This is a genomic window from Rhodanobacter thiooxydans (assembly GCF_030291135.1).
GTDB classification, from domain to species: Bacteria; Pseudomonadota; Gammaproteobacteria; order Xanthomonadales; family Rhodanobacteraceae; genus Rhodanobacter; species Rhodanobacter thiooxydans_A.
In genome coordinates, this window is sequence record NZ_CP127409.1 from 1 (window position 1) to 114823 (window position 114823).

Consider the following 114823-nt stretch of genomic DNA (forward strand, 5'->3'; position numbering starts at 1 on the left):
ATGAGTGATCTGTGGCGGCGCTGCCTTGAGCGCCTCGAAGGCGAGCTGAGCGCCGAAGACCTGCATACCTGGCTGATGCCGCTGCAGTCGCGCGAAGATGCCAACGGCCTGCAGCTGTTCGCACCGAACTCCTACACCCTGGACACCGTGCGCGGGCGCTACCTGGAACAGATCGAAGCCGTGCTGCTGCAGCTTGGCGGCAAGCCCTGCCCGGTGCGACTGGAGGTCGGCTCCAGCGCGGCCCGGCCGGCACCGCCCGCCAGGACGACGCTGGCTCCCCGGGCCGCACCGGCGCCCGCCTTCAGCCACAACCTGGACCCGCACTACACCTTCGAGACCTTCGTCGAGGGCAAGTCGAACCAGCTCGGCAAGGCCGCCGCGATGCAGGTGGCGACCAACCCCGGCCGCGCCTACAACCCGCTGCTGCTGTACGGCGGCACCGGCCTGGGCAAGACCCACCTGATGCACGCCGCCGGCAACCTGATGCGCGAGCGCAACCCGGACTGCAAGGTGCTGTACCTGCGTTCGGAGCAGTTCGTCGGCTCGATGATCGAGGCGCTGCGCGCCAAGAGCATGGACCAGTTCAAGCAGCGCTTCCGCTCGGTCGATGCGCTCTTGATCGACGACATCCAGTTCTTCGCCGGCAAGGACACCACGCAGGAGGAGTTCTTCCACACCTTCAACGCGCTGTTCGAATCCAAGCAGCAGATCATCCTTACCTGCGACCGCTACCCGAAGGAAGTGGACAAGCTGGAGCCGCGGCTGAAGTCGCGTCTGGGCTGGGGCCTCAGCGTGGCGATCGAGCCGCCGGACTTCGAGACACGCGCGGCGATTCTGCTGTCCAAGGCGCACGACAAGGGCGTGGCGGTGGACGAGCACGTGGCGATGCTGCTGGCCAAGCGCATCCGCTCCAACGTGCGCGACCTCGAGGGCGCGCTGAACACGCTGGCGGCGCGGGCGAACTTCTACGGCAAGCCGATCACCACCGAGTTTGCGGAGGAAACCCTGCGCGACCTGCTGGCCACGCACGCGCAGGCGGTCACCATCGCCAACATCCAGAAAATCACCGCCGAATACTTCAACGTGCGCCTGCAGGATCTGCTGTCCAAGCGGCGCGTGCGTTCGCTGGCGCGGCCGCGGCAGATCGCGATGACCCTGTCCAAGGAACTCACCGAGCACAGCCTGCCGGAGATCGGCGAGGCGTTCGGCGGGCGCGACCACACCACGGTGATGCACGCCTGCAAGACGATCCGCAAGTTCATCGAGACCGACGCGCGCATGCGCCAGGACTGGGAGCAACTGATCCGCACGCTCACCGGTTGAGCCATGATCGGCAAAGATTATGGATAAGCGGTGGCCCAAGCTGTGGATAATGGGTGGAAGGTTTCGCCCCTGAAGTTATCCCCAAACCGTCCACCGGCAGGCAGCCCGTTCAAGCACAACCAAGAAACGTCATAAAATATTGATTTTGAACAAGAAAACAGGGTAGAAAAGTTACCCACCGGTACAACAACAACCACTAAACTTCTTTTAAAGACAGAACAGCAGGTAGAGGGGAAGCACAGCCATGCAATTCAGCATCCAACGAGAAGCTCTGCTCAAACCGCTGCAGCAGGTGGTGGGTGTGGTTGAACGCCGCCAGACGCTGCCCGTACTGGCCAACCTGCTGGTCAAGGTCGGCGACGGGAAGCTGTCGCTGACCGGAACCGACCTCGAAGTGGAGATGGTGGCCACCGCCGAGGCAGAGAAACTGGCCGATGGCGAGATCACCATTCCCGCCCGCAAGCTGTTCGACATCGTGCGGGCGCTGCCTGACGGCGCGCGGATCGAGCTCAAGCTCAACGGCGACCGCGTGGCGCTGAACGCCGGGCGCAGCCGTTTCACGCTGACCACCCTGCCGGCCAGCGAATTTCCCACCGTCGACGAAATCGAGCTGGTGGAAAAAGTCAGCCTGCCGGAAGAGGCCTTGCGCGACCTGATGGAACGCACCGCGTTCGCAATGGCCAACCAGGACGTGCGCTACTACTTGAACGGCATGCTGCTGGACCTGCAGGAGCACACCCTGCGCTGCGTGGCCACCGACGGGCATCGCCTGGCAATGAAGGAAACCGGCTTGCAGAGCTCGGTCAGCACGCGCCGGCAGATCATCATTCCGCGCAAGGGCGTCAACGAGCTGATTGGCCTGCTGGAAACCGGCGATGGCCAGGTCGAGCTGGAGTTTGGCCGCAATCACCTGCGCGTGCGCCGCGGCGACGTGGTGTTCACCTCCAAGCTGATCGACGGCCGCTTCCCGGACTACGAAGCGGTGATTCCGCTGGGCGCGGACAAGACTGCCACGCTGGACCGCGAAGTGCTGCGCGGCGCGCTGCAGCGCGCGGCGATCCTGTCGAACGAGAAGTACCGCGGCGTGCGGCTGGAACTGTCGCCGGGCAAGTTGCGCATCGTGGCGCACAACCCGGAGCAGGAGGAGGCGGTCGAGGAGGTCGAGGCTGACACCCATGTGTCCGACCTGGCGGTCGGCTTCAACGTGGGCTATCTGCTCGATGCGCTGGCCGCCCTGCGCGGCGACAAGGCACGCTTGAGCCTGCGCGATGCGCAGTCCAGCTGCCTGGTGCAGGAACACGACAACGAGCACGCCCGTCACGTGATCATGCCGCTGCGGCTCTGACAGGCAACGCATGGCCCTCGCTACGCGCGGCAGGCACAGGCAACGCCGGGGTTCCCGCCAGGGACTCCGGCGTTGCTGTTTAGGGGTGTTTTCCGGATGAGGCTGGAACAACTCCGCGTGCGCGGACTGCGCTGCCTCACCGACGTCAGCGTGGCGCTGGACCCGGCGATCAACGTTTTCGTGGGGGCGAACGGCGCCGGCAAGACCAGCATGCTGGAAGCGGCCTTTCTGTTGTCGCATGCCCGTTCCTTTCGCAGCGGTGCCAAGGAAGCGCTGTTGCAGCGGGGTGCCGCGCAGCTGTCGGTCTTTGCCGAGTTGTGCCTCGCCGATCAACGGATCGCCCGGCTTGGCCTGGGCCGGGACGGGACGCGCTGGGAGGCGAAGCTGGACACGGTGAATGTGGCGCTCGGGCAACTGGTGGGCGAATGCGCGGTGGTCTGTTTCGAGCCAGGGTCGCATGCGTTGATCGCGGGTGCCGCCGAGGAGCGCCGTCGCTATCTGGACTGGGGTGTGTTCCACGTGGAACACGAATTCCTGGCCGGTTGGCGCCGCTACCAGCGGGCGTTGAAACAGCGCAACAGCCTGTTGCGTGCCGCCACGACGCCCACGGATGCGCTGCTCGCGCCATGGGAGGCGGAACTGGCGCAGTCGGCCCATCAGATCGACCTGCAACGGCGCGCCTACCTGGACCGGTTGCGCCCGAAACTGCTGGACAGCGTCGCCCGTTTGCTGCCTGAACTGGGCGCCCTCGACCTGCGTTATCGCCGCGGGTGGTCGGATGAGCTGGACCTGGCCCAGCAGTTGCGCGACCACCGGGGCAGGGATCTGGCCCGAGGGCATACCACGCTGGGGGTGCATCGGGCGGACTGGTCGATCACGTTCGAACAGGCACCGTTGCGCGAGCATCTGTCCCGTGGTCAGGAAAAGCTCACCGCGCTAGCCTGCATGCTGGCCCAGGCCGAGTTGTACGCCGAACACCGGGGGGAGTGGCCGATCGTCTGCCTGGACGACCTCGCCTCGGAGCTGGATCAGGCCCATCAGGCGGCGGTGGTGTCGCTGTTGGCGGCGGCCCACGCCCAGGTCCTGCTGACCGGAACCGAATTGCCAGTCGCGCTGCAGGGTCTGCCGGCGCGCGTGTTCCACGTGGAACAAGGCGAGCTGGCGCGCCTGCTATAATCGAAGGGTTGCATCTCCCCGAGATCGCATAACCCTGTCCGGCCATTCACGGCGCCGTGTCGGGCGGGTCGCTGGCGCCAGGAAACGGTCAACGCATGAACGAATCCATCAACGAATCGCACTACGACTCAAGCAACATCAAGGTCCTGAAGGGCCTGGAAGCGGTGCGCAAGCGCCCGGGCATGTACATCGGCGATACCGATGACGGCACCGGCCTGCACCACATGGTGTTCGAGGTCGTCGACAACGCGATCGACGAGGCGCTGGCCGGTTATTGCGACAGGGTCGTGGTCACCATCCTCGACGACGGCTCGGTCAGCGTCAGCGACAATGGTCGCGGCATTCCGGTCGACATCCATCCGGAAGAAGGCCGTTCCACCGCCGAGGTGGTGATGACGGTGCTGCACGCCGGCGGCAAGTTCGACGCGAATTCGTACAAGGTCTCTGGCGGCCTGCACGGCGTGGGCGTGTCGGTGGTGAATGCCTTGAGCGAGCACCTGTGGCTGACCATCCGCCGCGACGGCCATGAATACCTGCAGGAATACGCACACGGCGAGCCGTTGTATCCGTTGAAGGAAGTCGGCCCGTCGGACAAGCGCGGCACCCTGGTGCGCTTCCTGCCCAGCCCGGCCACGTTCACCCACAACATCGACTTCCACTACGAGATCCTGGCCAAGCGCCTGCGCGAGCTGGCCTTCCTCAATTCCGGCGTCACCATTGAGCTGAAGGACGAGCGCGGCGAGGGGCGGCAGGACACGTTTGCCTACGAAGGCGGCATCCGCTCGTTCGTGCAGCACCTGGCCGTGCTGAAAACCGCACTGCACCCGAACGTGATCAGCCTGGTTGCGGAGCAGGACGGCATCACGGTGGAAGTGGCGATGCAGTGGACCGACTCCTACCAGGAGACGATGTTCTGCTTTACCAACAACATTCCGCAGCGCGACGGCGGTACCCACCTCACCGGTTTCCGTGCCGCGCTGACCCGCTCGCTGCAGAACTACATCGAGAAGGAAGGGCTGGCCAAGAACGCCAAGGTCGCCCTGTCCGGCGACGACATGCGCGAAGGCATGATCGCGGTGCTGTCGGTGAAGGTGCCCGACCCGAAGTTCTCCTCGCAGACCAAGGACAAGCTGGTGTCCTCCGAGGTGAAGACCGCGGTGGAGCAGGCGGTCAACGAGAAGCTGGGCGAGTTCCTGCTGGAACACCCGAGCGAAGCCAGGGCGATCGCCTCCAAGGTGGTCGACGCCGCGCGCGCCCGTGAGGCTGCCCGCAAGGCGCGCGAGATGACCCGGCGCAAGGGTGCGCTGGACATCGCCGGCCTGCCCGGCAAGCTGGCCGACTGCCAGGAGAAGGACCCGGCGCTGTGCGAGCTGTTCCTGGTCGAGGGCGATTCCGCCGGCGGCTCGGCCAAGCAGGGCCGCAACCGCAAGACCCAGGCCGTGCTGCCACTGAAGGGCAAGATCCTCAACGTGGAGAAGGCACGCTTCGACCGCATGCTGGCCTCAGCCGAGGTCGGCACGCTGATCACCGCGCTGGGCACCGGCATCGGCAAGGAGGAGTACAACCCGGACAAGCTGCGCTACCACCGCATCATCCTGATGACCGATGCGGACGTCGACGGCTCACATATCCGCACCCTGCTGCTGACCTTCTTCTACCGGCAGATGCCGGAGCTGATCGAGCGCGGCCACATCTACATCGGCCTGCCGCCGCTGTACAAGGTGAAGCAGGGCAAGCAGGAGCTGTACATCAAGGACGACACCGCGCTGAACGACTACCTGATCTCCAGCGCGGTCGACAACGCCGCACTCACCTACAACCCGGACGCGCCGCCGATCACCGGCGAGGCGCTGGAGAAGCTGCTGCGCGGCTACCAGCATGCGCTGGACCAGATCGCCAAGCTGGCCCACCGCTTCGATGCCGCCGTGCTGAACGCCCTGCTCGAACACCCGCCGATGGCGCCAGCGCTGTGGTCCGACCCGGTCGCGATGCAGGCCTGGCTGGACGGTGCCACCCGGCGCCTGGCCGCCAGCGGCCTGGGCAAGCCGCATTACCGCATGTCGCTGCGCCCAGCCCATGGCGAGCAGCCGGCGGCGATCGAGGTGGTGAAGGAACAGCACGGGCTCAGCCATACCTGGCTGTTGCCGCAGCCGTTCTTCGGCAGCGCCGAGTTCCGCCCGCTGCTGGCGATCAGCCAGCAGATCGCCGGCATGATCCAGCCCGACGCCGTGGTGCGTCGCGGCAACGCCTCGCGCGGCGTGCTCAGCTTCCTCGATGCGCGCAACTGGCTGCTGGACGAGGCGAAGAAGGGCCGCAGCATCCAGCGCTTCAAGGGCCTCGGTGAAATGAATCCGGAGCAGCTGTGGGGCACCACGGTGAATCCGGAGACCCGGCGCATGCTGCAGGTCGGCATCGAGGACGCGATTGCCGCGGACCAGATGTTCTCGATGCTGATGGGCGAGGCGGTCGAGCCGCGCCGTGACTTCATCGAGGCGAACGCGCTGAAGGTCGCCAACCTGGACATCTGATCCGCTCTCGCCGGTCCGAAGCCCCGCCGCCGCCGGCGTGGGACCGGCGAACTCGGCGAACTCGGCGGGACCCGAGGAACGGGTGCCCGCGTGGCGACCGGTGGAAGGCAAATAATTGCCCCTTGGTCAGGGAAGGTTGTCCAAGTAATTGATTTTTAACAACCTTTGATGCGGCGCTGCAACTTGTTATCCCGTGCCGGGTCAGGTTACGCTTTGCAATCCCCCGCGTCGTTACGACACGCCCTGACATTATGAGGATCACCATGAAGCATGCCCGAGGGTTAACCATGCTGGCCGGCATTGCGCTGTTGCTGGGCGTGGCCAGCAGCCCGGCGCTGGCGCGCAAGAGCGACGACGCCAAAACCAAGAAGGAAGTGCTCTACCCGAACGCGACCCGCGCCGAGCCGAAGCTCGACCTGACCAGCGAGAAGGACCAGAAGAACCTCAACGAAGGCCTGGACGCGGTCAATGCCGGCGACAAGGCCAAGGCCGAACCGCTGCTGCAGTCGATCATCGACGGCAGCAAGAGCAAGTATGCCCAGGCGCTGGCCCTGCAGGGCCTGGCCAGCCTCCACTACAACGACGGCGACACCAAGGGCGCGATCAGCTCGCTGCAGCGCTCGCTGGCGCTCGGTGTGATGCCGAATGACACCTACTTCCAGCTGATGTACATGCTGGCGCAGTTCCAGCTGGCCGACGAGCAGTATCAGCCCGCGCTGGACACAATCGCCAAGTGGCGCGCCGAGGGCAAGAAGGAAACCGCCGATTCGTACGCGCTCGAAGGCAACGCCGACTACCGGTTGAGCAAGTATCCGGAAGCGATCGCCGCCATCAACAAGGCCAAGTCGCTGACCGACAAGCCGCAGCCGACCTGGGACCAGATCCTGATGGCCAGCTATTCCGAATCCGGCCAGGACGACAAGGCGGCCGCCCTGGCCACCAGCCAGCTCAATTCCAATCCGGGTGACCCGAACGCGCTCAACAACGCGGTTGCGGTGCTGATGCAGGCGCACAAGTACCCGGAAGCCATCCAGATGATGGAAAAGGCCCGTGCCGACGGCAAGCTCAGCAAGGACACGCAGTACGTGAACCTGGCCAAGCTGTACCTGATCACCGGCCAGGACAGTTCCGACCCGGCGCCGAACGCGACCAAGGCCCAGCAGGTGCTTGAGGAAGGCATGAGCAAGGGCGTGGTCAAGCCCGACGCGGAAACCTACGTGCTGCTGGGCCAGTCTGCCGAGATCGCGAACAACATCGACAAGGCGATCGGCTACTACAACAAGGCCCAGCCGATCGCCACCGATGGCGAGCCCGCACTGCGCGCCGGACGCCTGCTGCTGAGCGAGAACAAGTACAGCCAGGCCAAGGGCCTGGTCCAGCAGGCCCTCGACAAGGGCGTGAAGCACAAGGGTACGGCGTACATGCTGCTGGCCGAGTCCGAGCGTGGCTTGAAGAACAAGCCTGCGGCGATCGCCGCGATGAAGAAGGCCGCACAGGATCCGGAGACGGCGGCAAAGGCAAAGGACTGGCTGAAAAAGACCGGTGCTGACTGACCGGCCGAAGCACCTGGCAAGCCGCGGGGTGGATGGACGTCCATAGTCTGCCCCGCAGCGCTATACAAATGTCATGTGCTGTTGTACCGTTGAAACCTTTCCCTGCGTCTCCCCAGCGGCAAGTTCCCTCCGGGTCCGTCCAGGCATTCAGACGGTTCCGGGTCAAGCCCTGCGGCAACGTTCTCTTCTGATCGATCAGCTCCAGACTAGTGACAGATGGCCTCAAGTAACGAAGAAATCGGGCGCGAGCCGTTTAGTTGGAAACGCACCTGGGCATTGGCAGTTGCCATCGGGCTGCATGCGTTTGCCTTCCTGTTGATCGTGGCGCCGATGGCGCCGCCGAATCAGAACCACAAGGAAAAGGAACGCATCGTCCAGGTGAACTTCATCGAGCCGCCGCCGCCGCCGCCGCCGCCACCGCCGCCGCCGCCGGAGCCGCCGAAGCAGCCGCCGCCGAAGATCATTCAGCAGCTCAAGCCGCCACCGACGCCGCCGCCACCGACCCCGCCACCACCGGTGGAAGAGGTTTCGGCGAACGCGACCCCGGCACCGCCGCCGGCACCGCCAGCTCCGCCGGCACCGCCATCGGATATCACGGCCAGTTCGGATCTCAGCTACAACAGCCAGATCAAGCCGAAGTATCCGCCGCAGGCGGTTCGCCAGCGGCATGAAGGCACGGTGGTGCTGATGATCCTGGTGGGCGTGGATGGTTCGCCGAAGGACATCAAGATCGACCGGTCCAGCGGTTACCACGAACTCGATCGTGCTGCCATGGATGCCGCACGTCGTTGGCGCTTCAATCCAACGATTCGAAATGGACAAAAAGTTGAAGGCTACGCACGCGTTCCGGTCAACTTCAATCTCAACCAGCTGTAACCGGGTCCGCCCGGTTTACAGTTACAGTTCACGCTTGACTTCCCTAGGGTAGCGTTATGTTCCTACAGACTCCTGCAACGACCGATGCCGCACAGGCCATGGGTGGCAATACCAACGCCGAAGCCATGAAACAGATGGGCTTCGACAACCTGATCCAGAACTTCGACTGGCTCGGCTGGGTGGTCTTCGTGACCCTGGTCGTGATGTCGTTCCTGTCGTGGTACTTCATCATCGCCAACGGCATCCGCAATGCGACGGTGAAGGCTCGCGCCGACAAGGTCATCAACGGCTTCTGGGGCAACGGCTCCACCCAGGACGCGATCCGCGAACTGGAAGCCCAGCCGCGCAGCGAGCCGTTCTCCAAGATCGCGCTCGATGCCGCCTCGGCGGTCGCCCATCACCAGCAGGCCACGGCAGCGGCAGGCACCACCGGCCGTCTGGCCGAGTCGCTCAGCCGTTCGGAGTTCATCGACCGCGCCCTGCGTCAGGCCGTGGCTCGCGAGAGCATGCGCCTGGAAGGCGGCATGACCCTGCTCGCCACGGTCGGTTCCGCCGCGCCGTTCGTCGGTCTGCTCGGTACGGTGTGGGGCATCTACCACGCCCTGATCCGCATCGCGGCTTCCGGCAATGCGTCGATGAACGCGGTGGCCGGCCCGGTCGGCGAGGCGCTGATCATGACGGCGTTCGGTCTGTTCGCCGCCATCCCGGCTCTGTTCGCCTACAACTTCTTCAGCCGCTCGAACCGCGTGGTGTACGCCCGCTTCGATGAATTCGCCCACGACCTGCACGATTTCTTCGCCACTGGTTCGCGCGTCGACAGCTCGAAGTGAGGAATTGACCCATGTCGATGAGCGTAGGAGGCAATTCCGGCGGCCCGATGTCGGAAATCAACGTCACGCCGCTGGTCGACGTGATGTTGGTACTGCTGATCATCTTCATGATCACGGCGCCCCTGATGTCGCACTCCATCACGATCGACCTGCCGATCGCGAATCCGAAGACCAAGGAACCGGAGTTGGTGGTTCCGCCGCTGGATCTGGCGGTCAAGCAGGATGGCAGCATGTACTTCAATGACCATCTGGTCAGCGAGGCCGAGTTGCGGGCGCAGTTTGCGGTGAATGCGCAGAAGTCGCCCCAGCCGGAGCTGCAGATCCGTGCGGACAAGAACACCGAGTTCAAGGTCGTGAAGAAGATCATCGGCGACGCCAAGGATTCGGGCATGGTGCATGTCGGCTTCATGACCACTGACGCGCCGAAGGGGTGATCTGAAGATGTCATTCTCTACCAACACGACCGGTCCGATGTCGGAGATCAACGTCACGCCGCTGGTCGACGTGATGTTGGTGCTGTTGATCATCTTCATGATCACGGCACCGGTGCTGGCCCACAAGATCCAGGTGGACCTGCCTCAGCCGAACCCGAACCCCACGCCGCCGACCAACCCGCTGGATCCGATCCATCTGAAGATCGACCAGGCCGGTGCGCTGTACTGGAACGACACGCCGGTCGACGAGCTGGGCCTGAAGGCGCAGCTCGCGGTGATCGCCCAGCAGAGCAACCAGCCGGAAATCCAGATCGCTGCGGATGATGCGGTGGCCTACCAGTACGTGGCACGGGTGCTGGCGGACGCGAAGAGCTACAACCTGGTCAAGATCGGTTTCACCGAGAACTTCTGACCGGACGCTGCCGCGGCAGCACGCAACAAAAGAAAACCCCCGCCTTGCGCGGGGGTTTTCTTTGGTGCGCTCGGTGATCGGCGCCGTCGCGGCGCCCTGTTCAGCGCAGGATCTGCAGGTAGTTGCGCACGGTGCAGGCCAGCCCCTCGTACAGCGCCTCGCCGATCAGCGCGTGGCCGATCGACACCTCGGCCAAACCGGGGATCGCGGCCTTGAACGTGCCCAGGTTGGCCTGGCTGAGGTCGTGCCCCGCGTTCACCGCCAGCCCGGCCTGCTGCGCGCGGCGCGCGGTGTCGGCGCATGCCGACAGGGCGGCGGCGGGCTGGCCGTCGGCGAAGGCCTCGGCGTAGGGGCCGGTATAGATCTCGATGCGCTGCACGCCGATTGCCGCGGCCAGCTCGAAATCCTGGCTGCCGGCATCGACGAACAGGCTGACCCGGCAACCGAGGTCGCACAGCTCGCCGACCAGCGGGCGCAGCTGCGCGATGTCGCGGCGCAGGTCGAAGCCGTGGTCGGAGGTGATCTGGCCATCGCTGTCCGGCACCAGGGTCACCTGGGTCGGGCGCACTTCGCGGGCCAGCGCGAGCAGGCCCGGGTACTCGCCGCGGGCGCCGGCAAACGGGTTGCCTTCGATGTTGTACTCGACCCGTCCGCGCAGCATCGCGGCCAGCGCGCGCACGTCGTGCGGCCGCACGTGGCGCTGGTCAGGGCGCGGGTGCACGGTGATGCCGCCGCAACCGGCTTCGATGCAGGTCTGCGCGGCGCGGCAGATGTCCGGTTCATCACCGCCGCGCGAATTGCGCAGCACGGCGATCTTGTTGAGGTTGACGCTGAGCAGGGTCATGGTGGGCGGACGATCCTGGGCGGTGGGGCGAGCGGCACGACGGTCGGCCGGCGCATGGGTGGGTCGAGATGGACCGGAAACAGTGCGCCGATCAGACGCCACTGGCAAGCGTGGCGAGGCGGATCCGGCGCTCGCCGCCGCGCCAGGCGAGCGCCGCCACCAGGCCGTGGTCGAGGTCCAGCCGTTGCAGTTGCCAGGCGCTGGCGTCGTCGCCGGCCAGCCGCCGCAACTGCAGCTGTCCGGCGACGCTGGCGATGCTGAGCCGGTCCAGGCCGAACGCGAGGCCGCGGCCCAGTGCTTTCACCACCGCTTCCTTGGCGGTCCACAACTCGAGGAAGGCGGCGCTGCGTTCGGCCTCGGGCAGCGCCGCGAGCAGCGCTGCCTCCTCGTTGCTGAAATAGCGCTCGGCGATCTCCAGCGCCCGCGCCCGCGGGCGCTGGCATTCAAGGTCGATCCCCGGCACGACGTGCCGGCCGAGCGCGATCAGGGCATGTCCGCCGCTGTGCGACCAGTTGAAACCAAGCGAGGGATCCAGCCCGGTGGCAAGCGCCGGGCGGCCGTACTCGCCCTCCGCCAGCACGACCTGCTCTGCTGCGATGCCGAGGTAGGCGGCCAGCACCGCGTGCAGCGGCGCTCGCCCGGCCGACGGTCGATAGTCCAGACGCCACACATGAATCTCGTCATCGCGCAGGTGCTCTGCTACGTTGGCAAGCGTCGAGGCGGGCGCGGCGATCATCCGTGCATGGTGCCGCCGGCACCGTCATGGCACAAGCACAGGCATCCTGCCTGTCGATCGTCTGGCCGGGAGAACGGGACTTGATTCAAGGCTGGCTGCTGCTGCTGGTGTCGCTGCTGTACGTCGGGCTGCTGTTCGTGGTGGCCTACGCGGGCGATCGCCGGCCGCTGTACCCGCGCCAGCCGCGCCTGCGCCCGATCGTCTACAGCCTGGCGTTGGCGGTGTACTGCTCGTCGTGGACGTTTTACGGCGCGGTCGGCACGGCGGCGCGCGACGGCCTGGCCTACCTGCCGATCTACCTCGGCCCGATCCTGCTGTTCGTGTTCGGCTTCGGCCTGCTGCGCCGGCTGGTGCAGACGGTGAGGCAGCGCAACATCACCTCGATCGCCGACTTCATCGGCGCGCGCTTCGGCAAGTCGCACGGGTTGGCGGCGCTGGTGGCGGTGATCGCGGTGATCGCGGTGGTGCCGTACATCGCGCTGCAGTTCAAGGCGGTGGCGATGTCGTTCGGCGTGCTCGGCGGCGTCCGGCACGGCGTGGTGACGGCCGGCGGCATCGACAGCGCGATGTGGTGCGCGGTGCTGCTGGCGGTGTTCGCGATCCTGTTCGGCACGCGCAGCATCGACGCCACCGAGCACCACCACGGCATGATGCTGGCGATCGCGCTGGAGTCGCTGATCAAGCTGCTGGCGTTCGTGGTGCTGGCCGGCTACGCGCTGTGGCAGGGGCCGGGGCTGGCCAGCACGGTGCAGTTGCCGGTCACCCAGTTGAGCCACGGCCTGTCGCCCGGCTTCCTGGCGCAGACCATGCTGGCGTTCTGCGCCATGTTCTGCCTGCCGCGGCAGTTCCAGATCGGCATGGTCGAGTGCGAGGACGCCGGCGACCTCACCCGTGCGCGCTGGATGGTGCCGCTGTACCTGGTCGTCGTCAGCGTGGCGGTGTTGCCGATCGTGGCGGCCGGCGCGCACATGCCGCTGGTGCGCGACGGCACCGCCGACGCCTGGGTGCTGACCCTGCCGCTGGCGTACGGCGACCGTGGCATGGCGCTGCTGGCCTTCATCGGCGGTTTCTCGGCGGCAACCGGCATGGTGATCGTGGCTTCGGTGGCGCTGTCGACGATGATCAGCAACGACCTGGTGATGCCGGCGCTGCTGCGCATCCGCCGACTGCGGCTGGAGCAACGCAGCGACCTGTCGCAGCTGGTGCTGGGCGTGCGCCGGGTGGCGATCATCCTGCTGGCGGCGATGGCCTACGCCTACTATCGGGTCGCCGCGAACGCGGAGAACCTGGCGGCCACCGGACTGCTCGCGTTCGCCGCGGTGGCGCAGTTCGCGCCCGCGCTGATCGCCGCGCTGTACTGGCGCGGCGCCAGTCGCCGCGGCGTGATGGTGGGCCTGGCCGGTGGCTTCCTGGTGTGGCTGTACACCTTGTTGCTGCCGGCGCTGATCCGTTCCGACCAGTGGCTGCAGCATGGTCCGTTCGGCTGGGACTGGCTGCGCCCGCAGGCGCTGTTCCACCTCAGCGGCTGGGAGCCGGTGATGCACGGCACGTTCTGGTCGCTGCTGGTCAACGTGGGCTGCCTGGTGTTCGTTTCGCTGCGCCTGCGGCCCAGCCTGGAGGAACGCCTGCACGCAGCACTGTTCATGGACGCCGACCCGGCCCGCCGCAGCGGCAGCGGCGACTGGCGCGGCCGCGTGGTGGTGGCCGACCTGCGCACCATCGCCGAACGCATCGTGGGCGAGCGCAGCAGCGCGCGCGCGTTCGAGGAATACGGCCAGCGCCGCGGCAAGCCGCTGCTGCCTGGCGAGGCAGCCGACCGCGCCCTGATCCAGTACACCGAACGGCTGCTGGCCTCGGCGGTGGGCGCGGCGAACGCGCGGCGCATCCTGATCAGTGCACTGTCGGGCAGCGGCCTGGACGTGGCCGAGTCGATGGCGCTGCTGGACGAGGCCTCGCAGGAGCTGCGCTTCAACCGCGAGCTGCTCTCCACCACGCTGGAGAACGTCTCGCAGGGGATCAGCGTGGTCGACGCGCAGATGCGCCTGGTGGCGTGGAACCGGCGCTACCTGGAGCTGTTCGACTACCCCGACGGCATGGTGCACGTGGGTGTGCCGGTGGCCGAGCTGATCCGCTGGAACGCCGAGCTGGGCGAGTGCGGGCCCGGCGAGGTGGACGGCCACGTGGCCAAGCGCATCGACTACATGCGTGCCGGTTCGTCGCACCTGTTCCAGCGCGTGCGCCCGGACGGTACGGTGATCGAGATGCGCGGCCGCGCGCTGCCCGGCGGCGGCTACGTCACCACCTACACCGACGTCACCGCGTACAAGCACGCCGAGCAGGCGTTGATCGAGGTGAACGAGACGCTGGAGCAGCGCGTCGAGCAGCGCACTGCCGAACTGTCCGAGGCGCTGGCCGCCACCGCGCAGGCGCGCCGCGCGGCGGAGACCGCGAACATCTCCAAGACGCGCTTTCTCGCCGCGGCCAGCCACGACCTGCTGCAGCCGCTGAACGCGGCGCGCCTGTTCACCTCGGCGCTGCGCCAGCATCCCGGACTGGACACCGAAGCGAGCGGACTGGCCGAACGCATCGACGCCTCGTTCCGCGCGGCGGAGGACCTGCTCGACGCGCTGCTCGACGTCTCGCGGCTGGATGCCGGCAGCTACCACCCGGAAGTCGGCGCCTTCGCGCTGGCCGAGTTGTTCGATTCGTTGAAGGCGCAATTCGCGGTGGTCGCCGAACGTCGCGGGCTGCGCCTGCGCGTGGTGCCAACCTCGCTGGCGGTGCGCAGCGACCCGCAGCTGTTGCGCCGGATCCTGCAGAATTTCCTCTCCAACGCGCTGCGCTACACCAGCAAGGGCAGCGTGCTGCTGGGCGCGCGGCGGCACGGCGAGGAGGTGCGCATCGAGGTGTGGGACTCCGGCCCCGGCATCGCGGCGGAACAGCGCGCGCGCATCTTCGACGAATTCCAGCGGCTGGAGCAGCCCTCGCCGTGGGGCGAGAAAGGGCTGGGCCTGGGCCTGTCGATCTGCGACCGCCTGGCCGGCATCCTCGGCCACCGGCTCGACCTGCACTCGCGGGTCGAGCATGGCAGCTGCTTCGCGGTGACGGTGCCGCGCAACGAGGCGGTGCCGGTGCGGCGTCAGCGGGTGGAGCGCGCCGGTCCGGACAAGCAGCTGCCGCTGACCGTGTTGTGCCTGGACAACGACGCCAGCATCCTCGACGGCATGCGCGCCCTGCTCAGCCGCTGGGGCGTCGATTGCCGCACCGCGCTGGACGTGGCGCAGGCCCGCGTCGAACTGAGGCGCGGGCCGATCGACCTGGTGCTGGCCGACTACCACCTGGCCGATGGCGTCGACGGCCTGCAGGCGCTGCAGCAGCTGCGCGATGCGCTGGGCGAGCTGCCGCCGGTGGCAATGATCACGGCCGATGGCAGCAGCGAATTGAAGCAGCGTGCGCGTGCGCGCGGTTATCCAGTGCTGCACAAGCCGGTACGCCCGGCGGCGTTGCGCGCCCTGTTGACTGCGCTGGTGCGCCGGCAGGGCGAGGACCGGCCAGCCTGAGCCGCGATCAGCGCGGCAGGCTGGAATGGCCCATCAGGAACTCGTCCACCGCGCGCGCGCACTGGCGTCCTTCGCGGATCGCCCACACCACCAGCGACTGGCCGCGGCGCATGTCGCCGGCGGCGAACACCTTGTCCACGCTGGTGCGGTAGCCGCCGTCGGCGTCGACAGTAGTACGGGCGTTGCCGCGGGCATCCTTGGCCACGCCGAATGCGTCCAGCACGCCTTGTACCGGCGAGACGAAGCCCATCGCCAGCAGCACCAGGTCCGCCTGGATCTCGAACTCGCTGTCCGGGACTTCGCTCATCTTGCCGTCCTGCCACGCCAGCCGCACGCCGGTGAGGCTTTTCACGTGGCCCTTGCCGTCGTCGTTGAAGCGCTTGGTGGCGACCGACCAGTCGCGCCGGCAGCCTTCCTCGTGCGAGCTGGAGGTGCGCAGGCGGAGCGGCCAGTACGGCCACACCAGCGGCTTGTTTTCCTGCAATGGTGGCTGCGGCAGCAGCTCGAACTGGGTGATCGCCACGGCGCCGTGGCGGTTCGAGGTGCCCACGCAGTCGGAGCCGGTGTCGCCGCCGCCGATCACGACGACCTGCCTGCCGGTGGCGACGAGCTGGTTCTTCAGCTTGTCGCCGGCCACCACGCGGTTCTGTTGCGGCAGGAACTCCATCGCGAAATGCACGCCGCGCAACTCGCGGCCGGGCACCGGCAGGTCGCGCGGGGTTTCCGCGCCGCCGGTGAGCACCACCGCGTCGTATTCCTGCCGCAGCTGTTCGGGGGTGATCACGTGGGGGTTGCCGTGCTGCCCGGCATCCGCCGCGGCGCCGACGAACACGCCGGTGCGGAACAGCACGCCTTCACCGCGCATCTGCTGCAGGCGGCGGTCGATGTGGCCCTTGTCCAGCTTGAAGTCGGGGATGCCGTAGCGCAGCAGGCCGCCGAGGCGGTCGTTCTTCTCGAACACGGTCACCGCGTGGCCGGCCCGGGCCAGCTGCTGCGCGGCGGCCAGCCCGGCCGGGCCGGAACCGACCACGGCTACCTTCCAGCCGGTCTGGCGCGTGGCGGGCCGTGGCACCACCCAGCCTTCCTCCCACGCCTTGTCGATGATCTTGTGCTCGATCGACTTGATACCCACCGCGTCGTCGTTGATGTTCAGCGTGCACGCGGCCTCGCACGGGGCGGGGCAGATGCGGCCGGTGAACTCGGGGAAGTTGTTGGTCGAGTGCAGCACGTCGATCGCGCGCTTCCAGTCCTGCCGGTACACCAGGTCGTTGAAGTCGGGGATGATGTTGTTGACCGGGCAGCCCTGGTGACAGAACGGGATACCGCAATCCATGCAGCGCGCGGCCTGCTGCGCAGCCTGGTCGTCAGACAGGTGCGCGGTGAATTCGCGCCAGTGCTTCTTGCGCTGTGCGGGCGCCTCGCTGGTTTCCTGCAGGCGCGGGTATTCGAGAAAGCCGGTGATCTTGCCCATCTGTGTGGTTCCTCGTGGACTCAGGCCGTGGCCTTCTCGGTGGATGCGGCGGTGGTCGCCGGCGGCGGTTCGGCCAGCGCGCGCTTGTACTCGTGCGGCATCACCTTGACGAAATGCGTGCGGGCGTTGCTCCAGTCATGCAGGATCGCCTTCGCGCGGAAACTGCCGGTGTAGCGGAAGTGCGACTCGACCAGCCGGCGCAGGATCGCCTCGTCGGTTTCGCCGGGCGCGCCGCGGGTGAGCGGATGCCACAGCGTGCGCGGCACCCGCAGTTCCTGCTCGACGCCGGCCAGCAGCGGTTCCAGGGCGACCATGGAAAGATTGCAACGCGCCTGGAAGCGCAATTCGGGGTCGAACACATAAGCCACTCCGCCGGACATGCCGGCGGCGAAATTGCGGCCGGTTTCGCCGAGCAGGACCACGGTGCCGCCGGTCATGTACTCGCAACCGTGGTCGCCGACGCCTTCCACCACGGCGGTGGCGCCGGAGTTGCGCACGGCGAAGCGTTCGCCGGCGACGCCGTTGAAATAGGCCTCGCCTTCGGTGGCGCCGTACAGCACCGTGTTGCCGGCGATGATGTGCTCCGGGCCAAAGCCGTGGAAGTCGTTCGGCGAGCGCACGACGATGCGCCCGCCGGACAGGCCCTTGCCCACGTAGTCGTTCGCCTCGCCGACCAGGTCGAGCGTGATGCCGCGGGCCAGGAACGCGCCGAAGCTCTGTCCGGCGGTGCCGTCCATCTGGATGTGGATGGTGTCGTCGGGCAGGCCGGCATGGCCGTAGCGACGCGCCACCTCGCCGGACAGCATGGTGCCCACGGTGCGGTTGACGTTGCGCACGCCGACCATGAAGCTGGTCCGTTCGCGCTGCTCCAGCGCGGGCCGGGCCTTCTCGATCAGGCTGTGGTCGAGCGCCTTGCCGGTCTTGCCGAGGCCGTGGTCCTGTTCGGTGACGTGTCGTTGCGCCACCCCGGCCGGCACCTCGGGGCGGTGGAACACGCGGCTGAAGTCCAGCCCGCGGGCCTTCCAGTGCGCGATGCCCTGGCGGGTGTCGAGCAGGTCGGTGCGGCCGACCAGCTCGTCGAAGCGGCGGATACCCAGCTGCGCCATGATCCGGCGCGCTTCCTCGGCCACGAAGAAGAAGTAATTCACCACGTGCTCGGGCTTGCCGCTGAACTTCCGGCGCAGCACCGGATCCTGCGTGGCCACGCCGGTGGGGCAGGTGTTGAGGTGGCACTTGCGCATCATGATGCAGCCTTCCACCACCAGCGGCGCGGTGGCGAAGCCGAACTCGTCGGCGCCGAGCAGGGCGCCGATCACCACGTCGCGGCCGGTCTTCATCTGGCCGTCCGCCTGCACCCGGATGCGCCCGCGCAGCTGGTTCAGCACCAGCGTCTGCTGCGTTTCGGCCAGGCCCAGTTCCCACGGCGTGCCGGCGTGCTTGATCGACGACCACGACGAGGCGCCGGTGCCGCCGTCGTGGCCGGCGATCACCACATGGTCGGCCTTGGCCTTGGCCACGCCGGCCGCCACCGTGCCCACGCCCACTTCGGACACCAGCTTCACCGAGATCGACGCCTGCGGGTTGCAGTTCTTCAGGTCGTGGATGAGCTGGGCCAGGTCCTCGATCGAGTAGATGTCGTGGTGTGGCGGCGGCGAGATCAGGCCCACCCCGGGCACCGAGAAACGCAGCTGCGCGATGTACTCGGAGACCTTGTGGCCGGGCAGCTGGCCGCCCTCGCCGGGCTTGGCACCCTGCGAGATCTTGATCTGGATCTGGTCGGCCGAGACCAGGTAGGCCGCGGTGACGCCGAAGCGGCCGGAGGCCACCTGCTTGATGCGCGAACGCAGCGAGTCGCCGGCCTGCAGTTCGAGGTCGCGCTCGATGTGCGCCTTGCCGAGGATGCCGGCGACGGTGTCGCCCTGCTTGATCGCCACGCCACGCAACTCGCCCTGGTAGCGCGCCTCGTCCTCGCCGCCCTCGCCGGTGTTGGACTTGCCGCCGATGCGGTTCATCGCGATGGCCAGGGTGGTGTGCGCCTCGGTCGAGATCGAGCCCAGCGACATCGCGCCGGTGACGAAGCGCTTGACGATTTCGCCGGCCGGTTCCACCTCGTCCAGCGCGATCGCGGCGGCCGGATCGGCGCGGAACTCGAACAGCCCGCGCAGCGTCATCAGGCGCCGGGTCTGGTCGTTGACCAGCTGCGAATACTCCTGGTAGGTCTGCGCGTTGTTGGCGCGGGTGGCGTGCTGCAGCTTGGCCACCATGTCCGGTGTCCACATGTGCTCCTCGCCGCGCACGCGCCAGGCGTACTCGCCGCCCGCGTCCAGCGCGTCGGCCAGCACCGGGTCGTCGCCGTAGGCGGCGGCGTGCAGACGCAGCGCCTCCTCGGCCACCTCGAACAGGCCGATGCCCTCGATGTTGGAAGTGGTGCCGGTGAAGTACTTGTCGACCAGCTCGCGGTTCAGGCCCACCGCCTCGAAGATCTGCGCGCCGGTGTAGGACATGTAGGTGGAGATGCCCATCTTGGACATCACCTTCTGCAGTCCCTTGTCGATCGCCTTGACGTAGTTGTGCAGCGCCTTGTCCACGCTGATCCCGCCGCTGCCCACGGCGAAGTGCTGTGCCAGCACTTCCATCGCCAGGTAGGGGTGGATCGCCTCGGCGCCGTAGCCGGCGAGCAGGGCGAAGTGGTGCACCTCGCGCGCCGAGCCGGTCTCCACTACCAGGCCGGTGCTGGTGCGCAGGCCGCGGTTGACCAGGTGCAGATGGACGGCCGAAGTGGCCAGCAGGGCCGGGATCGCCACGCGCTCGTGATTGCTGCGCCGGTCGGACACGATCAGGATGTTGTGGCCCTGGTGGATCGCGTCCACCGCCTGCGCGCACAGCGAGGCGAGGCGCGCCTCGATGCCCGCCTTGCCCCAGGTCGCCGGATAGGTGATGTCCAGCTCGAAGCTGCGGAACTTGCCCTTGGAGTAGCGCCCGATCTTGCGGATCTTGGCCATCTCGGCGAAGTCCAGCACCGGCTGGGCCACCTCCAGCCGCAGCGGCGGGTTGATGTTGTTGATGTCCAGCAGGTTGGGCTTGGGCCCGATGAAGGACACCAGCGACATCACCAGCTGTTCGCGGATCGGATCGATCGAGGGGTTGGTGACCTGCGCGAACAGCTGGCGGAAATACTGGTACAGCGACTTGCTGTGCTCCGACAGCACGGCCAGCGGCGAGTCGTTGCCCATCGCGCCGATCGCTTCCTCGCCGGCCTGCGCCATCGGCAACAGCTGGAATTTCAGGTCTTCCTGGGTGTAGCCGAAGGCCTGCTGGCGGTCGAGCAGGCTGTCGACGACGTGCGACTCGGCACGCGGCTCCGGCAGGGCGTCCAGCTTGATCCGGATGTGTTCGATCCACTGCTTGTACGGCCGGGCGTTGGCCAGCTGGTCCTTCAGCTCCTTGTCGTCGATGATGCGGCCCGCCTCCATGTCGATCAGCAGCATCCGGCCCGGCTGCAGCCGCCACTTCTTCACGATGCGCGATTCGGCGATCGGCAGCACGCCGGCCTCGGAGGCCAGGATCACCAGGTCGTCGTCGGTGATCAGGTAGCGCGCCGGGCGCAGGCCGTTGCGGTCGAGCGTGGCGCCGACCTGGCGACCGTCGGTGAAGGCGATCGCGGCGGGGCCGTCCCACGGCTCCATCATCGCGGCGTGGTATTCGTAGAACGCGCGGCGGTTGTCGTCCATCAGCGTGTGACGTTCCCACGCCTCGGGAATCATCATCATCATCGCGTGCGACAGCGGGTAGCCCGCCATGGTCAGCAGTTCGAGGCAGTTGTCGAACGAGGCGGTGTCGGACTGGCCGGGATAGATCAGCGGCCACAGCTTGGCCAGGTCGTCGCCGAGCACCGGCGAGGAGATCGCGCCGGTGCGCGCGTTGATCCAGTTGACGTTGCCCTTGACCGTGTTGATCTCGCCGTTGTGCGCGATCATGCGGTACGGGTGGGCCAGCTCCCACGCGGGGAAGGTGTTGGTGGAGAAGCGCTGGTGCACCAGCGCCAGCGCCGACACGGTGCGCGGGTCGGCCAGGTCGAGGTAGTACCGGCCAACCTGGCCGGCCAGCAGCAGGCCCTTGTAGACCACCGTGCGGCTGGACATCGAGGGGACGAAGTATTCCTTGCCGTGCTTCAGGCCCAGCGCGCGGATCGCGTGGCTGGAGGTCTTGCGGATGACGTACAGCTTGCGCTCCAGCGCGTCGGGCACCATCACGTCCGGCCCGCGCCCGATGAAGATCTGCCGCACCACCGGCTCGGTCGCCTTGACCGCCGGCGACATCGGCATGTCGGCGTCGACGCGCACGTCACGCCAGCCCAGCACCAGCTGGCCCTCGGCCAGCACCTTGCGCTCCAGCTCCTGTTCACAGGCCAGCCGCGAGGCGTGCTCCTTGGGCAGGAAGACCATGCCCACGCCGTATTCGCCCGGCGGCGGCAGCTGCACGCTCTGCTGCGCCATGTCCTCGCGGTAGAGCTGGTCGGGGATCTGGATCAGGATGCCGGCGCCGTCGCCCATCAGCGGATCGGCGCCGACCGCGCCGCGATGATCCAGGTTGCGCAGGATCAGCAGGCCCTGCTGGACGATCTCATGGCTTTTGCGGCCCTTGATATGGGCGACGAAACCCACGCCGCAGGCGTCGTGTTCGTTGGACGGGTTGTACAAACCCTGCGCGTGCGGCTGAGCCATGTTCTCCACTCCCGGCATGGGGAGAATCGACTATAGTGCGCCGCAACAAAAGAAAGCAAGAAAATCAAATAGCCGTATATAAGGCTGATTGCACGAAGCTGATGGGCGTGGTTCGCGGGCGTGACGGAAGCGGTGGCAGGACCGCGTCTGGATGGCGCGGGACGTGGCCTGGCGGTGGCCGGGCGACGGGTGAGTCGGGGTGGCCGGTTGCCTGAACGGGGTCAGTCGGAGTCGTCCGGCATGGCCGGCAGGCCTTCCTGGTCGACCGCCAGCTGGCTGGCGAGCAGTGCGACCTGGGTGCGGTTGTTGACCCCGAGCTTGCGCATGATCGCGGTCATGTGCGCCTTCACGGTGGCCTCGGAGACGCCCAGCTCCCAGGCGATCTGCTTGTTCAGCAGGCCCTCGGCGATCATCGTCATCACGCGGAACTGCTGCGGTGTCAGTGCGGCGACCTGCGCGGCGGCGGCGGCTTCGTCGGGCCTCAGTTCGCCGGGGTCGCCGAGCAGGGCCGGCGGCAGCCACACGTCGCCGTCGAGCACCGCGCGGATCGCCGCCACGATGTCGGTACCGGCGGTGGACTTGGGGATGTAGGCCGAGGCGCCGTGTGCCAGCGCGCGGCGCGCCACCTGCGCCTCCTCGTGGCCGGACACCACGATGGTCGGCAGCCCGGGATACTGGCCACGGATATGCGCCAGCGCCGAATAGCCGCGCGCGCCGGGCATGTGCAGGTCGAGCAGCAGCAGCTCGGCGTCGGGGAACTGCTCGATCAGGCCGAGCAACGCGTGCACGCTGTCGGCGCTGTGCACGCGCGCCTGCGGCACCGCCGTCAGCACGGCGCGCTGCAGCGCGTCGCGGAACAGCGGATGGTCGTCGGCGATCAGGATGTCGGGCATGGGGCGAAGCCGGGATTCGGGATTCGGGATGGGAGATTCGGAGAGCGGCTCTTGCAAATCCCGAATCCCGTCGCTTATTTGATCAGCCGCTCGTCCACCAGGTTCTTCACCACGCCGGGATCGGCCAGCGTGGTGATGTCGCCGAGCTGCTCGGGCTGATTCTCGCCGATCTTGCGCAGGATCCGGCGCATGATCTTGCCCGAGCGCGTCTTCGGCAGGCCGGGCGCCCACTGCAGGTAGTCCGGCGTGGCGATCGGGCCGATCTCCTTGCGCACCCAGGCGATCAGTTCCTTGCGCAGCTCGTCGCTGCCGTTCTCGCCGGCGACCAGGGTGACGTAGGCATAGATGCCCTGGCCCTTGATCTCGTGCGGGCAGCCGACCACGGCGGCCTCGGCCACCTTCGGGTGCGCCACCAGCGCGCTCTCCACCTCGGCGGTGCCCAGGCGGTGGCCGGACACGTTGATCACGTCGTCGACGCGGCCGGTGATCCAGTAGTAGCCGTCCTCGTCGCGGCGCGCGCCGTCGCCCGAGAAATAGTTGCCCGGGTAGGCGCTGAAGTAGGTCTCGATGAAGCGCTGGTGGTCGCCGTAGATGGTGCGCACCTGGCCGGGCCAGGAGTCGGTGATCAGCAGGTTGCCCTCGGCCACGCCTTCCTGCAAGGTGCCTTCGGCGTCGACGATCGCCGGCTTGACGCCGAAGAACGGCAAGGTGGCCGAGCCGGGCTTGGTGGCGATCGCGCCGGGCAACGGCGAGATCATGATGCCGCCGGTCTCGGTCTGCCACCAGGTGTCGACGATCGGGCAGCGCTGCTCGCCGACCACGTTGTAGTACCACTCCCACGCTTCCGGATTGATCGGCTCACCCACCGAGCCGAGGATGCGCAGCGACTTGCGCGAGCACTTCTTCACCGGCGCCTCGCCCTCGCGCATCAGCGCGCGGATCGCGGTGGGCGCGGTGTAGAAGAGGGTCACCTGGTGCTTGTCGATCACCTGCCAGAAGCGGCTGTGGTCGGGGTAGTTCGGCACGCCCTCGAACATCACCGTGGTGGCGCCGTTGCACAGCGGGCCGTACACCACGTAGCTGTGGCCGGTGACCCAGCCGACGTCGGCGGTGCACCAGTAGACGTCGTCCTCGCGCAGGTCGAACACCTGCTCGTGGGTGTAGCTGATGAATACAAGGTAGCCGCCGGTGGAGTGCTGCACGCCCTTGGGCTTGCCGGTGGAGCCGGAGGTGTACAGCACGAACAGCGGATGCTCGGCCTCGACCGGGGTCGGCGCGCAATCGGCGCTCTGGCCGTCCATCAGGGTGTGCCAGTAGCGGTCGCGCGGCGACTGCATGTGCACCGCGCCGCCGGTGTGGCGCACCACGATCACCGTCTCCACGCTGTTGGTGCCGGGGCGTTCGAGTGCCGCGTCCACGTTGACCTTGAGCGGGATGTGCTTGCCCGCGCGCAGGCCCTCGTCAGCGGTGACCACCACCTTGGCCTGCGAGTCGGCGATGCGCCCGGCCAGCGAGTCGGGCGAGAAGCCGCCGAACACCACCGAGTGGATCGCGCCCAGTCGGGCGCAGGCCAGCATCGCCACTGCCGCCTCGGGGATCATCGGCAGGTAGATCGCCACGCGGTCGCCCTTGGCCACGCCCAGGTGCTTCAGCGTGTTGGCGAACTTGCACACTTCGGCGTGCAGTTCGCGGTAGGTGATCTTGCGCGAGTTGGCCGGGTCGTCGCCCTCGAAGATGATCGCCACCTTGTCGCCGCGCTTTTCCAGCTGGCGATCGAGGCAGTTGGCCGACACGTTGAGCTCGCCGTCCTCGTACCAGCGGATGTGCAGGTCCTTCGGATCGAACGAGACGTCCTTGATCTTGGTCGGCGGCTTGATCCAGTCCAGGCGCTGGCCGATGCGGCCCCAGAAGCCTTCCGGGTCGCTGACTGATTCGGCGTAAAGGCGCGTGTAATCGTCGTGGCGCAGGCGCGCTGCAGCGGCAAACAACGGGTTGACCGGATAGAGCTTGGACATGGCTGGGCTCCTGCTGGCTCGGTATGGGAGATGGCGACACAGGGATACCGCGGCAGGCGTCGGCGCCCGGCGGTGTGCGAACTTCGAGTGTAGCCCGATCGCCGCGGAGGTGGCGGCGCGGCGCCGGCTCGACTTTGGTCGAAGTTCGACCAATGGCGAATAGTCGCCCGCGCCGCAGCATGGCCATGCTCGGTCCGTCATTGACCTTGGGGAGAAGCACGCATGACTACGCGACACACCAATCGTTATTCCGCGCTTGCCCTGAGCATGGCTTGCGCGCTGATGCTGCCGTTGGCCGGCCACGCGCAGGGCGACACGCGCGAGCAGCAACTCGAACAGCGCGTGGCGCAGCTCGAGCAGCAGTTGAACGAACTGAAGGCGATGATCCAGGCTCAGAAAGCCGCGCCCGCCCAGCCCGCGGCACCGGCGCAGAATGTGGCGGCCGCGCCGGCCGCCGCGACGCCGGTGTTCAGCAGCGCCCCCGGCGTGTCGGTGGCACTGCACGGTTTCGTCAGCGCCAGCGCGTTCAGCCAGAACAAGAGCTTCACCTACGGCAACGGCCAGAACGCGCTGTTCCCGATTCCCGGCTCGAAGGGCTCGCTCTCCGGCGTCGACGTGCGCAACACGCGCTTCTGGCTCGACTTCAAGGGCGCCAAGTTCGCCGGCAACTGGAGCGGCGGCGGCCGCATCGAGATGGACTTCTTCGGTGGCTTCAACGGCACCGGCGCGTACAGCCAGCAGCAGCCGACGCCGCGCCTGCGCCAGGCCTACATGGACCTGACCAACCCCGAGAGCGGCACCACCGTGCGCATCGGCCAGCAGTGGGACCTGATGTTCCCGATCGACAACTCGCCCACCTCGCTGGCGCACATCGCGTTCCCGCTGGGCTTCGGTTCCGGCTACGGCGGCTGGCGTTTCCCCGGCGTGGTGGTGATGCAGGACCTCAACCACGGCAGCACCGGCGCGCAATGGCGGCTCGACGTGGGCGCGTTCGAGGGCACCTGGAGCGGGCCGGGCAACAACATCAACTACCTCACCGCCGGCAGCGCCGGCTTCCGCCCGCAGGTGGAGGCGCGCCTGCACGTGCAGGACAAGAACTGGCTGGCGTACTTCGCCGCGCACTACAGCAAGGTCGACCTGCGCGGCGTCGGCGGCACCGCACCGACGCCGATCCAGTCCAGCGTGAAGAGCACCGGCTACGAAATCGGCGGTCAGTGGAAGCCCGGCCCGTGGACATTCAAGGGACTGGCCTACGCCGGCAACGGCCTTGGCGAGATCTTCGGCGCGATGTCGCAGTTCGGTGATATCAGCGAACGCGGCGGCTTCGTGCAGGCGGGCTACAGCTTCACGCCGAACTGGAGCCTGTACGCGCTCTACGCCTACAGCAAACCCGACAGCAAGGACGTGATCACCTGGATGGGCAACGGCTCGACCGGACTGCTGCGCAACCGCCAGGCCGCGCTGAGCCTGCAGTACACCGCCGGTTCCTACGACCTCAGTGCCGAATGGATGCACGACAAGCTCGACTCCACCAGCAACGGCGTGGACCGCAAGACCACCACCGGCAACCAGGTCAGTCTCAACGCGCTTTATCGCTTCTGAGGTTCATGGCGGCGTGCCCCGGCGCGCCGCCGACCAACCTCCCGCGACAGCGGGAGGTTGACGAGGTGCGGCCCGGGGCAAGGGACGGTCCGCACCTTCCGGCTTCTCCCCAGTGTTCCGGGCAGAGGCATCTCACACCATTCGGGAGGGGTAACATCATGGCCAGCAATGCCATCGACGCCATCGGCAGCAACGCCGGCGGCGCACTCGACGTCAGCCACAAGCGGGTAATCCTGGCGTCCAGCCTGGGCACCGTGTTCGAGTGGTACGACTTCTACCTGTACGGCTCGCTTGCCGTGATCATCGGCAAGCAGTTCTTTTCCGGCCTCAACGAGGCCAGCCAGCTGGTGTTCGCCCTGCTCGCGTTCGCCGCCGGCTTCGCGGTGCGCCCGTTCGGTGCGCTGGTGTTCGGCCGGGTCGGCGACCTGGTCGGGCGCAAGTACACCTTCCTGATCACCATCGTGATCATGGGCCTGTCCACGTTCTTCGTCGGCCTGCTGCCCAGTTACGGCTCGATCGGGGTGGCCGCGCCGGTGATCCTGATCGCGCTGCGCATGCTGCAGGGCCTGGCGCTCGGCGGTGAGTACGGCGGCGCGGCCACCTACGTGGCCGAACATGCGCCGAAGGGCAAGCGCGGGTTGTACACCAGCTTCATCCAGATCACCGCCACCTTCGGCCTGTTCCTGTCGCTGCTGGTGATCCTGGGCTGCAAGTGGATGATGGGCGACAAGTTCAACGACTGGGGCTGGCGCATTCCGTTCCTGCTGTCGTCGCTGCTGCTGGCCGTGTCGGTCTACATCCGCCTGCAACTGTCCGAGTCGCCGGTGTTCAAGCAGATGAAGGAGGAGGGCAAGACCTCCAAGGCGCCGCTGACCGAGTCGTTCGCACGCTGGGGCAACCTGAAGCTGGTGATCCTGGCCCTGCTCGGCGCCACCGCCGGCCAGGCCGTGGTGTGGTACTGCGGCCAGTTCTACGCGATGTACTTCCTCGGTAGCACGCTGAAGATCGATGCCACCACTACCCAGCTGATGATCGCCGCGGCCCTGCTGATCGGCACGCCGTTCTTCGTGGTGTTCGGCTGGCTGTCGGACAAGATCGGGCGCAAGCCGGTGGTGCTGGCTGGCTGCCTGCTCGCCGCGCTGACCTACTTCCCGATCTTCAAGGCGATCACCCACTACGGCAACCCGGCGATCGAGGCGGCCAGCGTGGCGGCACCGATACGGGTGCAGGCCGATCCCGCCGGCTGCAGCGTGCAGATCGACCTGATCGGCAAGAAGGTCTTCACCAGCTCCTGCGACGTGGCCAAGAGCTACCTGGCCAAGCGCGGCGTACCGTACGAGAACGTCGCGGCGGCGGCGGGCACGCCGGCGGTGGTCTCGATCGGCGGCAAGGAGTTCCCCTCGTTCGAGGGCGGGGCCTTGTCCAAGGCTGATTTCGCGGCGCAGAGCAAGGCGTTCGGCGAAGGCGTCGGCAAGGCGCTTGCCGATGCCGGCTACCCGGTCAAGGCCGATCCGGCAAAGACCAACACGCCGATGCTGATCCTGCTGCTGACCATCCTGGTGCTCTACGTGACGATGGTCTACGGGCCGATCGCCGCCTGGCTGGTGGAGATGTTCCCCACCAGGATCCGCTACACCTCGATGAGCCTGCCGTACCACATCGGCAACGGCTGGTTCGGCGGCTTCCTGCCCTCGGTGTCGTTCGGCATCGTGGCGGCCACCGGCAACTTCTACGCCGGCCTGTGGTATCCGGTGGCGATCGCGGCGATGACCTTCGTGATCGGCATGCTGTTCGTGCGCGAAACCAAGGACGTCGACCTCAGCGACTGAGGGCGAGCGCCGGAGTACGGGAAACGCAGCGGCGTCAGCCGCTGCGTTTTTTCTTTGGCCGCGACCGCCGGTCGCGGCGCTATGCTGGCGGTTGCGCGGCACGCCAGGAAGAGCCGAGGAGATCGCGTATGAGCGAAGCACCGAGCTATGTCCACGGCGCCAGCCCGCAGCCGCTGCTGGGTGATACCGTCGGCGCGCTGATCGACCGCGTCGCCGCCGCGCACCCGGAGCGACCGGCGCTGGTGGTGCGCGCGCAGGGCGTGCGCCTGAGCTACCGCGAGTTCCATGCCGCGGTGGAGCGCGTGGCCGCCGGCCTGCTGGCGCTGGGCCTGGTGCGTGGCGACCGCGTCGCCATCTGGGCGCCGAACCGGGCGGAGTGGGTGCTGCTGCAGTTCGCCGCGCCGAAGGCGGGACTGATCCTGGTCAACATCAACCCGGCCTACCGCACGCACGAGCTGGAGTATTCGCTGAACAAGGTGGGCTGCCGCGCGCTGGTGCTGCCGCGCCACTTCAAGACCTCACACTATCTGGACATGCTGGCCGAACTGGTGCCGGAGCTGGCCGCCAGCGTGCCCGGCCAGTTGCAGGCGACGCGGTTGCCGGCACTGCGCGAGGTGGTCCTGCTCGACGACGAACCGGCGCCCGGCACGCGCAGCTGGCAACAGCTGGCGGCGCTGGGCGACGCCACCGCGCTGGCGCGCCTGCACGAGGCGGAACGCGAGCTGGGCTTCGACGACCCGGTCAACATCCAGTTCACCTCCGGCACCACCGGCGCGCCGAAGGGCGCCACGCTGACCCACCACAACATCGTCAACAACGGCTGGTTCATCGGCGAGGCGATGCGCCTCACCGAGCACGACCGGCTATGCATCCCGGTGCCGTTCTACCACTGCTTCGGCATGGTGCTGGGCAACCTCGCCTGCGTCACCCACGGCGCCTGCATGGTGATTCCGGGCGAGGGCTTCGACGCGCTGGCCACGCTGGAAACCGTGGCCGAGGAAAGATGCACCGGCCTGCATGGCGTGCCCACCATGTTCATCGCCGAGCTTGAGCACCCGCGCTTCACCGAGTTCGACCTGAGTACGCTGCGCACCGGCATCATGGCCGGCTCGCCGTGCCCGATCGAGGTGATGCGGCGGGTGGTCGGCGAGATGCACCTGAGCGAGATCACCATTGCCTACGGCATGACCGAGACCAGCCCGGTGAGCTTCCAGACCGTGCCGGAGGATCCGCTGGAGCGCCGCGTGGACAGCGTGGGGCGCATCCATCCGCAGCTGGAAGTGAAGCTGGTGGACGAGCGCGGGCACATCGTGCCGCGCGGCACGCCGGGCGAGCTGTGCACGCGTGGCTACTCGGTGATGCTGGGTTACTGGGACGATCCGGCGCGTACTGGCGAGGTGATCGATGAGGCGCGCTGGATGCACACCGGCGACCTCGCCACGCTGGACGCGGACGGCTATTGCCGCATCGTCGGCCGGCTCAAGGACATGATCATCCGTGGCGGCGAGAACGTGTACCCGCGCGAGATCGAGGAGTTCCTGTACACCCACCCGAAAGTGCTCGACGTGCAGGTGTTCGGCGTGCCCGACGCGAAGTTCGGCGAGCAGGTCTGCGCATGGATCCGCCTGCGCGAGGGCAGCGAGGCCAGCGTGGCGGAGATCCAGGACTACTGCCGCCACCATCTGGCCTACTACAAGGTGCCGCACTACGTACGCTTCGTCGACGCGTTCCCGATGACGGTGACCGGCAAGGTGCAGAAGTACCTGATGCGCAAGGCGATGATCACCGAGCTGGGGCTGTAGCGCGGCGCAGCTAGCGCACGGCGCGGTCGCGCTTCTGCGGATCCTTGCCCTCGCGCAGCCGTATCAGGTCGTACTCGGACAGGCTGTCCGCGCGTGCGTGGCTGGCGATGCGCGCCTGCACGAAGGCCAGCGTGGTGGCGAACACGCCGATCAGCCCGACCAGCAGCCAGAAGCCCCAGGCGCCAGCGCCGTGGCGGGTGAAGCACAGCATGAACGCGAACACGGTGAGGGCGAGCAGCAGCCAGCGCATGGGGAAGCCCCGACAGGTGGAAATGCGCCGCCGGTGGCGGCGGACGGCCGCATCATAGCGCCGCCGTCGAGCGTCCGGCGCGCGCCGGATCACGTCGCGCAAAGATGTCGCGATGACTGAGACGTCGCCGCGCGAAACTGCCCTGATGGATGATCCTTCGCCGCCGCCGATCTCGCTGGAACAGCTCCCGGCCACGCGTCCGTTCAAGGGCCGCGGTGCCGCCTCCAACCCGGAAGGGCGCTTCGAAAGCATCCGCCACCACGCCGAGGACGACGGCTGGCAGAGCGCGCTGCTGGACGAGGACACGCCGCGCCCACCGACCTGCGTCACCGAGGAACGCGCAAGGAGCGTGATCAGCCGCAACGACTCGCCGGACATCGCCTTCAGCCAGGCGATCAACCCGTACCGCGGTTGCGAGCACGGCTGCATCTATTGCTTCGCGCGGCCCTCGCACAGCTACCTCAACCTGTCGCCCGGGCTGGACTTCGAGACCAGGCTGCGCGCCAAGGGCAACTTCGCCGAGGTGCTGCGCGCGGAACTGGCGAAACCCGGCTACGCGGTCAGCCCGATCAACATCGGCAGCAACACCGACCCCTACCAGCCGGTCGAGAAGCGCTGGCGGCTGACCCGCGCCGCGCTGGAGCTGCTGGCCGAATGTCGCCACCCGTGCACCATCGTCACCAAGAACGCGCTGGTCGAACGCGACCTCGACATCCTGGTGCCGATGGCACGCGAACGGCTGCTGCAGGTGTTCGTCTCGGTCAACTCGCTGGACAACCACCTTGCCGCCAAACTCGAACCGCGCGCCAGCGCACCGCACCGGCGGATCAAGGCGATCCGCACGCTGGCCGCGGCCGGCGTGCCGGTCGGCGTGCTGGTGGCGCCGGTCATCCCGGCACTCAATGACAAGGATATGGAAGCGGTGATGGCGCAGGCCGCCGACGCTGGCGCGCGCTGCGCCGGCTACACCACGCTGCGCCTGCCGTATGAGCTGAAAGCGTTGTTCCGCGAATGGCTCGCGCTGCATGCGCCACAACGCGCCGAACACGTAATGAGCCTGGTCCGGCAGATGAACGGCGGGCGCGACTACGACAGCAACTTCGCCACCCGCATGCGCGGCTCAGGCGTGTTCGCCGACCTGCTGCGCCGTCGCTTCGAGGTGGCCTGCCGCCGGCACGGCTTCGGTCGCGCCCGCGAGCTCGTCCTCGACACCTCGCGCTTCGTGCCGCCGCGCAAGGTCTCGCCGCAGGGCGAATTGTTCTGAAGAAGCTCGGTTGAAATTCCAATCAGTCATTCCGGCCCAAGCCGGAATGACTGATTGCTCAGAGGTTCCCCGAACGTGCGGTTGCTGCCGGCGCGGCTCAGTCCGACGCCGGCAGGTATTTCTGGAACCAGCCCAGTGCCCGCTGCAGCACATCGCGCTGGTGCACCGGATCGACGAAGTGGTGGCCCTCGTTCGGGTACACCACCAGCGAGGTCGGCACGCCCTGCGCGCGCAGCGCGTGCCACATCTCGAACGATTGCGGCGCGGGACATTCGGCGTCGCGGTCGCCGACCACGATCAGCATCGGCGTCTTCACCTGCTTGATGAAGTTGATCGCCGAGCTCTTCGCATACACCGCCGGGTCGTCATACACGCTGGCGCCGAAGAACGGCGGCATCCACTGGTCGATCAGGTTCTGGCCGTAGTAGCTCTGCCAGTTGGCGATGCCGGCGCCGGCCACCACGGCGCGGAAACGCTGGGTCTGGGTCGGTGCGAACATGCTCATGAAGCCGCCGTAGCTCCAGCCGGTGAGGCCGAGCCGCTTGTCGTCCACCGGCACCTTCTTCTCCACCGCGTCGACGCCGGCGAGGATGTCGCGCAGGTCGCCGTAGCCGAAGTCCTTGCGGTTCGCCTGCACGTACTTCTCGCCCTGGCCGAAGCTGCCGCGTGGGTTCGGCATGAACACGAAATAGCCCAGCGCGGAGAGCGGCGCGCCGCCGTAACCGACGCCCGGCCAGCGTGGGATCACCGCGCTCGACGGGCCGCCGTGCACCACCACGATCATCGGGTAACGTTTCTTCGCGTCGTAGTGCGCCGGATACAACAGCCAGCCCTGCACGCGGAAGCCCTCGTTGTTCCATTCCACCGACTCGGCCTTGCCCCAGGCCGGCTTCAGCGCGGCGTTGAACGAGGTCACCGCCGGCGGCGGCGTGTTGCCCAACGCACCGGCATGCACTTCGCTGGCGGCGGCGTACGAACTTTGCAGGAAGGCGACGTGCCTGAGGTCGTCGGACAGCGACATCGCCATCGACGCGCTGCCGTCGCCGATGCTGGCCGGCACGGTGAAGTACACGCGCTGCTGCTGTGCGCGCGTGGCGGAAACCGTGTAATCCGCGAGCTGGCTCTGCCCGTTGCTGACCTGGCTGACCAGCATCGACTGCGGCGACGTCCAGCGCAGCCAGCTCGGCGTGACCTTGATGCCAGGGGTGAGGTTGACCAGCGCGCCGCCGTTGGCGGGCACCGCATAGATGTCGCCGCCGGTGGCGCCCTGGTCGCTCATCAGGCCGCCGATGAAGGCGATCCGCGACGCATCCGGCGACCAGCGCGGCAGCGCGATTTGCAGGCCATGCAGCGATCCGCTTTCCGCATTGGCCGGATCGACCAGAACGGCGGCATGGGCATCGGCCTGCGCCGGCTGCACATAGAGTTTCGCGATCCACCAGTTGTTGTCGCCCGGCGGCGGTGCGGCGGTATAGGCGATGCGCGAGCCGTCCGGCGACCAGTCGAACTCATACGCGTACATGCCGGCCGGGGTCAGTTCGCGCACCGTGCCGCCGCTCACGTCGAGACTGGCCACGCGCTGCACTTCCAGTCCGCTCACGCCGATCTCACCGGCGGCCGGCTTGGCCGCGGTCACCGCGCTGGCATGGCGGGTGGCACCGGCCACGTAGAGGAAGCCGAGTGACTTGCCGTCGCCGCTCCACTGCAGCGCGCGCACGTAGCCCTTCAGTTCGGCCAGCCGCGCCGGGGCATCGCTGCCGCGGGTATCCGCCAGATAGATGGCGTTCTGCATCGCCTTGGTGCTGGTCAGGTCGACGCTGCAATTGGACACGAACGCGAGGCGACGCGAATCGGGCGCCCAGGCGATGCCGGACTCGGCGCAGGCGCCGGGCCTGGCGGCGGCACTGACGCGACGCACATGGTGGCCGTCGACATCGGCCACCTCGATCGCCGGCTTGTCGTCACGCTCGATCACCCAAGCCAGCTGCTGGCCGTCCGGCGAGATGGCCACCGCCTGGATCGACTGCGCCTTGCCCAGCTGGGTCAGCACCTGCTCGATGCGCGGGTCGACCGCCGGCGTGGCGGCAAAGGCCTGCGATGCCAGCGCGAAGGCCAGCAGCGACAGGGAGAGGGTCAGGCGCGAATGTTTCGGCATGAGGGGATTCCGGCTGGGGAAACCCGACGCTACAACCCCGAGGCAATGCAAGCCAAGTGCAGGACGGCATGGGCCGCCGCGTCGACGCTCAGTGCGTGGCAGTGGCCGCCTGGCGCGTCGCCGCCAACGCGGCGAGTCGGGCGCGGATCACCGGGATCGCCGCCAGCGCGGCCTTCTCGCCGGCCAGGATGGCCTGGCTCTTCTGCTCGAAATCGGTCGGGCCGATGCCGCTCAGGTCGGGGCGGATCACCACGTCGGCGCGCGCGCTTTCCTGCGCGGCCAGTTGCCGGCCCATGATGGTGATGGATTGGCCGACGATGCCCATCATGCCCTGTGGGTTGCTGCCGTCGGGCGCGGCGGAGATGTCCACCGCGATCACGAAATCGGCGCCGAGCTGGCGCGCCGCGTCGACCGGGATCGGGCTGACCACGCCGCCGTCGACGTAGTGCTTGCCGTGGATCTCCACCGGCTCGAACACGCCGGGAATGCTCGACGACGCGCGCACCGCGCGGCCGGTGTTGCCGCGCACGAACACGGTGCGCGTGCCGGTCTCCAGCTCGGTGGCCACCGCGGCGAACGGCAGCTTCAGCTGCTCGATCGGCTGCTTGTGCACCAGCTGGTTGACGTAATCCTGCAGCGCCTGGCCCTGCACCAGGCCGCCGGAAAACAGCCGCACGTCGCGGATCTTCGCCTCATCGAGGCCGAACGCGGTCTGCTGCAGCGCGAACGCGTCCATGCCGCTGGCATACAGCGCGCCGACCACGCTGCCGGCGCTGGTGCCGGCGACCACGTCCGGGTGGATGCCGCTGGCTTCCAGCATCTTGATCACGCCGATATGCGCGAAGCCCTTCGCCGCACCGCCGCCGAGGGCGAGGCCGATCTTCAGCTTCACCGGCGGCGGCGCCATGGGTGGCGGCACCGGCTTGACGGCGTGCGTGCAGGCACCCAGCAGGAGCGTGGCGAGCAGTGGCAGCAAACGGCGGAAGGGCATGGGCATCGGTGTCGGAAGATTCTGATCTGCTCCCTCCCCCTGCTGGCAGGGGGAGGGAGCAAGGGCGTCAGCCTTGCGCGGCGTCGGCTTCCAGGTGATAGCGCGTGGCCAGTTCGACTTCTTCCTTCGAACCCAGGAACACCGGCACGCGCTGGTGCAGGCCGGTGGGCTGCAGTTCCATGATGCGCTGGCGCCCGGTGGTCGCCGCGCCGCCGGCCTGCTCGACGATGAAGGCCATCGGGTTGGCCTCGTACATGATGCGCAGCTTGCCGCCCTGCTTCTCGATCTTCGCGTCCAGCGGGTAATAGAACACGCCGCCGCGGGTCACGATGCGGTGCACGTCCGCCACCATCGAGGCGACCCAGCGCATGTTGAAGTCCCTGCCGCGCGGGCCGGTCTTGCCGGCCAGCAGTTCGCCGACGTAGCGCTGCATCGGCGCCTGCCAGTGGCGCTGGTTGGACATGTTGATGGCGAACTCGGCGGTGGCCTCCGGAATGCGGATGCCGCGCCGGCTGAGGATGAAGCTGCCCACCTCGCGGTCCAGCGTGAACTCGTGGGTGCCGTGACCGAAGGTCAGCACCAGCACGGTGGCCGGGCCATACACCACGTAGCCGGCGGCGAGCTGGGTGGTGCCCGGCTGCAGGAAGTGCGCGGCCTTCGGCTCGGTCACGCCGTCCGGGCAGCGCAGTACCGAGAAGATCGTGCCGACGGAGATGTTGACGTCGATGTTCGACGAGCCGTCCAGCGGGTCGAACAGCAGCAGGTGCTGGCCCTTCGGGTAGCCGTCGGGAATCTGCTGCGGGTCTTCCATTTCCTCCGAGGCGCAGGCGGCGAGGTGGCCGCCCCAGGCGTTCGCTTCCAGCAGGATCTCGTTGGAGATCACGTCCAGCTTCTTCTGCGCCTCGCCCTGGATGTTGCCTGTGCCGGCCTCGCCCAGCACACCGCCCAGCGCGCCCTTGCCGGTGGCCACGCCGATGCGCTTGCAGGCGCGCGCGACCACTTCGATCAGCAGCGAAAGTTCGGCGTTGATGTGGCCGGCGCGGCGTTCCTCGATCAGGAACTGGATCAGCGAGACGGGTTTCATGTCGGGTCCATGGCAAGAAGAAGCGCCATTGTCCGGGCTCCGGCTGAACAGTGCCAGCCCGGCGCCCCACGTGCCCGCATCCGGCCCGGCTGCTGACATCACGTTGGCAGCAAGGGGTGGGCAAGCTGTACCTCCATAGCGGAGGGACACGACATGCGCGACCTGGTTTATTTCCTGGTGTTCGACGGCTTTGCCGACTGGCAGGCGGCACTGGCACTGTGCGAGATCCGCCGCCCCGGCGACTGGCAGGTCCAGGCGGTGGGCTTCTCGATGGCGCCGGTGGTCTCGATGGGCGGCCTCACCGTGCAGCCCGAGCTGGCGCTGGAGCAGCTCGATCTCAAGCGTGCGGTCCTGCTGATCGTGCCCGGCGGCCACCTGTGGCAGCGCGGCGAGGGCGACGCGGCGGTGGCGGCGATCCGCCGGCTGTACACGGCCGGTGCACCGGTGGCCGCGATCGACAGCGGCGTGCTGGCGCTGGCCCGCGGCGGCTTGCTCGACCACTGCCGGCACACCGGCAACTGGGCCGGCCATATCGACGGCCACGTACCGGCCTACGCCGGTGCGGAGCAGTACGACGCCGGCGTGCTGGCGGTCAGCGACGGCGGCGTGATCAGCGCCAGCCACTTGGGCAGCGTGGAGTTCGCCCGCGAGGTGATCCGTACGCTGGACCTGTACAGCCCCAGCGACCGCGAACACTGGTACCGCCTGTTCAAGCACGCCCAGCCGCCGCCGTGGTGCGTCGGCGAAGCCGTGGCGATGGCATGAGGAAGCCACCATGAAACCGATGCTGAAAACCCTGCTGGTGGCCTACCGCCCGCTCTATCTGAACGGCCTGCTGCTGGATGGGCCGTACAGGCTGCCGAAGATGGGCCCGACGGTCGCGGCGGCGGCTCCGCGTGCGCGCCGGCGTACCCTGCTGGCCGCGCTGGCTTCTGTCATCTTCCATCCCCGCAGCAAGTGACAACCAGGACCGGCCACGACAACGGGATGTCGCCACCGGCCGAAACGCGGCATCTCTGCCGCCGCCCATCCGGGAGCCGCGTCCGCGATGCAGCTGCGCGGTTGCCATGACCATGACTTGCGTCGCAGGCGCGGCGACGCGCCTGGAGGCATCATGCGCGGATGCGTCGAGCCGATCGCCTGTTCCTCATCATCCATGCCCTGCGCGGCCGTCGCACCGCGCTGCAGGCGCGCTCGCTGGCGCAGACGCTGGGGGTGTCGCTGCGCACCGTGTACCGCGACGTCGCCGATCTGCAGTTGTCCGGCGTGCCGATCGAGGGTGAGGCCGGCGTCGGTTATGTGCTGCGCAAGGGCTCGGACATCCCGCCGCTGATGTTTACTGCGAACGAGCTTGAAGCCCTGGTGGTCGGCTCGCGCTTCGTGCGCGCGTTCGCCGGCACCCGGCTGGCGGAGAGTGCGCAGTCCGCCCTGCTGAAGATCGAGGCGGTGCTGCCGCCCGAACTGCGCGAGCGCGCCGCGCGCACGCGGATCTTTGCACCGGTGTGGCGCGACCAGTACCGCGAGGATTTCGCCGCACTGATCGACCGGCTGCATGCGGCGATCGTGGGCAACCAGGTGCTGCGGCTGGAGTATCGCGACGAAGCTGGCAACGCCAGCACGCGCGAGGTCGAGCCGCTGTGCCTGTCGTTCTGGGGCGGCAAGTGGACGCTGGGCGCGTGGTGCCGGCTACGCCGTGACTTCCGCAATTTCCGCCCGGACCGCATCGGTACCTGCGAGCCCAGCGGCGAAGCCTTCGCCGAGGCCGACGAACGCAACCTGGCCGCCTATCTGCGTGCGGTCGGCGTGGGCAAGCTCGATCTCGGCTGAGTGGTTGTGAATTTTCAACCTCCCAGGCTGGCCACGGCGAGGGCATGGGTGGCCGAGTCGAGGCAACGCAGGAGCCGCGCGCAGGCCCCGTTGCCATAGCATGGAATGAAGGCGAGGATAGGGGTTTGCATCACGTCGCGTGATGGATGATGACGTCACCCCGCTGCAAGGAATTCCCGTGAACAAGCCCCTGATGATGGCGCGGCTGGCCGCGCTCGCGCTGGTCAGCTGCATCGTGCCGCTGCGTGCGGCAGCGCCACCGCACGCCGCTGCCAGTGCCGATGTGCGCTTCAAGGACATCTACCGCGCCGAGTGGGCCTGGCGTACCGGCCAGGCCGGGATCAGCACCGCCGGCGAGCCGCAGCTGAACAACGGCCGGCTCGACCAGGTCGACGCAGCCAGCCAGCAACGACGGCTGGACTACTGGCAGGGCGTGCTGAAACAGCTGGCCGGCGTCGACGCGGCGCAGCTGTCGCCGGCGAACCGGGTGAATTACGCGATCTACCGCGAGCAGATCGGCAACTTGGTCGCCGGGCAGAAGTTCAAGGCCTGGCAAATGCCGTTCAACAGCGACTCCGCGTTCTGGTCCGACCTTGACTACGTGCTGGGCGGTGACCGCCTGCGCACGGCCGATGACTACCAGCGCTACCTCGAACGACTTGGCCAGGTGCCGGCGTATTTCGACCAGCAGATCGCGAACATGCGCGCCGGACTCAAGCGCGGCTTCAGCGTGCCGCGGGCGGTGCTCGACGGGCGTGACGCGTCGATCGCCGCGGTGGCCGAGCTGAAGGACCCGACCCACAGCAGCTTCTACGAACCTTTCCAGCGACTGCCGGCGTCGATGCCGGCGGACCGCGCGCAGGCGCTGCAGGGCCAGGCGCTGCGGCAGATCCGCGACGAGGTGATCCCCGCCTACGCGAAGCTGCTGGCGTTCTTCCGCAACGAGTACGTGCCGCAGGCGCGCACCACGCTGGCGGCCGAGGCGCTGCCGGACGGCAAGGCGTTCTATCGCCAGCAGATCCGCGAGTACACCACGCTCGACCTGGGGCCCGACGAAATCCACCGCATCGGCCTCGACCAGGTGGCGAAGATCCACGCGCAGATGCTGGAGGTGATGCAGGCCACCGGCTTCAAGGGCAGCTTCGCCGAGTTCCTGCAGTTCCTGCGCACCGACCCGCAGTTCTACGCGAAGACGCCGGACGAACTGCTGATGCGCAGCGCCTGGGTGGCCAAGCAGGTGGACGGCCAGATGCCACGCTACTTCGGCCACCTGCCGCGCGCGCACTTCACCATCAAGCCGGTGCCGGCCGAGATCGCGCCGTATTACACCTCCGGCCGCGGTGGCGCGGACACCTACCTGGTCAATACCTACGACCTGAAGTCGCGGCCGCTGTTCAACGTGCCGGCGCTGACCCTGCACGAGAGCTACCCCGGCCATGCACTGCAACTGGAGCTGGCCGACGAGCAGCACGACCAGCCTGCGTTCCGCCGCAACAGCTACATCTCCGCCTACGGCGAAGGCTGGGGGCTGTACTCGGAATACCTCGGCAACGAGATGGGCATCTACCACACGCCCTACGAGCGCTTCGGCTACCTCAGCTACCAGATGTGGCGCGCCTGTCGGCTGGTGGTCGACACCGGCATCCACCACCTGGGCTGGACGCGGCAGCAGGCGATCGACTACCTCACCGTCAACACCGCACTGTCCGCGCGCGAGATCGCCAACGAGGTGGACCGCTACATCAGCTGGCCGGGCCAGGCGCTGTCGTACGAGCTGGGCTACCTGAAGATCCTCGAATTGCGCGCCAAGGCGGAGCAGGCGCTGGGCGCGAAGTTCGACCTGCGCCACTTCCACGACACCGTGCTGCAGCTGGGTTCGGTGCCGTTGCCGGTGCTGCAGCAGCGCATCGACCGCTTCATCGCCGAGGGCGGCCCAGAACCGGATTACGGCTGCGACTGCGCGAAGGCAAAGGGCGCCGCGGGGCATTGAGTCCGGGACGGCTCGTTGGCTTTTACTTTACGTGTGTAGTATTGTGTAAATAAACTTCATGGAGAGAGTTACGCCATGACTGCCCACCCGACCCGCATCGCCGAAGCCGTGCCTCGCTACGCGCCGCCGGACACGCTCGCCGACCCGGCGCTGCGCGCGTTCTTCCGGCTCGCCGAACACTGGAAGCTGCGCATCGCCGATCAGCGCAAACTGCTCGGCGACCCGCCGGAGTCGACCTTCTACAAGTGGAAGCGCCAGCAGGGCGGCGCCCTGGGGCGCGACACGCTGGAGCGCATCAGTTACCTGCTCGGCATCTGGAAATCGCTGCAGATCCTGTTCCCCGACCCGGCCCAGGCCGACGCCTGGCTGCACAAGCCGAACACGGCGTCGTTGTTCGGCGGCCATTCCGCGCTGGAGCGCATGCTGTCCGGCAACGTCGCCGACCTGTACGTGGTGCGGCAGTATCTGGATGCGCAGCGCGGTTGATCGCAGTCCGCGATACATTCCCCGCGATGCCGCGCTACCCCCTGGTAGGAGCGCACCCTGTGCGCGACGTTCTCCGTCACGTGACGAAAAGCATCGCGCACAGGGTGCGCTCCTACAGGCAGTCCATGGAGATCCGATGCCTCCGCCGCCCGTCAAACGCATCCGCTGGAATCAGGCGTACCGCATCGTGCCCAGCCGCTTCCCGCCGATCGGCGTGTACGACCGCATCGCCGACCCGGCCGACCTCGACGCGGTGTTCGCGATCGAGGCGCTGACCAATCCGCGCCTGCGCGAGGAGGCCGGCGCACTGGCGCTGGTTCCGAAAGAGCACCGTCTCAGCGGGCCGGGTTCGACACCAGTGATGGCCGCGTTCACCCATCTCAACCCCGAAGGCAGCCGCTTCTCCGACGGCAGCTGGGGCGTGTTCTATGCCGCGCACAGCGTCGCCACCGCGGTGGAGGAAACCGTCTACCACCGCCAGCGCTTCCTCGCCGCCACCGCCGAGCCGGGTTGCGACATCCAGATGCGCTGCTACCGCACCCGCGTCGACAGCAAGCTGCACGACATCCGCGGCGGCTGGAAGGCCGAACATGATGCGGACGTCTATGCGGCCAGCGTGAAGCTGGCGCGCTCACTGCGCGAGGCCGGTTCCAACGGCATCGTCTACGACAGCGCGCGCGATCCGGGCGGCGAATGTTTGGCCGCCTTCCGCCCCGACGTGGTGGCGCCGTGCGTACAGGCGCAGCACCTGGTCTATCGCTGGGACGGCATGCGCATTACGCAGGTGCTGGCAGTGTCGGAGCTGGCGCGGTCGCGCTAGTTAGGGCTCAGACCCGGTCGACGAGGCGAGCCGATGAAGACCCCGCGCATGCTGCTGCTGATCCTGCTGCTGTGGCCGCTGCTGACGGCGGCGCGCGACAACTGCGAGAACGACCACGCGCCCGCCGTGGAACGCCGAGATCGCCGCGTTCCAGGCCGCGGAGCGGGCGCATCCGCCGGCGCCGGGCGCGGTGCTGTTCATCGGCAGCTCATCGATCCGCCTGTGGACCTCGCTGGTGGCGGACTTTCCCGGGACAGACCCGAGAGTGTGTATCACCCGATGGCCGGATGCCGGCAAGCTGGGCGCTTGCGGGTTGCGCAGGTTCTCTTAGTCAGAACGCGTTGATTCCTGTCACCTCGCGCCCGACCACGAGTTGGTGCACGGTCTCGGTGCCTTCGTAGGTGATCACGGATTCGAGGTTGAGCGCGTGGCGGATCGGGCAATGCTCGGTGGTGATGCCGGCGCCGCCGAGGATGTCGCGGCATTCGCGCGCGATGTCGATCGCCATGCGGCAGTTGTTCCATTTTGCGAGCGACACCTGGGTCGGCTGCATGTTGCCTGCGTCCTTGAGGCGACCGAGTTGCAGCGAGAGCAATTGCGCCAGCGTGATCCGCCGCGCCATGTCGGCGAGCTTGATCTGCACCGCCTGCGTCGCCGCAATCGGGCGCTCGAACAGCACGCGCTGCTTGGCGTATTCGGTCGTCTCGCCGAAGCAGGCGATCGCCGCTCCAATCGGACCCCAGGTGATGCCATAGCGCGCTTGGGTGAGACAGCCGAGCGGGCCCTTCAGGCCCTTCACGTTCGGCAGGCGGTTCGCATCCGGCACGCGCACGTTGTCGAAGAACAGGCCACTGGTTACCGAGGCGCGCAGGCTCATCTTCTTGTGCACTTCCTGCGCGGCGAAACCCTTGCTGTTGGTCGGCACGATAAAGCCCTGGATGCCATCCTCGGTCTGCGCCCAGACAATCGCGATCTGGGCGAGGTTGCCGTTGGTGATCCACATCTTGGCGCCGTTGATGACCCAGTCGCCGCCGTCCTTTTTCGCGTGCGTCTTCATGTTCGCCGGGTCCGAGCCGCCGTGCGGCTCGGTCAGAGCGAAGCAGCCGATCACCTTGCCGGCCGCCATCTGCGGCAACCATTCACGGCGATGTTCCTCGCCGCCGTAGGCGTAGATCGGATACATGCACAACGAGGACTGCACGGAGGCAAAGCTGCGAATGCCGGAATCGCCGCGCTCGAGTTCCTGACAGACGAGGCCGTAGCTGACCGCGTTCATGCCGGCGCAATCGTACTCGGTCGGCAGTGAGGAACCAAGCAGGCCGAGTTCGGCCATCTCAGGGATGAGCTCCGTTGGAAAGCGCGCCTGGTCGAAGCAGTCGCCGATGATGGGCAGCACGCGCTCGTCGGTGAAGCGCGCCACGGCGTTCTGCACCATGCGCTCCTCTTCGCTGAGCAGCGAGCGGACGTCATAAAGATCGGCAGGATCGAGTGCGACGGCGGGCATACGGGCTCCAGATTCGGCAAAAAATGAAAGGATCGGTACTCCGCCGGCTGCGCACGTAGCGGCGAAGTTCGGGGTCAGGTATCGACGCCGCCGAAGCACAGGTACTTGATCTCGAGATAGTCGTCGATGCCGTACTTCGAGCCTTCGCGGCCGAGCCCGGACGTCTTCACGCCGCCAAACGGCGCCACTTCGGTCGAGATGATCGCCTCGTTGATGCCGACCATGCCGTACTCGAGTGCTTCGGCGACGCGCATGACGCGATTAATGTCGCGGCTGTAGAAATACGCGGCGAGGCCGAACTCGGTGTCGTTGGCGAGACGGATCGCCTCGGCCTCGTCGCGGAAGCGGAACAGCGGGGCAACGGGGCCGAAGGTTTCTTCGCGAAAAATTTTCGCCTGCGTCGGCACATCGGCAAGTACGGTCGGTGAGAAGAAATTGCCGCCAAGCGCGTGCCGCTTTCCGCCGCTGACAAGTCGCGCGCCGTGGGCGAGGGCGTCGGCGATGTGGTCTTCGGTTTTCGCGACCGCCGCGGCGTCGATCAGTGGGCCGAGCGTGACGCCGGTGTCGAAGCCGTTGCCGACCTTGAGCGTGGCGACGGCATGTGCAAACTTTTCCGCGAACGCGTCATAGATGCCGTCCTGGAGGAGAATGCGATTCGCGCAAACGCAGGTCTGTCCCGCATTGCGGTATTTGCAGGTCAGAGCGCCGGCGACTGCGGCATCGAGGTCGGCATCGTCGAAGACGATGAACGGTGCATTGCCGCCGAGCTCCATGCTCGCCTTCTTTATGCCCGGCGCGCAGCGCGCGAGCAGCTCTGCGCCGACCTCGGTGCTGCCGGTGAACGAGAGTTTGCGCACGAGAGGGTGGGCTGTGAGTTCGCCGCCGATTGCACGGCCCGATCCGGTGATCACGTTGCACACGCCCGCCGGCAGGCCGGCGCGTTCGGCGAGTACGGCGATCGCGAGTGCGGAAAAGGGTGTCTGGCTTGCGGGGCGCAGCACGCCGGTGCAGCCGGCCGCCCAGCCGGGGCCTGCCTTGCGCGTGATCATCGCCACCGGGAAGTTCCACGGCGTGATCGTACCGAATACGCCGATCGGCTCCTTCCGCACGAGGATGCGGCGGCCGGCGCGGTCCGGCGGAATCACGTCGCCGTAGACACGCTTGCCTTCCTCGGCGAACCACTCGATGAAGCTTGCCGCATAGGCGATTTCGCTACGGCTCTCGGCCAGCGGCTTGCCCTGCTCGGCGGTAAGTATGCGCGCGAGATCCTCCTGGTGCGCGAGCATGAGTTCAAACAGCCGCCGCAGCGGCTGTGCGCGAGCCTTGGCGGTCAGCGCGCGCCATGCGGGCAAGGCGCGCGCCGCAGCTTCGATGGCGTGGGCGGTTTCGGCCGCGCCGAAGTCGGGTACACAACCGAGCAACGCGCCTGTCGCCGGATCGGCGACCTCGATTGCCGGGCCTGAGCCCACGGGAATCCACTCGCCACCGATGAAGTTCGCTTCGCGCAGCAAGCCTGGGTCGTCGAGCATGGAAAGGAATTCGGTGTTGGCCATGAAAGAGCTCCGAAGAAAAATTCGAATCAGGACCGGCTTGCCAGCTCGGCGAGAATTTCCGCCCCGTGTTCGTCGAGGCGCGGTGAGCGACGGTTCGTGGTGAGCGCGCTGTCCGACATGCGAATCGGCGTGCGCAGTCCGGGAATGCCGTCGTTCTCCACGAGCATTTCGCGCGCGCGGAATTGCGGATCGGCGAATACGTCGGCGACGCTGTTGATCGGACCTGCCGGCACGCCGGCCGCGTCGAGCGCAGCGAGTAAGTCGGCACGGCTGCGCTGGCGGGTCGAAACCGCGAGCAGGCCGGCGAGTTCCTCGCGATGCTGAACGCGCAAAGCATTGGTCGTGAACCGCGCATCCTCCGCCAGCGCCGCAAGATCGAGGATGCGGCACAGCCGCACGAACTGCGCATCGTTGCCGGCGGCGACGATGATGTGGCCGTCGGCGACGGGGAGAGTCTGGTAGGGCGCGATGTTCGGATGCACGTTGCCTAGGCGATGCGGCGTTGTGCCGGAGGCCAGGTAGTTCATCGCCTGATTGGCGAGCACGCCGGTCATGCAGTCGAGCAGGGCCATGTCGATGTGCTGTCCGCGGCCGGTCTTTTCGCGCGCCAGCAGCGCGGCCTGCACGGCGACGACGCCATAGAGGCCAGTGAAGATATCGGCAAAGGCGACACCGATCTTCTGCGGCTCGCCAGCTGGGTCGCCGGTCAAATCCATGATTCCGGAAAGTCCTTGGATCATGAAGTCGTAGCCGGCGAGCGACGCATACGGTCCGGTCTGGCCGAAACCGGTGATCGAGCAGTAGATCAGACGTGGATTGAGCGTCGCGAGGCTGGCGTAATCGAGGCCGTACTTCGTCAGTCCCCCGACCTTGAAATTCTCGATCAGCACATCGGCTGTCGCGGCGAGCTGGCGCACGGTTTCGAGGCCTTTCTCGCTGGCAAAGTCGGCGACGATCGAGCGCTTGCCGCGATTGCAGGCATGGAAGTACGCAGCGGTCTTCTCGCCGCCGCATTCGATGAACGGCGGCCCCCAAGTGCGGGTGTCGTCGCCGGCGGGGCTTTCGACCTTGATCACCTCGGCGCCGAGGTCGGCGAGCGTCTGGCCGAGCCAGGGGCCGGCGAGAATGCGGGCCAGCTCGACGACGCGCAGACCGGCGAGCGGTGCGGTGGACATGATGGACTCCGGGCGAGTATCGCTGTGTGTCTCGAATTTACCGATCCGCGACGAGGAGCAGGACGAAGCTCGCTGCCAACGCCACCGCGCCAACGATGCCGAGCGCAGTGGTGCCGGATACCTGAAATGCGGCACCTCCGACGAGTGGGCCGAGCGCGGTACCGAGTCCCTGCATTGCCGCGATCAACGCGACGAAGCGACCACGCACGTCGCATTGGCTGACGATCGCCATTTGATGTGGCAGGCCCGTGCCGACGCCGAAGCCGAGGCCGGCGATGACGAAGGCGAACCACGCGATCGTGCCGGCATGGCCGAGCGCGGCCATGCACACTGCGAGCAGGACGTAACTTGCGACCAGGACCTGCCAGCGACCGAAGTGCTTGCCGAACAGGGCGATGCCAACCGAACCGAGGCCGGTGAAAAGGAGATTGGAGGAGAGCACCGAGGCAACGGTCGGACCGCCGAAGCCGGCTTGCGTGCCGATGCGCTCGGCGAAAGCCCAGACCGCGGCGAAGGCCAAGCTGAAAAGGGCGATGGCCGCCAGACCGCAGGCAAGCGGCAGGCGTTTTTCGTCACCCGTGCCGGTGTGGGTCGTGGCCGCAGTGTTGTCGAGCCTCGCGGGAAGCTTTACCGCAGCGGCGGCCAGCAGGCCGATCAGCAAGGCGATGGCCGTCGTCATGCCGAAGAGGCCGCCCTGCGGCAGCACGAGATGGCCAATGACGAAGGTTATGGCGGCAAGCATCGGATAGCCGATCGCGATGGCCAGGGCGAACACGCGTTCCGCATTCGGCGTGGCACCGAAGACGCGATAGGCGACCACCCAGAATGCGCCAAGTGCAAGGCCGATGCCTGAGCATGCCGCCAGCGCAAGGGGGTAGCCAATGCCGCGGGCGAGGCTCGCCAGCCCCAACCATACGAGCAGTACGCCAGCCGCGATTACCCCTCGCGGTGACATGCGCGCGCTCCACCAAGGCGCGGCGAGCCCGGCTATGGTGAAGCCGGCGAGGTAGGCCGAACCGAGTGCACCGGCCTGTGTGGCGGAGAGCCCGCCACGATCTTCTTGCAGGCCGATGAAAAATGGCAGGAACGCCCAGAACAGGCCGCCGGCGGTGAACAGGGCGATCGCCGCGCCGATCGCGGCACGATCGGGCGCCGTTGCCGGAGTGGAATGCGTCTGGCTCACAGGTCCATGCCGAAGCTGACGCCGAAGGTGCGCGGCATGCTCCAGTCGAGACCGGCAATGCCCGCACTGACCACCTGATAGGCCTCGGTGACGTAACGACGGTCGGTGAGGTTATGCACCCACAACTGCACGTGCCACTTGCCGGGGCCGTTGTCGAGCGTGACGCTGGCGTTGGCAGTCATGTGAGGAGGCGAGATCAACGCGCGCGTGCCGAGAAGGTCGCGGTAGATCGTATCTTCCCATTTCACGTCCATTTGGGGCACCAGCTGGTAGTCGCCCGAGATATCCCAACGATAGCGTGTGCTCGCGTTGAATTGCCGGGTCGGCGAGTTGGCGAGCGGGCGTCCCTTGATATTGACAATGTTGCCGAAGAGGTCCTGCACGAACAGGTCGCGCAGTTCGGTGTGCAGGTAGGCGCCGCCGAGGGTGACGTCCCAGAACGGCGTCGGGCGGGCGATCAGTTCGAGTTCGCCGCCGTAGATGTCGGCGCCTTTGCCGTTGGTCAGATACGGCGCATTGACGCCGGTGCGGTTCTCCACAGCAGTGAGCTGGATACCTTTCCAGTCGTTGTAGTAGATCGCGCCGTTGAGCTGCACGCGCTTTTGCAGCGCGGTGAGTTTGAAGCCACCTTCATAGGTGACCGCGGTTTCGGATTTCGTCGGTTCGAGCGACTGCGGATTGGAGATGAAGTAGGCGCTGTAGGTGCCGGCGTTGAAGCCGCGCGACACGTTGGCATACAGGAGCAGATTCTTGTTCGGCTTGTAGTCGAGCCCGAGCTTGCCCGACAACTGGCTCTGGTCCATGCGGCTGGTGCCGGCGAACGACGTGAGCGCCGCGCCGCCGTTGGGCGTGAAGATCTCGCGGTAATCGTACTGGCGGCGCACGCCGCTATCGCGCAGCCCCGCGGTGAGCTTGAGTTCGTCGGTGAGGGCGTAGTCGATCTGGCCGAATGCGCCCCACGTCGAGGTGCGCAGGGTCGAGTAGTCCGCGATCGATGCGCCGAACCAGCGCGTGAAATCGGAGACGAAGATCGGATTGCCGGAGAGACGGTCGTGCGAATAGTAGAGGCCCGTCATCCAGTTGAGCCGCTCTTTTGTGTTCGAGGCGAGGCGCAGTTCTTCGGAGAACTGGTTGATGTCGCTACCGCGCACCGTGTCGATGATGTTGTTGGGGCCGGCGTCTTCGTCGTAGCCGGCACGCCGCGTCATCCAGTCGTAGCCGGTGACCGAGGTCAGCTTGACTGCGTCGAGATCCCAATTGATCTCAGTGGAGAAGCCTGCGCTCTTGTCGTGATTGCGGCCGTGCAGGCTCAGCGGATTCCGGTATGGGTCGTTGCTGGTGTTGTGGTAGCCGCTGACGTCAACACATTGTGCATTTGCCAGGCCGATATTGCCGGCGAGAAAGGCGGGACAGATCTGGCCCGCATTTGCCTGGCCCGGCGGCACGAGCGCGGCGACCTGCGAAAATGGCCACGTATCGGAGCGGTCCGTACCACCGTGAAAGTTGACCAGCACCGACAAGGCATCGGTGGGGTTCCAGAGTACCTGCGCGCGCCAATACGCCTGGCGTAACTGGCCCGTCTTAGTGCCGTCCGCGCTGTTGCTGAACGGCCCGCTCCATTGGCGCACGAGGCGCGTGGACAAGCGGTAGGCGACCTTGTCGGACAACGGCCCACCGATCGCGCCTTCCGCAGCGGCATATTGGTAACTGCCGTAGTCGACGGTGAAATAGCCATCGGGATAGAACGTCGGCCGTACCGAGATGAGGTTCATCGCACCGCCGATCGTGTTTCGTCCGTACAGCGTGCCTTGAGGGCCCTTGAGCACCTCGACGCGGTCGAGGTCGAACATGCGTAGGCCGAGCAGTGGCGGCGAGGACAAGTAGACGCCGTCGGCGTAGACGCCGACCGACTGCGGCGACAGTTCGGTGAAGTTGTCCGCGTTCATGCCGCGGATCGTGATCTCGGGATAGCCGTTCTCGCCGAACGGGCCGTGCATGTTGATGCCAGGCGAGTAGCGGGCAATGTCGGTGAGCTTGGTCGCGCCCATTTCGCGCAGGTCCGAGCCGACGAAGGCGTCGATCGTGATGCCCGTGTCGTTGATCGAGACCGCCCGGTGTTCGGCGGTGACGGTGACTGCCTGCAGCTCCGCAATGTTCTTGGCGGGTTTATTAGGTGTCTCGGCCTTCTTCTTTGCCGGCGGCACCGTGGTTTTGGTGGGCTGCGCTGCATCGGACTCGTTGGCTGCGTAGGCGGGCGACGCACCGACGAGGGCAGTGGTGGCGAGGAGGGCAAGAAAACTGCTGACGGAATGGTTCACGAGCACTCTCCCGAGCAATGCTGACTTGGAATTCCCCTCGCGAGCGCGAGAGGGTAAGTTATTTCTACATGATGACAATGTATATATGACTGGTTGACTAGTCAAGTAGCATCGTATTCGCTGGCCAGATGCCGGTTTCGAACCTGTCAGACGCGCCGCACCCGCATGCGGATCGCCTTGGTTTGCAGGTAGGCGTCGAGTCCTTCGCGACCGAGTTCGCGCCCCATGCCCGATAGTTTCCAACCGCCGAACGGCGCCTGCAGCTCGGAGGTGTCGTTGACGTTGACGCCGATCATGCCGAACTCGAGGCGCTCGGCGAGCGCCCAGCCGCGCTCGAGATCGTTGGTATAGAGGTACGCGGCAAGGCCGAATGGCAGGCCGTTGGCTAGTTCGAGCATGTCGTTCTGGGTCGAGAAGGCACGGATCGCGGTGAGCGGGCCGAACGTCTCGGCGTTCATCGGCAGGCTGTCGAGTGGCGCATCGTCGATCAGCGTGGGGCGGAAAAAATGGCCTCCGCGGAGTGCCGCATCTTTGGGCGCGTGGCCGCCGGCGACGAGCTTGCCGCCCTTGCTGAGGGCATCGTCGAGATGCTCCCGCGTGCGGCTGATCACGCCGGCGTTGAGCGTAGGTCCGTAGGCGACGCCGGGCTCGCTGCCAGGGCCGAGCTTGATCGACTCGGTCAGCGCCACCAGGGCGTCCACGAAGCGGCGGTGTACGCGCTGGTCGACGAGGATGCGATTGACCGCGATACAGATCTGGCCCATGTTCGAAAACGAACGGCGCACGGCGGCGGCGGCGGCGGCTTCGATGTCGGCGTCGGCGAGCACGATGAATGGTGCATGGCCGCCCAGTTCAAGGACCACGCGTTTCAGGTTGCCCGCCGCGCGGCGGGCGATATCCTGCCCGGCAGCGACCGAAGCCGTCGCGGAAATCGCGGCAATGTCCGGGTGCGCCGACAATGCCGCGCCGGCGCTGGGGCCCGTGCCCGGCAGGTTGGCGAGAACGCCGGCCGGCAGCCCCGCAGCGTGGAAGCAATCGACGAGGCGAGCGATCGCGAACGGCGTTTCGTGGGGTGGCTTGATGACGATCGGGCAGCCCGTGGCGAGCGCGGGCGCGATCTTCCAGCAATACAAATCGACCGGATAGTTCCACGGCACGATGCCGGCAGTGACGCCGATAGGCTGACGCGAGACCACGGTTTTGACGTCGAGGTCCGCGGTCGGACGCAGTTCGCCGCCGAGGCGACGGCCTTCCTCGGCGTAGTAGCGCAATACCTTGAGCCCGAAATCGACTTCCTTGCGCGCATCGGGAACGGGTTTGCCCTGTTCGAGGGTCAATAGGCGGGCAATTTCGTCGCCTTCGGCTTCGATTCGGTTGGCGGCATCGTGCAGGATCGCCGCTCTCGCATCGGCCGGCATGCCTGCCCATGCAGGCAGTGCCCGTTTGGCGGCGGTGACTGCGCGGTCGACGTCAGCGGCATCGGCCAGTGCGGTCCGGCCGATGAGGTCGCCGGTGGCCGGATCGCGTACTTCGAACCAGTTATTATTCAGCGGCGCATGCCACTTGCCGTCGTAAAACAGAGTGGTTTCCATGTGCGACTCACATTGTCCGCATCGAGAGCCGGCGCCACAGCTCGGCGTAGTTGAGATCGTTCTGGCGATCGGCCGCGGCTTTTTCGGTCGTGTTGGGATTGACCATGAGCATCGGCTTGGCCCCGCGTGCGGCGAGCTTCTCGACCGTCGCGGCATTGATCGCCTGGCCGATCGCGATCGCGAGGCTCGTCGAGGTGGCGCCGGTGCGGCCGGCGACGCCTTCGACCTCGAGCGCCGCGTCGCCCTTCGGCACACCGGTATCGATCACGACGTCGGCGATTTCGTAGAGGTGCTTGCCGCTGGAATGGCGCGAGGGGGTTGACGACGAATGCGGCACGCTGGTCACGCCGATGACGCGCAGCCCGCGGCGTTTGGCGCCTAGCGCGATATCGAGAGTCACCGCGTTGAGGCCCGAATGCGAGAAGATCAGCATGCTGTCATCGGACTCGATCTGGTGCGCGGAGAGAATCGCGTCGCCGTAGCCCTCCTGCGCGTGGATGAAGCGGTATTGGCGCGCCCCCATGTCGCCGAGTACGTGGTGGAACGAGATCATCGTGCTTTCGACGATGGGGCGGAAACCGACGACGGTACCGGTACGCGGAAACATCTCAAGCGCGGCGAACGCACCGTGCCCGGTGCCGAACGTGAACACGAGACGGTCGCGGGCGATCGTGTCGGCGCAGATTTCGGCTGCGGCATCGATCGCTGCCGCTTGCGTATCGAAGATATGTTCGAGGCGACGGGAAAGAAGCTGGTGATAGTCGCGAACGATGCTCATGCGTGGGTTTCCTCGATGGTGGCCGGAGTGCGCACGAGCGCGTCCAGGCCGAAACGGAACAGTTCGCTTTCGCGGGCAAGCATCGTTTCCGCACCCAGCTTGTCCCGGGTCAGGCTGTCGACGCTTGCCACGCAGAGCGTGCCGACGCGGGCGCGTAGCGCCGCAGCAGCGGCGAACAGCGCAGAACTCTCCATGTCGATCGCGTGGACACCCTGGGCGATGAGCGTGGCGCGCGTCTCCTCAACGCGTGCGGTATCGGCGGGATCAAGCGCGAACATGTCCCGATAGAAGCCGTCGTAGCTGGCGAAACGTACCTGATGCCAAGTCCGGCCGCTCGATGCGAGCGTGCTTTCCAGGTTCGCGCGCAGGTCGATGTCCGCCATAGCGCGGTCACATGGCCCCGCATACACCTGTGAGGTGCCTTCGCGGCAGAGCGCGTCGGCGCCGACGACAAAATCGCCAAGCCGGATTGGCGGCAAGGTCATGGCGGTGCCCATGCGCAGGAAGCTGCGCACGCCGAGATCGAACAGTTCGTGCAGGACGATGGTTGCGATCGGTGCGCCCATGCCGAAGGTGGCGGCGGTGATGCGGGTGCCGTTCCACGTTCCGGTGATCGTGCGCAACATGCGGTTTTCGCCGAGCCATTGGACGTCGGTGAGCAGGTTGGCCAGGCGATCAATGCGACCGGGGTCGCCGAGTAGCACGGCTCGCGGAGCCACTTGGTCAGAATTGATACCGAGATACCAGGCGCGTTTCATCGAATATGACTCTCGTAAATTGCAGAACTTAGGTACGCCGGCGCAGCAGTTCGGACGAAGCGAGCGCGCCGGACCGCACGGCGGCGACGGGATCCGTCTCGCCGCCGAGCAGGGCGGCGAGCGTCGCGCCGGCCAGCGTATCGCCGGCTCCCGTTGCATCACCCACCTGCAACGGGGTGACGGGGATATGCATCGTGGTGCCGCGGCTGCGGATGTGGATTGGTTCGGCGCCGCGCGTCTCGACAACGATTTGTTCGGCATCGGCATCGACTGTGGCGTCGTCGATCCAGGTGCGTTCGTCACCGTTGCAGAATACGTAACGTGCGCGTTGCCCGAGCCGTGTGCGCAGTTCGGGCGGAAATGAGATTGGATCGTTCTTCGCGACCCATACGATGAGAGCGTCGTCACGCGCGATGTCGAGCGCGCGCAATCCACAGGCGGCGGGGCCGACGGTAACCACGACCATATCGGCCTTGCGGATCAGGTCTTCCTGTGTCGACGTCGTGGCGCTGCCCGCCGAGCCGAAATCGATCAGGCATGCGCAGCGGCCGTCGTCCTTATAGAGCAACATGGAAACCGGCGTCGTGGCTCCGGTTGAGGCATCGATACCTTGCGTGCCGATGCCATGGCGATGGCAATGGTCGGCATAGAGATTTCCCATGGCGTCGTCGCCGGTCCAGGTGACGATATCGACGCCGAAGCCGGCTTGTGCAAGCGGACGCGCGACATAGAACGAGCACCCGCCGGGCCGCGGCCACTCATCGCGCGGACGGCTGCTGATACGGCTGGTCCAACCCCAGCGGACATCGCCGTCAACGCTCGCGGCGTAGTCGAGGCAGGCGTAGCCGAGCACGGCGATGCGGGTCATAAGAGCACCTTGCAAGCGTCGTCGGTCGACGATAGCCAGCCCATGTAGCGACGAATATCCTCGCGGGCGGCGGCGGCGAGTTCGGCGCGGTTGGAGTTGGTGGCATCGCCGACAAGCAGGCAGCGATAGCCGAGGCCGAAACCGTCCTGGATCGTCGCGCGCACGCAGACGTTGGTCTTGACTCCGGCGACAATGAGGCGGCGCACCCCGTTTTCGCGAAGGAGCAAGTCGAGATCGGTGCTGAAGAACGCGCTGAAGCGACGCTTGATCAGGCCGATTTCGCGTGGAGCACCGTCCGAAGGCGGGCCGAACCCGGTGAAATACTGCGCATTGAAGGAATCGCTTTGTCCATGCGCTGGCAGCTTGTGCGATTCGAAGTCGGCGAGTCCCGGTCGGTGCACGTCGGCGACGTGGACGATCAGGCGGCCGCCGCTTCGTGCTGCATCAAGCAGGATGGCAAGTTGCGGCAGGATGTGTTGCGCTTCTGGATAGAAGTTCTCGCCGTCAGGATGGAAAAAGGCGTTCTGTACGTCGACCAGGACGAGGGCGACCTCGCCTGCGCTAGGATCGATTGCGTTCGATGTCCCCGACATGGTGATTTCCCCCTAGATCTCAGGAAATCTTCCAGCCGAGCCGTTGCAACTTGGCCCGGCTTGAGCGTCCGGCTTGCGGAACTGCGAGGCTGACCGTGTAGCTGTAGCTCTCGCCTGCATAATCGGATTCGACTATTTCAAGCAGGCCACTGTCGGCGTCGTAGCTCTTGCGATGCAGCGTCATCAATACGGCACGAGCCGGTAGCTTGAGCAGGCGCGCTTCCTGCGCCGTAGCCGCGCGCGCGTGCAGGATCTCCTCGGCATGATCGACCGGAATGCCGGCTTCGGTGTAGGCGCGATAGAGGGAAAAGTCCGGCGCGCGCAATTCCTCGGCGTTTTCCGGAGCGAGTGCCTTCAAGCGACTCGCGATGCGCATCGGCAGGATGCTGTTGTGGATCGACCATGGTGTGCCATCGACAAAGCGCAAGCGCAGGAGTTGCACCGCCGCGGTAGTGCAGCCGTATTGCAAGGCTTGCTCGCGCGTCAAGTCGTTGCGCTTCAAAAGCTTGTGGGAGGGCTTGCGGCCATGCTGTCGCACGGTTTCGGAAAAGCTCGCGAGCAGACCGGGCTGGCGATGCAGGGCAGGGCGCGAAACGTACGTGCCAGCGCCTTGGCGGCGCTGAACGAGACCTTCCTGAATCAACATTTCGACAGCGCGTACCACCGTGCCGCGGCTAATGCCGTACAGACGACACAGTTCCGGTTCACTCGGCAATGTATCGCCGGGATTCCAGCGGCCCGACAGGATGCCCTCGCGCAAATCGTTGGCGAGCTGCAGGTAGAGGGGAGACGCTTGTTTGGTCAGCGATGGCATGTAGGTATTCTCGCATTGTTAAGTTGACTAGTCAACTAATAGAACCCATGACGTCCTTGCAGATGACTTGAAGGGAAGTTCAGCTGGCGCGGCGGGGGGAGTTTAGAGGATGGCCGAAGCTGGCCCGCCAAGCACGGCATTCGGGCCAAGGGCAGGAAGCGGTTCAAGGTCACCACCGACAGCAACCACGACCTGCAGATTTCAGGGCGGTGCTCGCGGACTATGCCATCGCTGCGTCGATGAGCCGGCGCGGCAGCTGCTGGGACAATGCCTGCAGCGAAACGCTGCTCGGTTCGCTGAAGGTGGAGCGACTGCACGGCCAGCGCTTCCTCACCCGTCGCCATGCCAAGGATGAAACGCTCGCTTGGCTGCTCCGGTACGGCCAGTCCCGATTGCACTCCACCTTGAACTACGTCAGCCCGATGCAGTTCGAGCAACACTGGCCGGCGGGCCAAGCTACGCAAGCCAGCTCATGACCCCGGTTGCGCAGATGTACGCCAGTCGCGACGACGATTTCGGAAACGGCCGCCTCAGTCGCACGGTCTTCGACCAGACGATCGAGCATCAAGCCGAACGACTGATGGACGACCCCGCCGCATCGACGCGGATCATCACCAGGGTCGACATTCTCAGGCTGCGAACTGAGACAGCGTGAACGGTGGCCTGGCAGGAGCCTAGTTTGGATTAAGCCATGAATCGGGTACGGGTTGACCCATGTGTCGAGGGTGACCGGTATCAGCAAGCCTTTACGTACTTGAAAGTCACCGACAAACAGCAATAACGACCCCATGGGTTCACTTCCGACCCGAAGCGGACATCGCGGATGTCATCAAGCGAAACGCCTACGTCCGCATCTGATGCCGAGAGATTCCGGCTTTCGTCAGGATGATGCGTGGCGTGCGGTGACTTGCCTCGCAATCACGTATCCGCGCCGGTCGCAAATCCCTCTCGCGTGCCGCGGGTGAACACGCGGTCGCCGTCCAGCACGTCGCCGGCGGCATGCGCAGGCGCTTGCTTCAGCTTCGCGTAGATCGGCGTGAAGTCGGGATGCGTCGCCTCGAACAGCTGCTCGAAGCTGTCGATCACGAAATAGGTCTGCTGGTAGGTGTCGATGCGGTAGCGCGTGCTCATCACGCGTTCCAGGCCGAAGCCGATGCGGTTCGGCGAGGGCGAATCGAGGCAGTAGATCGACTCGCCCTTGGAGCTGACGATGCCGGCGCCGTAGATGCGCATGCCATCGCTGGTGTTGATCAGGCCGAACTCCACCGTGTACCAGTACAGCCGCGTGAGATTCATCAACGCGTCGGGGCCGAGCGCGAACGCCTTCATGCCGCCGCGGCCGTAGGCCTGCATGTAGTCGGCGAACACCGGGTTCAGCAGCAGCGGCACGTGGCCGAACATGTCGTGGAACAGGTCCGGTTCGCTCAGGTAGTCGAGCTGGTCGGGTTTCCTGATCCACCAGCTGACCGGGAAGCGGCGGTGGGCCAGGTGGTCGAAGAACACCTCGTCCGGCAGCAGGCCTTCCACCGCGACCAGCTCCCAGCCGGTGGCGGCGCCGAGCACCTTGTTCATCTCGGCAAACTTCGGGATGCCGCCGTCGCCCAGGCCAAAGCGTTCCACGCCGTCGAGGAATTCCTGGCAGGCACGGCCGGGCAGCAGTTCGCGCTGGCGCTTGAACAAGGTGTCCCATACCTCGTGGTCGGTCTGGCTGTAGCTGGCCCACGGCTGCTCGACCACGCCGGTGGCGTACACCGGCACGTAGCCGCGATCGGTCTGCTGGTGTTCGACTTTGCGGGGCGTGTCCATGGACTCGATTCCGGTGCGGCACAGGGCAAGCCATAGCATACGGCGGTTTTCTCGCAGCAAGGTTGCTTTATTGCATTGATCGGTGCATTAAATGCACTATTCTTGCTAGGTAATAAGCATTATCTGAAATTTATTGCGTATGACGACACTCGATCGCACCGACCTGCGCATCCTCGCCGTGTTGCAGAGCGAGGGCCGCATCACCAACGCCGAGCTGGCCGAACGGGTCAGCCTGTCGCCGTCGGCCTGCCTGCGCCGGCTGCAACGGCTGGAGGGCGAGCAGGTCATCACCGGCTACGCCGCGCAGGTCGATCCACAGGCTGTCGGGCTGGGCCTGCAAGCCTTCGTGCGGGTGCAATTGACGAAGCACGAGAGCGCAGCGATCGAGGGCTTCGTCGAACACGTCAACGGCTGGGACGAGGTGGTCGCCTGCCATGCGCTGACCGGCGACATGGATTACCTGCTGCACGTCTATGTGGCCGACCTCAAGGACTTCTCGCGCTTCCTGCTCGACCATCTGCTGAACGCGGCAGGGGTGGCCGACGTCAACTCCAGTTTCGTGCTGCGCACGGTGAAACGTTCGCCGTCGCTGCCGCTGTCGCAGCTGGAGCGTTGAGCGCCTCGTCTGCGCCAACTGACGCTAAACTAAGTGACTGATGAGCATCGACACCGCCACTGCGCCCGACCGCGACCTGCTGCGCCCGCTGCGCTACCTGTGGCGGGTGCCGCTGCTGCTGCTGCACATCGTGCTGGGCATCGCGCTGTGCTCGCTGATCCTCAGCTGGAACCAGCATGTGGCGATGAAAGACGGCCGCGAGCCGTTCGCGCACCGCATGATCCGCTGGTGGTCGCACGGCCTGCTGCGCATCTTCGGCCTGCGCTCGCTGCGCATCGGCCAGCCGCTACGCGATCCGGTGCTGTTCGTCGCCAACCACACCTCGTGGATCGACATCGTGATGCTGCACAGCCAGCGCGCGGCCTGCTTCGTGGCGAAGGCGGAGATCGCCGGCTGGCCGCTGGTCGGCTGGCTGGCCAGGAGTGGCGGCACCATCTTCCATCGCCGCGGCAACAACCATTCGCTGTCCGCGGTGATGCAGGTGATGGTGGAGCGGCTGCGCGAGGGCCGTTCGGTGGCGGTGTTCCCGGAAGGCGGCACCGGCTACAACGGCGTACTGAAGGTCTTCCACGCGCGCATTTTCCAGGCCGCGCTGGATGCCACGGTGCCGGTGCAGCCGGTGGCGCTGCGCTTCGCCCGCGATGGTCGCCGGGTGATCGAGGCCGGCTTCCGCGAGGACGAGAGTTTCGTGCACAACATCGTGCGCATGCTGGGCGAGGCGCCGCTGGATGCCGAGGTGCATTTCCTGGCACCGGTACCGGCCACCCCGGAGGCGCGCCGGCGCATGGCCGAGCTGTCGCGCGAGCGCATCGCCGCCGCGCTGGAAGACCGCGCCGGATGAACCTGCTGCACGGAAGGGATTTCCGACCGCCCTGGCCGCTCACCAGCGGCCACATCCAGACCATGCTGTCCTCCAGCGGGGTGCGCCGCCTCCTGCTGCCGCACGCGGCGAAGACCGTGTTGCGTGGCGCCGAGGCGGTGGTGGTCGACGGCGGCGGCGGCGTGCGCCTCACCGGCGCCTATACCGCACAGAAAACGCAGCCGCAGTCGCGTGGCCTGGCCGTGCTGTTCCATGGCTGGGAAGGCAGCGTCGATTCCACCTATGTGCTGCAGACCGGCAGCCGCCTGCTCGCCGACGGCTGGGACATCTTCCGCCTGAACTTCCGCGACCACGGCGACAGCCACGGACTCAACGAGGCATTGTTCCACTCCTGCCGCCTCGACGAGGTGGTGCACGCGCTGGGCGACATCGCCGAACGCTGGCCGGCGCGGCCGATGGCGCTGGCCGGTTTCTCGCTGGGCGGCAACTTCGCGCTGCGCGCGGCGATGCAGACCTCGCGCGTGGGCATCCCGCTCAGCTACGTGCTGGCGGTATGCCCGATCATCGACCCCGGCGAGGGCCTGTTCTCGCTGGAGGAATCCGCACCGTGGTTCTACCAGGCGTACTTCATGCGCAAGTGGCGGCACTCGCTGCTGGCCAAGCAGAAGGCGTTTCCGCAGCACCAGTACTTCGAGATGTCCGAATTGAAGCAGCACCTGCGCGGGTTGACCGAATCGCTGGTGCTGCGGCATACCGACTTCAATACCTTGCAGCAGTATCTGGACGGCTATTCGGTGGCCGGCGACAGCATGCAGGCGCTGCAGATTCCCGCCACCATCCTCACCGCCAGGGACGACCCGGTGATCCCGGTCAGCGGCTTCGAGAAACTCGAGCTGCCGGCCAACGTCGAGCTGGACATCGCGCCGTACGGCGGCCACTGCGGCTTCATCCGCGGCTGGGGCATGACCAGCTACACCGACGACTACATCGCCACGCGTTTCAATGCGGTGGCGGACGCGGCCGTGCCGGCGAGCTGAACGCCGGCGCGATCGCCTGGAGAGCGGGTGCCCACGGACGAACGCGCACCATCACCGTGGGCAAGCCAGGGGCGGGGCATGATCGGATCGGGGTGGATGGGGAACTTGCACGCAGCCGGCTGGCTGCGCCGGGCTCTGTGGCTGGCCTGCCTGCTGCCGTGCCTCACCGCCGGCGCCTCGGAAACGAGCTTCCTGCGCTCGTTTGAGAATACCGAGCCGGCACCGACGGCGCCGTTGGCGGGTGCCTCGTTCACCGTCGAAGTGGCCAGCGGTCCCGGCCAGGCGGCGGCGCTGACCGCCAGGCCGGGCGTCGGTTTCAGCGGGCAACGTTCGCTGCACTACCGCGGCAGCGCCGGCGGGAAGCAGCAGGCGGAGCTGTATGCCGTGGACCTGCCGGTGCAGTCCGACACGCAGCTGTCGTACCTGATCTTCCCGCTGTCGAACGCAGGCGACCTGCGCAATCCTTCCACCTACGTCGCGGTGGACCTGCTGTTCGACGACGGCAGCCGGCTGTCCACCCGCGGCGCGCGCGACCAGCATCGGGTCGGCGCCTCCGCGCACGCGCAGGGCGAAGGCCGCACGCTGTATCCGGACCAGTGGAACTACCTGTCGATCGATGTGGGCGCAGTCGCCGCCGGGCGCACGATCAGGCGCATCGTGCTGATGCACGACGGCCCGGCCGCCAGCTTCGAGGGTTATCTGGACGACCTGCGCGTCGGCGCCGCGCCCGCCGATGTGCGCCGGCGCCCCAGCGACTTCGTCGACACCCGCCGCGGCACGAACTCCAACGCCCGCTTCTCGCGCGGCAACAACTTCCCCGCGGTGGCCGTGCCGCACGGTTTCAACTTCTGGACGCCGGTGACCGACGCCGGCTCGAACTGGATCTACCAGTACCAGCAGCGCAACGATGTCGACAACCACCCGCGGCTGGAGGCGTTCGCGCTGTCGCACGAGCCGAGCCCGTGGATGGGCGACCGGCAGACCTTCCAGCTGATGCCGGCCGCGGTCGCCCGCGGTGCGCCGAGCGCGAACCGGGCGGCGCGCGCGCTGAGCTTCAGCCACGCGAACGAGACCGCGCACGCCCACACCTATCACGCCGCCTTCGACGACGGCATCGTCGCCGAGATCGCGCCGACCGACCACGCCGCGATGTTCCGCTTCACCTTCGCCGGCGACCGCTCGCAGCTGGTGTTCGACAACCGCGACGACCACGGCAGCATCGTGCTGGATCCGTCCGGGCGCAGCTTCAGCGGCTGGTCCGAGGTGAAAAGCCGGCTGTCCGCCGGCGCCACCCGGCTGTTCTTCTACGGCACGGTGGACCGGCCGGTGCGCGAGAGCGGCCGGCTTCGCGGCGAAGGCCGCGACCACGTGGCCGCCTGGTTCGGCTTCGACACCACGAAGACGAACGTGGTGAACCTGCGCATCGCCACCTCACTGATCAGCCTGGAACAGGCGCGGCACAACCTGGCGCTGGAGATCGCGCCCGACGTGACCTTCGACGATGTGCGTGAACGCGCGCAGCGGCAGTGGGACGCACAGCTCGGTATCGTCAAGGTGCGTGGCGCCAGCCGCGACGAGCTGACCACGCTGTACTCCAATCTGTACCGGCTGTTCCTGTATCCGAACTCCGCGTACGAGAACACCGGAACGGCGGCGCAGCCGTATTACCGCTACGCCAGTCCATTTTCCGCGCCGGTCGGGCAGGACACGCCCACGCGGACCGGCGCGCGCGTCGTCGACGGCAAGCCCTACGTCAACAACGGCTTCTGGGACACCTACCGCACCGCGTGGCCCGCTTACGTGCTGCTCGCGCCGACGCAAGCGGGCAAGATGATCGACGGCTTCGTGCAGCAGTACCGCGACGGCGGCTGGATCGCACGCTGGTCGTCGCCTGGCTACGCCGACCTGATGGTCGGCACCAGCGCCGACGTGGCCTTCGCCGACGCGTGGCTGAAGGGCGTGCGCCACTTCGACGTGCGCGCGTTCTACCAGTCCGCGCTGAAGGACGCTACCGTGGTCAGCCCGCTCGCCGGCACCGGCCGCAAGGGGCTGCAGCGTTCGATCTTCAACGGCTACACCGACACTGGCGTGGACGAGGGGCTGTCGTGGTCGATGGACGGCTACATCAACGACTTCGCGATCGGCAACCTCGCCGCCGCGCTGGCGCAGCAACCCGCGGCGGACGATCCGTATGCCGCGCACTACGCCGACGACGCGACGTACTTCCGCCAGCGCGCGTTGGGCTATGCGAACCTGTTCGACCCTGCCGTCGGCTTCTTTGTTGGCCGCGACGCGGCGGGTCAGTGGCACCACGACGCGCAGGATTTCGACCCGCTGCGCTGGGGCGGCGACTACACCGAGACCGACGCGTGGAACATGGCCTTCCATGCACCGCAGGATGGCGCGGGCCTGGCCGCGCTGTACGGTAGCCGCGCCGCGCTGGCGGCGAAGCTCGACGCGTTCTTCGCCACGCCGGGCGAGTTCCACGTAGGCAGCTACGGCGAACCGATCCACGAGATGCTGGAGGCGCGCGACGTGCGCATGGGCCAGTACGGCCACAGCAACCAGCCCTCGCACCACATCATCTACATGTACGACTATGCCGGCCAGCCGTGGAAGACGCAGGACAAGGTACGCGACGTGTTGAGCCGCCTCTACGTCGGCAGCGAGATCGGCCAGGGCTATCCGGGCGACGAGGACAACGGGGAGATGTCCGCCTGGTACCTGTTCAGCGCCGCCGGCTTCTACCCGCTGCGCATGGGCACGCCGGAGTACGTGATCGGCGCGCCGTACTTCCCGCACATGGACGTCGCGCTGGAGAACGGCAAGCACCTGGTGATCGACGCGCCCGCGGTGAGCGACCGCAACCGCTATGTGCAGGGCCTGCGCGTCAACGGCCAGCCGTGGAACAAACTGACCCTGCCGCACGCACTGCTGGCGCAGGGCGCCACGCTGGAGTTCGCCATGGGGCCGCGGCCTTCGCGCTGGGCCAGCGGCGAAGATGCCGTGCCGCCATCGCTCACCGCCGCGGGCCTGCCGCAGCCGTGGCGCAATCTGCTCGACCAGCGGTTGGGCCGCGCCCACGCCGCGCCCACCATCGCGGGGCTGCCGCTGCTGTTCAACCACGACTCCGGTGCCGAGGTGATGCTGCCCGGCGTATCGACCACGATCGACTGGCGCTTCGCGCGGCCGCGCCGGGTGACCGTGCTCACGTTGACCTCGGGTGCCACCGCCGCGGCGCCGTCGGGCTGGCAGTTGCAGGGGTCTGCCGACGGACAACACTGGCTCGTGCTGGATACGCGCCGCGATGAACGCTTCGCCTGGCCGCAGCAGACCCGGGCCTTCGTCGTGCGGGAACCGGGCGAGTACGCGTACTACCGCGTGCAGCTCGACGCAGCGGCAACGGACGCCAGGCGTGCCCTGGCCGAGATCGAGTTGCTCGGCGCCGATCCCCGCTAGACGGGGACTTCGGACAGTCGCTCAGCTGGTCGCGCCGAACGGGCGCTGCCGCATCCAGCAGGCGATGCTCAGGCGGTCGCGCGTGGCCGGCAATACCTCGTGCTCGAATTGCGCGGAGAGGAACAGCAGCAGCGTGCCGGCGTGCGGAAGGAAGTCGTGATGCGTGCCGTCGTCCAGGTACAGCCGCAGCGCGCCGCCGTCGATGTCCCGCCAGCCCTCGTTGAGGTAGAACACCGCCGAGAGCACCCGTGCGTCGTCGTCGCGCAGGCGGTCGAGGTGCCGCGCGTAGCGCGCGCCGGGTGGGTACACCGCGTAGTGCGCCTCGCACTCGACCAGGCCCAGCATGAGTTCGCGGTTGAGTGCAGTCCGCAGCGCATCGAGGCGTTCGACGAAGACCCGTTGCGGCGGGCTCGGCGCGCCGGCTTCGAACCAGTGCGTGCGGTCGCCGCGCTGCGGCGTGGCGATGCGCGCGGCACCCACCCGTGCCGGCGTCAACTGCTGCGCGGCATGCAGCGCGTGGCATTCATCGGCCAGCGCCAGTGTCTGTGCCGGCGTCAGCAGGTCGTCGACCATGCACCAGCCGGCGCCGGCCAGGGCGTCGGCAGCAGTACGGAAAAGGCGCTCGTCATCCATGCGCGCAGTGTAACCAGCGTGGTTCAGGAAGTACCTTGGCGCAGCGGCTCCAGCAGCCGGGACAACCCGTTGTGGTCGATCTCCAGCATCAGCGCCAGCAAGTGGCCCAGTTCGCCGGCGGGAAAACCCTTGCGTGCGAACCAGGCCAGATAGGCCCCGGGCAGGTCGGCGAGCAGCCGGCCCTGGTACTTGCCGTACGGCATGCGCACACGTACCAGCTTGGGCAGGTCTTCCACTTCCATCGCCACGTTACTTCGCAAACAGCTGCGAGCGATCGGCGAACGCCTTGAACTCCAGCGCATTGCCGCAGGGATCGCGCAGGAACATCGTGGCCTGCTCGCCCACCTGGCCCTGGAAGCGGATGTGCGGCTCGATCACGAAGCGCGTGCCGGCCGCGCGCAAGCGTTCGGCCAGCGCACGCCATGCATCCATGTCGAGCACCAGGCCGAAATGGCGCACCGGCACGTCGTCGCCATCCACGTCGTGCGCCTCCGTCATGCGCGACTCTTCCGGCGCCAGGTGCGCCACGATCTGGTGGCCGTGGAAATCGAAATCGACCCAGCTGTCGCTGGAGCGGCCCTCCGGGCAGCCGAGCAGTTCGCCGTAGAACGCGCGGGCGTTCGCCAGCGAGGTGACTGGAAAGGCGAGGTGGAACGGCGGCAGGTTCGGCATGGCGGACGAAAAATGCGAGTAGGACATGCATGATGCCGCATGTCGGTACAGTGCGTGCGCGCCGTCGTCCCCGCATTGCGCCAGCCACGCATGGCTGCCATGCACCACGATGCTCGCGATGTGCGGTGCAGGAACTTTGCAAGTCGCCGGGCGGTCCACCCCATGCCGGTACCAAGGGAAGGCTCGACCGTGAGAGAAGAGCCGGGGAAGTCCTGCAGTTTGCGCGAATCGAGTTACCGCGTCATGGTCCTGGTCGTGGTGATCAGCTGCCACCTTGGCTTGTTGATGCTGTTGCTGCGGCCAGTGGTCTTCTATCGGAACACGGCTCCCGTCGCGAGAAGCGACCCACGGGCGCTCAAGCTGCGTTTTTTCCGGCCAGCGCAGCCATCGTTGCCGTATCGGGCATTACCGGCGCATCGCCTGATCGCGGCGGTGGCACACAGCCCTGCGACGTCATCGGCGAGGTCGTCGAGGCCGCCGGCAGTTCAGCTGGTTGCACACGTCGAGGCGCATCAGGCACGTGCAGGCAGTGCGCGAAACCGGGATGCGAGCGAGGACAATTCCATCAGCGACGGAGGTTTTCAGGAGCGGCTACGCCATGCTCGACGCGCCTACTCCGTCCACGGAGTGCCCGGCTCCGATACGCCCTCCGCACCTGGCATTCATCTCGTCGATCCGATGAGCCAGGGCATAGGCGCGGTGATGCGCACGGCCCAGCGTGCGTTTGGCGTCAAGAATAGTCATTGCGTCGATGTCGATGTGTGGCGCCATCTCACTCCGCGGGAGTTGAGCGCACGACATGTCTCGCCGGGCGACGTGGATGAGGTCGACGAAAAATACGACTGCAATGAGCCGCCGGGGCTGCATTTCTAATCCGCCGGGACTATGGATCACTCGATGTCATCTTGCAGTCGATGTGCGCCGCGCGACGATGCCCGGCGCTACAGCAGCCCCGCCGGCCTCGATGTGCCCATCACCATCAAGGCTTCACGAACTTCAACGTCATCCGGTCCGACTCGCCGATCGCCTTCATCTGCGCGTGCTCGCTGTCAGGTCCGGACAGGTCCGGCGGCAGGCGGTGCACGTTGATGTCTTCCGGGTCGTTCGGGTTGGCATTGATCTGCGCTACGCCGGCCACGCGGAAACCGGTCTTGAGGGCCAGCGCGATCAAGTAATCCTCGGGGAGACGGTGCAACGCCCCGGCGCTTTCCACGCCATCGGCGAACGGTCTGGCGCGGTGTTCGGTGACGCCGAACACGCCGCCGTGCCTGAGCACCTTGAACGCAGCCTTGAACACCGCATCGAGCGTGGCTGGGCTGTGGTTGAGCCAGTCATGCGTGTTGCGGAAGGTGAGCACCATGTCGGCGGAGTTGTCGGTACCCAGCTTCACCTGATCCGGTGGGGCGAACGGGACGATCTTTGCGATGTGTCCGTAGACCGCCGGGTCGGCCTTGAGCTTGGCGGTGAACTTCGCGGCCGATGGCGGCGCCGCTTCGATCAGGTGGCCGTGCGCGTGGAGGAAGGGCGCGAGGATCTCGGTGTACCAGCCACCGCCGGGCGCCAGCTCGATCACCGTCATGCCCGGCTTGATGCCGAAGAACTGCAGGGTCTCGAGCGGGTGCCGGTATTTGTCGCGGGCCCGGTTCGCGTCGGAACGCCAGTGGCCATTCACCGCCTGCTGCAACGCCGCGGTGGTGTTGTCGGCTGCGCTGGCGGGAGCGGCGCTGGCGACGGCCGGCAGCAGCAAGGTCATGATCAGCGGGATGAGCAGCTTGCAGGTGCGACGAAACATGGTTCGACCCTCCTGACGATGAGCGTTCCAGATTACGCCGAAACAGGTGCGGGGGTTAGCGCCGCATTGGTGTTGCGCAGCGCGGTTCGGGGTCGCCTAATCCGCCGCCACGCAGCGCCCCTGCGCCCACGCCCGCAGCGTGTCGACCTGCTCGCGCATCAGCACCGATAGCGGCCGGGTCTGTTTCAGGGCGTTGAGCAGGGTCACCTGGTCCGGCGGCGTGCCGTTGCCAGCAGCGTCGTACAGCGCGCTGACGATGGTCTGCTCGATCTCGGCGCCGGAGAAGCCATTGCTGGCGACGGCCAGCGCGGGCAGGTCGAAGCCGGTGGGGTCGAGTTGGCGGCGCTTGAGGTGCATGGCGAAGATCTCGGCGCGCACGGATTCCTTCGGCAGGTCGACGAAGAAGATCTCGTCGAAGCGGCCTTTACGCAGCAGCTCGGCAGGCAGTTCGTTGACCGCATTGGCGGTGGCGACGACGAACACCTTGGCCTTGCGTTCGGCCATCCAGGTGAGCAGGTAGCCGAGTACGCGGCGCGACACGCCACCATCGTCACCGCCGCCGGCCAGGCCCTTCTCGATCTCGTCGATCCACAGCACGCACGGCGCCAGCAGCTCGGTGCTGGCCAGCGCCTCGCGCAGGTTCTTCTCGGTCTCGCCCTGGTACTTGTTGTACAGCGTGCCGAAGTCCAGCCGCACCAGCGGCACGCCGAAGCCGCCGGCGATCGCCTTCGCGGCCAGGCTCTTGCCGCAACCCTGCACGCCGAGCAGCAGCATGCCCTTGGGCGGGTCGAGCGCGGGATCGGGCGTGGCGGCGAGGAACACCGCGCGCCGTCGCTGCACCCATTCCCGCACGCGGCCGATCCCGGCGACGTCGGCAAAGCTGGCGGTGGCGTATTCGTAATGCAGCAGGCCGGAACGGTTGAGAAGGTCGAACTTCGACTGCATCAGCTCGGGCAGATCCTGCGGGCCCAGCGCGCCGTCGTTGTAGATCAGCTTGCGCACGATGCGCCGTGCATCCGGTGCGGACAGGCCGAGCAGGTTGCGCATGATGGTGCGTGCGGCGTCGTTGTCGACCGTGACGTGGCGACCTTGCTCGCGCTGCCATGCCACTGCCTCACCGCGCAGGATGCCGGCCAGTTCCTTCAGGTCGGGCAACGACAGCGGCACGCGCAGCGACAGCGCCTCCAGCTCCTCGGGCAGCTCCACCTTGGCGCCGACCAGCACGATGGTGTGCGCGGCCGAGCGCTGGCGCTGCACGATCTCGCGCAGCTGGCGCAGGCTCATCGCGTAGCCGAGCAGGCCGTGGAAGTCGAACATCAGGTAGATGCCGCGCTCGCCCTGGGCGCGGATCGCCTCCAGCGTGGCGGTGGCGTCGGGTGCCACCTCGGCGCCGGGCTGGGCGAAGTCGAGTCGGCTGAGGCCGTCGGTCAACGTCCAGCGCCACAGGGGGCGCAGCGCCTGCGCGATCACGTGGCGGAAACACTCGATCACCCGTTGCTCGTCCACCGTCTCGATCACCAGCAGCGGCGTGGCCGCGCGGACCAGCGTGGTGAGGTCGTCCAGTTCGCTCATGCGCTCCCCCCGAAAGGGCGCAGTTTAGCGGGCGGCCGGGTTTCTGGCGCCATGCACTCCGGTATACGCTGCGCCTTCCCCTCGATCGCGGAGCCACCGCCATGCGCCTGCTGCTGCCATTGCTGCTGATCCTGTCGTCGCTGCCGGCGCTGGCCGCGCCGCCGCCGCTCGACCGGCTGACCCTGCCGAAGGGTTTCCACATCGCGGTGTATGCCGACCAGGTGCCGGACGCGCGCGAGATCGCGCTGGGCGCGAAGGGCACGGTGTTCGTCGGTTCCAACGATGCCGGCAAGGTCTATGCACTCACCGACACGAACGGCGACGGCGTCGCGGACAAGGTGCGGGTGATCGCCAGCGGCCTGCAGCTACCGGTGGGCGTGGCGTTCAAGGGGGGCGACCTGTACGTCTCCGCGGTGAGCCGCATCTACGTGCTGCGCGACATCGAGAACCACCTGGACGACCCGCCGAAGCCGGCGGTGATCACCGACAAGCTGCCCACCGAAACCCACCACGGCTGGAAGTTCATCGCATTCGGCCCGGACGGCAAGCTGTATGTGCCGATCGGTGCGCCGTGCAACATCTGCGACCCGGGCCCGGATCACGGCAAGCTGATCCGCATGAACGCCGACGGCAGCGGCTGGCAGGACGTGGCCCGCGGCATCCGCAACACGGTCGGCTTCGACTGGCAGCCGGGCACGAAGCGCCTGTGGTTCACCGACAACGGCCGCGACGAGATGGGCGACGACATGCCCAGCGACGAGTTGAACGAGATCACCCGCCCCGGCGAGCACTTCGGTTATCCGTACTGCCACCAGGGCGACACGCTCGACCCGGAATTTGGCAAGGGTCACAGCTGCAAGGACTACGTGCCGCCGGTGCTGAAGCTGGGCGCACATGTGGCCTCGCTCGGCATGCGTTTCTACCAAGGCAGGCAGTTTCCGGCCAGCTACAAGGGCGCGATCCTCATCGCCGAACACGGCTCGTGGAACCGCACCAGGAAATCCGGCTACCGGGTGATGACGGTGCGTTTGAACGGCAGCAAGGTGGTCTCGTACGAACCGCTGGTCAGCGGCTTCGAGCAGGACGAAAGCGCCTGGGGCCGTCCGGCCGACGTGCAACCACTGCCCGACGGCAGCGTGCTGGTCAGCGATGACCTGGCCGGGGCGGTGTATCGGGTGACGTACAAGCCGTGAGTGCGGCGCCATCTGGTTGCAAAGTGCGATTCCTGCCTGCGCAGGAATGACGGGATAAAAGAAGCGGTCCGCTCGCCCATAACCATCAAGTCGTCATTCCTGCGCAGGCAGGAATCGCGTCTCAACACCAGAGAAAACGCCATGGACAGGCGACAACCTTGCGTCTACACGCTGGCCAGCAAGAAGAATGGCGTCCTCTACATCGGTGTCACCGGCGATCTGGTCAAACGCATCTGGCAACACAGGAACGATGTGGTCGAAGGTTTTACCAACCGCTATCGCATTCATACGTTGGTCTGGTACGAACTTCACCCCACCATGGAGTCGGCGATCCTGCGCGAGAAGACGCTCAAGGCCTGGAAGCGCGACTGGAAGATGCGGTTGATCAAGCTGGGCAATACCGAGTGGCAGGACTTGTATCCGACTATCCTGTAGTTGCCGAAGTGCGATGCCTGCCTGCGCAGGCATGACGAGATAAGGACCCCACCGCCGTCATTCCGGCGAAGGCCGGAATCGCACTCCACGTTCCATGCAACCCGAGCGGAGAAACCCCATGCACCTGCGCAGCGACAACTTCGCCAACGGCCAGCCGATTCCCGCCGAGTTCGCGTTCGGCAAGCGCGGCGATCCGGTCGCGCTGTCCGACAACCGCAGCCCGCAGCTGGCGTGGAAGGACGCGCCACCGGCCACCCGCTCGTTCGTGCTCACCTGCATCGACCCCGACGTGCCCAGCCGCGGCGACGACGTGAACCAGGCCGGCCGCACCGTGCCTGCCGATCTGCCGCGGGTGGAGTTCGTGCACTGGCTGCTGGCGAACATTCCCGCCGAGTGCGGCGAGCTTGCCGCTGGCGCCTGCAGCGACGAAGTCACCGCGCGCGGCAAGCGCACGCCGTTCGGGCCACCGGGCAGCGTGCAGGGCGTCAACGACTACACCGGCTGGTTCAGCGGCGACGCCGACATGGGCGGCGAGTACCTCGGCTACGACGGCCCGTGCCCGCCGTGGAACGATACGTTGCTGCACCACTATCACTTCAAGGTGCACGCGCTCGATGTGGCCGTGCTGCCGTTGAGCGGCGGTTTCTCGCTGGCCGAACTGCGTGCGGCGATGGCCGGTCACGTGCTGGCCGAGGCGGAACTGGTCGGCACCTACAGCCTCAATCCGGCGCTCGCCGGCTGAACGGAAACCGGCGTAAACGTCGGCATCACGTGCACGACGGTGCCGACTCCCTTCACGCCCGCATGGCATGGGCTGTGGATGAATGGCCACCTGCGGTTTCCCCGCCGCCATTCCCTGCAGATTAGGACGCCCTCCATGCTTCACTATGCCCTTGTTTTTCTGATCATCGCGATCATCGCCGCCGTGCTCGGCTTCGGCGGCATTGCGGGCGCGGCGACCGGGATCGCAAAAATCCTGTTCATCATTTTCCTGATCCTCGCGGTCATCGCGTTCTTCCGCCGCAGCAGTTGATGGCGCGGCCATCGCGTCGTGTCTGTGTCACCATGAGTCTTCTCCGGAGCATGCAATGAACAAGCAAGTCCAGTCCCCCGAACCAGCCACTGGCGACCGTATCGACGAGCGTGCCGAGCGGATCAAGCAGGCCACTTCCGAAGCGGTAGCCAACACCAGGGAAAAAATGGAACGCGTCGCCGACCACGTCGAGGAAGGCCTGCACCGCGCCACCGACAAGGCGGCCGGCGCCGCCCACCAGGCCAGCGACAAGGCCACGCGGGTCAGCGAGCGCAGTCGCGAGGTCTACGACGAGACGATGGATCGCGCCGACGCATGGCTGGAACAGGCGCGCGACTACGTACGCGAGAAGCCGGTGCAGTCGGTCGCCATCGCGCTCGGCGCCGGCTGGCTGCTCGGCCGCATCCTGCGACGTTGAGCGTCGCGGGACCGGGCATGCACGACGAGGATGCATCATCCCGCGAAGCGACGGCGCCGGATCCGGCGCCGTCATCGTCTGGCCTGCTGGCCGAGATCGGCCAGCTCGGCCGCGCGGTCAAGCGGCTGTTCGGCGCGCAACGGCATTTGCTGGCGGCGGAACTGGGGCTGGCGCGCAGCGCGGTTTCGTGGATGTTGCTGGCGGCGCTGGCCGCCACCGTGGCCGGGGTCGCGCTCGGCCTGACCCTGCTTGGCCTGGTCGGTGTGCTGCTGGCGGCGTGGTTCGGTTCGTGGATCTGGGCCTTGCTGGTGCTGGCGTTGCTGCAGCTGTTGTTCCTGCTCGCCGCGATCGGACTGTTCCGCCGCTGCATGCACTGGATGAGTCTGCCCGCCACGCGCGGTGAGTGGAGTGCGATGATGCGCGAGACCCTGCACAAGGCCGAAGCGGGCGCGGCGGCCGGGCCGGGCGACGGGGAGGATCGGCAATGAGCGTATTGAAGCAGCAGCATGCCAGGGTGCAGGCCGCGCGCCTGCGCGTGCGCGCGGCGCGGCATGAGCTGAGTACGCCGGCGGCCGCCCTGCTGGCGCGCGGTCGCGACTATCCGTTGCTTACGGTGGGTGCGGCCGCTGGCGCCGGTTTCGTGCTGGGCAGCCTCAACGTGCACCCGCTGCGCGTGCCGGGGCTGGCGCCGTTGCTTGGCGGCGGGCTGGCCGAGGCGGTGGCCCATGGCACGCGCCTGCTCGCGGAGCTGGGCGCGATGGGGCTGGGTCCCGCCACGGCGGGCGAGGCGGATGCGGATGGCGGCGAACCCACGTGAGCGACCCCGGAACGCTCCCGCCGGCGCCGGATGCCGCCGACACAGCCGCGCCGGCGCGACCGGTCGCGCCGGGCACGCCGGGCACGCCGGGCACGCCGGATGAGCCGGTCCTGCAGGTCACGCATCGCCTGAGTGTGGCGCGCGGCGCACGCCGCCATCTGCGCGCGTTGCGCATGGTGCTGAACGTGCTGCTGCTGCTGGCGTTGCTGTACACCATCACGCTGGCCAAGGCGCTGCTGATTCCGCTGGTGCTGGCCGCGTTCATCGGCCTGGCGCTGAACCCGATCGTCGCCTTCGGCGCGCGCCTGCACCTGCCGCGCTGGCTCACCGCCAGCGTGCTCATGCTCGGCCTGGTGGTCGGCATCGGCGGCGGCACGGGCCTGCTGGCGCAACCGGCGGTCGGCTGGTTCCAGGGTGCGCCGGCGGCGATCAGGAGCTTCGTGCCGAAACTGCGCAGCTTCACCCGGCCGCTGGAGGCGGCCAACCGCGCCACCCAGACCCTGGTCAGCGGCACCACCCGCGCGCCGGCGCCGCCTGCCACGCCGATCTCGCTCAGCACCTGGGACGTGGTCTCCACTGCGCCGAAGGTGCTGGCGGCGGTGCTCGGCGTACTGCTGCTGGTGTTCTTCTTCCTGATCTACGGTGACTCGATGTTGCGCCGGCTGGTGGAGATCACCCCCAGCTTCGCCTACAAGCGGCACGCGGTAACCATCGTGCGCGGCATCCAGGCCGAGGTGTCGCGCTACCTGCTCACCGCGCTGCTGATCAACGCCAGCCTCGGCGCGGTCACCACCGGCATGCTATGGCTGTACAAGGTGCCCGACCCGCTGCTGTGGGGCGCGGTGGCGATGTTCGCCAACTTCATTCCCTACGTCGGCGCGATCGTCACCACCGCGCTGCTGGCGGTGGTGTGCATGCTCTACGCCAGCGACGCCAGCCTGCAGGTGTTCCTGCCGGTGCTGACCTTCGCCGGCATCACCGCGGTGGAAGGCAACCTGATCACGCCGTTCATCCAGGGCGCCAGCATGCGCTTGTCGCCGATCGCGATCCTGCTGTGGCTGCTGGTGTGGGGCTGGCTGTGGGGCATTCCCGGCGCGCTGTTGGCGGTGCCGATGCTGACCTGCACCAAGTTGATCTGCGAACGCGTACGCGGCTGGGAGTGGTTCGCGCACATCGTGCAGCGCTAGGGAGCCGCGCTACACCCACACGTCGTCCTGCGTGGGGCAGGTCCCACCCGCGTCGCCCGTGTTGACCACGCCGTACGGCTCGACCAGCATCACGCAGCCAGCCGACCAGCGGCACCAGTGCCATCCACAGCCAGAAGCTGCCGGGTTCCACAGCTCAGCGCGCGCAAACAGTTCGGCGGGTAGCCTTCGCTGATCGATGACAGCCCGCCGCCGAGCGAATAGGAGCGCGTCAGCAGCGTCCAGAAGCCGAAGGCCAGCGCGTGCCCCGTCGTCAGCGCGCTCAGGCACGCGTTTCCAGCTTCACGCCCGGGGCCAGGAAATGCATGAAGTCGGCCTTGCCCAGCGGCACGCCGATCTTGCGCAGGATGGCGTATGCGGTGGTGACGTGAAAGTACAAATTGGGCAGCAGGTATTCGCTTGCGTATTGCCGGCCGGGCAGTTCGCAGTACTTGCCGGGACCAAGGCCGATGCGCTTGATCTCATCCAGCTTGTGGTCGCCGGCGCGGATGCCGGAAACGAGTTCCCGGGTCTGCCGGATGTGGGCGCGCGCCACTGCCACGGAAGCGACCTCCGTCGACAGGTTCTCCACCGGCTCGCCGGCGCACCACTGCGAGAAGCCGCGCGGCTGGTTGCAGGCGAAGGCGATCTGGGTGCCGAGCGGGAACATGTCCGGCGCCAGGCGCTCGGTCAGTGCCGCGTCGAGATCGCCGAGGTGCTTCTCGCCGACGTCGAGGATGTGATCGAGGGTGTCCAGTCGCGACAGGAAGATGCGCTGCAGTTCGACGATTTCCCGGGTAGTCATGTGGAGCCTCGCTGGGTGGTAATGCCTGATGCCGCAGTGTGCAACCACCGCGTCGGGTGCAACAGTGCTGGAGGCCATGCCTCGGCGCTCGCGCGCCCGGCCCGCGCCTTCGCGGTTGAAAAGCACCGCCTCTCAGTCTGTCGGCCGCTGGCACGCGCTGTACTCGCGGCACGGCGCAGTCGGCGCCCATTCCTCGATGCAGGTGCGCGGATCACCAGGCGATCACTTCGCCATCGCGGAAGAAGCGCCCGGTCGGCGCCGGGGTAGGCAGGCTGGTGGCCCACACCACGCCGGCGGCGCCGACGCTCACCGGGCGGCCGCCGGGGCCGCCGAGATCGGTGGCGGTCCAGCCCGGGCACACGGCGTTGACCGCGATGCCGCTGCCTTCCAGCTCGGCCGCCAGCGTGCGGGTGTAGGTGTTGAGCGCGGACTTGGAGGTGCGGTAGGCCACGCAGGCGCTGCCGTTCGAGCCGCTGGCGCCGCAACCGCTGGAGACGTTGACGATGCGGCCGTAGCCGTGCCGGCGCATCAGCGGCAGCAGCGCGCTGCTCAGCCGCCAGGTGCCGAACAGGTGGGTCTGCATCGCATCCAGCGCCGGCGCGAGGTCGGCGTGGCTGGCGTGGGCGTCGTGGTCGTAGTGGCCGCCGGCGTTGTTGACCAGCACGTCGAGCCGGCCGTAGGTCACCTCGATCCAGCGCGCCAGCGTGTCGACCTGGTCCTGTTGCGTGACGTCGAGCTGCACCGCGATCACCTCGCCCAGCGCGCCGGCGAGCTGGCGTGCTGCATGCAGGCCCTTGTCCAGGTCGCGTGCGCCCAGCAGCACGGTGATGCCGTGTTCGCTGAGCTGGCGCACCACCTCGAAACCCAGGCCGCGATTGGCGCCGCTGACCAGCGCCACGCGGTAGACCGGCGTGCTCGCCGGCGCGCGGCGGGCCGACCGGCTCATGGTGTGGCGCCGGTCTGCGCCACCGCGCTGCAGCGCTCGTCGCCGCAGGCCTGCCAGCCGCCGCCGAGCGACTTGTACAAGGCGACGGCGCGGGTGTTGATCGCCGCCTCGGCCTGCGCCAGGTCGTCTTCGGCGGCGAGCTGGGTGCGCTCGGCGTCGAGCAGTTCGAGGAAGCCGGTGGCGCCTTCCTGGTAGCGCACTCGCGCCAGGTCGGCGGCGTGCTTGCTCTGCGTGGCCTGTTCGATCAGGTGATCGACGCGGATGCGTTGCTGGTTGAAACCGGTGACCGCGTTGTCGATGTCCTCGATCGCCTCCAGCACGCTGCGCTGGTAATTCGCCTGCGCCGCGTCGGCACGTGCCTCGCTGGCGTGCAGGTTCGCGCGCACTCGCTGCACGTTGAGGCCGGCCCAGCTGATGCTCGGCGCCAGCGACCACGCGCGCGTCGACGGGCTGCCGAAGTCGTTGCTGCGCCCGGACAGGAAACCGAGGAAGCCGCCCAGCGTGAGGTGCGGGAAGAAATCCGCCTTGGCCACGCCAATGCGCGCGGTGGCGGCCGCGTACTCGCGTTCGGCCATGCGCACGTCCGGACGACGCGCCAACACGTCGCCGGCGTCACCGATCGGCAAGCTCGCTGCGATCGGCGTGAAGCTCTTCGGCGACACGTCGATGTCCAGTTCGCCCGGGCGCGCGCCGAGCAGCACGGCGAGGCGGTATTCGCTGGCGCTGGCCTGCGTCTGCAGCAGCGGCAGTTGCGCCTGCACCGCGCTGAGGCGGGCCTTCGCGCTGGCCACGTCCTGCTCCGAGCCGGTGCCGACCTGCTGGCGCACCTCGGTGAGGTGCACGGTCTGGCGCTGGTTGTCGATGTCGCGTCTGGCGATGTCCAGCCGCAGCTGGCTGCCGCGCAGTTCGAAATAGTTGCGTGCGACCTCGGCCAGCAGGCTGACTTGCGCGTCGTGCAGCGCCGCCTCGCTGGCGCCGAGGTCGGCGCCGGCCGCTTCCACCGAACGGCGCACGCCGCCGAACAGGTCCAGCTCCCAGCTGGCATCGAAGCCGGCCTGGTAGGTGGTGGTGGTGCGCCGCTGCTCGCCGAAGCCCGGCTGCTGGCCGCGGCTGCGCGTGTAGCTCGCGCCGGTGTCGATGGTCGGCAGCTGGTCGGACTTCGCGCCGCCGAGCAGCGCCCGCGCTTCCTGCAATCGCGCCACCGCGATGCGCAGGTCGAGGTTGTTGGCCGCGGCGCGCTGGATTAGCGTATCCAATACCGGATCGTTGAACTGCTTCCACCACGCGGCCTGGAACGACGCGTTGGTTTCCTGTGCGGCGTCGAGGCCCTGCAGTTGCGGCGCGGGGATCTTCGCGGCGCGGTAGTTCGGGCCGACGCTGACGCAGCCCGCCAGTGCGAGGACGAAAACGAGCACGGAGCCACGAACCCACGTCGTCATCCCTGCGTAGGCAGGGATCGCACTTGCTCGTTCGTCGGAGTGCGCGGAAGTGCGATTCCTGCCTACGCAGGAATGACGAGTGGGAGAGTTCTGCACGGTATTGCGCATGAAAGTTTTCATCAGTGGTTCTCCAGCGCCGGCAGCGCATGCGCCGCGGCGCGTTCGGCCGCACGCGCCTCGCGGCGCTCGACCAGGGCGCGAATGACGACGTAGAACAGCGGCGTGTAGATCAGCCCGAAGATGGTGACGCCGAGCATGCCGGCGAACACCGCCACGCCCATCGCGTGACGCATCTCGGCACCGGCGCCATGCGAGGTCACCAGCGGCACCACGCCCATGATGAAGGCGAACGAGGTCATCAGGATCGGGCGCAGTCGCAGCTTCGCCGCTTCCAGCACCGCCTCGTGGCGGCTCATGCCTTCATGCTGGCGTTCGCGGGCGAACTCGACGATCAGGATCGCGTTCTTGCACGCCAGTCCCACCAGCACGATCAAGCCGATCTGGGTGAAGATGTTGTTGTCGCCACCGCTGAGCCACACGCCGGCGATCGCGGACAGCAGCACCATCGGCACGATCAGGATCACCGCCAGCGGCAGCGACCAGCTTTCGTACAGCGACGACAGCACCAGGAACACCAGCAGCACGCATAACGGGAACACCAGGATCGCGGTGTTGCCGGCGAGGATCTGCTGATAGGTCAGCTCGGTCCACTCGAAGCTGATGCCGTTGGGCAGGTTGTCCTTCGCCAGCTTCTCCATCGCCGCCTGCGCCTGGCCGGAGCTGAAGCCCGGCGCCGGGCCACCGTTGATCTCGGCGGTGGCGTAACCGTTGTAGTGCTGCACGCGATCCGGGCCGGCGCCCTGCTGCACGGTGACGAACGAACCCAGCGGCACCATCTGGCCCTGCGCGTTGCGCGTCTTCAGCTGCAGGATGTCCTGCGGCGTGTGGCGGAACGCCGGGTCGGCCGAAACATTGACCTGGTAGGTGCGGCCGAAGCGGTTGAAGTCGTTGACGTAGAGCGAGCCCATGTAGGCCTGCATGGTCTGGTACACGTCGCCCAGGTTCACGCCCTCGGCCTTGGCCTTCTCGCGGTTCACGTCGGCGTCCACCTGCGGCACGCTGACCTGGAAGCTGGAGAACAGCCCGGCCAGTGCCGGGTCCTTGCGGCTGGCGGCGATCAGGTTATGCGTCTGCTGGTACAGCTCGTCGAAGCCGCGGTCGCTGCGATCCTCGATCTGCAGGCGGAAGCCGCCGATCGTGCCCAGCCCCATCACCGGCGGTGGCGGGAACACCGCGATGTACGCGTCCTGGATCGCGGCGAATTTCTGGTTCAGCGCGCCGGCGATCGCACCGGCGGAAAGATCGGCGCTGCGACGCTCCTCGAACGGCTTCAGCGTGACGAACACGATGCCGGAGTTGGTGGAGTTGGTGAAGCCGTTGATCGACAGGCCGGGGAAGGCCACCGCGTGTTCGACGCCCGGCTGCTTCAGTGCGATCGCGCCCATGCGCTGGATCACGTCTTCGGAACGATCGAGCGAGGCCGCGTCGGGCAGCTGGGCGAATGCCACCAGGTACTGCTTGTCCTGCCCCGGCACGAAACCGGTCGGCACGTGCGAGAAGCCGAACCAGGTCAGCGCGATCAGGCCGGCGTAGACCACCAGCGCCAGCTTGCCCTTGCCAACGATGCGCTTGACGCCGCCGACGTAGCGCTCGGAGCCGCGATGGAAGATGCGGTTGAATGGACGGAACAGCCAGCCGAACGCGCGGTCGATCCAGACCGTGAGGCGGTCCTTCGGCGCGTCGTGGCCCTTCAGCAGCACGGCGGCCAGTGCCGGGCTCAGGGTCAGCGAGTTGAACGCGGAGATCACCGTGGAGATCGCGATGGTCAGCGCGAACTGCCGGTAGAACTGGCCGGTAAGGCCGCTGACGAAGGCGGTCGGGATGAACACCGCGCACAGCACCAGCGCGGTCGCCACGATCGGCCCGGTGACTTCGCGCATGGCTTGCCGAGTGGCTTCGCGTGGCGTCTGCCCGAGTTCGATATGCCGCTCGACGTTCTCCACCACCACGATCGCGTCATCGACCACAATGCCGATCGCCAGCACCAGTCCGAACAGCGACAACGCGTTGAGCGAGAAGCCGGCCAGGTACATGATCGCGAACGTGCCGATCAGCGACACCGGCACCGCCACCAGCGGAATGATCGAGGCGCGCCAGGTCTGCAGGAACAGGATCACCACCAGCACCACCAGCAGGATCGCCTCCAGCAGCGTATGCGCCACCGCCTCGATCGAGCCGCGCACGAACACGGTCGGGTCGTACACGATGGAGTAGTCGACCCCTTGCGGGAATTCCTTTTTCAGCTGCGTCATGGTGGCGCGTACTTCGTCGGAGATCTGGATCGCGTTGGAGCCGGGCCGCGCGAAGATCGGCAGCGCCACCGCCGGCTTGTTGTCGAGCAGGCTGCGCAGCGCGTAGTTGTTCGAGCCGAGATCGACTTTGGCGACATCACTGAGGTGAGTGACGCCGCCGCGCGCATCGGTGCGCACGATGATGTTGCGGAAGTCGTCCTCGCTGACCAGCCGGCCGCGCGTGTTGATGTTGAGCTGGAACGCGGAATTGGATGGGCCGGGCGGCGCGTTCAGCGCACCGGCGGCGACCTGCACGTTCTGCTCGCGGATCGCGTTGATCACGTCACCGGTGGTGAGCGAGCGCTGGGCCAGCTTCTGCGGGTCCAGCCACACGCGCATCGAGTACTCGCCGGCACCGAAGATCTGCACGTCGCCGACGCCGTCGAGCCGGCCCAGCACGTCTTTCACGTGCAACCGCGCGTAGTTCGACAGGTACAGCATGTCGTAGCGCTGATCGGGCGAGGTGAGGTGCACGACCATGGTGAGGTCGGGCGAGCTCTTCTGCGTGGTCACGCCGAGCCGCTGCACTTCCTCGGGCAGTTTCGGCAGCGCCTGCGCCACACGGTTCTGCACGTCGACCTGGGCGGTGTTGAGGTCGGTGCCCAGCGCGAACGTCACGGTCAGGGTGAGTGCGCCGTCGCTGGTCGCCTGCGAGGAGGTGTAGAGCATGCCCTCGACGCCGTTGATCTGTTCCTCCAGCGGCGTGGCGACGGTTTCGCCGATCACCTTGGGGTTGGCGCCGGGGTAGGCGGCGCGAACCACCACGGTGGGCGGCACCACTTCGGGATACTCGCTGATCGGCAGCTTGAACACCGCGATGGAACCGGTGATCACGAACAGCAGCGACAGCACGGCGGCCATGATCGGCCGGTCGACAAAGAATTGGGCGATGTTTTTCATGCAAAGAGTCCTCGACGAAGCCGGTTCGCGGCTTCGGTCTTTCTTTTGCTCCTCTCCCTGCAGCGCAGGGGGAGGTGGGGAGGGGGTAACGCTCTTGCCTTGTGCTTTGCGGGTGCGCTGGAGGGCTTCACCCCTCCCCAGCCCTCCCCTGCGGCAGTCCCCATGGGACTGCCGCAGGGGAGGGAGCACTACTCAACTCTGCGGAGCCTTGGTTGCCGCCGCGTTGGCCTGCGCCGTGCGCTTGTCGGCAGCCGGCACATCGCCGCGCTCGACCAGCGCCTTGTCGGCCGCCTCAAGCCGATAGCTCATCGCCACCTTCTGCGGATTCACCTCGACGCCGGGCCGCACGCGCTGCAGGCCGTTCACCACCACCAGGTCGCTCGGCTGCACGCCACTGTCGATCACGCGCAGGCCGTGGAACAGGGCACCGGTGTCGACCTTGCGGTATTGCACCTTGTGTTCCTTGTCGACCACGTAGACGAACTGGTTGCCCAGGTCGGTGCCGATGGCGCGGTCGTCCACCAATACGCGCGACTTCGCCTGACCGCTCTGCAGCTGCACGCGGGCGTACAGGCCGGGCGTGTACAGGCCGTCGGCGTTGTTGAACACCGCGCGCAGGCGCATCGTGCCGGAGCCGGTGTGCAGCTGGTTGTCGACGAAGTCGAGGCGGCCCTCATGCGGGTAACCGGATTCGTCGGCCAGGCCCATCGCCGCCTCGATCCGCGCGTCGTGGCCGGCCTGCTTCGCGCTGGCGCGCAGGTGGTCGAGCTTGAGCCAGGTCTGTTCGTCCACGTCGAAGTAGACATAGACCGGGTTCACCGAGACCACGCTGGTCAGCACGTCGTTGCTGGTGACCAGGTTGCCGGGGGTGACGCGGGCATTGCTGACGCGGCCGTCGATCGGCGAACGCACCCGGGTGAAGTCCAGGTTCAGCCGCGCCGCGGCCAAGGCTGCGGTGGCGGCGCCCAGTTGCGCCCGCGCGCTCTGCGCGGTGGTGGCCTGGCGGTCGGCTTCCTGCTGCGCGATCGCGTGCTGGGCCAGCAGCATCCCGGCGCGGCGCTGGTTGGTCTCGGCCAGGCTCAACTCGGCGCGGGCCTGCGCCTGGTTCGCGCCGAGCCGGTCGACCTCGGCCTGGTACGGGCGGGCGTCGAGCTGGAACAGCACGTCGCCCTTGTGCACCAGCGCGCCTTCCTGGAACTGCACCGACTCCACGAAGCCGCCGACGCGCGGCTGCACCTGCACCGTGTTCACCGCTTCCAGCCGGCCGGTGAACTCGGCGCTGTCGCTGACCTTGCGGGTCAACGCCTGCGCCACCGTCACTTCCGGCGGCGGCCCGCCGGCGGGGCTTTGCGCACGGCTGTCGTTGCCGTGCAGCAGCAGCCAGCTGCCGAAGGCTCCGGCCGCGACCAGGGGGACCAGCATCCATTGTTTTTTCATCTTGCGCTCCCAACACCTTGTTGGCCGGGGAGGGGAAACCCGGCGAAGGGTCGAGAGAATAGGTGTACTTACCGGTATAGAAAATCCGTTTCTTGCGCACTACACTCGTGCGCCACAGTCACGAATCGACGAGGAATTGAAACCATGGAAGACTTTTCCGCCATTTCGACCTTCGTCCGCGTGGTCGAGGCCAAGAGTTTCGCCGCCGCCGCCAGCCAGCTGGGCATGACCCCGTCCGGGGTCAGCCGCGCCGTCTCGCGGCTGGAAGCCCAGCTCGGCGCGCGGCTGCTGTTCCGTTCCACCCGCTCGCTGCGCCTGACCGACGACGGCGCCTCGTTCCATGCGCGCTGCAAGGAGATCCTCGCCGACCTGGCCGAGGCGACCGAGGCGCTGAACTTCGCCAACAGCAAGCCGACCGGCAAGCTGCGCGTGGGCATCTCGTTGTCGGTAGGCCGCGCCGCGGTGATTCCGCGCCTGACCGAGTTCGAGCAGCGCTACCCGGACATCCGGCTGGAGCTGTCGATGAGCGACTCGCCGGCGGATCTCAACGGCGAGGGCCTGGACTGCGCGATTCGCGTCGGCGAGCTGGAGGATTCCAGCCTGATCGCGCGCAAGATCGGCTACCTCAGCAACGTGGTGTGCGCCTCGCCCGAGTACCTGCGCAAGTACGGTGCGCCACGCAGCATCGAGGACCTCAAGGATCACCGCTGCATCAACTACGTCTACCCGAATGGCCGTCCGCGCCAGTGGCAGTTCGACACGCCGGGCGGGCAGATGAGCGTGGACATCGACGCGCACATGCTGATCAACGACGGCGAATCGGTTTTGCAGGCGGTGGCGGCGGGCCTGGGCATCACCCAGGTGCCGCGCATGCTGGCGGCGTGCCTGCTGGAGAAGGGCATGCTCGAACGGGTGATGACCGACACCCACTCCACCGGCAAGCCGGTGTGGATCGTCTATCCGCAGAAGAAGCACCTGTCGGCCCGCGTGCAGGCCTTCATCGAATGGGTGCGCGAGCTGTTCGATCGCACCAACCAGCCAGGCCAGGATGCGATCGGTGCGCTGAAGATGGTGCCGAAGCCGGCGCGCCAGAAGGCGCCGGCCGAAGCGGCGTAGAGCTTCCTTCGCGGCCGCGCGCGCCCGGCCGCGGCAGACTCAAGCGCCGGCCGGCACCAGCAACAGCAGTGCCACGCCGAAGGCGATGCGGTAGATGGCAAACGGGGTGAAAGTGTGGCTGCGGATGTAGCCGAGCAGCCACTTCACCGCGATAAACGCCACGATCGCCGAAATCACGAAGCCGATCACCAGCGCGCTCCAGTCCTCGTGCGCGGCACCGCCGTCCTTCACCACTTTCAGCAGCTCGTAGCCGGTGGCTGCGTACATGGTGGGAATGCCGACCAGGAAGGCGAACTCGGTGGCCGCCGCGCGGTTGCTGGTGCCGAACAGCATGGCCGCGAAGATCGTCGCGGCCGAGCGCGAGGTGCCGGGAAAGATGCCGGCGATCATCTGCGCAATGCCGACCAGGATCGCTACCTTCCATGTCACCGTGCTGCGCTCGGGCTGGCGCGCGGCCAGCCGCTCGGCGGCGATCATCCACAGGCCGCCGATCACCAGCGCCCAGGCGACCGGGGTCACCGTCTCGGGCAGCTTGAAGCCCAGCTTCACCGCGATGAGGCCGAGCACGGCGGTGATCAGGAAGGCCACGACCAGCTTCAGCAGGTAGTCGCGGTTGGCCGGGTCGCGCCACTGCGTCAGCAGCTGCCAGATGCGCTTCCAGTAGATCAGCGTGACCGCCAGGATCGCGCCGGCCTGGATGCCGATGTTGAACAGATCCGAGCGCGCACCCAGCCCGAACTTCTCCGCGATCAGCAGGTGGCCGGTCGAGGAGATCGGCAGAAATTCGGTGATGCCTTCGATGATGCCGAGCAGGATGACGTGGAGCAGGTCGGTCACGGGCGGGTCCGTTGGCGGGGTGGGAACGCGCCGTCGAACGGATCGCCGGCATGAAGCGCCATAGCTTACGGGTTTTGCCCTTATGCGGGGTGGCCGCGGGCTGGGCGGCCCGCCGCACCGCGCGCACCGGAACAGTGCAAACCGGCCGCCGCGACGGGTGCAGATGGTGCTAACGCGGGACGCGGCTGGTCCGTCACGGCGGCGCCGATGCAGCCACGGCAACGGCTTCCGCCCATGGCACGTGGCTTGCTGAGGTGGTGATGAGCCATGCGGTCGCATGGACATGTCGCGGTAGCCCATGGACGTCTGGACGTCTGGACGGCCATCACCGCAACGCCATCACCGAGGGGCGTGGCCGACGATGAAACGAAATTGGATATCCGCGTCGGCCATCGTGCTGTGCTGCGCCGCCTCCGGCCCGGTGCCGGCGCAGGCGGACGAAGTGCCAGCCAGCCAGTGGCTCGGCAGCGCCGGCGCGGTCAGCGACTACCTTTTTCGCGGGCTCTCACAGACCAACCGCCAGCCTGCTGTGCAGGCCGGCGTCGAATTCGATCATGCCAGCGGCTGGTACGTGGGCGGCTGGGGCAGCAATGTCAGCTGGCTGTCCGATGCCTCGACCTCCGCGGCGCCGGTTTCCAGCAGCGTGGAGCTCGACCTCTACGGCGGCTGGCGCGGCAGCCTTGGCGGCGGCTGGAGCTATGACGTTGGCGTGTACCGCTACCAGTACCCCGGCAGCTACCCGGCGCGCTTCACTTTGCCCGACACCACCGAGGGCTATGTCGCGCTGGCCTGGAAAAGCGTGTCGCTGAAGTACTCGTACGCCTTCACCGACCTGTTCGGCTACGCCGGCAGTGGGCATAGCGGCTACCTGGACCTGTCGTGGAACCAGCCATTCGCACCGGGCTGGCTGCTCAACGCGCACGTCGGCCACCAGCACGTGGCGAACGTGCCCGGCGCCTCGTACCGCGACTGGAAGCTGGGCGTGACCCGGACCTTCGGCAGCAGCTGGTCGGTGGCGCTGGGTTACTGCGACACCAACGCGAACGCGTCGATCTACACCAATGCGCGCGGTCACTACCTGGGCCGCGCCACCGCGCTGCTGAGCGTGGCCAGGTCGTTCTGAAAGAGATTCCACCGGGAGCCATCCATGAAAATGATCACCAGCATCATCCGCCCGTACAAGCTCGACGAGGTCCGCGACGCGCTCGCGCTCGCCGGCGTGTCGGGCATCACGGTGACGGAAGTGCGCGGCTTCGGCCGCCAGAAGGGCCACACCGAGCTGTACCGCGGCGCCGAGTACGTGGTCGATTTCCTGCCCAAGCTCAAGGTCGAGGTGGTGGTGCCCGACGAGCTGCTCGACGCGGCGCTGGAGGAAATCCAGCGTGCCGCGCGCACCGGCAACGTTGGCGACGGCAAGCTCTTCGTCACCGGCGTGGAGCAGGTGATCCGCATCCGCACCGGCGAACTTGACGCCGATGCCCTCTGACCCGAAGCACGCGAGGTTTTCCATGAAAGAGTTCAGGTTCCATCGCGGCATCGGTGCGGGTCTGGCCCTGGCCCTGGCCGCGCCGATGCTGCACGCCACCGCGGTCGTGCCGCTGGTCGACAAGGGCGACGTGGCGTGGATGCTCACCTCCACCCTGCTGGTGCTGCTGATGACGGTGCCGGGACTGGCGCTGTTCTACGGCGGCCTGGTGCGTGCGAAGAACGTGCTGTCGGTGCTGATGCAGGTGCTGACGGTGTTCTCGCTGCTGCTGCTGCTGTGGGTGGCGTACGGCTACAGCCTCGCCTTCAGCGGCGGCGGCGCGGTGATCGGCAACTTCCACAAGCTGTTCCTGCACGGCGTGACGAAAGACACGCTGGCGGCCACCTTCAGCGCTGGCGTGGCGCTGCCGGAGTACGTGTTCGTGGCGTTCCAGGCCACCTTCGCCGGGATCACCGGCGCGCTGATCGTGGGCGCGTTCGCCGAGCGTATGCGTTTCCGCGCGGTGCTGCTGTTCGTGGCGATCTGGTTCACCTTCGCCTACCTGCCGATCGCGCACATGGTGTGGGCGGGGCCAAACGGTTTCCTGTTCGCCCGGGGTGCGCTGGATTTCGCCGGCGGTACCGTGGTGCACATCAACGCCGGCGTGGCCGGCCTGGTCGGCGCCTGGTTCGTCGGGCCGCGGCTGGGCTTCGGCCGCGAGCCGATGAAGCCGCACAACGTGACGTTCACCATGGTCGGCGCGGCGTTGCTGTGGGTGGGCTGGTTCGGCTTCAACGCCGGCTCCAACCTGGAGGCGAATGCGGGCGCGGGGCTGGCCTTCATCAACACCTTGCTGGCCGCGGCGGCGGCGGTGCTGGCGTGGCTGGCGGTGGAGGCGGTGGTGCGCGGCCACGCGTCGATGGTGGGCGGTGCCTCCGGTGCGGTGGCCGGCCTGGTCGGGATCACTCCGGCCTGCGGCACGGTGGGGCCGATGGGCGCGATCGTGATCGGCGCCGTGGCCAGTTTCTGCTGCGTATGGGGCGTCACCGGGCTGAAGAAGCTGCTGCGCGCGGACGATGCGCTGGACGTGTTCGGCGTGCACGGCGTCGGCGGCATCGTGGGCGCGCTGCTGACCGGCGTGTTCACCGCGCCGGCGCTGGGCGGCACCGGCGCGGCGGACTATTCGGTGCTCCACCAGCTCGGCGTGCAGATGCTGGGCGTGGGCATCACCGTCTTCTGGAGCGGCGTGGTTTCGATGCTGGCCTACCTGGCGGTGAAGGCGGTGTTCGGCCTGCGCGTGTCGTACGAGGCGGAGCGCGAGGGACTGGACATTACCTCGCACGGCGAAAGCGCCTACGATGGGTGAGGCCGCCGGTCGGCGGGTGTGATGACAGAGCCAGGATGGTGCAATGTGCCAGCCATATTGCACCATCATGCCGCTTGCAGCTGCCTTGCCGTCACCGTGACATCCGCCAAGCCGTTGTCAGACAAGGGTTCTGCCCGGTGGCATGGACCTTGCCAAAGAACAGTCACCATCCACCTTCGAGGTTGCCCCATGTCCGCCAACAAAGTGCTCGACCTGATCCAGGAGCATGAGGTCGAGTTCGTCGACTTCCGCTTCGCCGACATGCTCGGCGTGCACCACCACGTCACCTTCCCGGCCCACGCGATCGACGAGTCGACGTTCGAGGACGGCAAGATGTTCGATGGCTCCTCGATCACCGGCTGGAAGGGCATCAACGAGTCGGACATGATCCTGCTGCCCGACCCGGATACCGCCCACCTCGACCCGTTCAGCTCGCACACCCAGCTGATCCTGCACTGCGACGTGCTGGAGCCGTCGACCATGCAGGCCTACGGCCGCGACCCGCGCTCGATCGCCAAGCGCGGCGAGGCGTTCCTGAAATCCACCGGCATCGCCGACACCGCGTTCTTCGGCCCGGAGCCGGAGTTCTTCATCTTCGACTCGGCACGCTGGCAGAACGATCCCGGTCGCGTGTTCTACGAGATCGGCTCGGAAGAGGCGGCATGGTCGTCGCGCTACAAGTACGACGGCAACAACAGCGGCCACCGCCCGGGCGTGAAGGGCGGCTACTTCCCGGTCAGCCCGGTCGATTCGCTGGGCGACCTGCGCGCCGACATGTGCAAGGTGCTGGAGTCGCTGGGCCAGAAGGTCGAGGTGCACCACCACGAGGTGGCCAACGCCGGCCAGTGCGAGATCGGCGTGAGGTTCAACACGCTGGTGAAGAAGGCCGACGAACTGCTGACGATGAAGTACGTCATCAAGAACGTGGCACACCAGAACGGCAAGACCGTCACCTTCATGCCCAAGCCACTGGTCGGCGACAACGGCTCGGGCATGCACGTGCACCAGTCGCTGTCGAAGAACGGCGAGAACCTGTTCGCCGGCGACCTCTACGGTGGCTTGAGCCAGACCGCGCTGTGGTACATCGGTGGCATCTTCAAGCACGCCCGCGCGATCAACGCGTTCGCCAACTCCACCACCAACAGCTACAAGCGGCTGGTGCCGGGCTTCGAGGCGCCGGTGATGCTGGCCTACTCGGCGCGCAACCGCTCGGCAAGCTGCCGCATCCCGTACGTGGCCAGCCCCAAGGGCCGCCGCATCGAGGTGCGCTTCCCCGACCCGATGAACTCCGGCTACCTGGTGTTCACCGCGCTGATGATGGCCGGCCTGGACGGCATCATCAACAAGATCGACCCGGGCGCGCCGGCCGACAAGGACCTGTACGACCTGCCGCCGGAAGAGGAGAAGAACATCCCGCAGGTGTGCTCCAGCCTCGACGCCGCGCTGGAAGCGCTGGACAAGGACCGCGACTTCCTCAAGGCCGGCGGCGTGTTCACCGACGACTTCATCGACGCCTATATCGAAGTGAAGATGAAGGAAGTCACCAAGTACCGCGCCAGCACGCATCCGCTGGAGTTCCAGATGTACTACTCGCTCTGAGCGGGTTGGTCATGCGGTAAAAGCAACGGGCGCCTCGGCGCCCGTTGTCGTTTCGACAGCAAGCCAGCATCGCTTCGCCGGGAAGTTTTCGCGGTGCTTCCCGTGCAGGCTGCTACTTTAGGATGCGTTCCCACCTGCGGAGTTCCATCCATGCCCGTGCGGCTCTCTTCAACAGGTCTGGTGCTCGATGGCCATGCGCCGGTGCAGAACCTGCTGCGTTTGCTCGACACCGTCATGCGCGGCATCGGCCAGGTCATGTTGCAGAACAACAGCTACGCGGGGGTGCTGTTCCTGCTCGGCATCTTCTGGAACTCGACGCTGTTCGGATGCGCGGTGCTGGTCGGCACCATGACAAGTACGACCACGGCCATGCTGCTCGGTGCGAAGCCGGCCCTCGTGCGGGATGGCTTGTTCGGTTTCAACGGCGCTCTCGTGGCGATTGCCGTCATCTATTTCTTGCAGCCGGACGCGCTGACCTGGGCCTATGTGATTCTGGCCGCAGCCTGCACCACGGTGCTGATGGCGGCGATGCTGCGGTTGTTCGATGTCTGGAAGATGCCCGTGCTCACCGCGCCGTTTGTCTTTACCGCGCTTTGTTTTCTGCTGGCGTGCGCCCGCTTTGGCCGGCTGCATTCGACGCATGTGCTGCCCACCGCGGGCTTGCCTAGGGCGGCGGCCATCGTGGAAGGCATCGTAACCACCTCGACGGTGCTGGAAGGCCTGTTCAACGGCATCGCGCAGGTGTTCTTTCAGGGCAGTGTGATCACCGGCGTGCTGTTCGCCATCGGCCTGCTGATCAGTTCGCGCCGGGCCTTTGTCACCGCGTTGCTGGGCTCCCTGATCGGCCTGCTGGTGGCCTGGGGCATGGGCGCGGCCGAGCCCGCCATCCGCTCCGGTGCGTTCGGCTTCAACAGCGTGCTGACGGCGATCGCCCTGGGCAGTGTGTTCCTTGTGCTGGACAAGGCTTCTGCCGCTTACACGCTGCTTGCCACGATCGTCACGGCGGTGGTGTTTGCCGCCATCTCCGCGGCGCTGGAGCCGCTGGGCATGCCAGCGCTGACGCTGCCGTTCGTGCTCGTCGTCTGGCTGTTCGTCCTGGCTGGCCCGGTTTTCCCGGGGCTGCGACCAGCACCTGCCGCATGAAGTGGAGGCCTCGCGGGTAACGGATGCTGGCCGAGTCGACGCCGGGCATCAGGTTTCGGCTCAGAACGTCACCTGCGTATACAAACCGATGACAAAGGCGTCGGGAATGTTGCCGGTGCCGCCCGGGCGGAAGACGTATTGCAGGTTCGGGCGCAGGGTCAGCCAGGGGGTGATCCTCGCGCCGTAGTCGATTTCGGCGATGCTTTCATAAGTCTGGATGCCGACGCTGCCGGGCGCCACGCTGTCACGGTCGCGCTGGTAGCGGGTCAGCCGCGGGTTGGTACGGCCGCTGGCGAGCATGAACGAGACCACGTCGTTGTCGCGGCCGGGGAAAGTGCCCTGATAGTGGCCGCCGATCACCCAGAAGTCGCGGAAGCGGGCGGTGGCCTTGTCGCCGACGCCGGCCATCAGGCCGAGGGTCAGGCCGCGGCTGGAGTTGGGGCCTTCGCGGTAGACCATGCGGTCGGCGATCACGTAGCCGCCGGAGCGGCCGTTGTGCTGCAGGAAGCCGGCGCCGGTGAGGCCGGCCGGCTGGCCGTTGACGTCGGTATACACGTCCGGCGTGCCGGCGGTGTTGTAGTACGCGCCGAGCTTGAGGTCGCCGGGCAGCTGGCCGGCGCCGCGACCGCTGCTCCAGCCCAGTTCGACCGGCACGAACACGCCGTGGTGCTTGAGGCTGAGGTTGAAGCCCTGGTCCTTGTTGCCGGCGTTGGGGTTGTTGAGATACGCGCCGACGCTGACGTAGAAGTTTGGCGTGGCGTGCCACTTCACGTGGCCGCCCCATTGCGCGGTAGGGAAGTTGTGCGCGCCGCTGTTGGTGGTCATCGCGTTGGCGTGGCCGCAGATGATGCCGTTCTGGAAATTGCAGAACGCCGGCAGCCGCGCGAAGTCGTCGCCCACCGGCGACCAGCCCAGTTCCGTGAAGACGCGGTGGTCGAGGAAATCCTGCTGCCAGTTCAGCTCGGCGAGGCGGAAATTCTGCCCCGCGCCATACAGCTCCTGCACCGAGAACTGGTTGCCGATCGCATCGTTGCTGAGGCTGCGACCATCGCGTTCGGTGACGGTGAACTGGATCTTCGCGTTCGGCACGCCCCACAGCTTGTCGAGGTCGAAATCCGCGCCGGCGTCGAGTTGCTGGGTGTAGCGCGCGGTCTGCTCGTGGCCGCCAGAGAGGTTGCCCGCGCTTTCGGTGGCCCAGTGCGCGCGCAGGGTGATGCCATCGTCCTGCAGGCTGCTGCGCGTGCCGCCCCAGTCGCCGGTCAGCGTGGACCGGGTGAGCCAGCCATCGTTGCCGGTCGACTGCGCCATCGCCGGCAGCGTGCCCAGCCACAGCAGCATGCCGCCGAACACCAGGCCGCGGGTCGTGCAGGATGGATGGCGCATGAGGGTCAGGCCTGGCCGGAGGAAGGCCGGCGCCGTTTGCGCCGGAGCCACAGAACGATGATGGCAAGGAGCAGCAGCACCGCCAGCATCGCCAGCCGTACCAGGGCGACCAGGTGCGATGGCGCGCCGCCGCTGCGCAGATTGGCGACCTGTGTTGCGGTGATCCGTGCGGCGGGGTTGCCATAACGCAGCGTCAGGTAATTGCCGAGGGTGGCGACCTGCTGATCGGACAGCGCGTGCGCGAAGCCCGGCATGCGCACGCCGGAGTCGCCGGTCTGCCAGCGGATGCCGTCGAGGATCACCAGCACCAGGTTGGCGGTGTCGGCGCGGCCGGTGGCGGTGTTGTGGAACAGCGGCGGCAGGCCGCCGTCGAAGCTGCCTTCACCGCTGGCCTGGTGGCAGCTGGCGCAGTGCGCGTCGTAGAGCTGCGCGCCACTCCACTGCTCCGCGTCGTCGGGCAGGGCGGTGCCGCGCTGGTCGGCGATCCCGTCGAACGCTGCGCCCCAGCCGTCGACGGGCCGGGTGTCGGCCGGGTCGTGTTGCGCGGGGACTGTCTTCAGGTAGGTGGCGATCGCCTGCAGGTCCGTCGGTTCGAGATGCTGCAGGCTGTGCTCGACCGCCTCGGCCATCGGCCCGGCTGCCTGCGCCTTGCCGCGGGCATGGCCGAGCCGCAGGTAGTCGACCAGCTCCTGTTCGCTCCAGTTGCCGATGCCGCTGTTCGCATCGGACGTGATGTTCGGCGCGTGCCAGCTGCCGACCATGCCACCGGCCAATGCCTGCGACGGGCGTTCGGCCATCAGCAGGTTGCGTGGCGTGTGGCAGGTGCTGCAGTGGGCCAGCCCGCGTACCAGGTAGGCGCCGCGATTCCACACAGCGCTCTCGGCCGGGTCGGGTGTGAACGGCTGGCGGTCTAGGAACAGCAGGTTCCACGCCGCCATCGACAGGCGGATGTTGAACGGGAATGGCAGCCGGGTCGGCGCCGGTTTGCTGTCCACCGGCGCCACGCCGTGCATGAAGTACGCGTACAGCGCGTGCACGTCGTCGTCGGTGAGCTGCGCGTAGGCGGTGTACGGCATCGCCGGGTACAGGTGGGCGCCGTCGGCGCGGATGCCCTTGCGCACGGCGTCGCGGAACTGCGCCTCGCTGTAGTGGCCGATGCCGGCGCCGGTCGACGGCGTGATGTTGGTGCTGATGATGTTGCCGACCGGCGTGGGCACCGTCAGCCCGCCGGCGTACGGCTGGCCGCCGAGCACGGTATGGCAGGCCGCGCAGTCGCCCGCGGTGGCCAGGTACTGGCCACGTTGCAGCAGGGCGGCGTCGGCGTTGTCGGCGGCGCTGGCAGGCGTGGCGACGAGCAGGCCGAGCAGGGCGAGCAGCGGGATGCAGCGGATCAGCGCGTTCATGCCAGGTCCGCCTCGTGGCCGGTGTGCGCCGTGGCCGCGCGCGCCTGTTTCGCCGGCAGGATGTGCTCGGCGGTGCGCAGCGCCAGCGCCACCGCGGTGAGCGTGGAGTTCATCGTGGCCGCGGTGGGCATCACGCCGGTGCTGCAGACGAACAGGTTCTCGTGGTCGTGCGTGCGGCCGAACGCGTCGACCACCGAGCTGGCCGGATCGTTGCCCATGCTCATCGTGCCGGTGATGTGCTGGTTGTTGGCAAACTGGCCTTCCGCGCTGTAGCGCAGGCCGGTACCGCCCATCAGCTCGGCGATGCGGGCAAAGTCGGCCTTGGACACTTCCGCGGCGCGGCGCGTGTAGTCGTCGATCGCATAGTGCGCCTCCGGTTTCGGGATGCCCATGGCGTCCTTCTCCGAGCTGAGCGCGATGCGGTTGTCGGGGTTGGGCAGCACCTCCAGCACGTTCTTCACGTTGACCTGCCGCGCGGCGCGCCAGCGCAGCTGCCTGGCGAACTCCGCGCCGTACACACCTTCCTTGATCAGGTCGTTGGTGACGCCATACACCTGCGAGATGTTGGTGAAATCCAGCCGGTACGGCGCGTGCTGGCTGCGGAATGCGCCGTCGCGCAGCGTGTTGATCGAACTGGGACTCTGCGGGCCGCGGCCCAGCCACAGTTCCTCGTCGGCGTAGAAGGTGAGCGAGGTGCTGGGGTGGTCCATCAGGTGGCGGCCGACCATGCCGGAGCTGTTGGCCAGCCCGTTCGGGTACTTGCTGCTGGCCGACAGCAACAACAGTTTCGGGCTCTCGATGCCGTTCGCGGCGAGGATGAAGGTCTTGCCGGTGACGCGGTGTTCGCTCTTGTCCGGCGCGTAGTAGTGCACCGCGGCAATGCTGCCCTTCGTATCGTGCTCGATGCGGTAGACCACCGCGTTGGGCAGCACCTTCGCGCCCGCCGCCTCGGCCGCTTCCACCGCGTTGATGCCCAGGTACTGCGCGTTGACCGGGCAGATCGGCTGGCAGCTGTTGTTGCCCACGCAGGCCGGTCGTCCGCCATAGCTGCGGCTGTTGCGCGCCACCGTGTTGGCGACCACCGGGTACGTCGGTGCCAGTCGTTCACGGAAGCGGCGCATCGACCACGGTTCGGCCACCGGCTCCATCGGGAACGGATGCTGGCGCGGCGAGCCGGTGTTGTCCGCGCCGGCCACGCCGAGGATTTCCTCCGCCTCCTGGTACCACGGGTCGAGTTCCTCGTAGCTCAGCGGCCAGTCCACGCCCACGCCGTACAGGCTCTTGATGCGCACGTCGTTCGGTACCAGCCGCCACGCCTGCGCGGCCCAGTGCCAGGTGGTACCGCCCACCGCGCGGATGTACTCGGCCGGGTAGGCATACGGACCGGCCTGTTTCAGGTAGCCGTTGTCCTTGGGCACGTAGATCGGATGCGGCGCCCACGGCGACGGCGGGTACGGCGCCATCCAGTTGCCTTTCAGCGGCGAGTTGCGGAACGCGGCGACGATGCGGGCGCGTTCCAGCCGCGGTCCCGCTTCCAGGATCAGCACCGAGGCGCCCTGCTGCGCCAGCCGGCGCGCGGCCAGCGCGCCGACGATGCCCGAGCCGATCACCACGATGTCAGCCGACTGCTGTGCGGACATGCGCTGCCACTCCTTCAGACGGGTTTGCCGGTCCAGCTGCCATAGCTGCCGTAGGCATAGGTCGGCGGCTTCAGCACGTCGGCCACGATCACCGCGTTGAGTGCGGTCTCGTAGGCGACGCAGCGCGCGCCTTCGCCGTTGCCGATCACGCCCAGCATCCAGGCACTCATGATCTGGCGCGGCAACGGCGCCAGCGACGAGTGCTCGCCGTCCAGCACGCCCTGCAATTGCAGCGGGTCGATGTGGCGTTCGTTGATCAGGGCCAGCAGCGCCTGCACGTCGGCCGAAAAGTTCGGATGGGCGGCGGCGAGGGCGTCGTGCAGGCGTGTCGCCTGCGCAGCATCCAGCGCCTGCCGACCCACCAGGATTGCCGACAGCGCGGTAAACGCGCCGAGGTCGGCGCGCGGCGCCGGTTGCGCCAGCGCCCAGGGGATCAGCGAGGCGGTGTAGGCGGTGAGCAGGCCAGCCAGCAGGCGCCGCCGCGCAGGATCGGCAGGGGTATCGCACCGGGCGTCGATGCTCTCGGGCGGGTTCGTCGTCATGATGTTCCCCCAGGTTGATGCCCCTGCCCGGCAACTTGCCGGACTCGGCAACGCTACTCTGCTGCGGGCTCAACACAACGTGAAAAATCCGGGCCGGCGAAAGCCTCGGCGCGTGGTTGGCGCCTCACGAAAAGTAAAGGCATTGCCGGATTTTCTGCAGCATCGCCGCAGCCATGCTGACCGGAAAATCTTGCGGTATCTCCACCTCGCAGCGTGATGGCCCACGACGGCGTCGATCCTTCCATCGATCGCGTCGAGCCGGGCGAGCATCGCCGACCGCGCGGCATACAACGTGGTGCCGCGGGCGGAGCCGTTGGTCTGTCGTCATGAGGCGTGGCCGGCGTTCGCCGGCCACGCGAGTGGCGAGGTCATCAGTGTGGGGCCAGTCACTGACCGGCTGGCTCCGCGCCGGTGTTCAGGGCGAGGCAGCGGTGACGCGCCAGACCGCGTCGCCCACATCGTCTGCGATCAGCAGTGCGCCGTCCTTGTCCTGCGCCAACCCGACCGGTGCACCGTACAGCTGCGATTCGTCGTCCGAGTAAAAGCCGGTGACGAGCGGTTCGGGCACGCCGGTCGGCTTGCCGTCCACGAACGCGACATGGACGACGGCGTAGCCGCTCAGTGGCGAGCGGTCCCAGCTGCCATGCTCGCTGACGAAGGCCCCGTTGTGATACTTCTCCGGCAGCGCGTTGCTGTCCGAGAACAGCAGCCCGAGCGCGGCGACGTGCGAGCCCAGCGCATAGTCGGGCTTGATCGCCTTCGCCACCAGGTCGGGCCGCTGCGGCATGACGCGGCTGTCCACGTGCTGGCCGTAGTAGCTGTACGGCCAGCCGTAGAAGCCACCTTCCTTCACCGAGGTCAGGTAGTCAGGCACCAGGTCCGCGCCGATCTCGTCGCGCTCGTTGACGATCGCCCAGAGCTTGCCCGTATGCGGCTCGATCTGCAGCCCGGTCGGGTTGCGGATGCCTGAGGCGTAGATGCGACTGCTGGCGCTGGCCACGTCCACCTCCAGCACGTTCGCGCGCCGGTATTCCTGGTCGATGCCGTTCTCGGTGATGTTGCTGTTGGAACCGACGCCGACGTACAGCTTGCGGCCGTCCGGGCTGGCCACCAGTGCCTTGGTCCAGTGGTGGTTGATGGTGGCCGGCAGGTCGGTGAATTCCACGCCGGGTGTGGTGATCTGCGTTTCGCCGGTGACGTACGGGAACTTCACGATCGCGTCGGTGTTGGCCACGTACAGAGTGTCGCCGATCAGCGCCACGCCGAACGGCGAGTGCAGGTGCTCGATGAAGACGTGCTTCTCCCACTCGCCACCGGCGTTGCCGGTGTGGCGCAGCAGGGTGATCCGGTTGCCGCCTTTCGCACCCTTGCCCGAGAGGTTCTTGACCTTGTTGGCGATCAGCTGCTTCGGCGTGGTCACCGGCTCGGAGCCGGGGCCGTTGGATTCCACTACCAGGATGTCGCCGTTGGGGAGGGTGTAAAGCTGGCGCGGGTGCATGAGTCCGCTGGCGATCTTTTCGATCCTGAGCCCGGCCGCCACCTTCGGCGCCTGGCCCTGCTGCCAGCCGGCATAGCGGGGAACCTGCATCGGCGGGACCAGGAAGTTGCGGGCGCCGGGCAGCGGCGGGGCGTCGCCCGACTGCTGCGCGGGTTGATACGACGCCTTCCCGCTGCATGCCGCCAGAATCACCCCGAAGACCAATGCCAGCACACTGCGAAGGACGATCTTATTCATGGATGTACTCCTTCGCTGCAGAGTGCTGCACGGCCATCACGAGGTGGGCGATGGCCAGCAGGATGACCGTGCATACCGAGAGCCATACGCCGGTGGGAACCACTGCGTAGGCGTCGCGGCTGTGCACGAACGCATTGAAGATCGCCGCGACGATGGCAAACAGGTTGAGCCAGAAGTCCAGCTTGTCCGCAGGTCGGGCGATATATCGCGAGGTGATCCAGACCTGGGCGAGGTTGACGAGGCGCGGGATGATCGCGAGCAGCAGGCCGAACACGATCAGCCAGGCGGCGCCCTTGTTCCACAACACGCCGGCGGTCCGCATATAGAGGATGTCGAAAATCAGCGCGGCGACAAAGAAGCCGAACGGAAGGGGGTTGAGCAGGCCATAGATGGCGTTGGCCAGGGTGGAGCGATGCGGTGCGACGCGCGAGTTCACGGGCAGCTACCTCTGCGGGAAGGATGCTATGGGCGGCGAGAACGATCTGCGCAGGAGCCGGTGGAGGGGCGGCCATCGGGCGCTCTGCCGGTCCCCCCACCCACACTTCCGGGCCTCCGGCAACACCGGAAATCGTGGCCCGCCGCTCGGGATATTGGGAGTAACAGCGTGACGCGTTCGTGACACGCCTTGCCGTCGGAGCTTCGTGACACACTGGTGGCATGTGTCCGCGTGTCCTCGATTATTCCGCCCCGGCTTTCGTCGCGTCGGCTTTGCCCGGGGGCGGTTCCGGGCCGGGTGGCGGTTCGTCCGATCGTGCCCCCGCTGGCAGAGTTGCGGTCCGCTGGCCGGTCGTCGCGATCCTGCTTTGCCTGGGGTTCGCCCAGCAACGGGTTGTCGCCCAAGAGCCCGTGCCGGCGAGGGTTGACCCGGCCCGTACGGCGCCGCCGACCTTGCCCGCGGTGCAGGTCACTGCGATCCGCATGGACATTCCCCCGTTCGACCTGCCCGCCGCGCTCAGCATGGTGCAGATCGATCCCGCCGCATCCGGCCAGCCGGGCGTGAACCTTTCCGAGTCGCTGGTCGGCGTGCCGGGCATCCTTGCGCGTGACCGGCAGAACTATGCGCAGGACGTGCAGATCTCGATCCGCGGCTTCGGTTCGCGCGCAACTTTCGGCGTGCGCAGCATCCGCCTGTATGTGGACGGCATCCCGGCGACCTTGCCGGACGGGCAGGGCCAGGTCTCGCACTTCAACTTCGATTCGGCCGACCGCGTCGAGGTACTGCGCGGCCCGTTCTCGGTGCTCTACGGCAATGCCGCCGGCGGTGTGGTGCAGCTGTGGAGCGCGGAAGGCACGCCGGTGCCGGTGACCACGCTGGGCGTGAACGCCGGCAGCCACGACACCTTCCGCACCAGCGTCGACACGCGCGGCACGCTGGGGCCGGTCGACTACAACGTCGCCGGCTCGCTGTTCCTTTCCGGCGGCTATCGGCGGCACAGCCGGGTGCGCCGCGAATCGGACAACGCCCGATTCGGGGTGGACCTGGGCGACGGGAAGAAGCTCACCATCGTGGCGAACCGCCTGAACCAGCCGGTGTCGCAGGATCCGCTCGGCCTCACTCGCGCGCAGGTCGACGTCGATCCGCGACAGGTCGCCGCGGTCGCCATCCAGTACGACACGCGCAAGCGCATCGAGCAGAACCAGCTGGGCGCCATCTACGAGCAGCCGCTGGACGGCGACGACCAGGTGCGGGTGATGGGCTACTTCGGCCAGCGCAACATCGCGCAGTACCAGTCGATCCCGGTGAGCGCCCAGCGAAGCCCGTTGTCGGCGGGCGGCGTGGTGGCGCTGGATACCGACTACGGCGGCCTCGACGCGCGCTGGACCCGCACTGGCCAGCTGGCCGGTCGCGACGTCGAGTTCGTGCTGGGCGTGAGTGCCGACGGGCAATGGCAGCATCGCCGCGGCTACGAGAACTTCGTCGGTGACACGCTGGGGGTGACCGGCGCGTTGCGCCGGAACGAGGACGACAATGTCGACAGCGTCGACGAGTACGCGCAGTGGTACTGGCACTTCGCCGAACGATGGTCGCTGCTGCTCGGCATGCGACATGACGACGTGCGCTTCCGCGCACGCGACCACTACGTCACGGCGACCAATCCGGACGACAGCGGCGGGGTGAACTACACGGCCACCACGCCGGTGCTCGGGCTGGGCTTCCGGCCCAGCGACGACCTGCGGCTCTACGCCAGCTACGGCAAGGGTTTCGAAACGCCGAGCTTCAACGAACTCGGCTACCGCAGCGATGACCGGCCTGGCCTGGCCTTCGACCTGCGTCCGGCACGCAGCCGCAACCTGGAGCTGGGTGCCAAGTGGCAGGTCACGCGTGCACTGGCCTTCGACACGGCGGTGTTCCGCGCCGATACGCGCGACGAGCTGGCGGTCAGGACCAGCCAGGGCGGCCGTTCCACCTACCAGAATGTCGGCGACACGCGGCGCCAGGGCGTCGAGTCGTCCCTGACCGGGCAGCTTGCCGACGACTGGCAGATCAGCGCCGGCTTCACCCGCCTGCAGGCACGTTTCCGCAGTGCGTTCCTCGCCTGCCGGGCCACACCCTGCACCGCGGTCAGCACGCCGGTGGCCGCGGGTACCCGCATGCCGGGCGTGCCCGAAAACTATGGTTCCTTGCGCATCCGGCACGGCGGCGAGCTGGGCTGGCATGAAAGCCTGGACCTGACCGGCGTGGGTGCGGTCAGCGTCAACGACACCGGCACCGATCGTGCGGCCGGCTATGGCTTGCTGGGTGTCGACGCCGGCTACACCTTTGCCTTGGGCAAGGACACGCGACTGCAGCTCAGCGCCCGCGTGGACAACCTCGGCAACCGCCGCTACATCGGCTCGGTGATCGTCAACGACAGCAACGGGCGCTATTTCGAACCTGGCCCTGGCCGCACCTGGATGCTGGGGGCGCGCCTGGTTTTCCACTGATCCGGCGCCGCTTTGCACGCGATGCGGGCTACTCGTCCATGCCGCCGCCGAAGCGTCGATGCACGGACGCCGCGTAGGCCTCGGCGGTTTGCGGCTTCACGAACAGGGCGACCACTTCCGGATGGCGGCGGCGGATATCGAGTTCGAGCCGGTGCACCAGCTCCTCGATCACGGACGCGCGCACGTCGTCGAGGAACGTCAGGCTGAGCGCGACGACGACCTGATTCGGCGCAAGCTGCACCGTGATCAGCCCGTTGGCGCGGGCGATCGCGTCGTGTTCGCCCGCCATGCGCATGATCGACGCGCCGAGCCGGCGATCGGCCCGCTCGCCGATCAGCAGGCTCTTGCTTTCGCGCGCCAGCAGGGCGGCGACGACGGCGAGCACCAGACCGATCAGGATCGAGGCGACGCCATCGAAAACCGGCGCATCGAGCGTGGTGGCGGCAAACGTGCCGAGGGTGGCGATCGCGATGCCCAGCAGGGCCGCGCTGTCCTCGAACAGCACCATGAAGGATGGCGGGTCCTTGCTGCACAGAAAGGCCTCGTAGTAACCAAGCGGTCCCTTGGCCGCCTTGAACTGGCGCAGCGAGATCAGCCACGACGCGCCCTCGAACACGAAGCACAGGCCGAACACCACGTAGCTCACCAGCGGGCGGCTGATCGGCTGCGGCTGGCGGACGTGGACGACGCCCTGGTAGATCGACACGCCCGCGCCCAGCGCGAACACCATCAGCGCGACGATGAAACTCCAGAAGTACAGCTCGCGACCGTAGCCTAGTGGGTGCTCCAGGTCGGCTTGCTGCGTCGAGCGGCGCATGCCGTGCAGCAGTAACAGTTCGTTGCCGCTGTCGACGAACGAATGGACGGCCTCGCTGAGCATCGCCGAACTGCCGGTGCCGATCGCGGCGGCGGTCTTGGTGAGGGCGACCAGCAGATTGCCCGCCAGCGCGGCATACACGCTCAGGCGCGTGGAGGATATGGAGGCCATGGACTTCCCCGCCGTCGTCGCTGCACTGGTCCAGCGTCGTTGCCGCCGGTTCCGGCGGCAACGATGGCGACGGCCTAGTCTTCCCTGGGCAGTACGGTGAGCACGCGCTCGATGAAGACGTGCAACTCCTTCATGTAGTTGCTCAGGAACTCGGCGGTGGAGTCGTTGCTGACCGTACCGTCTTCGGCGATCAGGCCGGGGCTGAACTGGATGTACGCCTCGATCGTGTTCATCAGCGGCGAATTGCAGAAGCACAGCACGCCGCGCAGCTGCTGCTGGGCGACCGCGGTGCCGATCGAGCCGGGCGAGGTGCCGATCACGCCGGACGGTTTGCGCGCGAACGAGTTCTTGCCCCATGGCCGGCTGGCCCAGTCGATCGCGTTCTTCAGCGCGCCGGGAATCGAGCGGTTGTATTCCGGGGTGACGAACAGGATCGCGTCGACCCCGGCGATCGCCTGCTTGAACGCGCGCGCCACCGGCGGGTAGTCGGCATCGTAGTCGTAGCTGTACAGCGGCAGGTCGCGGATCGGGATCTCCACCAGCTGCAACGTGGGCGGTGCGAGCCGGACCAGCGCCTTGGCCAGCAGGCGGTTGATGGAGCCCTTGGCGAGGCTGCCGACGATGTAACCGACCTTGAACGTAGTCATGGGAACTTCCTCGTGGGTGACGTGCTGCGGTGCCGCTGGAATCGCCGCGGCGGGTGATCTCTCAATGGCAGGCCGGGTTTGCTGCGCCCGCCATGGTGAAGAAGGGGATGGTGGCCGGCGCTGCGTGTGGCGACATGCGCGGCAGTCAGTGCCCGCTGGAATCGCCGCGGCGGCTGGTCTCGAACAGGAACCAGGTGCGCCGCTCGGTCTCGTCGATCCATTCCTCGATCAGGCTGGCGGTGGCGATGTCGTGGCGCTCGTCGCACACGCCGTGGGCCTCGCGCAGGCGCGCGGCCAGCGCCTTGTTGTCCTCGCGCAGCTCGGCCAGCATGTCGGCCGGTTCGACGTACTCGGCGTCGTTGTCGTCGACGCGCTGCAGCCGCGCGATGTGGCCGATCGAACGCAGCGTACTGCCGCCGATCTTGCGGATGCGTTCGGCGATCGGGTCGGTCATTGCGAACAGCTGGTCGCCCTGCTCGTCGAGCAGCAGGTGGTAGTCGCGGAAATTCGGCCCGCTCATGTGCCAGTGGAAGTTCTTGGTCTTCAGGTACAGCGCGAACACGTCGGCGAGGATCGCATTCATGGCGCCGCTCACGTCGCGGGTGGCGCGGGCGTCGAGGTCGGTGGGGGTGGCCAGCGGGGCATGCTGCAGGCGCTGCGCGGAGGCCTTGTTGGAGCCGGATTTCTTCATGGGGCGAGTCCTCTGGTCGGAATGTTGGTGAATATCAGTAGCCCACCGTGAAACGCTGCCGCGAGTGCTTCGGCGCTTCCAGTTCGTCGACGAGGGCGATCGCGTAGTCCTCCATCGAGATCCAGCTCTTGCCGTTCGCGTCGGTGAGCAACTGATCGCTGCCCAGCCGGAACTTGCCGGTGCGCTCGCCGGGTACGAGCTCGGCCGACGGCGACAGGAAGGTCCAGTCGAGCGTGTGCTCGCCGCGCAAGGCGTCGAGGAAGCGGCGGCCGCCCTCGGCCTCGGGCCGATAGGCCGCGGGAAAGCCCGGGTCGTCCAGCAGGATCTGGCCCGGCGCCACTTCCAGCGTGGCCGCGCCGCCGACCACCAGCAGGCGGCTGACTCCCGCCTGCTTTACCGCGGCGATCAGCGATGCGGCGTCGGTCGTGGCGAATTTCAGCGCGCTGAGCACCGCGTCGTGGCCGGCCAGCAGCGGTGCCAGTTGCGCCGGCTGGTTGGCGTCGCCGTGCTTGAGCAGCAGCTGCGGCTGGCGGGCCACCGTGCCGGTGTCGCGGGCGATGCCGGTGACCTGGTGGCCGCGCCGCAGCAGTTCCGCCAGCAGGCGCGAGCCGACGCGGCCGCTGACGCCGATCAAGGCGATATTCATGGTTGTCTCCCAGTGGCTGCATCGGGTTGATTGCCGGTTTCGTCTGTACCGGCGGGATGGTCAGAAGTGGCGCGACGCGTGCGGTGCGAATGGCCGTCCATTCACGACCCATGGTGCCGCGCCGCCTATCACGCCAGACTAACGCCGCGAATGTCAGCAATACGTGGATGTGAACCGTCACGAGTGGAGGGCTCCCGATGCCTGAGCGAGATACCCCGGCGACCCGGATGCCGACGATCTTCTTCGGCCATGGCAATCCGATGAACGCGCTGCACGACAACGCCTGGACGCAGGGCTGGGCGGCGCTCGGCCAGCGCCTGCCGCGGCCGCGCGCGGTGCTGTCGGTGTCGGCGCACTGGTACCTGCCCGACACCGCGGTGACCGCGATGGCGGCGCCGCGCACGATCCACGATTTCGGCGGCTTCCCGCGCGAGCTGTTCGAGGTGAACTACCCCGCGCCCGGCGACCACGAGCTGGTGCGTCGCGTGCGCGAACTGCTGAACCCGCTGCCGGTACGCGCGGACCTGTCGTGGGGGCTGGACCACGGCACCTGGTCGGTGCTGCGCCACGTTTATCCCGATGCCGACGTGCCGGTGGTGCAACTGTCCATCGACGAGTCGCAGCCGTCGGCGTTCCACTACGGCCTGGGCCGGCTGCTGCGGCCGTTGCGCGACGAGGGCATCCTGCTGATCGGCAGCGGCGACGTGGTGCACAACCTGCACAGCTATGCCTGGGGCCGGCACCCGGCCGAACCGTTCGACTGGGCACTGCGCTTCGAGGCGAAGGCGCGCGAGCTGATGCTGCGCGGCGATCACCAGGCACTGACCGATTACGAAGCGCTGGGCCGCGACGCGGAGTTGTCGGTACCCACGCCGGATCATTACCTGCCGCTGCTGTACGTGCTCGGTGCCAGCCACGAGGGTGACACCGTGACGTTCCCGGTCGAGGGCATGGACGGCGGCTCGATCTCGATGCTGAGCGTGCAGTTCGGCTGAGCGCCGACGGTGCCCGCGCCGTGGCCGGCCCGTTGCGTTCCAGTCTTCAGCTGCTCGCCGCCGCTGCCGGCTCCGGGCGGCGATAGACGCGGCCGCTCTTCATCACGAAATCCACCCGGGCGGTGGCGCCGATGTCGGCCAGCGGATCGCCGGGCATGGCCACGATGTCGGCGTGCTTGCCGACCGCGAGCACGCCGATGTCGTCCTGGCCGAGCAGCTCGGCTGCGACGCTGGTGGCGGCTCTCAGCGCGCGCGCGGGCGTGAGGCCCGCCGCCACCATCGCCTGGAATTCGAGGATGCCGTGGCTGAAGGGGAACATGCCGCAATCGGTGCCGTAGGCGATTTTCACCTCGCTCTGTGCGATCAGCCGCTGCGAGTCGACGATCGAGCCGCTGTCGCGGCTGAACTTCCAGATCGCCTGGCATGGCAGGGTGTGCTCGTGCAGGGCGTGCAGGTCTTCCTGGGTCATCTGCATCGTCGGCACCAGGTAGGTGCCGGCTTCCTGCGCCAGCGCCAGCGCCTCGGCATCGATCAGGTAGGCGTGCTCCAGGCTGCGCGCGCCGGCGCGGATGGCCTGCCGGCAGCCGTCGGCGGCGCCGGTGTGCACCGCCACCGGCATGCCCAGTTGCCGCGCGGTGGCGGCCAGCAGGTTCATCTCGTCGTCGAACCACGTCACCCGGGCCGGGTCGTCGCCGGGGCTGAAGTAGCCGCCGGTATTGGTGGTCTTGATCCAGTCGCTGCCGAAGGTGTGCTCGCGGCGCACCAGCGCCTTGATTGCGCCCGCATCGTCGGCGATGGCGGAAACCGGGATGTCCCAGCGCGGCCCGTAGAACCCGCGCAGGTCGCCATGCCCGCCGGACGAGCTGATGATGTGCGCGGCGACGATCAGCCGCGGCCCCTCGACGAGACCGGCGGCGAGCGCATTGCGCAGGTCCACGGTGGGGAAGTCCGGATCGACGCAGCCCATGTCGCGCAGCGTGGTGAAGCCGTAGCGCATGTATTCGCGGGCGATGTTCAGTCCCTTCAGCGCCTTGGTCGCGGACGACGTCAACGTCTGCCGCGCCAGGTCGGTGGCATCCATGGTCAGGTGGACGTGGCTGTCGATGAAGCCGGGACTTACGGTGCGCCCGGACAGGTCGATGGTCTGCGCATCGGGCGGCCGGCCCACGGTGGGGCCGATCTCGGCAATGCGGTCGTCTTCCACGAGGATCTCGACCGGGCCGGTCAGGCGGTCGGCCAGGCCATCGAACATCCGGCCGCACAGCAATACGCAGGTTCCCATGTCAGTGCCCTTCGTCGTGGTGCCGGTGGTGCGGTGTGTCCGCTGTCAGCGTCGGCGCCGGCCGCGCCGTGGGCAGGCGCCAGCCGTGCCGGATCGCCATGAAGCGCAGCGCGAAGCACACGCCACCGCCGGCCGCCGCGGCGACCATCGGGTGCAGGTGCAGCAGGTGGGCGCTCACCACCACGCTGGCGCCGGCAAGCGCCGCCAGCGCATACAGGTCGGCGCGCAGCACGGTGGGGATGCCGGACACCAGCACGTCGCGCAGCATGCCGCCGCCGATGCCGGTGAGCATGCCGAGCAGCGCCGCCATGGTCGGGTCGATCCCGTGGGCCAGCGCCTTCTGCGCGCCGGCGACCGCGAAGAACGCCAGCCCCAAGGCGTCGAACCACAGCACGTCGTTGGCCACCTTCTTCGTCACCGCCGGGTACCAGAAGAAGGTGGCCAGCCCGGCCAGGGCGGACACGCCGGAATACTTCCAGTCGGCGATCGCCGCCGGCGGCACTGCGCCGATCAACAGGTCGCGCGTGATGCCACCCGCGTTGCCCGCCGCGAACGCCAGCACCAGCACGCCGAAGACATCGAGCCGATGCCGGACGGCAACCATCGCGCCGCTGATGGCGAACACGAAGGTGCCGCCGAGGTCCAGCACGACCAGCAGGACAGGCAGCACGACCTGGGTGGCTACGGTCGGGTGTTCCATGTTCAGGGCGCTGCCGCCAGCCATGCCCGCGCGGCCACCATCAGCGTCTCCACGCCGGTCTCCAGGGTCGGATGGAGTACCGGCAGGAAGCGCGGGTTGTGGTTGGTCGGGATCTCGTTGAGTTGGTTCTCCGCCTTCGCTTTCGCGTAGGTGTCGGGGTCGGTGCCGCCGACGAACCAGAACACCGACGGCACGCCCCATTCGGCGCCGAACGAGCCGAAATCCTCGCTGGCCGAGGTCGGCCCGGTCTGCCGGATGCGCTCGGCCGGGAAGTGCTGGCGGAACGCCTCGACCACGGTGGCGGTTGCCGCGTCGTCGTTGGTGACCAGCGAATAGTTGTCCAGCGGCGTGATCTCCGGCGGCTTCGGCGCGCCCGAGGCCGCTGCCTCGGCGTTGACGATGCGGGTGATCGCGGCGAGTACGCGCTTGCGTACGCCCTCGTCGAAGGTGCGCACGTTGAGCTTGATCACCGCCTCGTCGGGGATCACGTTTTCCTTGGTGCCGGCCTGCAGCGAGCCGATGGTGAGCACCGCCGCCTCGGTCGGCGCCAGCTCGCGCGCGACGATGGTCTGTAGCCGCATCACCGTCGCCGCCGCCATCACCACCGGGTCGATGCTGGCCTGCGGCATCGAGCCGTGCGCACCGCGCCCGAACAGGCGAATCTGCAGGCTGTCGGCGGCCGAGGTGATCACCCCCTTGCGCCCGCCGATCGCACCGGCCGGGCCGACCATCACGTGCTGGCCGAGCACCGCGTCGGGTTTGGGGAAACGCTTGAACAGGCCGTCGTCGATCATCGCCTGGGCGCCTTCGGCCGTTTCCTCCGCCGGCTGGAACACCGCCATCAGCGTGCCGCGCCAGCTGTCCCGCGTCTGCGCCATCAACGTCGTCGCGCCCACCAGCCAGGTGACGTGCATGTCGTGGCCGCAGGCATGCATCACCGGCACGGTCTTGCCCTCGTGGTCGACCGCCGTGACCTTGCTCGCGTAAGGCGCGCCGGTGGCTTCCTCGACCGGCAGCGCGTCCATGTCGGCGCGCAGCATCACGGTGGGTCCGTCGCCGTTGCGCAACAGGCCGACCACGCCGGTCTTGCCGACGCCGGTGGTCACTTCGTAGCCGGCGGCGCGCAGGTGGTCGGCGGCCAGGCCCGCGGTGCGGGTTTCCTGCATCGACAGTTCCGGGTGGGCGTGGATGTCGGTGTACAACTTCTCCAGCTGCGGCAGCAGGTCACGGAGATTGCCCGGCAATGGCTTGGCGGAAGGTGTCGGTTTCGCGTTCATGGTTGTGGGTGTCCCGGTTTCGAGCGTGTGATGGAAGCTGCCTCATGGCAGCGGACATTCCATGCATGACCTGATCGATGCTGGCGTGGTGGCCGGAGTCGGCGCAAGGTCACGCCTGCCGGGCGATCACCCGGCCGATGTTGTGTACCAGCGCGTCGAAGTCGCCCTGGTACAGGTAGCCGTTGACGTAGAAGCTGGGCGTGCCGTTGACGCCGCTGCGCACGCCGCCCATGAAGTCGCGGCGGATGTGCGCGTCGATGTCGGGGTTGCGCAGGGTGGCGGCGAGCGCCTGCTCGTCCAGGCCCAGGGCGCGCACGCCGGCTTCCAGGCCAGCGCCGCCGCGGGGCGCCCAGTCGTCCTGGTTCTCGTACAGCCAGTCGTGCATCGCCCAGAACTGGCCCTCGACCGCCGCGGCTTCGGCCAGTTCGGCCGCCATCTGGGCGTAGGGATGGGCCTGGCTCAGCGGGAAGTGGCGGAACACGAAGCGCAGGTTGCCGGCGTAGCGGTGCTGCAGCTGCTTCACCAGCGGATAGGCCATGCCGCAGGCGGGGCACTGGAAATCGCCGTACTCCACCAGGGTCACCACGGCGTGCGTGTTGCCCTGGATATGGTCGTGCGCGGCGACCGGCACGGCCAGGATCGAATCCTCGTGCAGCATCATGCAGCCTCCTGCGCGGCGTCGGCGGGCAGCGTCTTCTGGATGTTGTTCGACGGCAACGCTTCCAGCGCCTTGATGATGCCGGCGGCGCCGGGGTTCACGCCCATCGGCGACAGGTAGCTCCAGCGGATCACGCCGTCGCCGTCGATCACGAACAGCGCGCGCCCGGCCACCCCGGCCTTCGCGTCATAGACGCCATAGGCGCGCGCCACCTCGCCCTTCGGCTCGAAGTCGGACAGCAGCGGAAAGTGGAACTTGCGCTCGCGCGCCAGCGCGGCATGGCTCCACGTGCCGTCGACCGAGATCGCCAGCAGCTGCGCGTTGAGGCGGGCGAACTCATCCAGCAATTCGTTGTACAGCGCCAGCTGGTCGCTGCACACCGGGCTCCAGTCGGCGGGGTAGAACGCCAGGATCACGTTGCGGCCGCGAAATTCCTTCAACGCCACGCTCTGGTCGGGGGTGGAGTGCAGGGTGAATGCCGGCGCGGTGGTGCCGGCGGCAAGGATGGTCATGGCGGACTCGTTTCGGGCGTTGACGATAGGCGGGTTATCCGCGGGCTTCGCGGGCACGTTCTTCCTGCATGGTGAGCACGGCTTCGGGCGTGGTCTCCAGCCGTGCCCTGGGGATCGGCTCGCCGCTGAGATCGGACAGGCCGTAACTGCCCTCGCCGATTTTCTGCAGCGCACGTTCGATGTTCGCCACGCGGCGATCGTCCACGTCGTGCAGCGCCTGGTCGACTTCCTGCTGCGACAGATCCTGCGCGTCGTCCTCTTCTTCCCCGGCCTCGTCGCCGTGCTGCAACTGGAACGCGCGCCTGCCAGCCAGGTCGTCTTCCTCGCCGCCCAGCAACTGCCTGCGCAACGCCAGCAGTCGCAGCCGTTGCTGCTCGACGAACTCCCGGCTCAGACCGGCATGCTGTTCCGACGACATGGGATGCTCCCGACGTGACACCCGCACAGGGGTGTCTGTCTACAGTGGAATCAGTCGGGTGAATGCGCTGTAAAAAATGCCCGGTCAGCAACCACCCGTCGTGCCGCCCTGGCAGCTCGGCGGAGACGCCGTGAGACGCTGGATCGATGGGCGACCTCTCTGGCGTCGCGCCCATCCGCTCGCGCCGAGGCGGCCTTCATTCAAGGCACATGTGGGAGCCCCGCCATTCGCTGGTGGCAGATCGCGGATGGCCGGCGCAGCTGGCTCCGGCATCCGGCACAAAACCTCCCGGGGCTGCGTGGGCAGCCGGGAAGAGAAAAGCTGACGCTGCCCCGTGCCGCCGCCCAATTTGCACCAAGACGAAACATTGTCCATGATGGTGCAATGAGCGAGCAGGTGTGGCGGATGTGGGCGGAGCAGATGGCGACCGGGCTGGCCCTGGTCGACGCGGAGCTGCGCCTGCGCTGGCTCAATCCCGCCCTGATCGAATGCCTGGAACTGGGTTTCCGCAACGTGGTGGGGCAGCCGCTCGGGCTGTTGCTGGACGACGCCGACACGGGCGCGGCGCAGGCCGCGAAGGTGCTGGCGGAGCAGCGGCCGGCGCAGTGGCGCGCCGTGGCGCTGGCCACGGCCGACGACCGCAAGCTCAGCGCGGACATCGCACTGCAGCCGTTCGGCGATGGCCTGCTGCTGGAAGTGCACGTGCTGGCCGAGCCGCCGTCGACCACTTCGCCGCTGTCGGCCACGCTGCGCGGCTTCGCGCACGAGGTGAAGAACCCGCTGGCCGGCCTGCGCGGCGCGGCGCAGCTGCTGCAGCGACGGGTCGACGGCGAGGACCTGCAGGCGCTGGCCGGCATGATCATCGACGAGGCCGACCGCCTCGGCGCGCTGGCCAACCGCCTGCTGCACCACGATGGCGCGGCGCAGCTCGGCCCGGTCAACATCCATCGCCTGTTGGAACGGTTGTGCGACCTGCTGCTGGCCGAACCCGCGCCGCCGCAGCTGCGCCACGACTACGACCCCAGCGTGCCCGACCTGCACGGCGATGCCGACCGCCTGCAGCAGATCCTGCTCAATCTAGCCCGCAACGCGCTGGAAGCCGGCGCGCGCACGCTCACCCTGCGCACGCGGGTTGAGCACGGTGCGCGCGTGGGCGAGCGGATGCTGCGCATGGCGTTGCGGGTGGATGTGATCGACGATGGCCCCGGCGTGCCCGCCACGCTGCGCGACACCTTGTTCCAGCCGCTGGTCTCCGGCCGCGCCGACGGCACCGGCCTGGGCCTGGCGCTGTCGCGCGAGATCGCGCACGAACACGGCGGCGAGCTGCGCTACGCCAGCCGCCCCGGCCACACGGTGTTCTCGCTGCACCTGCCATTGGAGCGCATGCATGACTGAAGAGATCTGGATCGTCGATGACGACCGCGGTGTGCGCTTCGTGCTGGCCGAGGCACTGCGCGACGCCGGCCTCGCGGTGCGCGAGTTCGATGCGGTGGCCACCGTGCGCACTGCGCTGCGAGACACGCGTCCCGCGCTGCTGCTCACCGACGTGCGCATGCCGGGCGAGGACGGGCTGGGCCTGCTCGGCGAACTGCAGGCGCAGGGCATCGGCCCGGTGATCGTGATGAGCGCGTACACCGACGTGGCCACCACGGCCGCGGCGTATCGCGCCGGTGCGGTGGACTACCTGGCCAAGCCGTTCGACCTCGACCAGGCGGTGGCCGCGGTGCAGCGTGCGCTGGCCAGCGTGGCCGTGCCGGCAGTGCCCGCCGGCCCGGCGATTGCGCCGAACCATGCGCTGCTGGGCGAGAGCGCGCCGATGCGCGAGGTGTTCCGCCTGATCGGCCGCGTCGCCGCCAGCGACCTCAACGTGCTGGTCACCGGCGAGACCGGCACCGGCAAGGAACTGGTGGCGCGCGCGCTGCACGAGGAAAGCGCGCGCCGCGACAAGCCTTTCGTGGCACTGAATACCGCGGCGATTCCCAGCGAATTGCTGGAGAGCGAGCTGTTCGGCCACGAGGCCGGCGCGTTCACCGGCGCCACCCGCCGCGTCGCCGGCCGCTTCGAGCAGGCCGAAGGTGGCACGCTGTTCCTCGACGAGATCGGCGACATGCCGCTGATCCTGCAGACGCGCCTGCTGCGCGTGCTGGCCGGCGGCGAGTTCTACCGCGTGGGCGGACGCGAGCTGATCCGCTGCAACGTGCGCATCGTCGCCGCCACCCACCAGGACCTCGCCGCGCGCGTCGCCGCCGGAGCGTTCCGCGCCGACCTGATGCACCGCCTCGACGTGGTGCGCATCCATCTCCCCGCGCTGCGCGAGCGTCGCAGCGACATCCCGCTGCTGGCCCGGCACTTCCTCGCCGCCACCGCGCAGGAGCTGAAGCTGCCGCCGAAGCGCTACTCGAAGGCCGCGCTGAAACTGGTCGCCCAGCGCGACTACCCCGGCAACGTGCGCGAGCTGGAAAATCTGTGCCGCCGGGTGGCGGTGATCGCGCCAGGCAGCGAGATCCTGCCGGCCGACCTCGGCAGCAGCGCCGACGCGGCACGCGGCGGCGAATGGACCGACGCGCTGCGCGAGTGGGCCGTGCAGGCGCTGGCCGACGGCGAGGCGGACATCCACGCGCGCGCCCGCGCGGCGCTCGACCAGACCTTGCTCAACGTCGCGCTGCAGGCGAATGACGGTCACCGCCAGAACGCGGCGCAGGCGCTGGGCGTGGGCCGCAACACGCTGACCCGCAAGCTCGGCGCCTCGCGCACCCGGCGCGGGTAACGCTCGCAACTTATCGTTCCGCGCAGGGCGGGCACTGCTCGCCGCTTCTGCGCGGGCGCTGCATGGCGAATGGCGGGCGGTGCCCGCCCTACGGGCCGAGGATGATGCGCAGCCGGTGTGTGCCGCCATCATCGGCCAGCGGTGCATCTTCGCCGGCGGCCAGCGTTTGGCCGTCCAATTCAACCTTCGCCACGCCACGGCAAACCCGCTGCGGGTTCTCCACCTCGATCTCGTAGCAGGTGACGTGCTGTTCGCCGCGGCGGCGGTAGCTGAGCCGGAAGCCTGGCCAGTCCTTCGGCATGCACGGCTCGATGCGCAGGCGGTCGCCATGCAGATGGAAGCCGAGCAACGCCTCCAGCCCCGCGCGGTACAGCCAGCCGGCGGAGCCGGTGTACCAGGTCCAGCCGCCGCGGCCGACGTGCGGTGCCACCGAATAGACGTCCGCGCAGGCGACGTAGGGTTCCACCTTGTAGCGCTCGATCGCTTCGGGGCTGTCGCCGTGGCGGATCGGGTTGAGCAGGTCGAACAGGGCGCCGGTGCGATCGCCGTCGCCGAGGCCGGCCCAGGCGAAGATCGACCAGATCGCTCCATGCGTGTACTGGCCGCCGTTCTCGCGCACGCCGGGCGGGTAGCCCTTGATGTAGCCGGGGTTCTCGCGGCTGTGGTCGAACGGCGGGGTGAACAGGCGATGGAGCTGGTCCGGATGATCGACCAGCAGGCGATCGACTGAGTCCATCGCCTGCATTGCATGCGCGCGATCGCTGATACCGGCCAGCACGCTCCACGATTGCGCGATGGTGTCGATGCGGCACTCGTCGCTTTCGTGGGAGCCCAGCGGCGCGCCATCGTCATAGTAGCCGCGGCGATACCACTGGCCGTCCCACGCCCGCTCCAGCGCGGCACGCAGCGCGTCGGCATGGCCGCGCCAGCGCTGCGCGCGCTCCTTCTCGCCGCGTCGTTCGGCATGCGGCGCCAGCGCGGCGATGGTGGCGAGCTGGAACCAGCCGAGCCAGCTGCTCTCGCCGCGCCCCTCGGCGCCGACCGCGTTCATGCCGTCGTTCCAGTCGCCGGTGCCGATCAGCGGCAGGCCGTGCGCGCCGCAGGTGAGGCTGCTGTCGATGGCGAGCGCGCAGTGCTCGTACACGCTGGCTTGCCGGTCCGAAGCCGCGGGCTGGAAGAAGGCGTCGGTGGCACCGTCGGGTATCGGCTGACCGGCGAGGAACGGCAGCGCTTCATCCAGCACGGCGTCGTCGCCGCTCACCTCGACGTAATGCATGGCCACGTACGCCAGCCAGAGACGATCATCGCTGACCTTCGTGCGGATGCCCTGGCCGCGCGGCGGCAGCCACCAGTGCTGCACGTCGCCTTCGGCGAACTGGCGGCCGGCGGCACGCAGCAGGTGTTCGCGGGCGAGATCGGGGCGGCTCACGCATAGCGCCATCACGTCCTGCAACTGGTCGCGGAAACCGTAGGCGCCGCTGGCCTGGTAGTAGGCGGTGCGCGCCCACAGCCGGCAGCTGGCGACCTGGTACAGCAGCCAGTCGTTGAGCAGGATGTCCAGCGCACGATCGGGCGTATGCACCTGCACGGTGTCGAGCAGGCCATTCCACTGCGCGGCGATGTCGGCGAGCACGCCATCGAAATCGGCCGCGCGGTATTTCTCGACCAGCGCCTGCACGGCGCCCTCGTCGGCGCCCTCGCCGAGCAGGAGTCGCAGGTCGAGCTGCGTGCCCGGCGGCAGTTCGATGCGCACCTGCACTGCGCCGCACGGATCCAGTCCGGCACCGAGGCGGCCGGACAGCGGCGTGCCGTCGCGTAGCGCGAGCGGCTGCGCGACCGTGCCGAGCGGCCCCAGGAAGTCATGGCGGTCGCCGCTCATCGAATGCGCGGGGCCGGCCAGGTCGATGAAGGCCACGCGGTCGCCGAAGTCGGGCCGCCAGCGGTTGCGTGCGAACAAGGCGCCGGTGCGTTCGTCGCGCGACGTGACCACGAACGGCGCCGGGGTGCTGCCGTTCGCGCCCAGCGCCCAGGCGACGTAGCCGGTCACCGACAACCGCCGCGCGCGCGGCGAGCGGTTGCACAGGCGCAGGCGCGACAGCTTGAGCGGATCGTCCGTCGGCACGCACGCCAGCAGCTCCAGCTCGATGCCGTGCGCGTCGCTCTCGAAGCGCGTCCAGCCCTTGCCGTGGGTGGCCGCGTAGTGTGCGCCGGCCACGCGGATCGGCAGCGCGGTGGCGCTCCACAACACGCCGGTATCCTCGTCGCGCAGGTACAGCACGTCGTGCGGGCTGTCGCTGACCGGATCGTTCGGCCACGGCGTCAGCGGATTCTGTTGGCTGTTGAGCGACCACGCATAACCGCCGCCTTCGGCCGAGACCAGGAAGCCGAACGCGGGGTTGGCGATCACGTTCACCCACGGCGCGGGCGTGGGGCGCTGTTCGTCGAGTTCGATCCGGTAGGCGCGGCCGCCATCGACGAAGCCGCCGTGGCCATTGGCGAACTCCGGCGCGTCGGCGCGGGCGGTGACGGCGGCCGCCGTGGCGGTCGCGCAAATTGCTGCCGGCGCGTCGAGCGCGGGCGTCGATCCGGCCGCGGCCTGTGCGGGCTGCGCGCCATCCAGCACCACGCGCGCCACGGTCAGCAGGCCGTTGCGCAGATCCTCGCTAATCGCGTCGTCACGCAACGCGAACAGCTCGGCCTTAGGCAGCTGGTCGTCAACTTTCAGGCGCGCCTGCTGCGCACTCACCAGCGGATCCAGCGCGGCCCGCTGCGCATCGCCGGCGGCATGCAGCAACACCACGTCAACGCCGAATTGGTGGCTGCGCCAATACTGCTGTGCCTGCAGCACCTCGTTCACGCACGCCAGCTCGCCGGCTTCGCCGAGGCGCAACAGGAGGATCGGCCGGTCGCCGGAGATGCCGGCGGACCACAGCACCGGCGCGCCGCCGCAGCCACGCGCCAGTGTATCGGGTGCCGCGCGCTGGCGCGGATCGTTGTACAGCAGCGCGCTCATCCAGTGGGCGAATCGCGCCGCCTGCGCGGCGCCGATGCCGAGCCGTCGGCGCTCCGCGTCGGCCTGTTGCGCGGCGCCGTCGAACAGCCGCTCAGCGGCGGCTGTATCGCCGAGCTGCTTGGCCAGCGCCATGGCGCCGTCGCGCGAATCGGCCAGCTGCGTCCACAGCAGCAGGGTCACGCTGCTGTTCGGCGCCAGCGTGAAGCGCCGGCGCAGGCTGAACACCGGATCGAGCACGCAGCCGACCGTGTTCGACAATGCGGCGCCCGGTTGCATCGCCTGCGCGTCATGCAGCGTGCGCAGGCGACCGAGGAAGCGTGCGCGATCGGTTTCGCATTCGCCGGCATCGCCGCCATCGTCTCCGGCGATCTGCAGCGCCTGCGCGGCCCACACTTCGGCCTCGCTGCTGTCGCGCCGCCGCCGCGTGGCCAGCAGGACGCCGTGCGCAGCGTCCCACTCGGTCTGCACGAACATCTTGGAAAACGCCGGGTGCGCGTCGTCGGCGCCGATCGGACCGAGCACCAGCTCGGCGTACGAAGTCAGCGACAGCGTGCGCGTGCGGTCACCGTGGTTGCTCAAGGTGAGTCGGCGCAGTTCGATGTCGGCGTCGGCGGCCACCGCCACTTCCAGCATGCTGTGCACGCTGTGGTGGCGCCGGCTGAAACAGGCGCGCCCCGCGTCGAACGCGACCACATCGTCCGGTCTGTGCGTGCCATACGGCTGCCGGCTGGCGGACCAGGTTTCACCGTCATCCTCGTCGCGCAACAGCAGGTAGCTGCCCCAGCCGTCACCGACCGGATCCTCGCGCCAGCGCGTCACCGCCAGGCCGCGCCAGCGGCTGAAGCCGGCGCCATTCGCGCCCAGCATCACGCTGTAGCGGCCATTGGAGAGCAGACAGCGTGGCGGCGTGTCGATCGTGCGGGGTACGGGCGAGGGCATGATGACTCCAGTCGGCGACAGCAAAAATCCAGCATGCACCAGTCGCGGCATGCATGACGTCAACCTGCGTTTCACCATGTCGCGGAGTAGGATGCCTGCGGTATCGACAGCGACCTCCAGGCGCAGCATCTCCGGTGCCCTGCTGCCATCACCGCGACAGATCACGAGATCCATGCGTTCCCACCCACTCAGCCAATCACGCGAAGCGGGCCCGCTGCTGCAGCACCTGCAGAACAAGGCGTTCGCCTACTTCCAGTACGAGACGAACCTGCAGAACGGCCTGGTCTCCGACAAGACCGCGCCGGACTGGCCGGCCAGCATCGCGGCGACCGGGCTGGCGCTGAGCTGCTATCCGGTGGCGGTCGAGCGCGGGCTGCTGGGCCGCGATGCCGCGATCAAGCGCACGCTGACCACGCTGCGCTTCTTCCGCGACAGCCCGCAGGGCGAGCAGCCCGACGCCAGCGGTTATCGCGGCTTCTACTACCACTTCCTCGACATGCGCAGCGGTCGGCGCGCGTGGCAGTGCGAACTGTCAACCGTGGACAGCGCCCTGCTGTTCGCCGGCATGCTCGCCGCCGCCGCGTACTTCGACGAGGACACCGCCGAGCAGAAGGAAATCCGCGACACCGCGAACTTCCTCTACCAGCGCGCGGAGTGGCCGTGGGCGCAGGCCGCCGACGGTACCCTCGGCCACGGCTGGCACCCGGAAAGCGGCTTCATCCCGCACCGCTGGCAGGGCTACGACGAAGGCCTGCTGCTGTACGTGCTGGCGCTCGGCTCGCCCACGCATCCGTTGCCGCCGAGCGCGTATGCCGCCTGGTCGTCCACCTACGAGTGGAAGCGCTGCTACGACATCGACTACCTGTACTGCGCCCCGCTGTTCACCCACCAGCTGTCGCAGGCATGGATCGACTTCCGCGGCATCCGCGATGCGTTCATGCGCGACAAGGGTATCGACTACTTCGAGAACAGCCGCCGCGCCACCCAGGTCCAGCAACGCTACGCGATCGACAATCCGCTCGGCTTCAAGGGCTACGGCGAGCATTGCTGGGGCATCACCGCCTGCGACGGACCGGGCCCGGCCACGCTGAAGATCGACGGCATCGAGCGCCAGTTCCACGACTACGTCGGTCGCGGCGCGCCGTATGGCATCGACGACGGCACGCTGGCGCCGTGGGCGGTGGTGGCGTCGCTGCCGTTCGCGCCGGAGATCGTGCTGCCGACCCTGCACCACTTCATCGACATGCTGCAGCTGCACGACGCGCATCCCTACGGCTTCCGGGCCAGCTTCAACCAGACCTGGGCCGACCAGCCCGGCCAGTCGCCGGGTTGCTGGGTCTCGCCGTACTTCTTCGGCCTCAACCTCGGCCCGATCGTGCTGATGGTGGAGAACCATCGCAGCGGCATGCCCTGGCAACTGATGCGCGGCTGCCGCGCCATCGTCGACGGCCTGCGCCGCGCCGGTTTCGACGGCGGCTGGCTGGACGCCGCGAACAAGCAGGTGTCCTGATCCTTTCTTCTACTGCTACGGAGCAAACATGATGGAACTTGGCATGGTGGGTCTCGGGCGCATGGGCGCCAACATGGCCGAACGGCTGGTGCGCGGCGGCCACAAGGTCAGCGGCTTCGACCCAAATGCAGATGCGCGCAAGGCCGCCGAAGCGGTCGGCATCGCGCCGGTGGCCTCGCTGGCGGCGCTGGTCCAGGCGTTGCCAGCGCCGCGCGTGGTGTGGCTGATGGTGCCCGCCGGCAAGATCACCGACGACACCGTCGACGCCTTGCTGGCGCTGCTGGCGAAAGGCGACACCGTGATCGACGGCGGCAACTCCAACTACAAGGACAGCCTGCGCCGCGCGCAGCTGTATGCCGAACACGGCCTGGGCTACGTCGACTGCGGCACCAGCGGCGGCGTGTGGGGCCTCAAGGAGGGCTACAGCATGATGATTGGCGGCGACGAAAAAACCGTCGCGTCGCTGCGGCCGATCTTCGAGACGCTGGCGCCGGCGAAGGACCAGGGCTGGGGCCGGGTCGGCCCGGTCGGCTCCGGCCACTACACCAAGATGGTCCACAACGGCATCGAGTACGGCATGATGCAGGCCTACGCCGAAGGCTTCGCGATCCTCAAGCACAAGGAGGAGTTCGGCCTCGACCTGCACCAGGTTGGCGAGATCTGGCGCTACGGCAGCGTGGTGCGTTCGTGGCTGCTCGACCTCGCCACCGACGCGCTCGGCAAGAACCCGAACCTGGACGGCATCGCGCCCTACGTGGTCGACTCCGGCGAAGGCCGCTGGACCGTGAACGCCGCGCTGGAACTCAACGTCTCCGCCCCGGTGATCACGCTGTCGCTGATGGAACGCTTCCGTTCGCGCGACAGCGATTCGTTCGCCGACAAATTGCTGGCGTCGTTGCGCAACGAGTTCGGCGGGCATGCGATCAAGAAAGAGTAGGCGTTGCGCGCTCTTTGTCGGTGTGCAACCGCTACGTGATTGTCGGAACCAAAGAGTCGAGGAGCCAAGCGCGGCTGTTAAGCTCGCCGGTCACCCATGGAAGAATGCACATGTCGCAACGATCGGATGACCTGGCACGGCTGCAAGGCGTGTGGAGACAGGTCCGCATGGAAGCCGATGGCGTGGTGGATCCGCCGGATGAGCACGGCGGGGCGGGTGCGCTAACCACGATCGCCGGAACGCATTTCAGCGTGCGCACCATCGAAGGCCACTTGTTGCTGGAAGGCGAGTTCGTCATCGATGCATCA

98 protein-coding genes and 1 pseudogene (1 of these 99 cut by a window edge) are annotated in these 114823 nt (G+C 67.6%); 48 read left to right on the forward strand and 51 right to left on the reverse strand.

All coding sequences use genetic code 11. The features are described from left to right. From dnaA to QQA13_RS00045, 9 genes are all read left to right on the forward strand, one after another. The gene (gene dnaA / locus QQA13_RS00005) at positions 1-1323 is read left to right on the forward strand and encodes a chromosomal replication initiator protein DnaA (protein ID WP_108471243.1); all 1323 of its coding nucleotides are present in this window, start codon (positions 1-3) and stop codon (positions 1321-1323) included. Between the two features lie 244 nt (positions 1324-1567). Beyond that, complete coding sequence (gene dnaN, locus QQA13_RS00010) at positions 1568-2668, forward strand: DNA polymerase III subunit beta (protein ID WP_108471242.1); 1101 nt, start codon at positions 1568-1570, stop codon at positions 2666-2668. 117 nt (positions 2669-2785) lie between these two features. After that, positions 2786-3844, forward strand: a complete 1059-nt coding sequence (gene recF / locus QQA13_RS00015) for a DNA replication/repair protein RecF (RefSeq protein WP_286042310.1) — start codon at positions 2786-2788, stop codon at positions 3842-3844. Between the two features lie 95 nt (positions 3845-3939). Beyond that, entirely contained in the window at positions 3940-6372 is a 2433-nt protein-coding gene (gene gyrB / locus QQA13_RS00020) for a DNA topoisomerase (ATP-hydrolyzing) subunit B (protein ID WP_108471240.1), read from the forward strand. Positions 6373-6659: 287 nt separating this feature from the next. After that, positions 6660-7925 carry a tetratricopeptide repeat protein gene (locus tag QQA13_RS00025; protein WP_108471239.1) on the forward strand — a complete coding sequence of 422 codons (1266 nt, stop codon included), beginning with the start codon at positions 6660-6662 and terminating at the stop codon, positions 7923-7925. A 216-nt stretch (positions 7926-8141) separates the two neighbouring features. Beyond that, complete coding sequence (locus QQA13_RS00030; RefSeq protein WP_108471238.1) at positions 8142-8801, forward strand: energy transducer TonB; 660 nt, start codon at positions 8142-8144, stop codon at positions 8799-8801. 98 nt (positions 8802-8899) lie between these two features. Beyond that, entirely contained in the window at positions 8900-9631 is a 732-nt protein-coding gene (locus QQA13_RS00035) for a MotA/TolQ/ExbB proton channel family protein (protein WP_108471237.1), read from the forward strand. 11 nt (positions 9632-9642) lie between these two features. Beyond that, positions 9643-10065: an ExbD/TolR family protein gene (locus QQA13_RS00040; protein WP_108471236.1), complete on the forward strand. Its 423-nt coding sequence runs from the start codon at positions 9643-9645 to the stop codon at positions 10063-10065. Positions 10066-10072: 7 nt separating this feature from the next. Further along, positions 10073-10477: an ExbD/TolR family protein gene (locus tag QQA13_RS00045; RefSeq protein WP_108471235.1), complete on the forward strand. Its 405-nt coding sequence runs from the start codon at positions 10073-10075 to the stop codon at positions 10475-10477. 100 nt (positions 10478-10577) lie between these two features. Here QQA13_RS00045 and QQA13_RS00050 read toward each other — a convergent pair whose 3' ends face one another. Both QQA13_RS00050 and QQA13_RS00055 read right to left on the reverse strand, forming a co-directional pair. Then, positions 10578-11321 (reverse strand): pyridoxine 5'-phosphate synthase, encoded by a 744-nt coding sequence (locus QQA13_RS00050; protein ID WP_108471234.1) that lies wholly within the window; start codon positions 11319-11321, stop codon positions 10578-10580. Positions 11322-11412: 91 nt separating this feature from the next. Further along, positions 11413-12057: a 4'-phosphopantetheinyl transferase family protein gene (locus QQA13_RS00055; RefSeq protein ID WP_108471233.1), complete on the reverse strand. Its 645-nt coding sequence runs from the start codon at positions 12055-12057 to the stop codon at positions 11413-11415. Between the two features lie 80 nt (positions 12058-12137). On the opposite strand from QQA13_RS00055, the gene QQA13_RS00060 reads away from it, so the two are divergent. Further along, the gene (locus QQA13_RS00060) at positions 12138-15617 is read left to right on the forward strand and encodes a hybrid sensor histidine kinase/response regulator (RefSeq protein WP_199909818.1); all 3480 of its coding nucleotides are present in this window, start codon (positions 12138-12140) and stop codon (positions 15615-15617) included. Between the two features lie 7 nt (positions 15618-15624). Here the strand turns inward: QQA13_RS00060 and QQA13_RS00065 are convergent, their stop codons facing one another. The 4 genes from QQA13_RS00065 to acs all read right to left on the reverse strand — a co-directional run bounded on the left by QQA13_RS00065 (position 15625) and on the right by acs (position 24720). Beyond that, the gene (locus tag QQA13_RS00065; protein ID WP_108471232.1) at positions 15625-17088 is read right to left on the reverse strand and encodes a glutamate synthase subunit beta; all 1464 of its coding nucleotides are present in this window, start codon (positions 17086-17088) and stop codon (positions 15625-15627) included. A 20-nt stretch (positions 17089-17108) separates the two neighbouring features. Beyond that, positions 17109-21812: a glutamate synthase-related protein gene (locus QQA13_RS00070; RefSeq protein WP_108471231.1), complete on the reverse strand. Its 4704-nt coding sequence runs from the start codon at positions 21810-21812 to the stop codon at positions 17109-17111. A 221-nt stretch (positions 21813-22033) separates the two neighbouring features. Further along, positions 22034-22705, reverse strand: a complete 672-nt coding sequence (locus QQA13_RS00075; protein WP_108471230.1) for a response regulator transcription factor — start codon at positions 22703-22705, stop codon at positions 22034-22036. A 74-nt stretch (positions 22706-22779) separates the two neighbouring features. Next, positions 22780-24720 (reverse strand): acetate--CoA ligase, encoded by a 1941-nt coding sequence (gene acs / locus QQA13_RS00080; RefSeq protein WP_108471229.1) that lies wholly within the window; start codon positions 24718-24720, stop codon positions 22780-22782. 222 nt (positions 24721-24942) lie between these two features. Between acs and QQA13_RS00085 the strand changes: the two genes are divergently transcribed. From QQA13_RS00085 to QQA13_RS00095, 3 genes are all read left to right on the forward strand, one after another. Beyond that, positions 24943-26322 carry a hypothetical protein gene (locus tag QQA13_RS00085; protein WP_108471228.1) on the forward strand — a complete coding sequence of 460 codons (1380 nt, stop codon included), beginning with the start codon at positions 24943-24945 and terminating at the stop codon, positions 26320-26322. 158 nt (positions 26323-26480) lie between these two features. Next, positions 26481-28151: an MFS transporter gene (locus QQA13_RS00090; protein WP_108471227.1), complete on the forward strand. Its 1671-nt coding sequence runs from the start codon at positions 26481-26483 to the stop codon at positions 28149-28151. 128 nt (positions 28152-28279) lie between these two features. Beyond that, positions 28280-29953, forward strand: coding sequence for an AMP-binding protein (locus QQA13_RS00095; RefSeq protein ID WP_108471226.1), 1674 nt, complete (start codon positions 28280-28282; stop codon positions 29951-29953). Positions 29954-29963: 10 nt separating this feature from the next. On the opposite strand, the gene QQA13_RS00100 is transcribed toward QQA13_RS00095, so the two are convergent. Next, a complete protein-coding gene (locus QQA13_RS00100; protein WP_108471225.1) occupies positions 29964-30203 on the reverse strand; it encodes a hypothetical protein in 240 nt (79 codons plus the stop codon). Between the two features lie 145 nt (positions 30204-30348). On the opposite strand from QQA13_RS00100, the gene QQA13_RS00105 reads away from it, so the two are divergent. Continuing rightward, on the forward strand, positions 30349-31467 hold the full coding sequence (locus tag QQA13_RS00105; protein ID WP_108471281.1) for a PA0069 family radical SAM protein: 1119 nt from the start codon (positions 30349-30351) through the stop codon (positions 31465-31467). A 97-nt stretch (positions 31468-31564) separates the two neighbouring features. Here the strand turns inward: QQA13_RS00105 and QQA13_RS00110 are convergent, their stop codons facing one another. From QQA13_RS00110 to QQA13_RS00120, 3 genes are all read right to left on the reverse strand, one after another. After that, entirely contained in the window at positions 31565-33622 is a 2058-nt protein-coding gene (locus QQA13_RS00110) for an alpha/beta hydrolase family protein (protein WP_108471224.1), read from the reverse strand. Positions 33623-33710: 88 nt separating this feature from the next. Continuing rightward, on the reverse strand, positions 33711-34613 hold the full coding sequence (locus QQA13_RS00115) for a patatin-like phospholipase family protein (protein WP_108471223.1): 903 nt from the start codon (positions 34611-34613) through the stop codon (positions 33711-33713). A 67-nt stretch (positions 34614-34680) separates the two neighbouring features. After that, positions 34681-35697 carry a class 1 fructose-bisphosphatase gene (locus QQA13_RS00120; protein ID WP_108471222.1) on the reverse strand — a complete coding sequence of 339 codons (1017 nt, stop codon included), beginning with the start codon at positions 35695-35697 and terminating at the stop codon, positions 34681-34683. A gap of 153 nt (positions 35698-35850) precedes the next feature. Here QQA13_RS00120 and QQA13_RS00125 point away from each other — a divergent pair, with 153 nt between their 5' ends. From QQA13_RS00125 to QQA13_RS00150, 6 genes are all read left to right on the forward strand, one after another. Next, positions 35851-36462, forward strand: a complete 612-nt coding sequence (locus QQA13_RS00125) for a DJ-1/PfpI family protein (protein ID WP_108471221.1) — start codon at positions 35851-35853, stop codon at positions 36460-36462. 10 nt (positions 36463-36472) lie between these two features. Next, positions 36473-36658: a hypothetical protein gene (locus QQA13_RS00130; protein WP_108471220.1), complete on the forward strand. Its 186-nt coding sequence runs from the start codon at positions 36473-36475 to the stop codon at positions 36656-36658. Between the two features lie 161 nt (positions 36659-36819). Continuing rightward, entirely contained in the window at positions 36820-37524 is a 705-nt protein-coding gene (locus QQA13_RS00135; RefSeq protein ID WP_108471219.1) for a helix-turn-helix transcriptional regulator, read from the forward strand. Positions 37525-37702: 178 nt separating this feature from the next. Continuing rightward, positions 37703-39514 carry a DUF885 domain-containing protein gene (locus tag QQA13_RS00140; protein WP_428992322.1) on the forward strand — a complete coding sequence of 604 codons (1812 nt, stop codon included), beginning with the start codon at positions 37703-37705 and terminating at the stop codon, positions 39512-39514. A gap of 75 nt (positions 39515-39589) precedes the next feature. Further along, positions 39590-40000: an MbcA/ParS/Xre antitoxin family protein gene (locus QQA13_RS00145; protein ID WP_108471218.1), complete on the forward strand. Its 411-nt coding sequence runs from the start codon at positions 39590-39592 to the stop codon at positions 39998-40000. A 136-nt stretch (positions 40001-40136) separates the two neighbouring features. Continuing rightward, on the forward strand, positions 40137-40820 hold the full coding sequence (locus tag QQA13_RS00150; RefSeq protein WP_108471217.1) for an RES family NAD+ phosphorylase: 684 nt from the start codon (positions 40137-40139) through the stop codon (positions 40818-40820). On the opposite strand, the gene QQA13_RS16200 is transcribed toward QQA13_RS00150, so the two are convergent. The 12 genes from QQA13_RS16200 to QQA13_RS00210 form a co-directional block, all read right to left on the reverse strand. Then, the gene (locus tag QQA13_RS16200) at positions 40821-41021 is read right to left on the reverse strand and encodes a hypothetical protein (RefSeq protein ID WP_159082171.1); all 201 of its coding nucleotides are present in this window, start codon (positions 41019-41021) and stop codon (positions 40821-40823) included. It lies immediately after the preceding gene. A 130-nt stretch (positions 41022-41151) separates the two neighbouring features. Then, positions 41152-42324, reverse strand: a complete 1173-nt coding sequence (locus QQA13_RS00160; RefSeq protein ID WP_108471216.1) for an acyl-CoA dehydrogenase family protein — start codon at positions 42322-42324, stop codon at positions 41152-41154. 74 nt (positions 42325-42398) lie between these two features. Continuing rightward, a complete protein-coding gene (locus QQA13_RS00165) occupies positions 42399-43877 on the reverse strand; it encodes an NAD-dependent succinate-semialdehyde dehydrogenase (protein WP_108471215.1) in 1479 nt (492 codons plus the stop codon). A 26-nt stretch (positions 43878-43903) separates the two neighbouring features. Next, on the reverse strand, positions 43904-45052 hold the full coding sequence (locus tag QQA13_RS00170) for a CaiB/BaiF CoA transferase family protein (RefSeq protein WP_108471214.1): 1149 nt from the start codon (positions 45050-45052) through the stop codon (positions 43904-43906). A gap of 37 nt (positions 45053-45089) precedes the next feature. Then, positions 45090-46235 carry an MFS transporter gene (locus QQA13_RS00175; protein ID WP_108471213.1) on the reverse strand — a complete coding sequence of 382 codons (1146 nt, stop codon included), beginning with the start codon at positions 46233-46235 and terminating at the stop codon, positions 45090-45092. Then, the gene (locus QQA13_RS00180) at positions 46232-48553 is read right to left on the reverse strand and encodes a TonB-dependent receptor (RefSeq protein ID WP_159082170.1); all 2322 of its coding nucleotides are present in this window, start codon (positions 48551-48553) and stop codon (positions 46232-46234) included. Before QQA13_RS00180 ends, QQA13_RS00175 begins: the two co-directional genes overlap by 4 nt. 146 nt (positions 48554-48699) lie before the next feature. Continuing rightward, positions 48700-50145 (reverse strand): aldehyde dehydrogenase family protein, encoded by a 1446-nt coding sequence (locus QQA13_RS00185; protein ID WP_108471211.1) that lies wholly within the window; start codon positions 50143-50145, stop codon positions 48700-48702. A 7-nt stretch (positions 50146-50152) separates the two neighbouring features. Beyond that, entirely contained in the window at positions 50153-50923 is a 771-nt protein-coding gene (locus QQA13_RS00190; protein WP_108471210.1) for a sugar isomerase domain-containing protein, read from the reverse strand. Further along, positions 50920-51681, reverse strand: a complete 762-nt coding sequence (locus QQA13_RS00195; RefSeq protein ID WP_108471209.1) for a uridine phosphorylase — start codon at positions 51679-51681, stop codon at positions 50920-50922. The genes QQA13_RS00190 and QQA13_RS00195 overlap by 4 nt, the downstream gene beginning before the upstream one ends. A gap of 28 nt (positions 51682-51709) precedes the next feature. Beyond that, the gene (locus tag QQA13_RS00200) at positions 51710-52549 is read right to left on the reverse strand and encodes a carbohydrate kinase family protein (RefSeq protein WP_108471208.1); all 840 of its coding nucleotides are present in this window, start codon (positions 52547-52549) and stop codon (positions 51710-51712) included. Next, a complete protein-coding gene (locus QQA13_RS00205; protein ID WP_108471207.1) occupies positions 52546-53142 on the reverse strand; it encodes an isochorismatase family cysteine hydrolase in 597 nt (198 codons plus the stop codon). The genes QQA13_RS00200 and QQA13_RS00205 overlap by 4 nt, the downstream gene beginning before the upstream one ends. Positions 53143-53161: 19 nt before the next feature. Continuing rightward, entirely contained in the window at positions 53162-53956 is a 795-nt protein-coding gene (locus tag QQA13_RS00210) for a GntR family transcriptional regulator (protein WP_108471206.1), read from the reverse strand. Positions 53957-54153: 197 nt separating this feature from the next. Between QQA13_RS00210 and QQA13_RS00215 the strand changes: the two are divergent. Together QQA13_RS00215 and QQA13_RS00220 are read left to right on the forward strand one after the other, a co-directional pair. Then, a pseudogene (locus QQA13_RS00215) lies at positions 54154-54432 on the forward strand (integrase core domain-containing protein); the annotation flags it as partial. Continuing rightward, positions 54429-54611: a hypothetical protein gene (locus QQA13_RS00220; protein WP_159082169.1), complete on the forward strand. Its 183-nt coding sequence runs from the start codon at positions 54429-54431 to the stop codon at positions 54609-54611. The pseudogene QQA13_RS00215 and the gene QQA13_RS00220, both read left to right, overlap by 4 nt. A 263-nt stretch (positions 54612-54874) precedes the next feature. Here QQA13_RS00220 and phhA read toward each other — a convergent pair whose 3' ends face one another. Then, entirely contained in the window at positions 54875-55762 is an 888-nt protein-coding gene (phhA, locus tag QQA13_RS00225; protein ID WP_108471205.1) for a phenylalanine 4-monooxygenase, read from the reverse strand. Positions 55763-55901: 139 nt separating this feature from the next. On the opposite strand from phhA, the gene QQA13_RS00230 reads away from it, so the two are divergent. The 4 genes from QQA13_RS00230 to QQA13_RS00245 all read left to right on the forward strand — a co-directional run bounded on the left by QQA13_RS00230 (position 55902) and on the right by QQA13_RS00245 (position 61694). Further along, on the forward strand, positions 55902-56378 hold the full coding sequence (locus QQA13_RS00230) for an Lrp/AsnC family transcriptional regulator (RefSeq protein ID WP_108471204.1): 477 nt from the start codon (positions 55902-55904) through the stop codon (positions 56376-56378). A gap of 40 nt (positions 56379-56418) precedes the next feature. Beyond that, entirely contained in the window at positions 56419-57219 is an 801-nt protein-coding gene (locus QQA13_RS00235) for a lysophospholipid acyltransferase family protein (RefSeq protein WP_108471203.1), read from the forward strand. Then, the gene (locus tag QQA13_RS00240) at positions 57216-58235 is read left to right on the forward strand and encodes a YheT family hydrolase (protein WP_108471202.1); all 1020 of its coding nucleotides are present in this window, start codon (positions 57216-57218) and stop codon (positions 58233-58235) included. Before QQA13_RS00235 ends, QQA13_RS00240 begins: the two co-directional genes overlap by 4 nt. 96 nt (positions 58236-58331) lie before the next feature. Further along, complete coding sequence (locus tag QQA13_RS00245) at positions 58332-61694, forward strand: GH92 family glycosyl hydrolase (RefSeq protein WP_108471201.1); 3363 nt, start codon at positions 58332-58334, stop codon at positions 61692-61694. A 21-nt stretch (positions 61695-61715) separates the two neighbouring features. Here the strand turns inward: QQA13_RS00245 and QQA13_RS00250 are convergent, their stop codons facing one another. From QQA13_RS00250 to QQA13_RS00260, 3 genes are read right to left on the reverse strand one after another with little or no spacing between them, the layout of a single operon-like run. Further along, the gene (locus QQA13_RS00250) at positions 61716-62327 is read right to left on the reverse strand and encodes a 2OG-Fe(II) oxygenase (protein WP_108471200.1); all 612 of its coding nucleotides are present in this window, start codon (positions 62325-62327) and stop codon (positions 61716-61718) included. 23 nt (positions 62328-62350) lie between these two features. Next, complete coding sequence (locus tag QQA13_RS00255) at positions 62351-62569, reverse strand: DUF3820 family protein (protein ID WP_108471199.1); 219 nt, start codon at positions 62567-62569, stop codon at positions 62351-62353. 7 nt (positions 62570-62576) lie between these two features. Further along, positions 62577-63026, reverse strand: a complete 450-nt coding sequence (locus QQA13_RS00260; RefSeq protein WP_234411300.1) for a VOC family protein — start codon at positions 63024-63026, stop codon at positions 62577-62579. A gap of 216 nt (positions 63027-63242) precedes the next feature. On the opposite strand from QQA13_RS00260, the gene QQA13_RS00265 reads away from it, so the two are divergent. After that, complete coding sequence (locus QQA13_RS00265; protein ID WP_159082168.1) at positions 63243-63872, forward strand: hypothetical protein; 630 nt, start codon at positions 63243-63245, stop codon at positions 63870-63872. A 106-nt stretch (positions 63873-63978) separates the two neighbouring features. Here QQA13_RS00265 and QQA13_RS00270 read toward each other — a convergent pair whose 3' ends face one another. Both QQA13_RS00270 and QQA13_RS00275 read right to left on the reverse strand, forming a co-directional pair. Then, positions 63979-64791 carry a class I SAM-dependent methyltransferase gene (locus QQA13_RS00270; protein ID WP_108471197.1) on the reverse strand — a complete coding sequence of 271 codons (813 nt, stop codon included), beginning with the start codon at positions 64789-64791 and terminating at the stop codon, positions 63979-63981. A gap of 96 nt (positions 64792-64887) precedes the next feature. Continuing rightward, the gene (locus QQA13_RS00275) at positions 64888-66363 is read right to left on the reverse strand and encodes an AAA family ATPase (protein WP_108471196.1); all 1476 of its coding nucleotides are present in this window, start codon (positions 66361-66363) and stop codon (positions 64888-64890) included. 101 nt (positions 66364-66464) lie between these two features. On the opposite strand from QQA13_RS00275, the gene QQA13_RS00280 reads away from it, so the two are divergent. The 8 genes from QQA13_RS00280 to QQA13_RS00315 all read left to right on the forward strand — a co-directional run bounded on the left by QQA13_RS00280 (position 66465) and on the right by QQA13_RS00315 (position 71446). Then, positions 66465-67556 carry a PQQ-dependent sugar dehydrogenase gene (locus QQA13_RS00280; protein ID WP_108471195.1) on the forward strand — a complete coding sequence of 364 codons (1092 nt, stop codon included), beginning with the start codon at positions 66465-66467 and terminating at the stop codon, positions 67554-67556. Further along, positions 67557-67991 (forward strand): GIY-YIG nuclease family protein, encoded by a 435-nt coding sequence (locus tag QQA13_RS00285; RefSeq protein WP_343230546.1) that lies wholly within the window; start codon positions 67557-67559, stop codon positions 67989-67991. Positions 67992-68109: 118 nt separating this feature from the next. Beyond that, the gene (locus QQA13_RS00290) at positions 68110-68733 is read left to right on the forward strand and encodes a YbhB/YbcL family Raf kinase inhibitor-like protein (RefSeq protein WP_108472253.1); all 624 of its coding nucleotides are present in this window, start codon (positions 68110-68112) and stop codon (positions 68731-68733) included. 135 nt (positions 68734-68868) lie between these two features. Then, positions 68869-69024: a DUF1328 domain-containing protein gene (locus QQA13_RS00295; RefSeq protein ID WP_108472252.1), complete on the forward strand. Its 156-nt coding sequence runs from the start codon at positions 68869-68871 to the stop codon at positions 69022-69024. Positions 69025-69079: 55 nt separating this feature from the next. Next, complete coding sequence (locus QQA13_RS00300) at positions 69080-69442, forward strand: DUF883 family protein (protein WP_108472251.1); 363 nt, start codon at positions 69080-69082, stop codon at positions 69440-69442. Between the two features lie 17 nt (positions 69443-69459). Beyond that, entirely contained in the window at positions 69460-69930 is a 471-nt protein-coding gene (locus QQA13_RS00305; protein ID WP_108472250.1) for a hypothetical protein, read from the forward strand. Next, complete coding sequence (locus QQA13_RS00310) at positions 69927-70259, forward strand: hypothetical protein (RefSeq protein ID WP_108472249.1); 333 nt, start codon at positions 69927-69929, stop codon at positions 70257-70259. Before QQA13_RS00305 ends, QQA13_RS00310 begins: the two co-directional genes overlap by 4 nt. Further along, positions 70256-71446: an AI-2E family transporter gene (locus tag QQA13_RS00315; RefSeq protein WP_108472248.1), complete on the forward strand. Its 1191-nt coding sequence runs from the start codon at positions 70256-70258 to the stop codon at positions 71444-71446. Before QQA13_RS00310 ends, QQA13_RS00315 begins: the two co-directional genes overlap by 4 nt. Before the next feature lie 280 nt (positions 71447-71726). Here the strand turns inward: QQA13_RS00315 and QQA13_RS00320 are convergent, their stop codons facing one another. The 5 genes from QQA13_RS00320 to QQA13_RS00340 all read right to left on the reverse strand — a co-directional run bounded on the left by QQA13_RS00320 (position 71727) and on the right by QQA13_RS00340 (position 79381). Next, positions 71727-72248 (reverse strand): DUF1993 domain-containing protein, encoded by a 522-nt coding sequence (locus QQA13_RS00320; protein WP_108472247.1) that lies wholly within the window; start codon positions 72246-72248, stop codon positions 71727-71729. A gap of 211 nt (positions 72249-72459) precedes the next feature. Next, positions 72460-73194 (reverse strand): SDR family NAD(P)-dependent oxidoreductase, encoded by a 735-nt coding sequence (locus QQA13_RS00325; protein ID WP_108472246.1) that lies wholly within the window; start codon positions 73192-73194, stop codon positions 72460-72462. Further along, positions 73191-74633, reverse strand: coding sequence for an efflux transporter outer membrane subunit (locus QQA13_RS00330; RefSeq protein ID WP_108472245.1), 1443 nt, complete (start codon positions 74631-74633; stop codon positions 73191-73193). Before QQA13_RS00330 ends, QQA13_RS00325 begins: the two co-directional genes overlap by 4 nt. A gap of 119 nt (positions 74634-74752) precedes the next feature. Next, positions 74753-77944 (reverse strand): efflux RND transporter permease subunit, encoded by a 3192-nt coding sequence (locus QQA13_RS00335; RefSeq protein ID WP_108472244.1) that lies wholly within the window; start codon positions 77942-77944, stop codon positions 74753-74755. A gap of 192 nt (positions 77945-78136) precedes the next feature. Continuing rightward, on the reverse strand, positions 78137-79381 hold the full coding sequence (locus QQA13_RS00340) for an efflux RND transporter periplasmic adaptor subunit (RefSeq protein WP_159082203.1): 1245 nt from the start codon (positions 79379-79381) through the stop codon (positions 78137-78139). A gap of 144 nt (positions 79382-79525) precedes the next feature. Between QQA13_RS00340 and QQA13_RS00345 the strand changes: the two genes are divergently transcribed. After that, a complete protein-coding gene (locus QQA13_RS00345; protein ID WP_108472242.1) occupies positions 79526-80497 on the forward strand; it encodes a LysR family transcriptional regulator in 972 nt (323 codons plus the stop codon). Positions 80498-80536: 39 nt separating this feature from the next. Here QQA13_RS00345 and QQA13_RS00350 read toward each other — a convergent pair whose 3' ends face one another. Beyond that, positions 80537-81334, reverse strand: a complete 798-nt coding sequence (locus QQA13_RS00350; RefSeq protein ID WP_108472241.1) for an undecaprenyl-diphosphate phosphatase — start codon at positions 81332-81334, stop codon at positions 80537-80539. A 361-nt stretch (positions 81335-81695) separates the two neighbouring features. Between QQA13_RS00350 and QQA13_RS00355 the strand changes: the two genes are divergently transcribed. The 5 genes from QQA13_RS00355 to QQA13_RS00375 all read left to right on the forward strand — a co-directional run bounded on the left by QQA13_RS00355 (position 81696) and on the right by QQA13_RS00375 (position 86907). Beyond that, a complete protein-coding gene (locus QQA13_RS00355) occupies positions 81696-82457 on the forward strand; it encodes a TorF family putative porin (RefSeq protein WP_108472240.1) in 762 nt (253 codons plus the stop codon). Positions 82458-82481: 24 nt separating this feature from the next. Then, complete coding sequence (locus tag QQA13_RS00360; protein ID WP_108472239.1) at positions 82482-82820, forward strand: P-II family nitrogen regulator; 339 nt, start codon at positions 82482-82484, stop codon at positions 82818-82820. A gap of 22 nt (positions 82821-82842) precedes the next feature. Next, on the forward strand, positions 82843-84165 hold the full coding sequence (locus QQA13_RS00365; RefSeq protein WP_108472238.1) for an ammonium transporter: 1323 nt from the start codon (positions 82843-82845) through the stop codon (positions 84163-84165). A 189-nt stretch (positions 84166-84354) separates the two neighbouring features. After that, positions 84355-85764, forward strand: a complete 1410-nt coding sequence (gene glnA / locus QQA13_RS00370) for a type I glutamate--ammonia ligase (protein WP_108472237.1) — start codon at positions 84355-84357, stop codon at positions 85762-85764. 150 nt (positions 85765-85914) lie between these two features. Beyond that, positions 85915-86907: an urea transporter gene (locus QQA13_RS00375; RefSeq protein WP_108472236.1), complete on the forward strand. Its 993-nt coding sequence runs from the start codon at positions 85915-85917 to the stop codon at positions 86905-86907. A gap of 60 nt (positions 86908-86967) precedes the next feature. Here QQA13_RS00375 and QQA13_RS00380 read toward each other — a convergent pair whose 3' ends face one another. From QQA13_RS00380 to QQA13_RS00405, 6 genes are all read right to left on the reverse strand, one after another. Then, on the reverse strand, positions 86968-88290 hold the full coding sequence (locus tag QQA13_RS00380) for a carbohydrate porin (protein WP_108472235.1): 1323 nt from the start codon (positions 88288-88290) through the stop codon (positions 86968-86970). A gap of 5 nt (positions 88291-88295) precedes the next feature. Further along, on the reverse strand, positions 88296-89693 hold the full coding sequence (locus QQA13_RS00385) for a cytochrome c (RefSeq protein WP_108472234.1): 1398 nt from the start codon (positions 89691-89693) through the stop codon (positions 88296-88298). Next, positions 89690-91333 carry a GMC family oxidoreductase gene (locus QQA13_RS00390; protein ID WP_108472233.1) on the reverse strand — a complete coding sequence of 548 codons (1644 nt, stop codon included), beginning with the start codon at positions 91331-91333 and terminating at the stop codon, positions 89690-89692. The genes QQA13_RS00385 and QQA13_RS00390 overlap by 4 nt, the downstream gene beginning before the upstream one ends. Before the next feature lie 14 nt (positions 91334-91347). Beyond that, on the reverse strand, positions 91348-91875 hold the full coding sequence (locus tag QQA13_RS00395; RefSeq protein ID WP_108472232.1) for a sugar dehydrogenase complex small subunit: 528 nt from the start codon (positions 91873-91875) through the stop codon (positions 91348-91350). 415 nt (positions 91876-92290) lie between these two features. Then, a complete protein-coding gene (locus QQA13_RS00400) occupies positions 92291-93610 on the reverse strand; it encodes a PQQ-dependent sugar dehydrogenase (RefSeq protein ID WP_108472231.1) in 1320 nt (439 codons plus the stop codon). Next, positions 93603-94046, reverse strand: coding sequence for a DUF2231 domain-containing protein (locus tag QQA13_RS00405; RefSeq protein WP_108472230.1), 444 nt, complete (start codon positions 94044-94046; stop codon positions 93603-93605). Before QQA13_RS00405 ends, QQA13_RS00400 begins: the two co-directional genes overlap by 8 nt. A gap of 482 nt (positions 94047-94528) precedes the next feature. On the opposite strand from QQA13_RS00405, the gene QQA13_RS00410 reads away from it, so the two are divergent. Then, positions 94529-96535, forward strand: coding sequence for a TonB-dependent receptor family protein (locus QQA13_RS00410; protein ID WP_108472275.1), 2007 nt, complete (start codon positions 94529-94531; stop codon positions 96533-96535). 28 nt (positions 96536-96563) lie between these two features. On the opposite strand, the gene QQA13_RS00415 is transcribed toward QQA13_RS00410, so the two are convergent. The 4 genes from QQA13_RS00415 to QQA13_RS00430 form a co-directional block, all read right to left on the reverse strand. Continuing rightward, on the reverse strand, positions 96564-97523 hold the full coding sequence (locus tag QQA13_RS00415) for a cation diffusion facilitator family transporter (protein ID WP_108472229.1): 960 nt from the start codon (positions 97521-97523) through the stop codon (positions 96564-96566). A 74-nt stretch (positions 97524-97597) separates the two neighbouring features. Then, a complete protein-coding gene (locus QQA13_RS00420) occupies positions 97598-98170 on the reverse strand; it encodes an NADPH-dependent FMN reductase (protein WP_108472228.1) in 573 nt (190 codons plus the stop codon). Positions 98171-98315: 145 nt separating this feature from the next. Further along, positions 98316-98861 (reverse strand): Dps family protein, encoded by a 546-nt coding sequence (locus QQA13_RS00425; protein ID WP_108472227.1) that lies wholly within the window; start codon positions 98859-98861, stop codon positions 98316-98318. Between the two features lie 34 nt (positions 98862-98895). After that, positions 98896-99507, reverse strand: a complete 612-nt coding sequence (locus QQA13_RS00430) for an NAD(P)-dependent oxidoreductase (RefSeq protein ID WP_108472226.1) — start codon at positions 99505-99507, stop codon at positions 98896-98898. Positions 99508-99704: 197 nt separating this feature from the next. Between QQA13_RS00430 and ygiD the strand changes: the two genes are divergently transcribed. Next, a complete protein-coding gene (ygiD, locus tag QQA13_RS00435) occupies positions 99705-100502 on the forward strand; it encodes a 4,5-DOPA dioxygenase extradiol (protein WP_234411358.1) in 798 nt (265 codons plus the stop codon). A gap of 46 nt (positions 100503-100548) precedes the next feature. Here the strand turns inward: ygiD and QQA13_RS00440 are convergent, their stop codons facing one another. From QQA13_RS00440 to QQA13_RS00465, 6 genes are all read right to left on the reverse strand, one after another. Beyond that, positions 100549-101784, reverse strand: a complete 1236-nt coding sequence (locus tag QQA13_RS00440) for a metal-dependent hydrolase family protein (RefSeq protein ID WP_108472224.1) — start codon at positions 101782-101784, stop codon at positions 100549-100551. 1 nt (position 101785) lies between these two features. Then, positions 101786-102451: a trimeric intracellular cation channel family protein gene (locus QQA13_RS00445; RefSeq protein WP_428992342.1), complete on the reverse strand. Its 666-nt coding sequence runs from the start codon at positions 102449-102451 to the stop codon at positions 101786-101788. Positions 102452-102486: 35 nt separating this feature from the next. Continuing rightward, the gene (locus tag QQA13_RS00450) at positions 102487-103761 is read right to left on the reverse strand and encodes a M20 family metallopeptidase (RefSeq protein ID WP_108472223.1); all 1275 of its coding nucleotides are present in this window, start codon (positions 103759-103761) and stop codon (positions 102487-102489) included. A gap of 109 nt (positions 103762-103870) precedes the next feature. After that, positions 103871-104422 carry a DsbA family protein gene (locus tag QQA13_RS00455; protein WP_234411357.1) on the reverse strand — a complete coding sequence of 184 codons (552 nt, stop codon included), beginning with the start codon at positions 104420-104422 and terminating at the stop codon, positions 103871-103873. Beyond that, complete coding sequence (locus QQA13_RS00460; protein WP_108472222.1) at positions 104419-104931, reverse strand: redoxin domain-containing protein; 513 nt, start codon at positions 104929-104931, stop codon at positions 104419-104421. Before QQA13_RS00460 ends, QQA13_RS00455 begins: the two co-directional genes overlap by 4 nt. 34 nt (positions 104932-104965) lie before the next feature. After that, positions 104966-105349: a TraR/DksA family transcriptional regulator gene (locus QQA13_RS00465; RefSeq protein WP_108472221.1), complete on the reverse strand. Its 384-nt coding sequence runs from the start codon at positions 105347-105349 to the stop codon at positions 104966-104968. Positions 105350-105733: 384 nt separating this feature from the next. Here QQA13_RS00465 and QQA13_RS00470 point away from each other — a divergent pair, with 384 nt between their 5' ends. Both QQA13_RS00470 and ntrC read left to right on the forward strand, forming a co-directional pair. After that, a complete protein-coding gene (locus tag QQA13_RS00470; RefSeq protein ID WP_108472220.1) occupies positions 105734-106744 on the forward strand; it encodes a two-component system sensor histidine kinase NtrB in 1011 nt (336 codons plus the stop codon). Next, complete coding sequence (gene ntrC / locus QQA13_RS00475; RefSeq protein ID WP_108472219.1) at positions 106737-108116, forward strand: nitrogen regulation protein NR(I); 1380 nt, start codon at positions 106737-106739, stop codon at positions 108114-108116. The genes QQA13_RS00470 and ntrC overlap by 8 nt, the downstream gene beginning before the upstream one ends. A gap of 88 nt (positions 108117-108204) precedes the next feature. On the opposite strand, the gene QQA13_RS00480 is transcribed toward ntrC, so the two are convergent. Beyond that, a complete protein-coding gene (locus QQA13_RS00480) occupies positions 108205-112068 on the reverse strand; it encodes a GH36-type glycosyl hydrolase domain-containing protein (RefSeq protein WP_108472218.1) in 3864 nt (1287 codons plus the stop codon). A gap of 172 nt (positions 112069-112240) precedes the next feature. Between QQA13_RS00480 and QQA13_RS00485 the strand changes: the two genes are divergently transcribed. From QQA13_RS00485 to QQA13_RS00495, 3 genes are all read left to right on the forward strand, one after another. Further along, complete coding sequence (locus QQA13_RS00485; RefSeq protein WP_108472217.1) at positions 112241-113578, forward strand: glucoamylase family protein; 1338 nt, start codon at positions 112241-112243, stop codon at positions 113576-113578. A 31-nt stretch (positions 113579-113609) separates the two neighbouring features. Continuing rightward, positions 113610-114515 (forward strand): phosphogluconate dehydrogenase (NAD(+)-dependent, decarboxylating), encoded by a 906-nt coding sequence (gene gnd, locus QQA13_RS00490; protein WP_108472272.1) that lies wholly within the window; start codon positions 113610-113612, stop codon positions 114513-114515. Between the two features lie 110 nt (positions 114516-114625). Continuing rightward, positions 114626-114823: the 5' portion of a TIGR03067 domain-containing protein gene (locus QQA13_RS00495; protein ID WP_108472271.1), read on the forward strand. It continues 186 nt past the right edge of the window; 198 of the gene's 384 nt are visible here — the first part of the coding sequence; its start codon is at positions 114626-114628; its stop codon lies beyond the right edge, outside the window.

Coding starts and splice junctions, on each gene's coding strand:
- QQA13_RS00450 (WP_108472223.1), bottom strand. CDS start 103,761: ATGAACGCGAAACCGACACCTTCCGCCAAGCCATTGCCGGGCAATCTC.
- QQA13_RS00320 (WP_108472247.1), bottom strand. CDS start 72,248: ATGACTACCCGGGAAATCGTCGAACTGCAGCGCATCTTCCTGTCGCGA.
- ygiD (WP_234411358.1), top strand. CDS start 99,705: ATGCCTGAGCGAGATACCCCGGCGACCCGGATGCCGACGATCTTCTTC.
- QQA13_RS00380 (WP_108472235.1), bottom strand. CDS start 88,290: ATGCGCCATCCATCCTGCACGACCCGCGGCCTGGTGTTCGGCGGCATG.
- QQA13_RS00400 (WP_108472231.1), bottom strand. CDS start 93,610: ATGAATAAGATCGTCCTTCGCAGTGTGCTGGCATTGGTCTTCGGGGTG.
- QQA13_RS00470 (WP_108472220.1), top strand. CDS start 105,734: ATGAGCGAGCAGGTGTGGCGGATGTGGGCGGAGCAGATGGCGACCGGG.
- dnaA (WP_108471243.1), top strand. CDS start 1: ATGAGTGATCTGTGGCGGCGCTGCCTTGAGCGCCTCGAAGGCGAGCTG.
- QQA13_RS00360 (WP_108472239.1), top strand. CDS start 82,482: ATGAAAATGATCACCAGCATCATCCGCCCGTACAAGCTCGACGAGGTC.
- QQA13_RS00115 (WP_108471223.1), bottom strand. CDS start 34,613: ATGCCCTTCCGCCGTTTGCTGCCACTGCTCGCCACGCTCCTGCTGGGT.
- QQA13_RS00040 (WP_108471236.1), top strand. CDS start 9,643: ATGTCGATGAGCGTAGGAGGCAATTCCGGCGGCCCGATGTCGGAAATC.
- QQA13_RS00420 (WP_108472228.1), bottom strand. CDS start 98,170: ATGACTACGTTCAAGGTCGGTTACATCGTCGGCAGCCTCGCCAAGGGC.
- QQA13_RS00085 (WP_108471228.1), top strand. CDS start 24,943: ATGACTACGCGACACACCAATCGTTATTCCGCGCTTGCCCTGAGCATG.
- QQA13_RS00210 (WP_108471206.1), bottom strand. CDS start 53,956: ATGCCATCGCTGACCAAACAAGCGTCTCCCCTCTACCTGCAGCTCGCC.
- QQA13_RS00295 (WP_108472252.1), top strand. CDS start 68,869: ATGCTTCACTATGCCCTTGTTTTTCTGATCATCGCGATCATCGCCGCC.
- QQA13_RS00230 (WP_108471204.1), top strand. CDS start 55,902: ATGACGACACTCGATCGCACCGACCTGCGCATCCTCGCCGTGTTGCAG.
- QQA13_RS00190 (WP_108471210.1), bottom strand. CDS start 50,923: ATGAGCATCGTTCGCGACTATCACCAGCTTCTTTCCCGTCGCCTCGAA.
- QQA13_RS00145 (WP_108471218.1), top strand. CDS start 39,590: ATGACTGCCCACCCGACCCGCATCGCCGAAGCCGTGCCTCGCTACGCG.
- QQA13_RS00265 (WP_159082168.1), top strand. CDS start 63,243: ATGGTCCTGGTCGTGGTGATCAGCTGCCACCTTGGCTTGTTGATGCTG.
- QQA13_RS00105 (WP_108471281.1), top strand. CDS start 30,349: ATGGATGATCCTTCGCCGCCGCCGATCTCGCTGGAACAGCTCCCGGCC.
- acs (WP_108471229.1), bottom strand. CDS start 24,720: ATGTCCAAGCTCTATCCGGTCAACCCGTTGTTTGCCGCTGCAGCGCGC.
- QQA13_RS00270 (WP_108471197.1), bottom strand. CDS start 64,791: ATGTTTCGTCGCACCTGCAAGCTGCTCATCCCGCTGATCATGACCTTG.
- QQA13_RS00055 (WP_108471233.1), bottom strand. CDS start 12,057: ATGATCGCCGCGCCCGCCTCGACGCTTGCCAACGTAGCAGAGCACCTG.
- QQA13_RS00300 (WP_108472251.1), top strand. CDS start 69,080: ATGAACAAGCAAGTCCAGTCCCCCGAACCAGCCACTGGCGACCGTATC.
- QQA13_RS00425 (WP_108472227.1), bottom strand. CDS start 98,861: ATGAAGAAATCCGGCTCCAACAAGGCCTCCGCGCAGCGCCTGCAGCAT.
- QQA13_RS00355 (WP_108472240.1), top strand. CDS start 81,696: ATGAAACGAAATTGGATATCCGCGTCGGCCATCGTGCTGTGCTGCGCC.
- QQA13_RS00250 (WP_108471200.1), bottom strand. CDS start 62,327: ATGGATGACGAGCGCCTTTTCCGTACTGCTGCCGACGCCCTGGCCGGC.
- QQA13_RS00070 (WP_108471231.1), bottom strand. CDS start 21,812: ATGGCTCAGCCGCACGCGCAGGGTTTGTACAACCCGTCCAACGAACAC.
- QQA13_RS00150 (WP_108471217.1), top strand. CDS start 40,137: ATGCCTCCGCCGCCCGTCAAACGCATCCGCTGGAATCAGGCGTACCGC.
- gyrB (WP_108471240.1), top strand. CDS start 3,940: ATGAACGAATCCATCAACGAATCGCACTACGACTCAAGCAACATCAAG.
- QQA13_RS00460 (WP_108472222.1), bottom strand. CDS start 104,931: ATGACCATCCTTGCCGCCGGCACCACCGCGCCGGCATTCACCCTGCAC.
- QQA13_RS00205 (WP_108471207.1), bottom strand. CDS start 53,142: ATGTCGGGGACATCGAACGCAATCGATCCTAGCGCAGGCGAGGTCGCC.
- QQA13_RS00075 (WP_108471230.1), bottom strand. CDS start 22,705: ATGCCCGACATCCTGATCGCCGACGACCATCCGCTGTTCCGCGACGCG.
- QQA13_RS00455 (WP_234411357.1), bottom strand. CDS start 104,422: ATGATGCTGCACGAGGATTCGATCCTGGCCGTGCCGGTCGCCGCGCAC.
- gnd (WP_108472272.1), top strand. CDS start 113,610: ATGGAACTTGGCATGGTGGGTCTCGGGCGCATGGGCGCCAACATGGCC.
- QQA13_RS00310 (WP_108472249.1), top strand. CDS start 69,927: ATGAGCGTATTGAAGCAGCAGCATGCCAGGGTGCAGGCCGCGCGCCTG.
- QQA13_RS00335 (WP_108472244.1), bottom strand. CDS start 77,944: ATGAAAAACATCGCCCAATTCTTTGTCGACCGGCCGATCATGGCCGCC.
- QQA13_RS00260 (WP_234411300.1), bottom strand. CDS start 63,026: ATGTCCTACTCGCATTTTTCGTCCGCCATGCCGAACCTGCCGCCGTTC.
- QQA13_RS00090 (WP_108471227.1), top strand. CDS start 26,481: ATGGCCAGCAATGCCATCGACGCCATCGGCAGCAACGCCGGCGGCGCA.
- QQA13_RS00185 (WP_108471211.1), bottom strand. CDS start 50,145: ATGGAAACCACTCTGTTTTACGACGGCAAGTGGCATGCGCCGCTGAAT.
- QQA13_RS00100 (WP_108471225.1), bottom strand. CDS start 30,203: ATGCGCTGGCTGCTGCTCGCCCTCACCGTGTTCGCGTTCATGCTGTGC.
- QQA13_RS00255 (WP_108471199.1), bottom strand. CDS start 62,569: ATGGAAGTGGAAGACCTGCCCAAGCTGGTACGTGTGCGCATGCCGTAC.
- QQA13_RS00045 (WP_108471235.1), top strand. CDS start 10,073: ATGTCATTCTCTACCAACACGACCGGTCCGATGTCGGAGATCAACGTC.
- QQA13_RS00050 (WP_108471234.1), bottom strand. CDS start 11,321: ATGACCCTGCTCAGCGTCAACCTCAACAAGATCGCCGTGCTGCGCAAT.
- QQA13_RS00195 (WP_108471209.1), bottom strand. CDS start 51,681: ATGAAACGCGCCTGGTATCTCGGTATCAATTCTGACCAAGTGGCTCCG.
- QQA13_RS00485 (WP_108472217.1), top strand. CDS start 112,241: ATGCGTTCCCACCCACTCAGCCAATCACGCGAAGCGGGCCCGCTGCTG.
- QQA13_RS00365 (WP_108472238.1), top strand. CDS start 82,843: ATGAAAGAGTTCAGGTTCCATCGCGGCATCGGTGCGGGTCTGGCCCTG.
- QQA13_RS00125 (WP_108471221.1), top strand. CDS start 35,851: ATGCGCGACCTGGTTTATTTCCTGGTGTTCGACGGCTTTGCCGACTGG.
- QQA13_RS00375 (WP_108472236.1), top strand. CDS start 85,915: ATGCCCGTGCGGCTCTCTTCAACAGGTCTGGTGCTCGATGGCCATGCG.
- QQA13_RS00165 (WP_108471215.1), bottom strand. CDS start 43,877: ATGGCCAACACCGAATTCCTTTCCATGCTCGACGACCCAGGCTTGCTG.
- QQA13_RS00280 (WP_108471195.1), top strand. CDS start 66,465: ATGCGCCTGCTGCTGCCATTGCTGCTGATCCTGTCGTCGCTGCCGGCG.
- QQA13_RS00065 (WP_108471232.1), bottom strand. CDS start 17,088: ATGGGCAAGATCACCGGCTTTCTCGAATACCCGCGCCTGCAGGAAACC.
- QQA13_RS00025 (WP_108471239.1), top strand. CDS start 6,660: ATGCTGGCCGGCATTGCGCTGTTGCTGGGCGTGGCCAGCAGCCCGGCG.
- QQA13_RS00030 (WP_108471238.1), top strand. CDS start 8,142: ATGGCCTCAAGTAACGAAGAAATCGGGCGCGAGCCGTTTAGTTGGAAA.
- QQA13_RS00275 (WP_108471196.1), bottom strand. CDS start 66,363: ATGAGCGAACTGGACGACCTCACCACGCTGGTCCGCGCGGCCACGCCG.
- QQA13_RS00385 (WP_108472234.1), bottom strand. CDS start 89,693: ATGAACGCGCTGATCCGCTGCATCCCGCTGCTCGCCCTGCTCGGCCTG.
- QQA13_RS00235 (WP_108471203.1), top strand. CDS start 56,419: ATGAGCATCGACACCGCCACTGCGCCCGACCGCGACCTGCTGCGCCCG.
- QQA13_RS00395 (WP_108472232.1), bottom strand. CDS start 91,875: ATGACGACGAACCCGCCCGAGAGCATCGACGCCCGGTGCGATACCCCT.
- QQA13_RS00035 (WP_108471237.1), top strand. CDS start 8,900: ATGGGTGGCAATACCAACGCCGAAGCCATGAAACAGATGGGCTTCGAC.
- QQA13_RS00440 (WP_108472224.1), bottom strand. CDS start 101,784: ATGGGAACCTGCGTATTGCTGTGCGGCCGGATGTTCGATGGCCTGGCC.
- QQA13_RS00480 (WP_108472218.1), bottom strand. CDS start 112,068: ATGCCCTCGCCCGTACCCCGCACGATCGACACGCCGCCACGCTGTCTG.
- phhA (WP_108471205.1), bottom strand. CDS start 55,762: ATGGACACGCCCCGCAAAGTCGAACACCAGCAGACCGATCGCGGCTAC.
- QQA13_RS00325 (WP_108472246.1), bottom strand. CDS start 73,194: ATGAGCCGGTCGGCCCGCCGCGCGCCGGCGAGCACGCCGGTCTACCGC.
- QQA13_RS00415 (WP_108472229.1), bottom strand. CDS start 97,523: ATGGCCTCCATATCCTCCACGCGCCTGAGCGTGTATGCCGCGCTGGCG.
- QQA13_RS00390 (WP_108472233.1), bottom strand. CDS start 91,333: ATGTCCGCACAGCAGTCGGCTGACATCGTGGTGATCGGCTCGGGCATC.
- QQA13_RS00095 (WP_108471226.1), top strand. CDS start 28,280: ATGAGCGAAGCACCGAGCTATGTCCACGGCGCCAGCCCGCAGCCGCTG.
- QQA13_RS00330 (WP_108472245.1), bottom strand. CDS start 74,633: ATGACGACGTGGGTTCGTGGCTCCGTGCTCGTTTTCGTCCTCGCACTG.
- QQA13_RS00345 (WP_108472242.1), top strand. CDS start 79,526: ATGGAAGACTTTTCCGCCATTTCGACCTTCGTCCGCGTGGTCGAGGCC.
- QQA13_RS00120 (WP_108471222.1), bottom strand. CDS start 35,697: ATGAAACCCGTCTCGCTGATCCAGTTCCTGATCGAGGAACGCCGCGCC.
- QQA13_RS00290 (WP_108472253.1), top strand. CDS start 68,110: ATGCACCTGCGCAGCGACAACTTCGCCAACGGCCAGCCGATTCCCGCC.
- QQA13_RS00465 (WP_108472221.1), bottom strand. CDS start 105,349: ATGTCGTCGGAACAGCATGCCGGTCTGAGCCGGGAGTTCGTCGAGCAG.
- dnaN (WP_108471242.1), top strand. CDS start 1,568: ATGCAATTCAGCATCCAACGAGAAGCTCTGCTCAAACCGCTGCAGCAG.
- ntrC (WP_108472219.1), top strand. CDS start 106,737: ATGACTGAAGAGATCTGGATCGTCGATGACGACCGCGGTGTGCGCTTC.
- QQA13_RS00430 (WP_108472226.1), bottom strand. CDS start 99,507: ATGAATATCGCCTTGATCGGCGTCAGCGGCCGCGTCGGCTCGCGCCTG.
- QQA13_RS00240 (WP_108471202.1), top strand. CDS start 57,216: ATGAACCTGCTGCACGGAAGGGATTTCCGACCGCCCTGGCCGCTCACC.
- QQA13_RS00170 (WP_108471214.1), bottom strand. CDS start 45,052: ATGTCCACCGCACCGCTCGCCGGTCTGCGCGTCGTCGAGCTGGCCCGC.
- QQA13_RS00135 (WP_108471219.1), top strand. CDS start 36,820: ATGCGTCGAGCCGATCGCCTGTTCCTCATCATCCATGCCCTGCGCGGC.
- QQA13_RS16200 (WP_159082171.1), bottom strand. CDS start 41,021: ATGAACAGCACCGCGCCCGGCGCCGGCGGATGCGCCCGCTCCGCGGCC.
- glnA (WP_108472237.1), top strand. CDS start 84,355: ATGTCCGCCAACAAAGTGCTCGACCTGATCCAGGAGCATGAGGTCGAG.
- QQA13_RS00410 (WP_108472275.1), top strand. CDS start 94,529: ATGGACATTCCCCCGTTCGACCTGCCCGCCGCGCTCAGCATGGTGCAG.
- QQA13_RS00200 (WP_108471208.1), bottom strand. CDS start 52,549: ATGACCCGCATCGCCGTGCTCGGCTACGCCTGCCTCGACTACGCCGCG.
- QQA13_RS00245 (WP_108471201.1), top strand. CDS start 58,332: ATGGGGAACTTGCACGCAGCCGGCTGGCTGCGCCGGGCTCTGTGGCTG.
- QQA13_RS00220 (WP_159082169.1), top strand. CDS start 54,429: ATGACCCCGGTTGCGCAGATGTACGCCAGTCGCGACGACGATTTCGGA.
- QQA13_RS00110 (WP_108471224.1), bottom strand. CDS start 33,622: ATGCCGAAACATTCGCGCCTGACCCTCTCCCTGTCGCTGCTGGCCTTC.
- QQA13_RS00160 (WP_108471216.1), bottom strand. CDS start 42,324: ATGCCCGCCGTCGCACTCGATCCTGCCGATCTTTATGACGTCCGCTCG.
- QQA13_RS00340 (WP_159082203.1), bottom strand. CDS start 79,381: ATGAAAAAACAATGGATGCTGGTCCCCCTGGTCGCGGCCGGAGCCTTC.
- QQA13_RS00130 (WP_108471220.1), top strand. CDS start 36,473: ATGAAACCGATGCTGAAAACCCTGCTGGTGGCCTACCGCCCGCTCTAT.
- QQA13_RS00305 (WP_108472250.1), top strand. CDS start 69,460: ATGCACGACGAGGATGCATCATCCCGCGAAGCGACGGCGCCGGATCCG.